General features: G+C 65.0%; 111 protein-coding genes, 1 tRNA gene and 1 pseudogene (2 of these 113 running past the window's edge). 51 read left to right on the top strand and 62 right to left on the bottom strand.

What is annotated here, in order from left to right; translation table 11 throughout:
- From Q0C42_RS04815 to Q0C42_RS04770, 10 genes are all read left to right on the top strand, one after another.
- On the top strand, window positions 1-1,025 hold the 3' portion of the coding sequence (locus Q0C42_RS04815) for a saccharopine dehydrogenase family protein (RefSeq protein ID WP_295072704.1). The gene continues 127 nt to the left of window position 1, outside the view; only the last 1,025 of its 1,152 coding nucleotides appear in the window; its start codon lies beyond the left edge, outside the window; the stop codon is at window positions 1,023-1,025.
- 89 nt (window positions 1,026-1,114) lie between these two features.
- Window positions 1,115-2,845 (top strand): heparinase II/III family protein, encoded by a 1,731-nt coding sequence (locus Q0C42_RS04810; protein ID WP_295072701.1) that lies wholly within the window; start codon window positions 1,115-1,117, stop codon window positions 2,843-2,845.
- 26 nt (window positions 2,846-2,871) lie between these two features.
- Window positions 2,872-4,458 carry a bifunctional phosphoribosylaminoimidazolecarboxamide formyltransferase/IMP cyclohydrolase gene (purH, locus tag Q0C42_RS04805; protein ID WP_295072698.1) on the top strand — a complete coding sequence of 529 codons (1,587 nt, stop codon included), beginning with the start codon at window positions 2,872-2,874 and terminating at the stop codon, window positions 4,456-4,458.
- A gap of 2 nt (window positions 4,459-4,460) precedes the next feature.
- On the top strand, window positions 4,461-4,967 hold the full coding sequence (gene lspA, locus Q0C42_RS04800) for a signal peptidase II (RefSeq protein WP_295072695.1): 507 nt from the start codon (window positions 4,461-4,463) through the stop codon (window positions 4,965-4,967).
- A gap of 61 nt (window positions 4,968-5,028) precedes the next feature.
- A complete protein-coding gene (locus Q0C42_RS04795) occupies window positions 5,029-5,559 on the top strand; it encodes a DUF3035 domain-containing protein (protein ID WP_295072693.1) in 531 nt (176 codons plus the stop codon).
- Window positions 5,560-5,643: 84 nt separating this feature from the next.
- A complete protein-coding gene (locus tag Q0C42_RS04790; protein ID WP_295072690.1) occupies window positions 5,644-7,020 on the top strand; it encodes a pitrilysin family protein in 1,377 nt (458 codons plus the stop codon).
- Window positions 7,017-8,312 (top strand): pitrilysin family protein, encoded by a 1,296-nt coding sequence (locus Q0C42_RS04785; protein WP_295072687.1) that lies wholly within the window; start codon window positions 7,017-7,019, stop codon window positions 8,310-8,312. The genes Q0C42_RS04790 and Q0C42_RS04785 overlap by 4 nt, the downstream gene beginning before the upstream one ends.
- A 72-nt stretch (window positions 8,313-8,384) precedes the next feature.
- A complete protein-coding gene (gene pgsA, locus Q0C42_RS04780) occupies window positions 8,385-9,050 on the top strand; it encodes a CDP-diacylglycerol--glycerol-3-phosphate 3-phosphatidyltransferase (protein WP_295072685.1) in 666 nt (221 codons plus the stop codon).
- On the top strand, window positions 9,047-9,295 hold the full coding sequence (moaD, locus tag Q0C42_RS04775; RefSeq protein WP_295072682.1) for a molybdopterin converting factor subunit 1: 249 nt from the start codon (window positions 9,047-9,049) through the stop codon (window positions 9,293-9,295). The genes pgsA and moaD overlap by 4 nt, the downstream gene beginning before the upstream one ends.
- Before the next feature lies 1 nt (window position 9,296).
- Window positions 9,297-9,737, top strand: coding sequence for a molybdenum cofactor biosynthesis protein MoaE (locus Q0C42_RS04770; protein WP_295072849.1), 441 nt, complete (start codon window positions 9,297-9,299; stop codon window positions 9,735-9,737).
- A 106-nt stretch (window positions 9,738-9,843) separates the two neighbouring features.
- Here the strand turns inward: Q0C42_RS04770 and Q0C42_RS04765 are convergent, their stop codons facing one another.
- Window positions 9,844-10,848 carry a P1 family peptidase gene (locus tag Q0C42_RS04765; protein ID WP_295072679.1) on the bottom strand — a complete coding sequence of 335 codons (1,005 nt, stop codon included), beginning with the start codon at window positions 10,846-10,848 and terminating at the stop codon, window positions 9,844-9,846.
- A 124-nt stretch (window positions 10,849-10,972) separates the two neighbouring features.
- Window positions 10,973-11,356 carry a zf-TFIIB domain-containing protein gene (locus Q0C42_RS04760; RefSeq protein WP_295072676.1) on the bottom strand — a complete coding sequence of 128 codons (384 nt, stop codon included), beginning with the start codon at window positions 11,354-11,356 and terminating at the stop codon, window positions 10,973-10,975.
- Window positions 11,357-11,589: 233 nt separating this feature from the next.
- Between Q0C42_RS04760 and Q0C42_RS04755 the strand changes: the two genes are divergently transcribed.
- Together Q0C42_RS04755 and Q0C42_RS04750 are read left to right on the top strand one after the other, a co-directional pair.
- Window positions 11,590-12,798, top strand: coding sequence for a M24 family metallopeptidase (locus Q0C42_RS04755; protein ID WP_295072846.1), 1,209 nt, complete (start codon window positions 11,590-11,592; stop codon window positions 12,796-12,798).
- Between the two features lie 206 nt (window positions 12,799-13,004).
- A pseudogene (locus Q0C42_RS04750) lies at window positions 13,005-13,646 on the top strand (L,D-transpeptidase); the annotation flags it as partial.
- Window positions 13,647-13,842: 196 nt separating this feature from the next.
- Here the strand turns inward: Q0C42_RS04750 and Q0C42_RS04745 are convergent.
- Window positions 13,843-14,184 carry a cupin domain-containing protein gene (locus Q0C42_RS04745; RefSeq protein ID WP_295072674.1) on the bottom strand — a complete coding sequence of 114 codons (342 nt, stop codon included), beginning with the start codon at window positions 14,182-14,184 and terminating at the stop codon, window positions 13,843-13,845.
- Window positions 14,185-14,354: 170 nt separating this feature from the next.
- On the opposite strand from Q0C42_RS04745, the gene panB reads away from it, so the two are divergent.
- From panB to Q0C42_RS04690, 11 genes are all read left to right on the top strand, one after another.
- Window positions 14,355-15,191: a 3-methyl-2-oxobutanoate hydroxymethyltransferase gene (gene panB, locus Q0C42_RS04740; RefSeq protein WP_295072672.1), complete on the top strand. Its 837-nt coding sequence runs from the start codon at window positions 14,355-14,357 to the stop codon at window positions 15,189-15,191.
- Window positions 15,188-16,027 carry a pantoate--beta-alanine ligase gene (gene panC, locus Q0C42_RS04735; RefSeq protein WP_295072669.1) on the top strand — a complete coding sequence of 280 codons (840 nt, stop codon included), beginning with the start codon at window positions 15,188-15,190 and terminating at the stop codon, window positions 16,025-16,027. Before panB ends, panC begins: the two co-directional genes overlap by 4 nt.
- 194 nt (window positions 16,028-16,221) lie before the next feature.
- Entirely contained in the window at window positions 16,222-17,292 is a 1,071-nt protein-coding gene (locus Q0C42_RS04730; protein WP_295072666.1) for a hypothetical protein, read from the top strand.
- Window positions 17,293-17,357: 65 nt separating this feature from the next.
- A complete protein-coding gene (locus Q0C42_RS04725; RefSeq protein ID WP_295072663.1) occupies window positions 17,358-17,609 on the top strand; it encodes a hypothetical protein in 252 nt (83 codons plus the stop codon).
- Window positions 17,602-18,729, top strand: coding sequence for a hypothetical protein (locus tag Q0C42_RS04720; RefSeq protein WP_295072660.1), 1,128 nt, complete (start codon window positions 17,602-17,604; stop codon window positions 18,727-18,729). Before Q0C42_RS04725 ends, Q0C42_RS04720 begins: the two co-directional genes overlap by 8 nt.
- 71 nt (window positions 18,730-18,800) lie before the next feature.
- Window positions 18,801-20,729, top strand: coding sequence for an ATP-binding protein (locus tag Q0C42_RS04715; protein WP_295072658.1), 1,929 nt, complete (start codon window positions 18,801-18,803; stop codon window positions 20,727-20,729).
- Window positions 20,726-21,109, top strand: coding sequence for a hypothetical protein (locus Q0C42_RS04710; protein ID WP_295072655.1), 384 nt, complete (start codon window positions 20,726-20,728; stop codon window positions 21,107-21,109). Before Q0C42_RS04715 ends, Q0C42_RS04710 begins: the two co-directional genes overlap by 4 nt.
- Window positions 21,106-22,002 (top strand): hypothetical protein, encoded by an 897-nt coding sequence (locus Q0C42_RS04705; RefSeq protein WP_295072653.1) that lies wholly within the window; start codon window positions 21,106-21,108, stop codon window positions 22,000-22,002. The genes Q0C42_RS04710 and Q0C42_RS04705 overlap by 4 nt, the downstream gene beginning before the upstream one ends.
- Complete coding sequence (locus Q0C42_RS04700) at window positions 21,999-23,351, top strand: DUF6638 family protein (RefSeq protein WP_295072650.1); 1,353 nt, start codon at window positions 21,999-22,001, stop codon at window positions 23,349-23,351. Before Q0C42_RS04705 ends, Q0C42_RS04700 begins: the two co-directional genes overlap by 4 nt.
- A complete protein-coding gene (locus Q0C42_RS04695) occupies window positions 23,352-23,630 on the top strand; it encodes a hypothetical protein (protein WP_295072647.1) in 279 nt (92 codons plus the stop codon). It begins immediately after the preceding gene.
- Between the two features lie 12 nt (window positions 23,631-23,642).
- A complete protein-coding gene (locus tag Q0C42_RS04690) occupies window positions 23,643-24,323 on the top strand; it encodes a DUF1523 family protein (protein ID WP_295072645.1) in 681 nt (226 codons plus the stop codon).
- Window positions 24,324-24,399: 76 nt separating this feature from the next.
- Here the strand turns inward: Q0C42_RS04690 and pheT are convergent, their stop codons facing one another.
- The 12 genes from pheT to Q0C42_RS04630 all read right to left on the bottom strand — a co-directional run bounded on the left by pheT (window position 24,400) and on the right by Q0C42_RS04630 (window position 39,775).
- A complete protein-coding gene (gene pheT, locus Q0C42_RS04685) occupies window positions 24,400-26,817 on the bottom strand; it encodes a phenylalanine--tRNA ligase subunit beta (RefSeq protein ID WP_295072642.1) in 2,418 nt (805 codons plus the stop codon).
- 57 nt (window positions 26,818-26,874) lie between these two features.
- Window positions 26,875-27,585, bottom strand: coding sequence for a DUF1624 domain-containing protein (locus Q0C42_RS04680; protein WP_295072639.1), 711 nt, complete (start codon window positions 27,583-27,585; stop codon window positions 26,875-26,877).
- 254 nt (window positions 27,586-27,839) lie between these two features.
- The gene (locus Q0C42_RS04675; RefSeq protein WP_295072636.1) at window positions 27,840-30,437 is read right to left on the bottom strand and encodes a TIGR02302 family protein; all 2,598 of its coding nucleotides are present in this window, start codon (window positions 30,435-30,437) and stop codon (window positions 27,840-27,842) included.
- 51 nt (window positions 30,438-30,488) lie between these two features.
- Complete coding sequence (gene lysA / locus Q0C42_RS04670) at window positions 30,489-31,754, bottom strand: diaminopimelate decarboxylase (RefSeq protein ID WP_295072633.1); 1,266 nt, start codon at window positions 31,752-31,754, stop codon at window positions 30,489-30,491.
- Window positions 31,755-31,854: 100 nt separating this feature from the next.
- On the bottom strand, window positions 31,855-32,619 hold the full coding sequence (locus Q0C42_RS04665; RefSeq protein ID WP_295072631.1) for a pyrroline-5-carboxylate reductase: 765 nt from the start codon (window positions 32,617-32,619) through the stop codon (window positions 31,855-31,857).
- Between the two features lie 105 nt (window positions 32,620-32,724).
- Window positions 32,725-32,955, bottom strand: a complete 231-nt coding sequence (locus Q0C42_RS04660) for a formate dehydrogenase subunit delta (protein ID WP_295072628.1) — start codon at window positions 32,953-32,955, stop codon at window positions 32,725-32,727.
- A complete protein-coding gene (fdhD, locus tag Q0C42_RS04655) occupies window positions 32,945-33,745 on the bottom strand; it encodes a formate dehydrogenase accessory sulfurtransferase FdhD (RefSeq protein WP_295072625.1) in 801 nt (266 codons plus the stop codon). The genes Q0C42_RS04660 and fdhD overlap by 11 nt, the downstream gene beginning before the upstream one ends.
- Window positions 33,742-36,633: a formate dehydrogenase subunit alpha gene (gene fdhF / locus Q0C42_RS04650; protein WP_295072622.1), complete on the bottom strand. Its 2,892-nt coding sequence runs from the start codon at window positions 36,631-36,633 to the stop codon at window positions 33,742-33,744. Before fdhF ends, fdhD begins: the two co-directional genes overlap by 4 nt.
- Before the next feature lie 4 nt (window positions 36,634-36,637).
- On the bottom strand, window positions 36,638-36,847 hold the full coding sequence (locus tag Q0C42_RS04645; RefSeq protein ID WP_295072620.1) for a DUF4287 domain-containing protein: 210 nt from the start codon (window positions 36,845-36,847) through the stop codon (window positions 36,638-36,640).
- Window positions 36,844-38,349, bottom strand: coding sequence for an NADH-quinone oxidoreductase subunit NuoF (locus Q0C42_RS04640; RefSeq protein ID WP_295072617.1), 1,506 nt, complete (start codon window positions 38,347-38,349; stop codon window positions 36,844-36,846). The genes Q0C42_RS04645 and Q0C42_RS04640 overlap by 4 nt, the downstream gene beginning before the upstream one ends.
- A complete protein-coding gene (locus Q0C42_RS04635; RefSeq protein WP_295072614.1) occupies window positions 38,346-38,804 on the bottom strand; it encodes a formate dehydrogenase subunit gamma in 459 nt (152 codons plus the stop codon). Before Q0C42_RS04635 ends, Q0C42_RS04640 begins: the two co-directional genes overlap by 4 nt.
- An 89-nt stretch (window positions 38,805-38,893) precedes the next feature.
- Entirely contained in the window at window positions 38,894-39,775 is an 882-nt protein-coding gene (locus tag Q0C42_RS04630) for a LysR family transcriptional regulator (protein ID WP_295072611.1), read from the bottom strand.
- 61 nt (window positions 39,776-39,836) lie between these two features.
- Here Q0C42_RS04630 and Q0C42_RS04625 point away from each other — a divergent pair, with 61 nt between their 5' ends.
- The 4 genes from Q0C42_RS04625 to uvrC all read left to right on the top strand — a co-directional run bounded on the left by Q0C42_RS04625 (window position 39,837) and on the right by uvrC (window position 43,741).
- Window positions 39,837-40,628, top strand: a complete 792-nt coding sequence (locus Q0C42_RS04625; protein WP_295072609.1) for a S49 family peptidase — start codon at window positions 39,837-39,839, stop codon at window positions 40,626-40,628.
- Complete coding sequence (locus Q0C42_RS04620) at window positions 40,629-40,814, top strand: hypothetical protein (protein WP_295072606.1); 186 nt, start codon at window positions 40,629-40,631, stop codon at window positions 40,812-40,814.
- Window positions 40,811-41,584, top strand: a complete 774-nt coding sequence (locus Q0C42_RS04615) for an SDR family oxidoreductase (protein ID WP_295072603.1) — start codon at window positions 40,811-40,813, stop codon at window positions 41,582-41,584. The genes Q0C42_RS04620 and Q0C42_RS04615 overlap by 4 nt, the downstream gene beginning before the upstream one ends.
- 300 nt (window positions 41,585-41,884) lie before the next feature.
- Window positions 41,885-43,741 (top strand): excinuclease ABC subunit UvrC, encoded by a 1,857-nt coding sequence (uvrC, locus tag Q0C42_RS04610; protein WP_295072600.1) that lies wholly within the window; start codon window positions 41,885-41,887, stop codon window positions 43,739-43,741.
- Between the two features lie 54 nt (window positions 43,742-43,795).
- On the opposite strand, the gene Q0C42_RS04605 is transcribed toward uvrC, so the two are convergent.
- From Q0C42_RS04605 to Q0C42_RS04560, 10 genes are all read right to left on the bottom strand, one after another.
- The gene (locus Q0C42_RS04605; RefSeq protein ID WP_295072597.1) at window positions 43,796-44,497 is read right to left on the bottom strand and encodes a hypothetical protein; all 702 of its coding nucleotides are present in this window, start codon (window positions 44,495-44,497) and stop codon (window positions 43,796-43,798) included.
- Window positions 44,498-44,855: 358 nt separating this feature from the next.
- Window positions 44,856-45,857, bottom strand: coding sequence for a 4-hydroxyproline epimerase (locus Q0C42_RS04600; RefSeq protein ID WP_295072594.1), 1,002 nt, complete (start codon window positions 45,855-45,857; stop codon window positions 44,856-44,858).
- Window position 45,858: 1 nt separating this feature from the next.
- Entirely contained in the window at window positions 45,859-47,088 is a 1,230-nt protein-coding gene (locus Q0C42_RS04595; protein ID WP_295072591.1) for an FAD-binding oxidoreductase, read from the bottom strand.
- A 1-nt stretch (window position 47,089) separates the two neighbouring features.
- A complete protein-coding gene (locus Q0C42_RS04590) occupies window positions 47,090-48,049 on the bottom strand; it encodes a dihydrodipicolinate synthase family protein (RefSeq protein WP_295072588.1) in 960 nt (319 codons plus the stop codon).
- Window positions 48,050-48,131: 82 nt separating this feature from the next.
- Complete coding sequence (locus Q0C42_RS04585) at window positions 48,132-48,830, bottom strand: GntR family transcriptional regulator (RefSeq protein WP_295072585.1); 699 nt, start codon at window positions 48,828-48,830, stop codon at window positions 48,132-48,134.
- A 43-nt stretch (window positions 48,831-48,873) separates the two neighbouring features.
- A complete protein-coding gene (locus Q0C42_RS04580) occupies window positions 48,874-49,860 on the bottom strand; it encodes an ABC transporter ATP-binding protein (RefSeq protein WP_295072583.1) in 987 nt (328 codons plus the stop codon).
- Window positions 49,861-49,863: 3 nt separating this feature from the next.
- Entirely contained in the window at window positions 49,864-50,703 is an 840-nt protein-coding gene (locus Q0C42_RS04575) for a carbohydrate ABC transporter permease (protein WP_295072579.1), read from the bottom strand.
- Complete coding sequence (locus Q0C42_RS04570; RefSeq protein WP_295072576.1) at window positions 50,700-51,566, bottom strand: carbohydrate ABC transporter permease; 867 nt, start codon at window positions 51,564-51,566, stop codon at window positions 50,700-50,702. The genes Q0C42_RS04575 and Q0C42_RS04570 overlap by 4 nt, the downstream gene beginning before the upstream one ends.
- 67 nt (window positions 51,567-51,633) lie before the next feature.
- The gene (locus Q0C42_RS04565; protein ID WP_295072574.1) at window positions 51,634-52,911 is read right to left on the bottom strand and encodes an ABC transporter substrate-binding protein; all 1,278 of its coding nucleotides are present in this window, start codon (window positions 52,909-52,911) and stop codon (window positions 51,634-51,636) included.
- Window positions 52,912-52,938: 27 nt separating this feature from the next.
- On the bottom strand, window positions 52,939-55,263 hold the full coding sequence (locus Q0C42_RS04560) for an alpha-L-rhamnosidase (RefSeq protein ID WP_295072571.1): 2,325 nt from the start codon (window positions 55,261-55,263) through the stop codon (window positions 52,939-52,941).
- A gap of 126 nt (window positions 55,264-55,389) precedes the next feature.
- Here Q0C42_RS04560 and Q0C42_RS04555 point away from each other — a divergent pair, with 126 nt between their 5' ends.
- Window positions 55,390-56,400, top strand: a complete 1,011-nt coding sequence (locus Q0C42_RS04555; protein ID WP_295072567.1) for a LacI family DNA-binding transcriptional regulator — start codon at window positions 55,390-55,392, stop codon at window positions 56,398-56,400.
- Here Q0C42_RS04555 and Q0C42_RS04550 read toward each other — a convergent pair.
- From Q0C42_RS04550 to tsaD, 4 genes are read right to left on the bottom strand one after another with little or no spacing between them, the layout of a single operon-like run.
- Window positions 56,397-56,816, bottom strand: a complete 420-nt coding sequence (locus tag Q0C42_RS04550) for an EVE domain-containing protein (RefSeq protein ID WP_295072843.1) — start codon at window positions 56,814-56,816, stop codon at window positions 56,397-56,399. The genes Q0C42_RS04555 and Q0C42_RS04550 overlap by 4 nt on opposite strands.
- A complete protein-coding gene (locus Q0C42_RS04545) occupies window positions 56,813-57,085 on the bottom strand; it encodes a YciI family protein (protein WP_295072840.1) in 273 nt (90 codons plus the stop codon). Before Q0C42_RS04545 ends, Q0C42_RS04550 begins: the two co-directional genes overlap by 4 nt.
- 2 nt (window positions 57,086-57,087) lie before the next feature.
- Window positions 57,088-58,044: an NAD(P)H-dependent glycerol-3-phosphate dehydrogenase gene (locus Q0C42_RS04540; protein WP_295072564.1), complete on the bottom strand. Its 957-nt coding sequence runs from the start codon at window positions 58,042-58,044 to the stop codon at window positions 57,088-57,090.
- Complete coding sequence (gene tsaD / locus Q0C42_RS04535) at window positions 58,041-59,126, bottom strand: tRNA (adenosine(37)-N6)-threonylcarbamoyltransferase complex transferase subunit TsaD (protein WP_295072561.1); 1,086 nt, start codon at window positions 59,124-59,126, stop codon at window positions 58,041-58,043. The genes Q0C42_RS04540 and tsaD overlap by 4 nt, the downstream gene beginning before the upstream one ends.
- A gap of 80 nt (window positions 59,127-59,206) precedes the next feature.
- On the opposite strand from tsaD, the gene Q0C42_RS04530 reads away from it, so the two are divergent.
- The 4 genes from Q0C42_RS04530 (at window position 59,207) to Q0C42_RS04515 (ending at window position 62,685) form a co-directional block, all read left to right on the top strand.
- Window positions 59,207-59,905 (top strand): uroporphyrinogen-III synthase, encoded by a 699-nt coding sequence (locus Q0C42_RS04530; protein ID WP_295072558.1) that lies wholly within the window; start codon window positions 59,207-59,209, stop codon window positions 59,903-59,905.
- A gap of 54 nt (window positions 59,906-59,959) precedes the next feature.
- Window positions 59,960-61,108, top strand: coding sequence for a hypothetical protein (locus Q0C42_RS04525; RefSeq protein WP_295072556.1), 1,149 nt, complete (start codon window positions 59,960-59,962; stop codon window positions 61,106-61,108).
- A complete protein-coding gene (locus Q0C42_RS04520; RefSeq protein ID WP_295072553.1) occupies window positions 61,108-62,559 on the top strand; it encodes a heme biosynthesis HemY N-terminal domain-containing protein in 1,452 nt (483 codons plus the stop codon). Before Q0C42_RS04525 ends, Q0C42_RS04520 begins: the two co-directional genes overlap by 1 nt.
- A gap of 50 nt (window positions 62,560-62,609) precedes the next feature.
- Window positions 62,610-62,685, top strand: a tRNA-Thr gene (locus Q0C42_RS04515).
- A gap of 124 nt (window positions 62,686-62,809) precedes the next feature.
- Here the strand turns inward: Q0C42_RS04515 and Q0C42_RS04510 are convergent.
- The 4 genes from Q0C42_RS04510 to Q0C42_RS04495 all read right to left on the bottom strand — a co-directional run bounded on the left by Q0C42_RS04510 (window position 62,810) and on the right by Q0C42_RS04495 (window position 69,206).
- Window positions 62,810-65,350: a DEAD/DEAH box helicase gene (locus Q0C42_RS04510; RefSeq protein WP_295072550.1), complete on the bottom strand. Its 2,541-nt coding sequence runs from the start codon at window positions 65,348-65,350 to the stop codon at window positions 62,810-62,812.
- Between the two features lie 144 nt (window positions 65,351-65,494).
- Window positions 65,495-66,274: a 3'(2'),5'-bisphosphate nucleotidase CysQ gene (locus Q0C42_RS04505; RefSeq protein ID WP_295072547.1), complete on the bottom strand. Its 780-nt coding sequence runs from the start codon at window positions 66,272-66,274 to the stop codon at window positions 65,495-65,497.
- Entirely contained in the window at window positions 66,261-67,616 is a 1,356-nt protein-coding gene (locus Q0C42_RS04500; RefSeq protein ID WP_295072544.1) for a TldD/PmbA family protein, read from the bottom strand. Before Q0C42_RS04500 ends, Q0C42_RS04505 begins: the two co-directional genes overlap by 14 nt.
- A gap of 81 nt (window positions 67,617-67,697) precedes the next feature.
- Window positions 67,698-69,206 (bottom strand): DUF2125 domain-containing protein, encoded by a 1,509-nt coding sequence (locus Q0C42_RS04495; protein ID WP_295072541.1) that lies wholly within the window; start codon window positions 69,204-69,206, stop codon window positions 67,698-67,700.
- Between the two features lie 109 nt (window positions 69,207-69,315).
- Here Q0C42_RS04495 and Q0C42_RS04490 point away from each other — a divergent pair, with 109 nt between their 5' ends.
- The 4 genes from Q0C42_RS04490 to Q0C42_RS04475 are packed head-to-tail and all read left to right on the top strand — an operon-like array spanning window position 69,316 to window position 73,380.
- Window positions 69,316-69,927: an enoyl-CoA hydratase/isomerase family protein gene (locus Q0C42_RS04490; protein ID WP_295072538.1), complete on the top strand. Its 612-nt coding sequence runs from the start codon at window positions 69,316-69,318 to the stop codon at window positions 69,925-69,927.
- Between the two features lie 11 nt (window positions 69,928-69,938).
- Window positions 69,939-70,883, top strand: a complete 945-nt coding sequence (speB, locus tag Q0C42_RS04485) for an agmatinase (protein ID WP_295072535.1) — start codon at window positions 69,939-69,941, stop codon at window positions 70,881-70,883.
- Between the two features lie 3 nt (window positions 70,884-70,886).
- Window positions 70,887-72,179 (top strand): mechanosensitive ion channel domain-containing protein, encoded by a 1,293-nt coding sequence (locus Q0C42_RS04480; protein WP_295072532.1) that lies wholly within the window; start codon window positions 70,887-70,889, stop codon window positions 72,177-72,179.
- 4 nt (window positions 72,180-72,183) lie between these two features.
- Entirely contained in the window at window positions 72,184-73,380 is a 1,197-nt protein-coding gene (locus Q0C42_RS04475; protein ID WP_295072837.1) for a TIGR03862 family flavoprotein, read from the top strand.
- Here Q0C42_RS04475 and Q0C42_RS04470 read toward each other — a convergent pair.
- The 4 genes from Q0C42_RS04470 to ubiG form a co-directional block, all read right to left on the bottom strand.
- On the bottom strand, window positions 73,377-73,820 hold the full coding sequence (locus tag Q0C42_RS04470; protein WP_295072529.1) for a hypothetical protein: 444 nt from the start codon (window positions 73,818-73,820) through the stop codon (window positions 73,377-73,379). The genes Q0C42_RS04475 and Q0C42_RS04470 overlap by 4 nt on opposite strands.
- Window positions 73,821-74,903: a phenylalanine--tRNA ligase subunit alpha gene (pheS, locus tag Q0C42_RS04465; protein ID WP_295072527.1), complete on the bottom strand. Its 1,083-nt coding sequence runs from the start codon at window positions 74,901-74,903 to the stop codon at window positions 73,821-73,823.
- A gap of 58 nt (window positions 74,904-74,961) precedes the next feature.
- Window positions 74,962-75,678 carry a class I SAM-dependent methyltransferase gene (locus Q0C42_RS04460; protein WP_295072524.1) on the bottom strand — a complete coding sequence of 239 codons (717 nt, stop codon included), beginning with the start codon at window positions 75,676-75,678 and terminating at the stop codon, window positions 74,962-74,964.
- 70 nt (window positions 75,679-75,748) lie between these two features.
- Window positions 75,749-76,486: a bifunctional 2-polyprenyl-6-hydroxyphenol methylase/3-demethylubiquinol 3-O-methyltransferase UbiG gene (ubiG, locus tag Q0C42_RS04455; protein ID WP_295072522.1), complete on the bottom strand. Its 738-nt coding sequence runs from the start codon at window positions 76,484-76,486 to the stop codon at window positions 75,749-75,751.
- Window positions 76,487-76,543: 57 nt separating this feature from the next.
- Between ubiG and pip the strand changes: the two genes are divergently transcribed.
- Complete coding sequence (gene pip / locus Q0C42_RS04450) at window positions 76,544-77,512, top strand: prolyl aminopeptidase (protein WP_295072519.1); 969 nt, start codon at window positions 76,544-76,546, stop codon at window positions 77,510-77,512.
- Between the two features lie 62 nt (window positions 77,513-77,574).
- Here the strand turns inward: pip and Q0C42_RS04445 are convergent, their stop codons facing one another.
- The 7 genes from Q0C42_RS04445 to Q0C42_RS04415 form a co-directional block, all read right to left on the bottom strand.
- Window positions 77,575-78,198 carry a hypothetical protein gene (locus tag Q0C42_RS04445; RefSeq protein ID WP_295072516.1) on the bottom strand — a complete coding sequence of 208 codons (624 nt, stop codon included), beginning with the start codon at window positions 78,196-78,198 and terminating at the stop codon, window positions 77,575-77,577.
- Window positions 78,199-78,300: 102 nt separating this feature from the next.
- Window positions 78,301-80,214 (bottom strand): 1-deoxy-D-xylulose-5-phosphate synthase, encoded by a 1,914-nt coding sequence (gene dxs, locus Q0C42_RS04440; RefSeq protein ID WP_295072514.1) that lies wholly within the window; start codon window positions 80,212-80,214, stop codon window positions 78,301-78,303.
- A 19-nt stretch (window positions 80,215-80,233) separates the two neighbouring features.
- Complete coding sequence (locus tag Q0C42_RS04435) at window positions 80,234-81,103, bottom strand: polyprenyl synthetase family protein (RefSeq protein ID WP_295072511.1); 870 nt, start codon at window positions 81,101-81,103, stop codon at window positions 80,234-80,236.
- The gene (locus tag Q0C42_RS04430) at window positions 81,100-81,339 is read right to left on the bottom strand and encodes an exodeoxyribonuclease VII small subunit (protein ID WP_295072508.1); all 240 of its coding nucleotides are present in this window, start codon (window positions 81,337-81,339) and stop codon (window positions 81,100-81,102) included. The genes Q0C42_RS04435 and Q0C42_RS04430 overlap by 4 nt, the downstream gene beginning before the upstream one ends.
- On the bottom strand, window positions 81,336-82,244 hold the full coding sequence (locus Q0C42_RS04425; protein ID WP_295072505.1) for a histone deacetylase family protein: 909 nt from the start codon (window positions 82,242-82,244) through the stop codon (window positions 81,336-81,338). The genes Q0C42_RS04430 and Q0C42_RS04425 overlap by 4 nt, the downstream gene beginning before the upstream one ends.
- Window positions 82,245-82,312: 68 nt before the next feature.
- Window positions 82,313-83,011: a response regulator transcription factor gene (locus tag Q0C42_RS04420; protein WP_295072834.1), complete on the bottom strand. Its 699-nt coding sequence runs from the start codon at window positions 83,009-83,011 to the stop codon at window positions 82,313-82,315.
- Window positions 83,008-83,502 carry a MarR family transcriptional regulator gene (locus Q0C42_RS04415; RefSeq protein ID WP_295072502.1) on the bottom strand — a complete coding sequence of 165 codons (495 nt, stop codon included), beginning with the start codon at window positions 83,500-83,502 and terminating at the stop codon, window positions 83,008-83,010. The genes Q0C42_RS04420 and Q0C42_RS04415 overlap by 4 nt, the downstream gene beginning before the upstream one ends.
- 138 nt (window positions 83,503-83,640) lie before the next feature.
- On the opposite strand from Q0C42_RS04415, the gene Q0C42_RS04410 reads away from it, so the two are divergent.
- Complete coding sequence (locus tag Q0C42_RS04410; protein WP_295072499.1) at window positions 83,641-84,507, top strand: branched-chain amino acid aminotransferase; 867 nt, start codon at window positions 83,641-83,643, stop codon at window positions 84,505-84,507.
- Between the two features lie 138 nt (window positions 84,508-84,645).
- Window positions 84,646-85,359 carry a hypothetical protein gene (locus Q0C42_RS04405; protein ID WP_295072496.1) on the top strand — a complete coding sequence of 238 codons (714 nt, stop codon included), beginning with the start codon at window positions 84,646-84,648 and terminating at the stop codon, window positions 85,357-85,359.
- Between the two features lie 49 nt (window positions 85,360-85,408).
- Here Q0C42_RS04405 and Q0C42_RS04400 read toward each other — a convergent pair whose 3' ends face one another.
- Window positions 85,409-85,837: an organic hydroperoxide resistance protein gene (locus Q0C42_RS04400; protein WP_295072493.1), complete on the bottom strand. Its 429-nt coding sequence runs from the start codon at window positions 85,835-85,837 to the stop codon at window positions 85,409-85,411.
- Window positions 85,838-85,942: 105 nt separating this feature from the next.
- On the opposite strand from Q0C42_RS04400, the gene Q0C42_RS04395 reads away from it, so the two are divergent.
- On the top strand, window positions 85,943-86,374 hold the full coding sequence (locus tag Q0C42_RS04395; RefSeq protein ID WP_295072490.1) for a MarR family winged helix-turn-helix transcriptional regulator: 432 nt from the start codon (window positions 85,943-85,945) through the stop codon (window positions 86,372-86,374).
- Between the two features lie 68 nt (window positions 86,375-86,442).
- On the opposite strand, the gene Q0C42_RS04390 is transcribed toward Q0C42_RS04395, so the two are convergent.
- Window positions 86,443-86,610, bottom strand: coding sequence for a hypothetical protein (locus Q0C42_RS04390; protein WP_295072487.1), 168 nt, complete (start codon window positions 86,608-86,610; stop codon window positions 86,443-86,445).
- Between the two features lie 153 nt (window positions 86,611-86,763).
- Between Q0C42_RS04390 and Q0C42_RS04385 the strand changes: the two genes are divergently transcribed.
- From Q0C42_RS04385 to Q0C42_RS04375, 3 genes are read left to right on the top strand one after another with little or no spacing between them, the layout of a single operon-like run.
- Window positions 86,764-87,498: an SDR family oxidoreductase gene (locus Q0C42_RS04385; protein ID WP_295072484.1), complete on the top strand. Its 735-nt coding sequence runs from the start codon at window positions 86,764-86,766 to the stop codon at window positions 87,496-87,498.
- 14 nt (window positions 87,499-87,512) lie between these two features.
- Window positions 87,513-88,367, top strand: a complete 855-nt coding sequence (locus Q0C42_RS04380) for a fumarylacetoacetate hydrolase family protein (protein WP_295072481.1) — start codon at window positions 87,513-87,515, stop codon at window positions 88,365-88,367.
- 1 nt (window position 88,368) lies between these two features.
- Window positions 88,369-89,136 (top strand): SDR family oxidoreductase, encoded by a 768-nt coding sequence (locus Q0C42_RS04375; protein WP_295072478.1) that lies wholly within the window; start codon window positions 88,369-88,371, stop codon window positions 89,134-89,136.
- Here the strand turns inward: Q0C42_RS04375 and Q0C42_RS04370 are convergent.
- From Q0C42_RS04370 to Q0C42_RS04350, 5 genes are all read right to left on the bottom strand, one after another.
- Complete coding sequence (locus Q0C42_RS04370) at window positions 89,133-89,897, bottom strand: SDR family NAD(P)-dependent oxidoreductase (RefSeq protein ID WP_295072475.1); 765 nt, start codon at window positions 89,895-89,897, stop codon at window positions 89,133-89,135. The genes Q0C42_RS04375 and Q0C42_RS04370 overlap by 4 nt on opposite strands.
- Entirely contained in the window at window positions 89,898-90,929 is a 1,032-nt protein-coding gene (queG, locus tag Q0C42_RS04365; protein ID WP_295072472.1) for a tRNA epoxyqueuosine(34) reductase QueG, read from the bottom strand.
- Between the two features lie 51 nt (window positions 90,930-90,980).
- Entirely contained in the window at window positions 90,981-91,646 is a 666-nt protein-coding gene (locus tag Q0C42_RS04360) for a glutathione S-transferase family protein (protein ID WP_295072468.1), read from the bottom strand.
- Window positions 91,647-91,716: 70 nt separating this feature from the next.
- The gene (gene mtgA, locus Q0C42_RS04355) at window positions 91,717-92,448 is read right to left on the bottom strand and encodes a monofunctional biosynthetic peptidoglycan transglycosylase (RefSeq protein WP_295072465.1); all 732 of its coding nucleotides are present in this window, start codon (window positions 92,446-92,448) and stop codon (window positions 91,717-91,719) included.
- A 43-nt stretch (window positions 92,449-92,491) separates the two neighbouring features.
- Entirely contained in the window at window positions 92,492-93,010 is a 519-nt protein-coding gene (locus Q0C42_RS04350; protein ID WP_295072462.1) for a DUF1269 domain-containing protein, read from the bottom strand.
- Between the two features lie 441 nt (window positions 93,011-93,451).
- On the opposite strand from Q0C42_RS04350, the gene Q0C42_RS04345 reads away from it, so the two are divergent.
- Window positions 93,452-93,952: a DUF1643 domain-containing protein gene (locus Q0C42_RS04345; RefSeq protein ID WP_295072459.1), complete on the top strand. Its 501-nt coding sequence runs from the start codon at window positions 93,452-93,454 to the stop codon at window positions 93,950-93,952.
- Between the two features lie 4 nt (window positions 93,953-93,956).
- Here the strand turns inward: Q0C42_RS04345 and Q0C42_RS04340 are convergent, their stop codons facing one another.
- Window positions 93,957-94,910: a calcium-binding protein gene (locus Q0C42_RS04340; protein WP_295072456.1), complete on the bottom strand. Its 954-nt coding sequence runs from the start codon at window positions 94,908-94,910 to the stop codon at window positions 93,957-93,959.
- Between the two features lie 344 nt (window positions 94,911-95,254).
- On the opposite strand from Q0C42_RS04340, the gene rpsO reads away from it, so the two are divergent.
- Window positions 95,255-95,524 carry a 30S ribosomal protein S15 gene (rpsO, locus tag Q0C42_RS04335; RefSeq protein ID WP_295072454.1) on the top strand — a complete coding sequence of 90 codons (270 nt, stop codon included), beginning with the start codon at window positions 95,255-95,257 and terminating at the stop codon, window positions 95,522-95,524.
- A gap of 108 nt (window positions 95,525-95,632) precedes the next feature.
- Window positions 95,633-96,193, top strand: coding sequence for an ATP-dependent protease subunit HslV (gene hslV, locus Q0C42_RS04330; RefSeq protein ID WP_295072452.1), 561 nt, complete (start codon window positions 95,633-95,635; stop codon window positions 96,191-96,193).
- Here hslV and Q0C42_RS04325 read toward each other — a convergent pair.
- On the bottom strand, window positions 96,180-97,403 hold the full coding sequence (locus Q0C42_RS04325) for a glycosyltransferase (protein ID WP_295072449.1): 1,224 nt from the start codon (window positions 97,401-97,403) through the stop codon (window positions 96,180-96,182). The two genes, hslV and Q0C42_RS04325, sit on opposite strands and share 14 nt — an antisense overlap.
- Before the next feature lie 37 nt (window positions 97,404-97,440).
- Window positions 97,441-97,725, bottom strand: a complete 285-nt coding sequence (locus Q0C42_RS04320) for a BrnA antitoxin family protein (protein WP_295072447.1) — start codon at window positions 97,723-97,725, stop codon at window positions 97,441-97,443.
- A 208-nt stretch (window positions 97,726-97,933) separates the two neighbouring features.
- Between Q0C42_RS04320 and Q0C42_RS04315 the strand changes: the two genes are divergently transcribed.
- Window positions 97,934-98,995, top strand: coding sequence for a hypothetical protein (locus Q0C42_RS04315; protein ID WP_295072444.1), 1,062 nt, complete (start codon window positions 97,934-97,936; stop codon window positions 98,993-98,995).
- Window positions 98,992-100,290 carry an ATP-dependent protease ATPase subunit HslU gene (gene hslU, locus Q0C42_RS04310; RefSeq protein ID WP_295072442.1) on the top strand — a complete coding sequence of 433 codons (1,299 nt, stop codon included), beginning with the start codon at window positions 98,992-98,994 and terminating at the stop codon, window positions 100,288-100,290. The genes Q0C42_RS04315 and hslU overlap by 4 nt, the downstream gene beginning before the upstream one ends.
- Window positions 100,291-100,338: 48 nt before the next feature.
- Here the strand turns inward: hslU and Q0C42_RS04305 are convergent, their stop codons facing one another.
- The 7 genes from Q0C42_RS04305 to Q0C42_RS04275 form a co-directional block, all read right to left on the bottom strand.
- Window positions 100,339-101,028, bottom strand: coding sequence for a hypothetical protein (locus Q0C42_RS04305; protein ID WP_295072439.1), 690 nt, complete (start codon window positions 101,026-101,028; stop codon window positions 100,339-100,341).
- Window positions 101,029-101,368: 340 nt separating this feature from the next.
- A complete protein-coding gene (locus Q0C42_RS04300; RefSeq protein ID WP_295072437.1) occupies window positions 101,369-102,805 on the bottom strand; it encodes a hypothetical protein in 1,437 nt (478 codons plus the stop codon).
- Window positions 102,806-103,013: 208 nt separating this feature from the next.
- Window positions 103,014-103,745 (bottom strand): hypothetical protein, encoded by a 732-nt coding sequence (locus Q0C42_RS04295; protein ID WP_295072434.1) that lies wholly within the window; start codon window positions 103,743-103,745, stop codon window positions 103,014-103,016.
- A gap of 127 nt (window positions 103,746-103,872) precedes the next feature.
- On the bottom strand, window positions 103,873-105,129 hold the full coding sequence (locus tag Q0C42_RS04290) for a CsgG/HfaB family protein (RefSeq protein WP_295072431.1): 1,257 nt from the start codon (window positions 105,127-105,129) through the stop codon (window positions 103,873-103,875).
- Between the two features lie 59 nt (window positions 105,130-105,188).
- Window positions 105,189-105,632 carry a hypothetical protein gene (locus Q0C42_RS04285; RefSeq protein ID WP_295072428.1) on the bottom strand — a complete coding sequence of 148 codons (444 nt, stop codon included), beginning with the start codon at window positions 105,630-105,632 and terminating at the stop codon, window positions 105,189-105,191.
- A 13-nt stretch (window positions 105,633-105,645) separates the two neighbouring features.
- A complete protein-coding gene (locus tag Q0C42_RS04280) occupies window positions 105,646-106,026 on the bottom strand; it encodes a hypothetical protein (RefSeq protein ID WP_295072425.1) in 381 nt (126 codons plus the stop codon).
- Between the two features lie 533 nt (window positions 106,027-106,559).
- Window positions 106,560-107,243, bottom strand: a complete 684-nt coding sequence (locus tag Q0C42_RS04275; protein ID WP_295072422.1) for a response regulator transcription factor — start codon at window positions 107,241-107,243, stop codon at window positions 106,560-106,562.
- 786 nt (window positions 107,244-108,029) lie between these two features.
- Here Q0C42_RS04275 and Q0C42_RS04270 point away from each other — a divergent pair.
- The 3 genes from Q0C42_RS04270 (at window position 108,030) to mutS (ending at window position 111,749) form a co-directional block, all read left to right on the top strand.
- Window positions 108,030-108,338 carry a hypothetical protein gene (locus tag Q0C42_RS04270; protein WP_295072420.1) on the top strand — a complete coding sequence of 103 codons (309 nt, stop codon included), beginning with the start codon at window positions 108,030-108,032 and terminating at the stop codon, window positions 108,336-108,338.
- An 18-nt stretch (window positions 108,339-108,356) separates the two neighbouring features.
- On the top strand, window positions 108,357-108,866 hold the full coding sequence (locus Q0C42_RS04265; protein WP_295072418.1) for a hypothetical protein: 510 nt from the start codon (window positions 108,357-108,359) through the stop codon (window positions 108,864-108,866).
- 264 nt (window positions 108,867-109,130) lie between these two features.
- The gene (gene mutS, locus Q0C42_RS04260; RefSeq protein WP_295072414.1) at window positions 109,131-111,749 is read left to right on the top strand and encodes a DNA mismatch repair protein MutS; all 2,619 of its coding nucleotides are present in this window, start codon (window positions 109,131-109,133) and stop codon (window positions 111,747-111,749) included.
- A 25-nt stretch (window positions 111,750-111,774) separates the two neighbouring features.
- On the opposite strand, the gene Q0C42_RS04255 is transcribed toward mutS, so the two are convergent.
- A protein-coding gene (locus Q0C42_RS04255; RefSeq protein WP_295072412.1) for a nucleotide exchange factor GrpE crosses the window boundary here: on the bottom strand, window positions 111,775-111,976 show its end. The gene runs 329 nt beyond the window's last position; only the last 202 of its 531 coding nucleotides appear in the window; the start codon falls outside the window, past its right edge; it ends in the stop codon at window positions 111,775-111,777.

Here is a 111,976-nt window from a genome sequence, read left to right as displayed (position 1 = left end):
TGACGCAGGACATCCGGGCCTTCAGCCTAGAGGCGCTGGCAGCAGCCTTGAAGCCGGGCGACATCGCGGTGTCAATGCTTCCCGCCGACCAGCATGTCGGGATCGCCCAGTTGTGCCTGGAGAAAGGGGCGAACTTCTGCTCCTCCAGCTACATCGCGCCCGAGATGCGGGCGCTGGATGAGGCGTTCCGCGAGAAGGGGCTGGTGTCGGTGAACGAGGTTGGCCTTGACCCAGGCATCGACCATCTGATGGCGCATGACCTGGTGGCGCGCTATCGGGCCTCGAAGGCCTATCACAATGACAACGTGCTGTCCTTCACCTCCTACTGTGGTGGCGTGCCGAAGCAAGCGAACGCCTTCCGCTACAAGTTTTCCTGGGCCCCGGCGGGGGTCCTTAAGGCGCTGCGGTCCCCGTCCCGCAGTCTGCGGCATTTCACCGAGCTGCGCGTCGCCCGGCCCTGGGATGCGATCAGCCGCTATGACGCGCCCCTGCCGCAGCCGGAAAGCTTCGAGGTTTACCCCAACCGCGACAGCTATCCCTTCATGGAGGAATACCGGTTCGAGAAGCATTGGAAGGTCAAGGACTTCGTCCGTGGCACGATCCGGCTGAACGGCTGGGCCGATGCCTGGGCTCCGATCTTCCGCGAGATCGAGGGGCTGGAGGGGAAACCCCTGGCCGAGATCAACGCCGCCCTCGAAGCCCGTGCCGCAGCACTTCTGAAGGACAACTCCTACGCCGAGGGCGAGCCGGATCGGGTGGTGCTGTTCGTGTCGCTGAAGGCCGAACGCGACGGCAGGCCGGTCTACCACGAGACCTGGGCGATGGACGCCTGGGGCGACGTGCGCGGGACGGCGATGGGGCGGCTGGTGTCAGTGCCGGTGTCGCTGGCGATCGAAGCGGTTCTGAACCGCGAGATCCCGGCGGGTGTGCATGGCGCCCCGCATGATCCGAAGCTCTTGGCCCGCTGGCTGGATCAGGTCAGCCACCTGGCGCAGGTGATGCAGCGGATCGACCATCTGGCCTGACGCGGCCCGTTTTTGGTGACAGAAGCTCTGCCCTCGCCTATCATCCGCCAACGATCCGGGAGAACCGGACAAGAGCAGCGAGGCAGGACGTGGGCGAGACCAGCAGCACGTCAAGGCGACTGGACCGGCTGGCCGACAGGCTGGCGGTGCTGGCAGCGCGTCGTGCGCGGCCGGCGGGTGGGTTCGTGTCGCAGCCGGAACCACGCTCCATTGGCCTTTACACCCGCGGCAAGCAGATCGTCGCGGGCAACATCCTCCTGGCCGGACATCTGGCCGAAGCCCCCGGCACCTTGCTTTGGGACATCGCCGGGCCCGACGCCTTCGTCACCGAGGCGCAGGGTTTCGCCTGGCTGGACGACCTGGCGGCCTTGGGAACGAAGGATGCGCTGGCCCGCGCGCAGGACTGGACCTGGGGCTGGATCGCCCGCTACGGCAAGGGCAAGGGGCCGGGTTGGACGCCAGACCTGACCGGCCGCAGGATCATTCGCTGGGTGCATCACGCGACGATCCTCCTGCAGGCGCGTGACAAGGCTCAGTCAGCAGCCTATTACGCCGCACTGTCGCGGCAGGCGACCTACCTCGCGCGCCGCTGGCGCAGTGCGGCAGAGGGCCTGCCCCGGTTCGAGGCGCTGACCGGCCTCGTCTACGCCGGGATCTCGCTGATCGGGATGGAGGCGCTGGTGGTCCCCGCAACCCAGGCCCTCGCCGCAGCCTGCGACACGGACATCGACGCAGAAGGCGGCATCCCGACGCGCAACCCCGAGGAACTGCTGGAGGTGCTGACGCTGCTGACCTGGTCGGCCAGCGCGATGAGCGAAGCGAACCTGGCCGTGCCACCGGCGCTCAGCCACGCGATCACCCGGATCGCCCCGGCCTTGCGCGCCCTGCGCCATGCGGATGGCGAGCTGGCGCGGTTCCACGGCGGCGGGCGGTCGGCGGAGGGGCGGCTGGACCAGGCGCTGGCTTCGGCGGCGGTGCGGGCGGGGGCGACCCCGGCCATCGCGATGGGCTATGCACGGCTGCATGGCGGGCGGACCTCGGTCATCGTCGATGCGGCGGCACCACCGGGCGGGCGGGCGGCGCGGACGGCGCACGCCTCCACCACGGCGTTCGAGTTGACCTCGGGGCGGCGGCCGGTGGTGGTCAACTGCGGTTCGGGCGTCACCTTCGGCGCGGCATGGCGGCAGGCCGCGCGGGCCACACCTTCGCATTCCGTCCTGGGGATGGAGGGCGTCTCCTCCTCCCGCGTCGGGCGGTCCGGCGAGGTGCTGGAGCAACGCGCCCAGGTCACCGCCTCACGGCTGACGGTGGGGACCGAGGGGACGGATCTTTACCTTTCGCATGACGGTTGGCTCGCTTCGCACGGGCTGACCACCAGCCGCAGCCTGACGCTGGCGCATGACGGGCGGCGGCTGTCCGGCGTCGATGCCTTGACCGCGATGACCGCCGAGGCGCGCAGGCGGTTCGAGGATGCGATGACGCAGACCGCGATGGCGGGCGCGCGCTTCGCGATCCGTTTCCATCTGCATCCCGAAGTCGACGCCACTGTGGACATGGGCGGGGCGGCCGTCTCGATGGTCCTGAAAAGCGGCGAGATCTGGATCTTCCGCTTCACCGGCCCGCTTGAACTGGCCCTTGAACCCTCGGCCTACCTGGAAAATGGGCGGTTGAACCCGCGGCCCTGCCTGCAGATTGTGCTTCGCGGCGAAGCGCGGGGGTTCGAGACACGGATAGGCTGGACCTTGGCGAAGGCAAAGGATACTCCGCTGGCCATCCGGGACCTGGAGGGGGTGGACCCTCATGTCCCGTCGACAAAGTGACGTCGGGCAAGTGAAGGGTTCCAGCGATGACCAACCTCGTCCCCATCGGCCGCGCGCTGATTTCGGTGTCCGACAAGACCGGGCTTCTGGAGTTGGCCCGCGCGCTTGCAGGATACGGGGTGGAGCTGATCTCGACCGGCGGGACAAGCGGGATGCTGCGGGCGGCAGGGTTGGCGGTGCGGGACGTGTCCGACGTCACGGGTTTCCCCGAGATGATGGACGGCCGCGTCAAGACGCTGCACCCCAACGTGCATGGGGGCCTGCTGGCGCTGCGCGACGATGACGAGCATCTGGTTGCGATGGCCGCGCACGGGATCGAGCCGATCGACCTTCTGATCGTGAACCTCTACCCGTTCGAGGAAACGGTGGCCAAAGGTGCGGACCACGCGACCTGCATCGAGAATATCGACATCGGCGGCCCGGCTATGATCCGCGCGGCGGCGAAGAACCATCGTTTCGTCACTGTTGTCACCGACCCGATGGATTACGACTGCCTTCTGGCCCAGCTGAAGACCAATGACGGCGCGACAACGATGGCCTACCGGCAGAAGCTGGCGCTGACGGCCTATGCCAAGACAGCGGCCTACGACACAGCCGTCTCCACTTGGCTGGCTGGCGCGATCAAGGAACCCGCCCCGCGCTACCGCAGCTTTGCGGGCAAGCTCGCCCAGACCCTGCGCTACGGCGAGAACCCGCACCAGGCGGCGGCGTTCTATGTCGACGGCTCGCGCCGCCCCGGCGTGGCGACAGCGCGCCAGTGGCAGGGCAAGGAACTTTCGTACAACAACATCAACGACACCGACGCGGCTTTCGAGCTGGTGGCGGAATTCGCTGGCGGAGCCCCCGCCTGCGCGATCATCAAGCACGCCAACCCCTGCGGCGTGGCAACCGCGTCCTCACTGACCGAGGCCTACCAGCGCGCCTACCAGTGCGACCAGACTTCGGCCTTCGGCGGGATTGTCGCGCTGAACCAGGTGCTGGACGCAGCAACCGCGGAAGAGATCGTGAAGATCTTCACCGAGGTCGTCATCGCCCCCGACGCGACGGACGCGGCTCGAGCGGTCTTCGCGACCAAGAAGAACCTGCGCCTGCTGACCACCGGAGCCTTGCCGGACCCGAAGGCCAAGGGTCTGGCGTTCAAGCAGGTGGCGGGCGGCTTTCTGGTTCAGGACCGCGATGCGGGGCATGTCACCGTCTCGGACCTGAAGGTGGTGACGAAGCGCGCGCCGTCAGACAAGGAGCTGGCCGACCTCATGTTCGCCTGGACCGTGGCCAAGCACGTCAAGTCGAACGCGATCATCTATGTGAAGGACGGCGCCACCGTCGGTGTCGGCGCCGGGCAGATGAGCCGCGTCGATTCGACCCGGATTGCCGCCCGCAAGGCCGACGACATGGCGGAAGCGCTGGGCCTTCCCGGTCCGCTGACCCAAGGCTCGGTCGTGGCCTCGGACGCCTTCTTCCCCTTCGCCGACGGATTGATCACCGCAGCCGAAGCGGGCGCGACGGCGATCATCCAGCCCGGAGGCTCCATGCGCGACGACGAAGTCATCGCGGCCGCAGACGAACGCGGCCTGGCGATGGTCTTCACCGGCCAGCGGCATTTCCGGCATTGATGATGCGCCGTTTCTGGATCACCGCCGCCGTCATCTTCATCCTTGACCAGCTGACCAAGCTGGCCGTCGTGCATGGCCTGGACCTGATCAACCGCGGCGAGATCGACGTCTTCCCGCCCTATCTCACGTTCCGCATGGCCTGGAACTACGGGATCAACTTCGGCCTTCTGTCGAACGGCTCGGACTGGGCGCGCTGGGGACTGGTGGTGCTGGCGCTGGTGATTTCGGCCTGGGTCGTCTGGTGGATGCGCAACGAAAAGGGAAACTGGAAGGCCGAACTGGCCGGCGGCTTCCTCGTCGGCGGGGCGCTGGGCAACATCATCGACCGAATCGCTTATGGCGCGGTGGCGGACTTTCTGAACATGTCCTGCTGCGGGATCGAGAACCCCTATGCCTTCAACGTCGCCGACATCGCGATCTTCGTCGGCGCGTTTGGCCTGGTGATCTTTGCCAAGGGCACCGACGGCGACAAACCGACCGGCGGAAAACCCCCCCGCCGATCTCGCTAAACACCCGTGACGCCCGCGTTGCTTTAGGCTAAGACGGCACAAAGACGGTTCGGAGGCATTCATGCAGGCAGGATACGGCAGGGCGGTCATCGCGATTGCGGCGATGGTCACGCTTGCGGCCTGCGCCGGGGACCGCGACCCGCAGCTGATGAATTTGCGTTCGGGCCAGGGGCCGGATGAGTTCGCCATCGTTCCGCCAAAGCCGTTGGAATTGCCGGAAAATCTGGCCGAACTGCCCGAACCCTCGCCGGGCGGCTTCAACCGCACCGACCAGAACCCCGAAGCCGACGCCGTCATCGCGCTTGGTGGAACGCCAGGCGCTGCGGGTGGCATTCCGTCGGGTGACTCGGCGCTTTATGCCCATGCAGCCCGCTTCGGGGTCGAAGGCGGCATCCGCGGAACGCTTGCTTCGGAAGATCTGGACTGGCGGCGCGACAACAACGGTCGCATCCTGGAACGGCTGTTCAACGTGAACGTCTATTACAAGGCCTACCGCAAGCAGCGGCTGGACCAGCAGGCGGAACTGGCTCGCTGGCGTGCGGCGGGCGTGCGGACCTCTTCCGCTCCGCCACGGAAGCCTGACGAAGAGTAACAAGCGCGTGGCCCCGGCCTGGCCGGGGTTGAATGTCGGGCCACCGCACCGCAGTTTCCCTGAAAACCTAGGGTGAGGAAGCCCATGCTCGGACGACTTGGCGCTGCCGTACTGCTGACACTGACGCTTCCCGCCCTTGCCGAAGAGCCGGTCACCACCTTCACCCTCGACAACGGGCTGAATGTCGTGGTGATCGAGGATCACCGCGCCCCCGTGGTGGTGCAGATGATCTGGTATCGCGTCGGTGCCGCCGACGAACCGCGCGGCCATTCCGGCATCGCGCATTTCCTGGAACACCTGATGTTCAAGGGCACCGAGAAGGTCGCCCCCAACGCCTTTTCCGGCATCGTCGAGGCGCAGGGCGGCGACGACAACGCCTTCACCTCCTGGGACTACACCGCCTATTTCCAGCGCATCGCCGCCGACCGGCTGGACCTGGTGATGGAGATGGAAGCCGACCGCATGCGCAACTTGCGCCTGACCGAAGAGGACGTGGACACCGAACGTCAGGTGATCCTGGAAGAACGCGCCCAGCGCACCGACAGCGATCCGGGCGCGCTCCTGATGGAACAGATGCGCGCCGCCCAATTCCTGAACCATCCCTACGGCATTCCGATCATCGGCTGGCGGCACGAGATGGAAGAGCTTAGCCGCCAGGACGCGCTGGACTATTACCAGCGGTTCTACGCCCCGAACAACGCCACGCTGGTCATCGCCGGCGACGTGGAACCCGAGGCGGTCAGGGCGCTTGCCGAACAGCATTACGGTCCGCTCAAGCCGTCGGACGCAATCGTGCCGCGTGACCGGGCGCAGGAACCGCCGCAACTGGCCGAGCGTCGGCTGGTGCTGGCGGACGAGCGGGTCTCGGACCCTTACGTCTTCCGCACCTACATCGCCCCCGAACGCGACCCCGGCAACCAGGCCGAGGCTGCGGCCCTGACCGTGCTGGCCGAGCTTCTGGGCGGCAATGGCCAGACCTCGGTCCTGGCGCGGGCGCTGCAGTTCGACGCCCAGGTGGCGGTCTACACCAGCGCCTTCTACAGCGGCACCTCGATCGACGACGCGACCTTCGGCCTGGCCGTGATCCCCGCCCCCGGCGTCACGCTCGAGGCGGCAGAGGCCGAGCTTGACCGTGTGCTTGCCGAGTTTCTGGAAAACGGCCCCGACTTGGCCGCGCTTGAGCGTATTCGCACTCAGGTCCGCGCTGGAGAGATCTATGCCCGCGACGATGTCGAAGCGCTCGCGCGGCGCTATGGCGAAGGCTTCAGCGTCGGGCTGACACTGGCGGAGATCGAAGGTTGGGACGAGGCGCTTTCGGCCGTGACCGAAGCCGATATCCTGGCCGCAGCCCGCAAGGTGCTGGATCGCCGTAACGCCGTCACCGGCTGGCTGACCCAGGCAGAAGCCGCCCCGGCCGAGGTTACTCCGGCCGCCGCCGCAGCCCCGGAGGTCCAGGAATGATCCGCGCCGTCTTCGCCGCCGTCCTGGCCCTCACCCTCCCCGCTCAGGCCGAGATCCCGATCAAGGAAGTCACCTCGCCCGGTGGCATCACCGCCTGGCTGGTCGAGGATCACAACATCCCCTTCACCGCGCTGGAAATCCAGTTCCGCGGCGGCACCTCGTTGGAGGCTCCGGACAAGCGCGGCGTGGTCAACCTGATGACCGCCACCTTGGAAGAAGGCGCGGGCGAGCTGGACAGCCGCGGCTTTGCCGAGGCCCGCGATGCCCTGGCCGCCAGCTTCAGCTTCGATGCCGGAACAGACTCGGTTGGCGTATCGGCCCAGTTCCTCACCGAAAACCGCGACCAGGCGATCGACCTTCTGCGCAAGGCCCTGATCGAGCCTCGCTTCGACCAGGCCGCAGTCGATCGGGTGCGCGAACAGGTGCTGTCCAATCTCCGTTCCAACGAGAAGGACCCCGGGACCATCGCCTCGGAACGCTTCGATCTTCTCGCCTTCGGCGACCATCCCTATGCCTCCTCGGGAGATGGCACTGTCGATACGGTGACGGCGCTGACCCGCGACGACGTGGTGGCCGCGCACAAGTCCGCGCTGGCCCGCGACCGGGTCTTCGTCGCGGCAGCTGGCGACATTACCGCCGAAGAACTGGGCCATCTGCTCGACAAGTTGCTGGGCGACCTGCCCGCCACCGGCTCCCCACTGCCCGGCGCCGCGCCGTGGCTGCTGGCCCCCGGCGTCACGGTGCAGGATTTCCCCTCGCCGCAGTCGACGGTCTTCTTCGGCCAGAAGGGCATCCCGCGCGATGACCCCGATTTCTTCCCGGCCTTCATCCTGAACGAGATGCTGGGCGGCGGCCGCTTTACCGCACGGCTGATGACCGAGGTCCGCGAAAAGCGCGGTCTGACCTATGGTATCGGCACCTACATCGTGAACCGGGACCACGCCGACATGCTGCTGGGCCAGTTCTCGGCCTCGAACGACAAGGTCGCCGAAGCGATCAAGGTGGTGAAGGCCGAATGGGACCGCATCGTCAGCGAAGGCGTCACTCCGGAAGAACTGGAGGCGACCAAGACCTATCTGACCGGCTCGTACCCGCTGCGCTTCGATGGCAACGGGCCCATCGCCAGCATCCTTGTGGGCATGCAGATGGACGGGATGCCCATGGACTATGTCACCACCCGCAACTCCAAGGTCGAGGCCGTGACGATGGACGACATCAAGCGCGTCGCAGCGCGGCTCTTCAAGGCTGCGGATCTGCACTTCGTCGTGGTAGGCCAGCCTGAAGCCCTTTGACGCGCCAGGGCAGGACGGAGGGGGTAAAACTATCCCCTTCCCCCTGATGGACCCTTGGTCTACCAATTTCGCATGAAGTGGACGATCCCAAACACGCTTACCGTCCTTCGGCTGTTCGCCGCGCCCGGTGTGGCTGTCATGTTCCTGTATTTCCAGCGCCCGTGGGCAGACTGGTTCGCCCTGGCGCTGTTCGTCACCGCTGCGCTGACCGACTGGTTTGATGGCTACCTCGCTCGGCTCTGGAAGCAGGAATCGAAGTTCGGCGCGATGATGGACCCGATCGCCGACAAGGCGATGGTGGTGATCGCGATCATGATCCTCACCGGCTATAACGGGATGAACCCCTGGCTGATCCTGCCCGCCACGCTGATCCTCTTCCGCGAGGTCTTCGTCGGCGGTCTGCGGGAATATCTCGGTCACAAAAGCGGGCTTCTGAAGGTCACCAAACTGGCCAAATGGAAGACCACGGCGCAGATGACTGCGATTGCCGTGCTGTTTCTTGGCACGGGGCTCGACTACCAGAACGTCCTCGCGCTGGAAGGGATGACCCCTGAGCAGCACATGGCTGCCGTCGCCGCAGGCACGGCCGAGGCGATCCGCACCTGCGGCACCCGCGACTGCGCCTCCTATGCGAACCTTGCGGGCATCTGGCTGTTGTGGATTGCAGCCCTGCTGACCGTCGTCACGGGGTGGGAGTATTTCTCGAAGTCGTTACCTTTCTTGCGGGAAGACAAGTGATCGACGTCTTGTACTTCGCCTGGGTCCGGGAACGGATCGGGCTGCCGCGGGAGCGGCTGGAGACCGGGGCCGCCACGGTGGCCGAACTGGTCGAGGAATTGCGTGCCCGGGAAGAACGCTATGCGGCGGCTTTCGCGGACCTTGCCTCGCTGCGGGTCGCGCTGGACCAGGAACTGTCGTCCTTCGATGCCCCCTTGGCCGGGGTCCGGGAGGTCGCCTTCTTCCCGCCCATGACCGGTGGCTGAGATGCGGGTCGCGGTCCAGTCCCAGCCCTTCGATGTCGGAGCCGAGGTTTCCGCTTTCACGTCCGGCGTTCGCGGGGCGGGGGCGGTGGTCAGCTTCACCGGGCTGGTGCGGGACGAGGGTGGCACGCTTTCGGCGATGGAGATCGAGCATTACCCCGGCATGACCGAGAAGGCGATTTCCGCCATCGCAGAGGAAGCCGTCGGGCGCTGGTCGCTGGCCGACGCGCTGGTGATCCATCGGTTCGGCAAGCTGGGGCCGGGCGAGGCGATCATGATGGTGGCGACGGCCGCGCCGCACCGGGGGGATGCGTTCGCGGCGGCCGAGTATCTGATGGACTACCTGAAGTCGCGGGCTCCGTTCTGGAAGAAGGAACTGGGGGCCGGTGGAGAGGCCTGGGTCGCGGCGAAGGATGCCGACGAGGATGCGCTGAAGCGGTGGTAGCGCCCACGCGTGGGCGGCTTTCGAGATCAATGAAATCAGGGGCTTGGCTGCGGGCGTTCAGCCTTTGTTAAGCATTTCTCCCGGGCGGAGAGACGGGACGCCTGGCTCAGCGGGCAGCGCCCCTCTCCCCAAAGCGTGAGTGCCATGTCGGTTGCAGGTCCAGGGGTTCGGACCGCGCCAGATAGACCGCCCGGGCGATGGCGCGGGCCAGGCAGGTGGCGGCGGCATGGCCAAGCTGGAAGCTGTCGGTCAGGGGGTCTTGCAACGGCTTGCCGCCCGTTGCGACGCTGAACACCAGGTCACCGTCCAGCGGCGTGTGCGAGGGGACCAGCGCCCGCGCCATTCCGTCGTGCGCTGCCACGGCCATGCGATGCGCTTGCGCCTTGGTCAGGGTCGCATCCGTGGCGACGATGGCGATAGTCGTGGCCTCGCCCAACCGCTTGCGCGGCAGGGGCGCGTCCTGCGGCAGAAACGGCGCAGGACCAAGACCGCCGAATTCGGTGCCTTCCTCCCAAGGTGCGGCCCAGAAGTGCGGCGTCTCGCCCACGTTCCCCTGACCCAGCGCGTTAACCACGACAAGCGCCCCGACTGTCAGGCCGGAGGGCAGGACACAGGAGGCCGAGCCAAGGCCGCCCTTCAGGGTGCCGGTCATCGCGCCATATCCGGCCCCGGCGGTGCCAAGGGCAAAGTCGTCGGTGGCGGCGTCGAAGGCGTGGCGACCAAGCGCGGGATAGGGGCTGTGAGCCCAGTCCTTGTCGCCGCCGTTCAGGAGGTCGAAGACGATGGCCCCCGGCACGATGGGCACGCGGACCGGCCCGACGGCAAAGCCACGCCCGGCATCGCGCAGGCCCTGCATGATGCCCTGGCCTGCGTCCAGACCGAAGGCAGAGCCACCCGACAGGAAAATCGCGTCCACCTCCTGCACCATGCGGTCCGGGGCCAGAAGGTCAGTCTCACGCGTGCCGGGAGAGCCGCCCATGAGATGCACGGCGGCCACGAAGGGCTGGTCGGCGGTCAGCACGGTGGTGCCGGAGCGGAGGGCGGCGTCGTCCGCGTTGCCGACCCGCAGGCCGGTGACATCGGTGATGAGGTTGCGGGGGCCGGGACGCATCGGATCAGGCTAGCGCAGTCCGGCGCGGGCGCAAGCAATTGCTCCTCGCCCAACTTCGTCTTCTCTTCGCGAGGGGACAGCGACGAGCGACGAAGTCGACGAGGGGCGTTCGAAAAAGTCCGGCCTAGAAGTCGAAGATATCCTTCAGGAAGCTTTCCTTGCGCTTCTTCTTGTAGCCGTACTTGTGGTCGTCATCGTCATAGTCCCGGTGACCGCGGCGGTCGTCGTCGCGGTAACCTTGCGGAGCGCGCGGTTCGGGCTGGTACACTGGCGCAGGCGCGGGCGCGTGCACGGGTGCAGGCGCGTGCTGCTGGATGGCCTGCTGCGGCGTGGGTGCAGGCGCAGCCGCCGGACCACCAAGCGAACGCTCGATGATCTTGTCCAGCTCGCCCCGGTCCAGCCAGACGCCGCGGCATTTCGGGCAATAGTCGATCTCGACGCCGCCGCGATCTGACATCACCAGGGTTTCATTGTCGACCGGACAGCGCATCATCATCTCCATTGCCATGTTCACCGGCTTTAGATGGGGTCGCAAACCGGCCAAGCAAGGGTCGGAAAGACACTTGCGCGATTTGTTGCGAAGGCGCATTTAGGAAGCGAGCCGTGGCGATGGCGTCGCCGCAGGGGTTCTTTGACCCCGACGCTTGTGGGGATGATCCCGCTTCCGTCCTGTACGCCGGGACCTTTCGGGGTCCCTTGGACATATGTCCGGACCCTTGGAAATGAGGTCTGGAAATGTCGTTGAACCGTCCCGAGATGTACCGCTTCCACAATGGCGGGAAGAAAGACACGCTGCCCTTCGCCGATCAGGAATACCATGACCGCTTGGCGGGCCTGCGCGACATCATGGAAATGCACGAGTTGGACGCCGTCGTCCTGACCTCGATGCACAACGTCGCCTACTATTCGGGCTTCCTGTACTGCTCGTTCGGGCGGCCCTACGCCTGTGTCGTCACCAAGACCGAATGCGTGACGATCAGCGCGGGCATCGATGCGGGCCAGCCCTGGCGCCGGTCGATCGGGGACAACATCACCTACACCGACTGGGCGCGTGACAACATGTGGCGGGCGGTGGCCTCGGTCACGGGCGTCGGCAAGGCGGTGGGTTGCGAGGCCGACCATCTGACGATGGAGCGGGCCGAGAAGTTCAACACCTTCCTGAAGCCGAAGCGCGGGATGGATATCGCGCCGGCGACGATGCACCAGCGGATGACGAAATCCGCGGCCGAGATCGCACTGATCAAGCATGGGTCGAACGTGGCCGACGTGGGCGGCTATGCCATCCGCGAGGCGATTGCGGTGGGGGCGACGGAGCTGGAGATTTCGATTGCGGGTCGGGATGCGATGGAGCGGGAGATTGCCAAGCGTTTCCCCGATGCCGAATACCGGGATACCTGGGTCTGGTTCCAGTCCGGGATCAACACCGACGGCGCGCACAACCCGGTCACGAACCGCAAGCTGCAGCATGGCGATATCCTGTCGCTGAACTGCTTCCCGATGATCAGCGGCTACTACACCGCGCTGGAGCGGACGCTGTTCGTGGGCGAGGTGGACGATGCCTCGATGCGGGTCTGGCAGACCAACATCGACAGCCATGAATTCGGGATGAAGCTTCTGAAGCCCGGCGCCTCGTGTGCCGAGATCACCATGAAGATCAACGAGTTCCTGGCCGAGCGGCAGATGCTGCAATACCGGACCTTCGGTTATGGCCACTCGTTCGGCATCCTGTCGCACTACTATGGCCGCGAGGCGGCGCTGGAACTGCGCGAGGACATCGACACGGTGCTGGAGCCGGGGATGGTCATCAGCATGGAGCCGATGCTGACGATTCCGGAAGGGATGCCGGGTGCCGGTGGCTACCGCGAGCACGACATCTTCGTCGTGACCGAGGACGAGCCCGAGGACATCACGCACTACCCCTACGGGCCGGCCTTCAACGTCGTCGGCTAAAAGCGGAAGGTTCGATTAGGACAGGGAACGGAATCGGCGCAACGCCGTTTCCGTTCCAGCCTTGCCAGCGAAGATTCGGAAAAACTTGCGCTTTTTCCTTGACGGATGCGGGTTGACGTGGCGCAAGGTGACCATAGCTGCCCTTAGATGAGTCTGCCAAATTGACCCAGTCTTTCGCACGGATCCTCGCGATCCTCGCCCTGCCCATGCTTGCCGCCTGCGCAGGGACCACCCAGAAGCAACCCGATGTCGTGCCTGGCTACGAGGGCATCCAGGACGGTGAGTTCTTCATCGAACCGGTGCCGGCGCAGTACCTGTACGATGGCAACCGGCGGGTGGAAGTGGCCTATACCGGCCCCGAGGCTCCGGGCACGGTGGTCGTCGATACCTTCGCGCGCAAGCTCTACCTGGTGAACGAAGGCGGGACCGCGACGCGCTATCCCATCGCCGTCGGGCGTGAGGGGATGTCGTTCCGTGGCACGGGTGTCATCGGGAGGAAGGCGGAGTGGCCGTCGTGGACGCCTACGGCGAACATGATCCGCACCCGGCCCGACCTTTACGCGGCCTATGCCGGTGGTCTGCCGGGCGGGCTGACGAACCCCCTGGGTGCCCGGGCGCTGTACCTTTATCGCGGCAACCGGGACACGATGTTCCGCATCCACGGCACGGCGGACGCGGCCTCGATCGGCCATGCGACCAGCGCGGGCTGCATCCGCCTGTTCAACCAGGACGCCATCGACCTGTACAACAAGGTGCCGAATGGCACCCGGGTCAAAGTGCGGGACGAGATGGAAAGTCTGGCGCTGGAAGGCCCGCAGATGATCGACGCCTATGGCCGTCTGGTCCCCGAGACGCCCGAGAACATCGCCCGCAAGGAAAAGGAAGCCGCCGCCCTTGCCAAGAAGGACGCGCGAGACAAGGCCGCCGCGGAAAAGGCTGAAAGGAAGCGCCTTGCTGCCTGCGAACGTCGCGGCATCGCGGCCGAGGAATGCCCGCGCCCGGAGGCACCCGCCGCCGTCGTGACGGTCGGGACCTCGGACAGTTCTACAGCCGGATGACATAATCCTTCAGGGTGGTCTGCACGACCTCCCAGGTGCCCTCGAAACCCGGGCGGATGATCATGCTGTCGCCCGGGTGCAACTGGGTGACAGTGCCGTCTGCGCTCGTCAGCAGCGAATAGCCCGACAGGATGCGGAAGTACTCCCACTCGCTGTACTTCACCCGCCACTTGCCCGGAGTGGACTGCCAGAGTCCGCAGTAAAGCCCGTCGCGCTCCTCAAGGTTCCAGGTGCTGTGGACCGGGTTGCCGGAAATCAGCCGCTCCGGATCAGGGCCGCCGATCTCTGGTGCCGTCCCGTCGCGGCTGACGCGCTGGATGAGGGTCATGGTGCTCTCCCTTTGACGGCCGCATTCAGGACTTAGCCGCCGGTCGGGTCAACCCCGTGACGCTGCGGTCGGCGGTGCTGCGCTGCGGCGCAATTATGTTGCGGAGAGGGTGGGGTTGTGCCCATATGCAAGGCAGATTGCGAAAGCGCCCCACGCTGCGAGGCCCGAAGATGAGCGCCACTTCCCCCGTCCGGCCCGTGCTTCCCCCCGATATCCGCGCCCGCAAGGGCAGTGCGCCGCTGGTGGTGCTGACGGCCTATTCCACCCCCGTGGCCCGGCTGGTCGACGCGCATTGCGACATCGCTCTGGTGGGTGACTCGGTGGGCATGGTGATCCACGGGATGCCCTCCACCCTGGGCGTGACGATGGAGATGATGATCCTCCACGGCCGCGCCGTGGTCCGCGGCTGTCAGAAGTCGATGCCGGTGATCGACATGCCCTTCGGGTCCTACGAGGAAAGCCCGCAGCAGGCTTTCCGCAACGCCAGCCGCCTGATGGCCGAAACCGGCGCCCCGGCGGTCAAATTGGAGGGCGGGCAGCACATGGCCGAAACCATCGCCTTCCTGACCCAGCGCGGCGTCCCGGTGATGGCGCATATCGGCCTGACCCCGCAGTCGGTGAACACGCTGGGCGGCTACAAGGTCGTGGGCCGCGCGGATGAGGCCGACAAGGTGATGGCCGACGCCAAGGCGGTCGAGGCCGCAGGGGCCTTTTCCGTGGTGCTGGAGAAGGTGCCCGAGGGTCTGGCCGGGCGCATCACCAAGGCGCTGGCAATCCCGACCATCGGGATCGGCGCGGGCGTGGATTGCGACGGGCAGGTGCTGGTGGTCGATGACATGCTGGGGCTTTTCACCGACTTCCGCCCCAAATTCGTCAAGCGTTATGCCGAGCTAGGCAAAACCGCCGACGCGGCCATCGCCGCCTATGCCGCCGAGGTCAGGTCGCGCAGCTTCCCGGCAGCCGAACATTCCTTCCCCGACGTCCTGCCCGCGAAAGACAAGACATGACCCCGATCATCCGGACGGTATCCGACCTGCGGGCTTTGGCGCGCGGCTGGAAGGCGCAGGGCGAAACCGTGGGCGTGGTCCCGACGATGGGCGCGCTGCATGACGGGCATCTCTCCTTGGCGCAGCGGGCGCGGGCCGAATGCGACCGGGTCATCACCACGATCTTCGTGAACCCCAAGCAGTTCAACAACCCCGACGACCTGAAGAAATACCCCCGCAGCGAAGAGGCCGACGCCGCCCTCCTGGCCACGGTCCCGGTCGACGCGATCTTCGCCCCCCCGGTCGAAGAGGTCTACCCCGACGGCTTCATCACCAACGTCACGATGCAGGGCGTGGCCCAGCCGCTGGAAGGCTACATGCGCCCCGGCCATTTCGACGGCGTGGCGACGGTGGTGACCAAGCTGTTCGGCATGACGCTCGCCGACAACGGCTACTTCGGACAGAAGGACTGGCAGCAGCTGCAGGTCGTCCTCCGCCTCGTGCGCGACCTGAACCTGCCCGTTCAGGTCGTCGGCTGCGAAACGATCCGTGAGGCTGACGGTCTGGCCATGTCCTCGCGCAACGTCCGCCTGACCCCCGAAGGCCGCGCCAAGGCCCCGGTCCTTTACGCCGCCATCACCCGCGCCGCGCAGGACATCCGCGTCGGTCACGCCGACCGCATGGCGATCCGCGAGGCGGCCGAGACCATGCGGGAGGCAGGGTTCGAGCGGGTGGAATACATCGAGCTGCGCGACGCCGAAACGCTGATGCCCTCGGACGACCCCCGCCGCCCGCGCCGGATGCTCGCCGCCGCCTGGGTCGATGGCGTGCGCCTGATCGACAACATTCCGGTCTAGGCCTTTCATACTGGTACAAATATCCCCGCCGGAGGCATCCTGCCAGTCGGGCCGGGACCGCCATTCCGCACTTGGCGGGGGCCGCAAGTTGCTGCAAGACTTAGGCCGTTGGCAGTCCGAAAAACCGGCGCCGGAATGATGTAATTCTCTGTTACATCACTATGTGATGCAAACGAAGTTCAACGGAGGGTCGGATGGCCGATTTCGAAACGCAGATCAAGGAAAGCCAGGCTCAGGTCGCGCAGGCGCAGGCGAAGATTTCCGCCATCACCAGCCGGATAGAAGCCGCGCGCACCAAGCTTGACCAGGGCGTCCAGCTGGACGTGGAAAACGCCACGCTGGAGGACGTCAGCAAGCACACCGACCTGATGAACGCCAATATCGCCGAGCTGATCATGGGGCTGGACGACGTGACCGCCGGCTTCTCGGCCGAGTTTGCCGAGATGCGGTCAAAGACGGGGATGGAGACCTTCATCGGCATCTTCTCGTCCGCCAAGGCGGAATCGATGCGTCAGGAACGGATGCGTGCGGCCACCATCGACGACAAGCTGCAGGACCTCATCGCGAAATCCGATGTGATCGTGAAGCTGCTGCAGGGCCAGCTTGACCTTCTGAACGTGCAGAAGACGCGGGTGGAGGGGAACCTCGCCTCGACCCTGACCGAACGGGAAGAAACCGTGGGTGCCCTGGAGGCGGTGCGAAAGGAAGTCGCCTCACTGGACCCGAGGATCATCGAGCTGGAGAACCGGATCAGCGTCGAGCAGGACGCCGCCGCGCGGACCAAGCTGGAGACGGAACTTGCCAACCTGAACGCGCAGTACAACGCGCTGGTTCAGGACGAGCAAGTGAAGCTGGCGAAGTCGCAGACGCTGGAGCGCTATATCGAGAAGGGCAAGACCTGGGTCGACTCCCTGCAGAACCAGGCGGCGACGCAGCTGGTGCTGATCAACAAGCTGCAGACGGACACCAAGCAGCGGGTGGTGCTGTACGATGCTTTGACGTCTTCGTTGAAGACGGCCCAGCAGCAGGACGTGGCGCACCGGATCAACGAGATCGGGGTGAAGACCGACCAGGAAGCCCAGACCGCGATGGCGGCGATCGGGGCGGCGACCAACGACAAGATGGCCGACATGCTGGAAGCGCATGAGGGGCACATGGTGTTCGCAAGGGCGATCCTTGAGCAGAAGGCGAAGGCGGATGAGCGGTTCGCGCGCCGGTTTGCCTCGATTGTCGAGAAGCACGACAAGAACGCGTATGGCGAGTGACCTTTAGCGATCAAACTCGGTGGAGCAGGAAGTGGGGAGCAATCTTGTTGCTCCTTGCGGGTCTCATGTTTGGAGCCATCTATCTGTTGACCGAGAACGGCAGGAAAGACTTGGGCATGATTGCAGCAAACATCTGCATCGCGCTTGCCTTCTTTGGGTGTGTTCTGCTGCTGTTTGGTGGGCTCATGCGACCCGTGCAAAAGGCGTTCTATCATCGTCTCCTTGAAGGCAACGACCGATACCGGAGGCAAATGGCCCTAGGTCCGATGTCACTTTTTCTCTGGCTAGACCCCGAAGGTCGCAACCGCGATGGCTGACCCCACCGTCAAAGACGTCCTCACCTCGGACCATCACGAGCTTTACGACACGCTCGTCGCGCGGCGCTACTTTGCCAAGTTCGTCCGGATCACCGGGCATCTGGGCCGGGTAGCGGCGGAGATGGAGGCGGAGGGGCGGCTGAGCCGGACCGAGGCTCGGGTGCTGGGGCGGTATCTGACCGCCGTCGCTGGGACCTTCCGGGCGCTGTCGCACAAGTACCTGATGACCGGGCGGGGAGAGACGGCGCCTCGGCTGACCATCGACCGGCATGAAAGCGGGTTTCCGGTCGCGCAGGAACTGATGACCATGGCGGTCGATGCCCAGCAGGCCGAGAAGCATCTGGCCGGGATGCCCTCGGAAGCCGAGCTGAAGGACCGGATGGTGCGGCAGATCGTCGGCGACCAGACGATCCCAACGGCGCTGCAGTTCGCGCTGTCGCAGCGGTACTACTATGAGGCCTTGGCCGCGGGGGGCATGTTCTGGGCCAGGAACGACCCCGATGCGCAGTGGATCGAGGATCTGGGCGAGCGGCGGCATTTCCTGGTGCATTGGGCGGTCTGGGACACTCAGGTCAACCTGCCGGTGGTGTACCTCATGGACCTGGAGGACAGCGGCAAACGGCCGATCCTGAATGACGCCTACCGCTGGCCGCAAGCGCAGGCCGCGCTGATGGCGCAGTCGGTGGGCGGGTTGAAGCTTTTGACCATCGCGACGGGGTTCGACAAGGACTTCGCCGACCTGCACCCGAAACGGCTGCGGCGGATCATCCTGGGGCCGATGTATTCTGCCAGCTTCACGCTGCAATCGGGGCCGATTTCCAAGGTGCTGGAGGGCGCGAAGGCCCCCGAAGGCGAGGATTGGGCGCTGGTCTGGACGGTCGAGGATCTGATCAGCGACCGCGAGGAAGAGGTGAAGGACGGCTGGTTCTCCACTGTCGGGCGGCAGGTCTACAAGCTGGACGCGGTGGCCGGGGCGGAACTGGGGGCTACGCGGCAGGACCGGATGATCATCCTGCCGGAGAAGCCCTATCAGGTTCTGGTCGAGCAGGACCCCAAGGGGTTGCAGGGGTTGCGGAAGTTTGTCGTCGGGGCCGGGGGGCGGCTTATTCCGACGTTGTGATTTGCGGACCCCCCGGGGGCCAGCCCCCGGACCCCCGGGATATTTGTGGACAGATGAAAGGGTTTTTGCCGATGAGCACGCGCGACACGATGGAGCTGAAGGAAGAGACGATCCGGGCGCAGTACGAGGCGGCGCTGGGGATGGTCCTGGGCTTCGATCATGCGCCGCGGTTGGCGAAGCCTTTGGTCGTGGCGGCGCAAGTGGAGCGGTCTCCCGGCGTGGGAACACGGCCGACGTTCCGGTCGACGGTGCCGGGGATGGCGACGCGGTCGACGGCGCGGCCGGGTGGGGTGCGGCTGTCCGAGCGGGTCGAGGGGCTTGGCGACGGGCTGGTCTCGCCGGTGCAGGCGGCGGTGCTGAATGCTTTGCGGCGGTCGCTGGCGATTGCGCTGGCGATGGGGGAGACGTTCGCCGCCCAGTCGGGGCTCGCGGAGTTGAAGCGGGCGAACCTGGAGGGGCGGGTGCCGGAACCGCGGCGCGGGGAGTTCGGGGAGCTTCTGGCGGGTGAAGCTCTGGTGGTGCTGTTCACCTTCGGCAATGCGCTGGCCTATCTGATCGCGCCGCATGTCGGGACCGCGACCGTCGAGCTGGGCGAGGTGGAGGAGGTTCTGACCGACAATGCCCCGCTGGCGTTGCAGGGCGTCTTGTGGGAGCTGGATCAGGACATCGGGGCGCTGGCGACGGATGATGTGAAGCTGGTGGCGGTGGTGTCGGCCTTTGCCGAGGCGCTGATGAAGAAGGTGCAGATCCGGGCGGAGAATGGCGCGCGGGTGTCCGTGTTCACGGGGGCCTCGTGGAAGGTGGAGGCGGATGGGCTGACCATTGCGGGCTTCAAGCCGGCCAAGGCGGCGAAGGGCGGCATGATCGCCATGGCCTTCAAGAAGCCGCATGAGGTGGTGGGCAACCACATCGCCAAGTACCAGTCGCTGCGACTGTCGAAGATGCTGATGGCCTATGATTTCGAACGGCGGCTGAACCCGTTTGCGGAACTGGGCGGGTTCATCTTCACCTTCATGGGGGATGGCAAGCCTGGGACGGGGAAGACCACGCTGATCCAGATGATGGCGGGATTGCTCAATGATTACTGCAAGGTGGCGGGGTATCCGTTCCGCTACCAGAACTTCAGCATCGACCAGATCGACAGCTATCAGGGCAAGTCCGGCCAGAACGCGAAGGCCTTCATCGACGCGGTGCTGGACCCCTCGGTGATCGGCTTTGGCACCATCGACGACATCGACCAGGTGGCGGGCAAGCGGGGGGACCGGCAGTCCAGCGCGGGCCAGCAAGAGGTAACGGCGGTCTTCATGCAGGCCTTCGCCGGCGCGGGGACGGTGGTGCGGGGGAACTGCACCTTCGGGATGTTCAGTAACTACCCCGAGAACGTAGACGACGCCTTGCGCCAGCGGGCCGGGGCGCGGTTTCTGGTCGACGGGCCGCAGTCGAAGGAGGATTACATCGACATCCTCTCGCTGCTTCTGGGCAAGAACCACGCGATCCCGGTCGGGGACCATGAGCTGTTCGCTGCGCAGGAGATCAAGAAGGCCGTCGCCGCCAGCTTCGAAGGCCACTCCCGGCCCCATGAGGCGGGGCTGCTGACGGTGTGGGAGAAGGTCGCCAAGGACATCGGCCCCTTGGATACCATCGCCAAGATCGGCGCCTACCTGAAGGCGATCCAGACGGCGGATGAGCGGTTCACCGGGCGGGCGATCAAGAACATCACCGATGCGGTCAAGGTCCGCGCGATGGACTTTGAACTGCCGGATGAGTGGATGGAACAGCCGGACCTGTTCCTCTTCAAGCCCTATGACGAAAAGCTGGCGATGATCCGGGGGCTGATGACGCCGATCTCGGTCGAGATGGTGATCCAGGAGATCAACCGCTACGCCGACAGCGAGTTCCGCTATGCCGACAAGTCGGACGAGGTGGCCATTCAGGGGATGGTGCGTGACTTTGGCCGGACGGAAGAGGCGAAGCGGCGGTATCTGGAGGGGAAGGGTTGAGTGAGGCGCTTCGCCTGACCCTGTGGAACTCCATCCTGCCACTGGCGGGGCTGAGCGCGCTGGTGGCGCTGCTGCCGGGGTGGTTCGCGGGGCGCGGGAGCCTGTCGCAGCGGGTGCTGGCCTGGGCGGTGGTGAAGACGGCTGTGGTGGCTCTGGTCGTGGGGGCCGTGCTGGCGGTGGGGCTGTATGCGGCGATCAATGACGGGGTGATGGCGGGGATTCTGGCGGCTCCGGTCGAGCGGGCGGGGTTCTTCCTGGGCCGCTCGGCCTTGTTCGCGCTGTTGTGGGGGCCGGTGCTGGGGTTCGTCTGGCTGGTGAAGGCGCAGGAGATGAACCGGCGGATCGGGATGCGGATGGTGGATGAGGGGGGGAAGGGGTGAGCCGAAAACCAAAACCTGGCCTCCGCCTGCTCGCCCGCTGGCGAGCGACGAACGGATACCTGCGATTTGGAACCTTTGCGACGATTGGAATCTTCGGCCTAGTCATCCTGTTGTCGTTCGGAGAAGTTGCCGAAAGCAAGTTGCCAAGGTGGCGAGCCTTCTGGAATGCGTCGCCAAACGAAATTGGGGACACGATTGCGGGAATTGCGGGAACGTTAGCCTTCCTGTGGATCATTGTGACGGTCTTGATGCAAGGCAATGAGCTGCGCCTGCAGCGTCGTGAGCTTGCTATGACTAGGCGAGAATTGAGTGCACAACGCAAGGCCTCAGAACAGATGGCCCAGGCGCAGGCTGCGCAAGTGAACGCTCTCCAGCTACAAGGAGAGATCTTCTTGGATGAACAGCGGACTCGCAGACATGTTGAGGCTTCAAATACACTTCATAGATACTTTGATCTTCTGATTGCACGCTTTCAAGAGCACAAGAAGACAATTGGAATAGCTGGGCCACGTGGGCGGAACTTTGAGAATCTTTCAGCCCACAAGATACGCTCAGATGACAGCATTGACGGATCGTATCTCATCTACTGTCCCTTTATGAGTCGTTCCGAGGCCGAAATTGGAAAATTGCCCATAATAATCGGCAAGAATGCGTCGATGGCTCTTGGCTTCTTTTCTACTGTGGGCAAAGAGAATCTTTCATCAATTAAGTGTGTGGGATCGAGCGAACTCGAAGAAATTAGGGACGTGCTTGCAGAGATTGTTGCAATATCAGATGACTTATCGAAGGCGGACGAGATCAAGCTTGAAGAACTCCGCGTTCGAGAATGTCTTCAGTCTGTGACGATGTTGCTGACTGTCTTCAAGAAAAGAAGTGGGCGAAGATCAAAATGAAACGCCTCATCCAACGCGGCCTGATGTTCGGGAACCTGATCGAGGTCTCCTCGCCCGCCCTTGTCGAACGCTACAACCGGGCGCTCAAGCATCTGACGGGCAAGACCACGAAGCTCGACGATTTCCACATCGACCTGTCGGGCTATTCGCCGGAGATCGGGGATGAGCTGAAGGATGACCTCTACCTCAACCCCAACGGGGCGAACCGGCAGTTCATCTTGCTGACCACGGCGCAGAAGGATGCGCCTTTGCTGAACATCAAGTTCTCCACCAGCCGGGGGATCCTGACGCAGTTCATCGAGAAGAACGAGGCGCAGCTCTTTGCGCTGACGGCACGGGATGCGGTGGCGGGGGAGCTGCAGAACTCGGTCTACGCGTTCGACACGCCCGCCAAGCTGTTCGACATCCGGCAGGTGACGGTCGAGGCGGATACGATTGGCGGGCATGTGGCGGATGCGGGGAAGCTCGCGAAGCTGATCGAGCGCTTCCGGCAGGAACCCGACGGCTGGCGCGATGATGTGCTGGTGGCAGAGATGATCGGGCTGGCGAAGAAGACCGGCGACGTGACGCGGGTGCCGATCAGCCTGCCGGCGATGACCTTCGCGCAGCAGAACTACTGGACCAGCCATTTCGGCGGGGTCTACATCTTCCGCGACGTGCGGTTTCCGGCGGCGATCTCGACGCTGGACTGGAAGTCGCTGGGCGAGGTGCCGGTAGCGCAGGTGATGGACCTGACGCATCGCAACCAGATCGCGGATTGGCTGGACCGCAACAACCTGACCGAACCGATCGTCCAGGCGCGGGGTACCGATGCGGCGGCGATCCTGCGGCAGAAGATGGACTTCATCCTTGTCGATGCCGCCGACCGGCTGGGGATCGAGATCGGCGATGCGCGGCGGACGGAACTTCGGAAGGTGGCCTACAAGCTGGGCTCCTCATTGCCGGAGGAGTTCCTTGGGCTGGCGGCCCTGCTGCGCTGGGTCGAGGCCGGGGGACCCTGGCCAAAGATCACGTCAGAGCATCCGGCGTATTTCTATACACTGCGCGGCAAGGCAGGCGCGGACCGCGACTTGGTGAACATGCTGCTGTCCGAACTTTCGCCGATGGACGTCCGGCAGATGTTCATCGTCCACAAGGAGCTGTTCTACGCGCAGTATGCGGCGTGGAGCGACCGGAAGAAGACCTACGTGGCGGACTTCCTGGCGCGGGAGTATCAGGTGGACCGTGAGGGCGCGCGGACGGCGCTGTTCGGGCCAGAGCCAAGCATGGACGAGTTGCACCGCCCGCAGATGGCCGAGGGCCCCCGCCCCTCGCGCCCGGTCGTGGGTCCTTGGGGTGGGAGACGGTAGATGGGTTGGCTGCGCCTAGCATTCTTCATGTATATCGGGCTGACGATCATCTACTTCGTCGCCGGCATCTACTCGCGTTCTGTCCGGCGCGAAAAGCTGGAGAAGGAATGGGACACCGACCCCGCACGTGAGGGGCAAACGGCGGAAGAACGCCGGGCCTTCATCGAAGCGGGGATGGTTCATTACGACAAGGGGCTGAAAAAGCGCCTGTTGTGGCTTATCTATATCCTGCCGACCATCGGGTTTGCGCTGACGATCTACTACATCAACTGGTACTGAAGGAGCTGACCCATGTGGACCAAGATCAAATGGGGCCTGGCGGTTCTGGCGGTGGTGATCGTCGGGTTGTTCCTGCACTACACCCTGCCGCAGCGTGATGTGGTGCAGATCATCAACACCTACAACAAGAACACGCCCATCGGCGGGAACTGGATGTTCTATTCGATCGAGGACACCGGGACCGGGGTCGAGACGACGGCCACGATCCGCGACATCCGCTTCATCGACGCGGTCTTCCCCGATGGCCAGCACGTGATGGTCTACCGCAACGAGGATACCGGCTGGTTCTGGCCGCCCTACTTCAAGTGGGACAGCAGCACCCTGCAGGCCGAGGCGCAGAACCTGAAGTCCGAGAAGGCCAACCCGCAATGGGTGGCGATCACGCACTATGGTTGGCGGCTGCCGATCTTCTCGATCTTCCCCAACGCCGTGAACATCACCCCGGTCGAAGGGCCGGACGTGACGCTGATCCCTTGGGTCAACATCATCCTGCTGGTCGTCCTGCTGTTCGTCGCCGTCATGATCCGCAAGATGTGGCTGCAATTCCGCGAGCGGATGGTCGACCCGGCCTTGGCCGATGTGGGCGACACGTTCGACGCCGCAGGCCAACGGGTCGAGAACGCCCGCAAGGAAGCGCGCGGTTTCTTCGGACGGATCGGGGCCTGGTTCGGAACGTGGCGGTCGAAGAGATGACATACCGCTCGTCGTCGCACTTCGTGCGCTCCTCGCTAGGGTAGCGAAGAGCGCCGAAGGCACGCGGTAAGCGGTCTCAAGTCCGCAGGCCGCCGCCTGTCGCCTTCGTGACCTTCTCGATGATCTTTGCCGACACGGCTTCGATTTCGGCTTCGGTCAGCGTCTTGTCCTGCGGTTGCAGGCGAACGGTGAGCGCGATGGACTTCTTGGCCGTGCCCATTTGTGCCTCGGCCTTGTCGCCGGTGAACTGGTCGAAGACGCGGACGCTTTCGATCAGCGCCTTGTCGGCACCAATGGCGGCGTTGACGGCGGTCAGGGCTTCGACCTTGGCGTCCACCACGAAGGCAAAGTCGCGGTCCACCGCTTGCAGGTCGCTGATGGCCAGCGCCGGGCGGGTGGGGGTCTTCACTTTCGGCGCCGGGACGTTGGCGATCAGGATGGTGAAGGCCACGGCGGGGCCCTTGACGTCCATCGCCTGCAGGATGCGCGGGTGAACCTCGCCGAAGGTCGCAAGGGTGTTCGGCCCAAGTCCGATCACGCCCGAGCGGCCGGGGTGCCACCAGTCCGCAACCTTGCGGGTGATCTGGTTTCTGGCCGGTGCGCCCAACGCCGCGAGCACCGCCTCGGCATCCGCCTTGGCGTCGAAGACGTCGACCATCCGGCGGCTGCCATGCGGGTCGCGCTGGGCGGCGGCCCCCACCAGAAGGCCCGCGGCTTGCAGGTGCTGGTCGCCGGGTTCGCCCCCCTGGAAGGCGGGGCCGATTTCGAAGAGCGACAGGTCCATGAAGCCGCGCGCCTGATTTCGTGCCGCAGCCGCCAGCAGGCCGGGCAGGAGGTCGGGACGCAGGTGCGTCATCTCGGACGAGATCGGGTTTTCGACGCGGACCGCATCGGAGCCGCCGCCGAACAGGGCTGCGGATTTGGCGTCGATGAAGCTGTAGGTGACGGCTTCGTTGTAGCCCAAGGCCGCGATGGTGCGGCGGGCGGTGCGTTCGCGAACCTGCAGCGCCGTCAGGATCGGGCGCGGCACTCCGGGAAGCTGCCGGGCCATCGGCGCGCCTTGCAGCTTGGTCAGGCTGGCGATGCGGGCGACTTCCTCGATCAGGTCGGCGTCGCCCAGGATGTCGGGACGCCAGGTGGGCGGGGTCACATCGTTGCCGTTCAGGGTGAAGCCGAGCGCCTCCAGCGTGGCGCGCTGGCTGGCCTCGGGGATATCCATGCCGACCAGGCTGATCACCCGGGCGGGGTTCAACTGGTAGGTCCGGGTCGGGTCGATGGGCGCGCCGTCCTGAACGACGGTCCCCGCCTCGCCGCCGCAAAGATCGAGGATCATCTGCGTTGCGAGTTCCAGGCCGGGCAGGGTGAAGGCAGGGTCCACGCCACGCTCGAACCGGTAGCGGGCGTCGGAGTTGATCTTCAGCGCGCGCCCAGTAGCGGCGATGGTGATCGGGTCCCAGTAGGCGCTTTCCAGGAAGACGTCGGTCGTCTCGGGCGTGCAGCCCGACGCCTCGCCGCCCATGATCCCGGCGAGGGATTCCGGGCCGTGGTCGTCACTGATGACCATCTGGCCGGGGGTCAGGGTATAGGTCTTGCCGTCCAGCGCCAGCAGGGTCTCTCCGTCCTTCGCGGGGCGGATCTGCAGGTCGCCCTTCACCTTTGCGGCGTCGAAGACGTGCAGCGGACGGTTCAACCCAAAGGTGAAGTAGTTGGTGATGTCCACCAAGGCCGAGATCGGCCGCAGCCCGATGGCCTTCAGCCGCGCCTGCATCCAGTCGGGCGAGGCGCCGTTCTTCACGCCGCGGATCAGGCGACCGGCGAAATGGGGGCAGCCTTTGGCTTTCAGTTCGGGGGCGATGTGGATGCCGATGGGGGTGGGGAAGCTGCCGGTGATCGGCGTGGCGGAGATGGGTTTCAAGGTGCCCATGCCACGAGCCGCCAAGTCGCGGGCGATGCCGTGGATGCCCAGCGCGTCGGGACGGTTGGGGGTGACCTTGATCTCGACCACCGGGTCGTTCAGGCCCTTCCAGTCGATGTAGCGGACACCCAAGGGCGCGTCAGCCGGCAATTCGATGATGCCGTCGTGATTGTCCGACAGCATCAGCTCGCGTTCGGAGCAGAGCATCCCGTTGGAATCCACACCGCGGATGTTGCCGGGTTTCAGATCGACGCCGGTGCCGGGCACATGGGTGCCGGGCGGGGCGAAGACGCCGACGAGGCCGGTCTTGGCATTGGGCGCGCCGCAGACGACCTGGATTTCCTCGGACCGGCCTTGCGGCCCCTCGGGCCAGGTCTCCACCCGGCAGACGCGGAGGCGGTCGGCGTTGGGGTGCTGCACGGCTTCGATCACACGGCAAATGCGGAAGGCGCCCAGCTGTGCGGTGGGGTCCTCGATGCCTTCGACTTCAAGGCCAAGGTCGGTCAGCGCCTCGGCCAGCGCGTCAACCGTGGCCTCGGTGTCGAGGTGATCTTTCAGCCAGGACAGGGTGAACTTCATCGGCAGGCCTCCAAACGTCGCGCCCGGATTAGCGGAAAGCGGAGGCGAGGGGAAGCGTCAGGAGTTGGCCCAGAGATAGACGTTGAAAAGGCCGATCAGGATCGGCTGGTGGACAAGGTAGATGATCAGCGAATGGCGGCCGGGAAAGGTCAGGCGGTGCAGAAGGGGCGAGGGCCGGGTGCCACGCCACTGGTCAAGGCGGAGCGCCTTTGCGGCGGCGATCCCGGCCAGGGCGGGCGCAGCCCAGGGGACGAGCGGGACGTAATCGCCCATCATCGGGCGGCTTTCGGCAAGGCCGGTCCAGACCAGCCAGATCGGGTCGAAGACCGCAAACCGGGGCCCCCAGGCGGCGGCGAAGATCACGGCGGCGAGGGCAAGCGTGACCTGCCAGGGCAGCCGCAGGGCGACCAGGCCCAGAAGGCTCGCGGCGGCTATGGCGTGGAGGATGCCGAACCAGATCGGCCCACCCGGCACCAGCCAGATGCTGGCGAGGGTGACCAGAGCAGCGGCTGCGGCAACCTTGGCGAAGCGGGTCCAGAAGGCGGGCCAGCGAATTCCCTGGCCGTGGGCCATCCACAGGCTGACTCCCGACAGGAACAGGAAACTGCCGGCGATCATCCGGGCAAAGTAGTACCAGAACGGCTGGGACATCGTGCCCGGATCGATGAAACCGAAGAGAGCAAGGTCGAAGGTGAAGTGGAAGATCACCATGCAGACCAGCGCCAGAGTGCGGGCGATGTCGAGCGCGGGGAGGCGGTTTTTGGTCATGAAAGCAGAGTGGCGCGGTTTGGTGGGGGCCGCAAGCGGGGCGCAGTCTCAAGCGGCGTACCGGGTTCGGGCGGTTTTCAAAAGGAGCGCTGACGCGCAAGTCTTTTGTCTCGGACCTGCGCGTGGAGAACGCACAGGTCCTCGGGAGATGCCTCCGGCGGGGATATTTGGTGCCAGGTGAAAGGGTTTAGATCTGACTGCTGACCAATGCGCGGGTTCGGCGTGACCGAGCGTGAGTTTCCGGGCCGCTGCGCCTAGAACATCTGCAACAGGCGCTTGAGGTAATCCAGTTCCTCCAGCGGGCGGGCCATCTCGCCCGAGCGGCGGCGGATCTCGTCCAAGAGTTCCTGCGCCCGCACATCGGGGTCGTTCTGCACCATGTTCTCGTCCGAGCCGATGCGGGCGGTTTCGCCCGGGCGCCGGCCCAGCGGATCGGTGCCCTGCGGATCGGCCGAGCCCATGTCACGTTCGCCGCCCTGACCGTCGCTGTTCTGGCGCTGTTCATCGGCCAAGGCTTCGCCAAAGTCGCGCATCCCGTCGCGCAGCGCTTCCATCGCCTCGGCCTGGCGGTCGAGAGCGCCGTCAAGGTCGCCGCCGCGCAGCGCATCTTCGGCTTCTTCCATCGCGCGGCCGGCGCGGTCGAGGTTCTGGCGGCCTTCTTCTCCCGCTTCGGTGCCATCGCCAGGCAACTGGCCCTGTTGCAGCTCGTTCAACCGTTCGCGCAGGTCACGCTGGCGGTCGGTCAGCGAGCCGCCCTGACCCTCTCCCTGATTGTCGGCCTGGTCGCTGCCCTGGCCGTCCTGTTCCCCGGGTTGCTGGCCCTCGCCCTGCTCTTGGCCTTGCTCCTGGCCCGGCTGCTGGCCTTCCTGCTCACCGTCACGCGGGACGCCCTGCAGGTCGCGGAAAGCATCGTCTGACAGTTCCTGCTGATCGCGCAGCGTCTCGCCCATCTCGCCCATCGGGCCATCCTGACCCTGGCCCTGGCCTTGTCCCTGGCCCTGGACGACCTGCATGTTCTCCATCATCTGACGGAGCTGCTCCATCAGCTCGGCGGCCTCGGCGGTCTTGCCTTCCTCCATCAGCTGCTGAAGCTTGTCCAACATCTCTTGCAGCTGGTCGCCGGACATCATCTGGCCCTGCATCATCTCTTGCTGCTGCTGGTCGCCCGGATTGCGCTGCGCCTCTTCGGCCAGCTCGCGCATGTATTCGTCCAGCGCCTGCTGCATTTCCTTCATCAGCTGGTCGATTTCCTCGGGCGAGGCGCCGTTCTCGATCGCCTCCTGCAGCCGGTCCTGCGCCCGCTGCAACCGGTCCAGAGCGGATTGCAGGTTCCCCTCTTCGACCATCAGCGCGATGGTCCACAGCTTTTCGGCGATGGTATCGCGGTCCTCGACCGACAGGCTGGCTTCCTTCGCCTCAAGATCGCGCATCAGCACGCGCAGGTGCAGGAAGGCGCGGTCGTGGCGGACAAAGCCTTCAGGCCGGTTGGTCACCGCCTTCAGGATCTCGCCGGCGCGGGGCGCGTTGATCCGGTTCCACAGGATGTCGCGGCGCATCTCGATCAGCGCGGCGGCCAGCGGGTCGAAGAAGCGCTTGCCGTGAAGGGTGACCTCGTAGGGGACCGAAGTCCCTTCGTTGCCTGCCGCATCGACAACGGCAAAGACCATCGTCACCGGCATGTTGGCGAAGACATGTTTCGACAGGTCGTCGACCAAGGTCGAGGCCATGTCGGTCCGCTTGCCCTTGCGCGGCATCGGCAGGTCCAGGGTGACCGGCTCGACCGTTTCGGGCTCGACCAGCAGGCCGTGGCGGCGGTCAACTTTGGCCAGGTCGAGGCTGATCGTCACCCGGCCCGCAACGACGCCGTAGTCGTCAGTGGCCTTGAAGTCCTGTTTGAAGCGGCCGTCCGCCTCGCGCACCATCTCGCCGGTGATCTCGACGGTCGGGGCGGTGTCGGGCGTGGCGGTGATCTGCCATTCGCGCCCGCCGTTGCCTTCGATGGCCAGATCGCCCGACCGGGTGATCGTCAGGTCATGCACGCCCGAGTTGGGGTTCGGGACCGCAGCGGCGGGGGTGGCTTCGGTGCCGGGTTCCGGCGCGGGGGGTTGTGGAACGTCGGCCACAGTCTGCGTGACGGTCAGCCCGCCTTCTGGGCCATAAAGCCGGATCTGCAGCCGGGTGCCGGTGGGGACTTCCAGCGCGGGGTCGGTGATGTCGTTGAGGTACAGGGACGGCTTGCCGGTATAGGCCGGGGGCTGGGCCCAGGCCTCCCAGCTTGGGCCACCGGGCATGGCGACGGCAGCGCCGGGGGTCAGGCCGGCGACGGTTCCCGCCTTCCAGAACGACCCGAAAAGCGCGGCCATGACGAAGGCGGTCAGCGCCACGTAGCGCAAGGAAAAGCGGTCGCGGGACGACAGGCGCAGGTCGGGCTGGACGGGCCGCGCCCCTGCCGCACGGGCGGCCATCCGCTCCTGGTGGACCCGCCAGACTGCCAGCGAGGCCGGGTCGGCGGTCCCGATGGCCTGGGTATCGCGCAAGGCCGCGATGGGGCGACCGGGCATGGTGCTGTCCAGCCGGTCCAGCGCGTCCATCGGGGTTGGCTTGCGAAACCGCTTCAAGCCCATGGCGAAGAGGACAAGGGCGACCAGTCCGACGACAAGCCCGCCGATCTGCGCCCAAAAGAGCGGCCCCAGGTCCTGCAATCCGAATGCCAATGCGGCAAGGGTGATCAGGGCCAGCGACCACAGCGGCCAGAACGCCCGCGCCAGACGTTCCGCCCACAGCCCCGCCAGCGTCAGCCGCATCGGCCAGACGAGCGATTTCAGCGGGGGTTGGGGCGTCTGTCCGGTCATCTCACCTGCCAAGGACCGGCCAACCGGAGACGCCGGGTGTCACAGCCGCGGTTATAGCCACGGAGGGATGGTATCGCGGTTGAGGATTTCGTCAAAGGTTGGTCGTGCCCGTATGACAGCGAAGTGATCCCCGTTGACCAGCACCTCGGGGATCAGGGGCCGCGTGTTGTATTCCGAGGCCATCACGGCGCCGTAGGCCCCCGCGCTGCGGAAGGCCACAAGGTCGCCCTCGGCCACCAACGGCAGGTCGCGGCCCTTGGCAAAGGTGTCGCCGGTCTCGCAGACCGGGCCGACCACGTCGAACTCCTGCGTCGGGGCAGCGACGGGCGGCTCGGCGACGGGCACGATGTCGTGGTGCGCGCCGTACATCGAGGGGCGGACAAGGTCGTTCATCGCGGCATCGAGGATCAGGAAGTCGCGGCCCTCGCCGTTCTTCACGTAGATGACCTTCGACACCAGGATACCGGCATTGCCACTGATCAGGCGGCCGGGTTCGATCTCGATTTCGCAGCCAAGATCGCCCACCGTGCGCTTGATGAGCGCGCCGTAGTCGGTGGGTAGCGGCGGGGCCTCGTTCGACCGGGTGTAGGGGATGCCAAGCCCTCCGCCCAGATCAAGGCGGGTGATCGTGTGACCCTCGGACCGCAGACGGCGGGTCAGGTCGGCGACCTTGAGGTAGGCCTGTTCGAAGGGTTCCAACTCGGTCAGCTGCGACCCGATGTGGACGTCGATCCCGATGACCTGCAGGCCGGGCAGGCGGGCGGCTTCGGCATAGACCTCGGACGCGCGGGCGATCGGGATGCCGAACTTGTTTTCCTTTTTCCCCGTCGCGATCTTCTCGTGGGTCTTGGCGTCGACGTCGGGGTTGATGCGGATGGTGATCGGGGCGGTGACACCAAGGGAGGTCGCCACCTCGGACAGGGCCCGCATCTCCGGTTCGGATTCCACGTTGAACTGCCGGATGCCGCCGGTCAGCGCCAGCCGCATCTCGTCCCGCGTCTTGCCGACGCCGGAAAAGACGATCCGGTCGCCCGGCACGCCCGCCGCCTTCGCACGCAGGTATTCCCCGCCCGAGACCACGTCCATCCCGGCACCCAGGTTGCCCAGCGTCTTCAGCACCGCGACGTTCGACAGCGACTTGATGGCGAAGCAGACGAGGTGGGGCAGGGGGGACAGAGCCTCGGTGAAAAGCTTGTAGTGCCGGGTCAGGGTGGCGGTGGAATAGACATAGAACGGCGTGCCAACCTCGGCCGCGATATCGGCAATCGCGACGTCCTCGGCATAGAGGGTGCCGTTCTTGTACTGGAAGTGGTCCATCGTCGCCCCCGGTGCTTCCGCGCCGTCATATCTGCGCGCGCGACGGCTGCAAAGGGACGATTTCTGGCAGGAAAGCCTTCGGACAATGACTGAAGGCGGCTTAACCGCGCACCCGCGCCAGCACTTGGGCCAGCGCCGTCTGAAGGGCACGCGCCCCGCCCTCCTCGCCGAAGACGCGGAATATCTGCTCGTTCAACCCGCCCTTCGTCGAATACTCCTGGCGCAGATCGGCAAACGCCGTGCCACCGGACTCGGCCACGCCACCAAGGTTGGCGAACAGTCCCGCAAGATAGGCGCGCGCGGCCGGTTCGGGCAGACCCTGCTCCACCAGCCAGTCCTGCGCCGTCTCGAGAATGCCGAAGTAGCTCCCCATCAGCGCCGAGCCGACGGCCAGCAGGTCGAATTCTTGGATCGTCTGGCACTCCACCGCCGACCCAAGGGTGGCGAAAAGCCCGGCAATTTCACGGTCTGGCGGATAGATTGGCGTGACGCCCTTGCGGTTGGCGACGAAGGGTAAGGGGATCGCCCTTGTTATCGGCAGGTCAAGCCCGATCCAGTCTCGGACCCACTCGATCCGGGTTGCAGCGATCAGGCTCAGGACCTTCTGGTCGGGCCGAAAGGCAAGGTCCCGCACCACCTCTTCGGCCACCTGGGGGCGGATCGCCAGAACGACGAGGTCGCAACCATCCACAACCATCTGGTTGCTGGCAGCCACCGTCACCTCGGGAAACCGCCGTGCAAGGTCTGCCGCCACCACCGCCCCACGCGGAGACAGCAGCACCTCGAAGCCAGACTGCCCCCCCGCACACAGACCCTCGACCATCGCCGCAGTCATGGTCCCAGCCCCGATGAAACCCAGGCGCATTGCGACTCCTCAAGTGCTGGCGGTGTGGTGCAGGCTCTGGGTTAACGTCCGAACAGACGGACCCACTGAAAGAAAGGTCAGTGGTATCCGCCCAGCGTCGACAGGTCAGGCGGCCTGTTCGACCACCGGCCGCCGGATCGCCGACGCCGCATCACGGACCAGAGGGCGGAACTCCGCACCACCCGCATCCAGCAGCTCGAACAACTGCCGGCGCATCCGGGGGTCCCAGAAGTCGTTGATGTGGGACGCCAGCAGGGCCACGCCCTCGGCGTGCGGCTTCGTCTCCATGAACTGCGCGATCTGGTTCGCCATCCGCGTGATCTTCTCAGCCGACATGGGCCTGCTCCATCTTCAAACGATCGGTATGCGAGAAGACCTCGAACCGGTCCCCCCGTGCCAGGGCGATAAGGGTGATCCCCGCCCGTTCAGCCAATTCCACCGCCTCGGCCGTCGGGGCCGAGACCGCGATGATCATCGGCGCGCCCAGCATGGCGACTTTCTGGACCATGTCGGTGGACACGCGGCTGGTCAGCACCACCGCGCCCTGCGGCGCGATACCCTGGCTGGCCATTCCGCCGACCAGCTTGTCCAGCGCGTTGTGCCGCCCCACGTCCTCACGCGCCAGCTGCACCCGCCCGTTCCAGAACGCCGCGCCATGCACCGCCCGCGTGGCGTCGTGGAGCCGCTGTTCGCCCGGCAAGGCCGCCACCGCCGCCAGTACCTGAGACGGCGACATCCGGAAGGCCGACGGCGCGACCACCGGAACCTCGCGCAAGGCCTGCTCGATGCTGTCGATCCCGCACAGCCCGCAGCCCACCGGGCCGGACATCGTCCGGCGGCGGGACGACAGCCGCGCCTCGGCTTCCGGATGCAGCCAGATCTGCACGTCCAACCCGCGCGGAACCGGCTCCACCTCGACCGACAGGATCTCCTGCGGCGAGGCGATGCCTTCCGTGACAGCAAACCCGACCCCGAAATCCTCCAGGTCCGCCGGCGTCGCCATCATCACCGCCTGCGTCGTCCCGTTGAACGACAGCGCGACGGCCACTTCTTCGGGCAAGACCCGTTCCCCGGCCGCAACCGACGAACCGAAGACCAGCCGGGGAGTGGCCCGCGTGCCCTTCATTCCGCTGCCAGAATCCGCCGCGACAGCGCCGCCTGTGCTGCGTATTCCTCTTGCCACTCGGACGGGCCGTTGGACGGAGACACCTGAACCGCCGTCACCTTGTATTCCGGGCAGTTGGTCGCCCAGTCACTGAAGTCGGTGGTGATGACGTTGGCCTGCGTGTCCGGGTGGTGGAAGGTCGTATACACAACCCCCGGCGACACCTTGTCGGTGATCGTCGCCCGCAGCGTGGTTTCCCCCGACCGCGAGGCCAGGCGCACGAAGTCGCCCTCGTGGACGCCCCGGTTCTCGGCGTCGTGCGGGTGGATCTCCAGCACGTCCTCGTCATGCCAGACCACGTTCGCCGTCCGCCGGGTCTGCGCGCCCACGTTGTACTGCGACAGGATACGCCCCGTGGTCAGCAGCAGCGGGAAGCGCGGGCCGGTCTTTTCGTCCGTCGCCACGTATTCAGTCCGGATGAACTTGCCCTTGCCGCGGACAAACCCGTCGATGTGCATCAGCGGCGTGCCCTCGGGCGCCTTCTCGTTGCAGGGCCACTGGACCGAGCCCATCGTCTCCAGCTTCTCGTAGTTGACCCCGGCAAACGACGGCGTCGTCATGGCGATCTCTTCCATGATCTGGCTCGGGTGGGTGTAGTTCCAGCCCGCCCCCATCGCATTGGCGAAGAGTTGGGTCACTTCCCAGTCGGCATAGCCCTGCTTCGGCGCCATCACCTTGCGGACCATGTTGATCCGACGCTCGGCGTTGGTGAAGGTGCCGTCCTTTTCCAGGAAGGACGAGCCGGGGAAGAAAACATGCGCGTAGTTCGCGGTTTCGTTCAGGAACAGGTCGTGGACGATCACGCATTCCATCGCCGCCAGACCCGCCGCGACGTGGTGGGTGTCGGGGTCGGATTGCAGGATGTCCTCACCCTGGCAGTACAAGCCCTTGAACGTGCCTTCCACCGCGGCGTCCAGCATGTTCGGGATGCGCAGGCCGGGTTCCGGGTCGATGGTCACGCCCCAGGCCGCCTCGTAGATCGCGCGAACCTCGGGGTTCTTCACATGGCGGTAGCCCGGCAGTTCGTGCGGGAAGGAGCCCATGTCGCAAGAGCCCTGCACGTTGTTCTGACCGCGCAGCGGGTTCACGCCCACGCCCTTGCGACCGATGTTGCCGGTCAGCATGGCCAGGTTGGCGATACCGATCACGGTGGTTGACCCCTGCGAATGTTCGGTCACGCCCAGCCCGTAGTAGATCGCCCCGTTGCCGCCGCCGGCATACAGCCGCGCCGCCTTGCGAAGCTCCTCTGCCGGGACACCGGTCAGGATTTCCGTCGCCTCGGGCGAGTGGTTCGGGGTCGAGATGAACTCGGCATAGTCCTGGAATTCATCCCAGTCGCAGCGGGTGCGGATGAACTCTTCGTCGTACAGCTTTTCGGTGACGATCACGTGGGCGATGGCCGAGACGACGGCCACGTTGGTCCCCGGCGTCAGCGCAAGGTGATGCGCCGCCTTGTAATGCGGGCCTTCCACGGTTTCCGTCCGGCGCGGGTCGACGACGATCAGCTTCGCACCTGCGCGCAGCCGCTTCTTCATCCGGCTGGCGAACACCGGGTGCGCGGCCGAAGGGTTCGCACCGATCACCATGATCACGTCCGATTCCTCGACGGAGTCGAAGTCCTGCGTCCCGGCGCTGGTGCCAAAGGTCTGGCCCAACCCATAGCCGGTGGGCGAATGGCAGACGCGGGCGCAGGTGTCGGTGTTGTTGTTCATGAACACCGCGCGGGTCAGCTTCTGAACAAGGTAGGTCTCCTCGTTCGTGCAGCGGCTGGAGGTGATCACGCCCACCGAGTTGCGGCCATACTTCGCCTGGATGCCCTTCATCTTGGCGGCGGCAAATTCCATCGCCTCAGCCCAGGACACTTCCTGCCAGGGCTGGTCGATGCTGTCGCGGATCATCGGCTTCAGGATGCGGTCCTGGTGCGTGGCGTAGCCATAGGCGAAGCGGCCCTTGACGCAGGAGTGGCCCCGGTTGGCCTTGCCGTGCTTGTAGGGGGTCATGCGGACAAGCTCGTCGCCCCGCATCTCGGCCTTGAAGCTGCAACCCACGCCGCAATAGGCGCAGGTGGTGATGATGCTGCGGTCGGGCGTGCCGATGTCGATGACCGACTTTTCGGTCAGCGTCGCGGTCGGGCAGGCCTGCACGCAGGCGCCACAGGAGACGCAATCCGAGGCCAGCGCGTCATCGGTCTTGGCGCCGAACGACACGCGGCTGTCAAAGCCCCGGCCCTCGATGGTCAGCGCGAAGGTGCCCTGCACTTCCTCGCATGCCCGGACGCAGCGCGAGCAGACGATGCATTTCGCCGGGTCATAGGCAAAGTAGGGGTTCGAGTTGTCCTTCGGCAGCCACTGCGGGTTGGCCTCGCCGCTGGTGTTCTTCACCGTGAAGTGGTTGGCGAATTCGCCTTTCGGCGCTGCCTCATACCGCACATCACGCAGGCCGACGGCCCCGGCCATGTCCTGCAACTCGCAGTCGCCGTTGGCGGCACAGGTAAGGCAGTCCAGCGGGTGGTCCGAGATGTAAAGCTCCATCACCCCGCGGCGCAGGTCCTTCAGCTTGCCGGTCTGGGTCTTGACCTTCAGGCCGGGTGCTACGGGAGTGGTGCAGGACGCCGGGGTGCCGTTCCGGCCCTCGATCTCGACCAGGCACAACCGGCAGGACCCGAAAGCCTCCATGTTGTCGCTGGCGCACAGCTTCGGGACGGAAATCCCGATCTCGGCCGCCGCGCGCATGATGCTGGTGCCTTCCGGCACGGTCACGTCAAAGCCGTCGATCGTCAGCGTGACCATCGTCTTGGACTTCGAGGCAGGGGTGCCGAAGTCGCGGTCGGGGATGATGAAGTCTTTCATCTTATTAGCCTTTCCGTGCGGCAAGCTGGTGGGCGACAATGGCGTTGGCGTGGCCGTGGCCCATCGCGTGGGTGTCTTTCAGGAAAGCGACGATCGCCATGTGCGGCTGGTCGAGCTTGTCCTGGATCTGGTCGAACCAATGACCCACGGGCTGGCCGTATTTCTTCTCGATCGAGGGGAAATACGACGCCGGGCCTTTGACGGCATCGGTCATTCGGCTGCCTCCTTCGCGCGGGCGAAGTCGTCGGGGAAGTGCGTCAGTGCGCTCATCACCGGATATGGGGTGAAGCCGCCCAAAGCGCAAAGCGAACCGGATTTCATCGTGCTGCAGAGGTCGGTCAGCAGCGGAATCGCGCTGACGTCACCGGCGGCCAGACGGTCCAGCGTCTCGACCCCCCGCACCGCGCCGATGCGGCAGGGGGTGCATTTGCCGCAGGATTCGATGGTGCAGAACTCCATCGCGAAGCGGGCCATGTGCAGCATGTCGGTCGTGTCGTCGGCGATGGTCAGACCGGCGTGGCCGATCAACCCGTCCTTTGCGCCGAACTCCTCGTACCCGAACGGCGTATCGAACAGCGACGGCGGGAACCAGGCGCCCAAGGGGCCACCCACCTGCACCGCCTTGACCGGACGACCCGAGGCCGTACCGCCGCCGATCGCATTGACGATCTGGCCGAGGGTCAGGCCGAACGCCACCTCATAAAGCCCACCGCGTTTCACGTTCCCGGCGATCTGCAGCGGGATCGTCCCACGGCTGCGGCCCAGCCCGAAGTCCTTGTAGAACGCAGCCCCCTTGGCCATGATCACCGGCACCGAGGCCAGCGAGATCACGTTGTTGACCACGGTCGGGCGACCCATGAACCCCTGCAGCGCCGGCAACGGCGGCTTGGCCCGGACCACGCCCCGCTTGCCCTCCAGGCTGTTCAGCAGCGAGGTCTCCTCGCCGCAGACATAGGCCCCGGCGCCGACGCGAACCTCCATGTCGAAGGCCGGGCCCAGCACCTTGGCGTCCTGGGCGATCTTCACCGCGGCTTCCATCACCCGGATCGCCACCGGGTATTCGCTGCGGATGTAGACGTAGCCCTTGGTCGCCCCGCAGGCCAAACCGGCAATCGCCATGCCCTCGATCAGCGTGAAGGGGTCACCCTCCATCAGCATCCGGTCGGCAAAAGTGGCGCTGTCGCCCTCGTCCGCGTTGCAGACGATGTACTTCAGCTCGCCCGGCGCCTCGGACACCGTCTTCCACTTGATCCCCGTCGGGAAGCCCGCGCCCCCGCGCCCGCGCAGGCCGGACTCCGTCACCTCGGCCACGATTTCGGCCTTGGTCATCTTGGCGGCGCGTTCCAGCCCGACAAGGCCGCCATGCGCGACGTAATCCTTCAGCGACAGCGGATCGATCACACCCACCCGGGCAAAGGTCAGACGGGTCTGACCCTTCATCCAAGGCAGTTCATCGACCAGTCCGTGGGCCTTCGGATGTGACGCCAGATCGCCGAACAGCCCCGGCACATCCGCCACGGTCATCGGGCCGAAACCCAGGCGGCCAGCATCGGTCACCACTTCGACCAGCGGCTCCAGCCAGACCATCCCGCGCGAGCCGTTGCGGACGATCTCGACCTCAACCCCACGCGACGCAGCCTCGGCCGCAATCGCCGCAGCCAGCTTGTCGGCCCCCAAAGCGACGGCAGCACTATCCAGCGGAACGTAAAGCTTCATTTCGCCACCTCTGCCAGCACGCTTTCGTCACAGCGACCGACCAGCCGCCCGTCGACCATCGCCGCCGGTCCGCAGGCGCACAGGCCCAGGCAGAACACCGGCTCCAGCGTCACGCGTCCGTCGGGGGTCGTCTCGTGCCAGTCGATGCCCAGCGCCGCTTTGATCCGGTCCGCCACCGCGTCCCCGCCCACGGTCTGACACGCCTCGGCCCGGCACAGCTTCAGCACATGCCGCCCGACAGGTGCCGCGCGGAAATCGTGGTAGAAGCTGATCACTCCGTGCACTTCCGCCTTCGACAGCATCAAGGCCGCCGCGATCTGCGGAATGGCGCTATCCGGCACATAGCCGAACGCCGCCTGAATCGCGTGCAGGATGGGAAGGAGCGGCCCCTCCAGCCCCTGATGCGCGTTCAGGATCTCGGCGATCCGGTCGGAGTGGACGTGGGAATCAAGCATGCGGGCAAACCTCTGGCTAGCATGCAAATGTATACCCCCGGATTGATAGGCTAATCAATGTCGATATACCGTCAGTCGATAGACGTAGCCTATCGAAACAGTCTGACCGCTTCATCGACCAGCGCCTGCAAGACCGGTGTCTGCGGGTCCCGACGGGCCGCGATCAGGCCGACGGTGTGCTCGGCCTCCGGCTCGACGATAGGGATCGAATGCAACCGCCCATCCGCCACGAACATGTCGGCCAGTTTCTTCGGCACCACGCTTGCCCAGCGCCCGGTCAGCACATGCGCTACCAGCGCCATCGTGGAGTTCGACTCGATCATCGGCGCCGCATCCACGCCGGCCTCGCCCAGGTGCTGGTTCACGATCCGCCGGTTCTGCATGTCCGAGGTCAGAAGGCACAAGGGCACCGTCGACAACTCGTTCCAGGTGACATGCCGACGCGAGGCCATTTCTGACCCCGGTGCAATCAGCAACCGGTAGAACTCCGTATACAAAGGCACCTGCGACACCCGGCCCAGGGGCTCGTTGTCCAGGTAGGTGATCCCGGCCTCAAGATCCAAGGCCTCGATCCCGGTCAGGATCTCGACGCTGGTCCGCGACAGGATCGACACCCGGACGTTAGGGTGCTTTTGCGTGAAAGGTCCGGTCAGGTCCGCCACCATCGGCAGCGCCGTCGGGATGACCCCGATCCGCAGATTGCCCGATAGGCCCGACCGCACCACACGCATCTCATCCTTGAGTGCCCGCACATCGCCGACGATGCCCAGCGCGCGATCCAGCACCCGCTGGCCTTCGGGCGTCAGGCCCTGGAACCGGCTGCCCCGGAAGACCAGCTGCACGCCCAGCTGGTCCTCCAGCTGCCGGATCGCACTGGACAGCGAGGGCTGCGTCACCCCGCACACCTCGGCCGCGCGACCGAAGTGCCGCTCCTTGGCCAATGCGATGAACATTTCCAGCTTGTCGATCATTGCCGAACCCTGCCGCGCCCTGCCCTTGCCCGCAAGCCCCAGACGCCTTACCTCTGGCGCCATGCGCCGCTTCATCCCCTTCCTGCCCAAACCCACGCTTGTCCCCGTGATCCGCCTTGGCGGCACCATTGGCACCGGCACCCGCAGCCTGAACGACGAGGCATTGACCCCGCTGATCGAGAAGGCGTTCAAGTTGAAGCCCGCCGCCGTGGCGCTTCTGGTGAACTCGCCGGGCGGATCGGCGGTCCAGTCCTCGCTGATCGCGGCGCGCATCCGGCGTTTGGCCGAGGAAAAGAAGGTCCCGGTCCACGCCTTCGTCGAGGATGTCGCGGCCTCGGGCGGCTACTGGCTGGCCTGCGCGGCCGATGACATCTGGGTGGACGAAAGCAGCCTCGTCGGCTCCATCGGCGTGATCTTCGCCAGCTTCGGCTTCCCCGAGTTGATGGCGCGCCAAGGTGTCGAACGCCGGGTCATCACCGCGGGACGGTCCAAAAGCTTTGCCGACCCCTTCCTGCCGCAGAAGCCCGAGGACATCGATCGCCTCAAGGCCCTGCAGACCCCGATCCATCAGGCCTTCATCGACCACGTCCGCCGCAGTCGGGGAATCCGACTGGACGACAGCGCGGACCTCTTCAACGCCGACATCTGGACCGGCCAGCAGTCGGTGGACCTGGGCCTAACCGACGGAGTCGCCCACATGACCCCGAAGCTGAAAGAGCTTTACGGCGACAAGGTGAAACTCGTTCCCCTTGGCCGCAAGCGCAGCCTCTTCCAGCGTTTTGGCCTGTCGCTGGTGGATGAGACCCTGGGTGCGGTCGAGGACCGGGCGCTTTGGGCAAGGTACGGCCTCTAGATGCTGTTCAAGGTCATCCTCTTCTTCCTTCTGGCAATGGTCCTCGTCGCCCTGATCGGCCGAGCGCTTTTCCCCGGCGCGCTGCCCCGAGTGATGCGGAAACGCAAAGTCGCCCCTGTCTGCGGCAAATGCGGGCGCTACCTGATCGGCACGAAGACGTGCGATTGCGGGGGCAAGGCGAAATGACGGCACTGGTAACGGGCGCAGGCAAGCGGCTTGGCCGCGCGATGGCGCTTTATCTCGCGCAGCGCGGGCACGATGTTGCCGTGCACTACGCGTCCTCCGCCGACGAAGCCGAAACCGTCGTCGCCGAGATCCGCGCGATGGGCCGCAAAGCGCAGTCCTTCCATGCGGACCTTCTGGACGAGGCGCAGGTCCAGGCGCTTGTCCCCGCCGTCACCGCCGCATTGGGACCGCTGACCGTGCTGGTGAACAACGCCTCGATCTTCGAATACGACCGGATCGACACCGCGACGCGCCAAAGCTGGGACCGCCACATCGAATCCAACCTGCGCGCGCCCTACGTCCTGATCCAGGCCTTTGCCAAGCAATGCCCCCCAGCCACCATGGACGACAACGGCGAGCCCTTGGCCCAAGGCCTGGTCGTCAACATGATCGACCAGCGCATCCTGAAACTGACGCCCGAGTTCAGCACCTACACCCTCGCCAAGATGGGCCTCTGGGCGCTGACCCAGACCGCCGCGCAGGGCCTCGCCCCGCATGTCCGTGTCAACGGCATCGGGCCCGGCCCGACGCTGAAGGGTGCCCGGCAAAGCCAGGACCACTTCGACCGCCAGCGCGCCGCCACCGTCCTTGGCCGTGGCGCGAACCCGCAGGACATCACCGCGGCGCTGGGGTTTTTCCTGGATAGTCCAGGCGTCACCGGCCAGTTCATCGCCGTCGACGGTGGCCAGCACCTCGGCTGGAAAACGCCTGACGTTCTAGGCGTGGAATAGCCCTTCCATCGGTCACCCGCGGCAACTTGTCCACTTCTTAAGGCGGGTTCACGTGTCCGTCATAATTCACGTGGAAATTCAGGGATTTGCAAAACTCGCGAAAATCTTTATAACGTTTTCAAAGGGTTCCCTATGTGCCTAAAATATAGGCATCCCGGTGAAGAGGCCTTAAAACAAGGGAAATTCGACGCTCCCGAAATCTTCTCCGCAGAGTTATCCCCAGATTCCGTGGACAGCTTTGCTCTTGCTTAGACCCCGGTTCGGTGGCAGCCCGGACCAAGAATCGACATAGTGTAAATCATGGACGAAAAACCCCGCAGCGGACATGAGGTGATCCAGGATTACCTGAAGACTCTCGACGGTAGCCCTGGGGTCTACCGGATGCTGAATGCCGCGTCCGAGGTGCTGTACGTCGGCAAGGCCCGCAACCTGAAGGCCCGCGTATCGAACTACGCCCGCCCCTCGGGCCACTCCGGCCGCATCGCCCGGATGATCTTCGAGACCGTCTCGATGATGTTCCTGACCACCCGGACGGAACTTGAGGCGCTGCTTCTTGAACAGAACCTGATCAAGCAGCTGAAGCCGCGCTACAACGTGCTTCTGCGCGACGACAAGTCATTCCCGAACATCCTGATCTCGGCCGAACACCCCTATCCGCAGATCAAGAAGCATCGCGGCAAGAAGTCCGAAAAGGGCGCCTACTTCGGCCCCTTCGCCAGCGCGGGCGCCGTCAACCGCACCCTGAACCAGCTGCAGAAGGTCTTCCTTCTCCGCAACTGTTCCGACTCCATCTTCGACAGCCGCACCCGCCCCTGCCTGCAATTCCAGATCAAGCGCTGCAGCGCGCCCTGCGTCGGCAAGATTTCCCCCGAGGGTTACGCTACCCTCGTCGACGACGCCAAACGCTTCCTCGAAGGCAAGACCACCTCGGTCCAGGCCGACCTGGCCCGCGCCATGACCGAGGCCTCGGCCCAGATGGAGTTCGAACGCGCCGCCGCCCTGCGCGACCGGATCAAGGCGCTGACCCAGGTCCAGCAGACCCAGGGCATCAACCCGCAGGGCGTCTCCGAAGCCGACGTCGTCGCCCTCCACCTCGAACACGGGCAGGCCTGCGTCCAGGTCTTCTTCATCCGCGCCAACCAGTCCTGGGGCAACCGCGACTTCTACCCCAAGACTGGCGCGGGGGCCGAAGCGCCCGAGATCATGGAGGCCTTCCTCACCCAGTTCTACGACGATAAGGAACCGCCCCGGTTGATCCTTCTGTCGCACCCCGTCGACAACCCCGACCTCGTGGCCGAGGCGCTGTGCATCCGCGCCGGCCACAAGGTCGAGCTTGCCATTCCCCAACGCGGCGAGAAGGCCGAGCTGGTGGAAAACGCCGCCCGCAACGCCCGCGAAAGCCTTGCCCGCCGGATGGCCGAGTCCACGACGCAGAACAAGCTCCTCACCGGCCTCGCCGAAGCCTTCGACCTCGACGCCCCGCCGCAGCGGATCGAGGTCTACGACAACTCCCACATCCAGGGCACCAATGCCGTGGGTGGCATGATCGTGGCCGGGGCGGATGGCTTCCTGAAATCGCAATACCGCAAGTTCAACATCAAGTCCGAGGCCGGGGCCAATTCCGACGACTTCGGCATGATGAAGGAAGTCCTGACCCGCCGCTTCGAACGCCTGCTGAAGGAAGACCCGGAGCGGAAGTCCGACATGTGGCCCGACCTTCTGCTGATCGACGGCGGCCAAGGTCAGGTCTCGGCCGTGGCCGGGATCATGTCGGAACTCGGCGTCGAAGACATCCCGATGGTCGGCGTCGCCAAAGGCATCGACCGCGACGCCGGGAAAGAAGAATTCCACCGCCCGGGTGAGCGCCCCTTCGCCCTGCAACGCAACGACCCCGTCCTCTACTTCATCCAGCGCCTGCGGGACGAGGCCCACCGCTGGGCCATCGGCGCCCACCGCGCCAAACGTGCCAAGGCCGTCAGCCTGACCCCCCTCGACGACATCCCCGGCATCGGAGCCACCCGCAAACGCGCCCTCCTGCAACACTTCGGCAGCGCCAAGGCGGTGGCGCGGGCGGGGCTGTCGGACTTGCAGGCGGTGGACGGGATTTCCGAGGCAATGGCCAAGACCATCGCGGACTACTTCTCGGCGAAGGGGTGATGGCACCTACAGAGTAGGGTGTGCTTCAGCGCACCAGTGGAACGTGTCGCTATCTCAGTTTCTTCTGACGATAAAGACGCCTGCTGACATAAGATCGGCCAAGTTTTCGCTCGAGATCGGACAAGCAACACAACTCTTTCCGTCCAGGCGCCACTGGTTTTTTTGGTAGTCTCCAATCCACCCCAAAACCCCCTCAACCAGCCCCTCCGTCACCGCCTCCCGCGTGATCTCCAGCGTCACCGCCTGCAACCGCACCCCCTCCCCAAACACGGCCGCAAGGTCCTCCGGGTCGACCAGCATCACGCTTGCGGGATCGGCGATGTCGCCAAACGTCACCAGTATCGGATACTGATAGTCCGGCAGCGTGATCACACCCGCCGCGCGGTCGCGCTTGCCCTGGACCTCGGCGAACAGCGCTCCGTCGATCACCCGCCCCTCGCGCCCGGCGATCGAGGCGGCTGCGACCGAGCCCATGTATTCCGTCGTCCCCGCCCCTTTGAGCAGTGCAAACAGATATCGCCCCGGCGTGACCTCGACCACCACCGCCTCGCCGGTCAGGCCATAACTCCAGCCCATGCCATCCCAATCGAACCACTGCTTGCGCCACCTGACCGCGCTGACCGCGGAGGCCGAGACCTCGCCCGACGGGCTCTCGACGGTGATGGTCAGTTTCTGATGCCAGCTGTACCGTCCCTGCGAGAAGACCACCCAGCCCAACGCAACCAGCACCGCAGCAACAACCAGAACCCTCTTCATCCCAATCACCCAACCTCAACCGCACCGCCTCACCCTACCACACCAACGCCCGGCGGCCCCCTCCGACCCCCTGCCCATTCACCTTGCCCCAAATATCCCCGCCGGAGGCATCCGCCGCCCACCCCAGGCGCTCCCCCAACCCCTCAGCGCACCAGACACCCCAAGCGCCTCCCCTTCCCATCCGCGGGGAGGGGCCGGGGGTGGGGGGCACCCGCCCAACCCCGATTCGCGACGGATGGTTAACGGCCCCCCGTGCATACGCGCGTATGCATGGGGTGTAGACGCGATGTAGACGGAAAGAAGACGCCGTATCTACAGCCAACCCCTTGATCTAACACGGCGAACGCCGGACCAGAGGCTACTTCACCACGAACCCATGCGCAAACGGATCGCGGTCGTCGATGAAGATCGTGTTGATCCCCGTCTGCCGCGCCCACCCGGCGATGGAGGGTACAATCGCCTCCCGCCCTGCCACCGTGGCCGCCGCCTCGACCCGCCCCTTGAAGATCGACCCGATGATGCTCTCATGGTGGAACTCGTCGCCCACGGCCAGCTTCCCCTTCGCCACCAGCTGCGCCATCCGGGCCGAGGTCCCCGTCCCGCAGGGGCTGCGATCAATCGCTTTTTCCCCATAAAACACGGCGTTACGCGCATGCGCCCCCGGCACCGTCGGCTTGCCGGTCCACAGGATATGGCTCAGCCCTTGGATCGCCGGATGCTCCGGATGCACGAACTCATACTTCGCATTCAGCGCTGCCCGCAGCTTCGGCGACCACCCCACCAGCTCCCCCGCCGTATGGTCGGCCATGTCGCGGAACGCCTTCTGCGGCTCGACAATCGCATAGAAGTTGCCGCCATAGGCCACGTCCACAACGACCTCGCCCAAACCCTCCACCTCCGCCGTAAGTCCTTCTGCATAAAGGAAACCCGGCACATTGGTCAGCCGCACTTCCTCAACAAACCGCCCGTCCTGTATATACGAAACCTCGACCTTCCCAGCTGGAGCATCCACCGCCAACCGCCCCGGCGCGCGCGGGGAAATCAGCCCGTTCTCGATCCCCATCGTCACCGTCCCGATCAGCCCATGCCCGCACATCGGCAGGCAGCCCGAGGTCTCGATGAACAGCACCCCCACGTCGCAGTCCGCCCGTGTCGGCGGGTACAGGATCGACCCCGACATCATGTCGTGCCCCCGGGGTTCGAACATCAGCCCAGTCCGTATCCAGTCGTAATCCTTGAGAAAATGCGCCCGACGCTCCAGCATCGTGGACCCCTCAAGCCGGGGTCCCCCACCCGAAACCAACCGCACCGGGTTGCCGCAGGTGTGCCCGTCGAGGCAGGAGAATGTATATACGGCCATGTCAGAACCTTTGCGGGCTGAAAGGAGTCAAGTCGACCGGCAGGCTAGCATTTGTCAGCAGATCGGCCACCAGCCGCGCAGTCCCGGCGCTTTGGGTCAGGCCCAGGTGACCGTGGCCGAATGTATATACAATCTGTGGTGACACCCGCGACCGCCCGATGGCGGGCAGGCTGTCGGGCAGCGACGGGCGGAAGCCCATCCACTGCTTGCCGCCTTCAGTCTTCAAGCCCGGAAAGAAAGCCTTTGCTTTTCGCAACATAGCCTCGGACCGCTTGTAGTTCGGCGGCAGGGACAGGCCCCCAAGTTCGACAGCCCCACCCACCCTGATGCCAGTGGACAAGCGCGAGATGACGAAGCCGTGGCCGCCAAATGTCACCTGGCAACGCAGGTCCACAGCGTCGGCGGGAAGCGTGGTGTTGTAGCCGCGCTCGGTCTCCAGCGGGATGCGCTCGCCCAAAGTCGCGGCGATGCGGTGCGAGTGGGCACCCGCAGACAGGACGACCTTGTCGGCGGTCAGTGGCTCGCCCTTTGTCTGTATATATACACCCTCGCCCTGCAATTGGATGCCCGTCACCTCAGCCCGCAGGATCGCGCCGCCATTCGCCCTGAAACGTTCAGCCAGGGCCAGAACATAGTCTTTCGGATCGGCAATCGACCACCAGCCGGGGGTAAAGGTGCCATGCGTGAAGCGGGGCGAGAGGCCGGGTTGCAGGGCGGCCATCTCCTCTGCGTTGATGTGGCGGAAGTCGATCCCATGGGCGGCGCGGGCTTTCCAGCCAGAAAGCGAGGCGCGGAACTCGGCCTCGCTTTCGTAGACCTGCAGGTTGCCGTCCTTACGGAGCATCCCAAGGGTGCCAGTGGCGGTGAGGAACGGCTCCAACTCCGTCCGGGAGAGGTCCATCAGCGCGGTCTGGGCGGCAGTGGAGGCCGCAACGGCACGGGGGGAACAGGCGCGCCAGAAGCGGTAAAGCCAAGGGGTGATCTGCAAGGCATAGGCGGGTGGGATGGTCAAAGGCCCGAGCGGGTCCAGCAGCCACTTCGGCGCCTTGCGCAGGATGCCGGGGGAGGCGAGAGGCAGGATGTCGGTAAAGGCGAAAGCCCCGGCATTGCCAGCCGACGCCCCGGCAGCGGGGCCTTCGCGGTCCAGCACGGTGACCGAAAGACCCCGCGCTTGCGCCATCAGGGCGGCGGAAAGGCCGACGACTCCGGCCCCGATGACGATGACCTTCATGTCAGGCGGCGTATTTCCGAACCTCGGGTTGCTTGGCCCAGTCGGCATACCAGGCGTCGAACATCTTCAGTTGTGCCTCGATGAAGCCCCTCTGGCTGGCCGAAAGCTCGTCGCCCTCGTTGAAGTGGTGGGTATAGGCAGCCTCGCCGCGCAGGACCAACATGTGTTTGAAGAACAACACCAAGTCCGGCCCGGCGTCGACTTCCGACAGAACCTGCATCGCCTGGTCCAGTTCATAGGCCAAGCGCCGCGCCTCGGCGTCGCCGTTCTGGGCGGCCTTGCACAGCGACACCAGGTGAAGCACCTCACGCGGGAGGACGTTGCCGATCCCAGTGATCGCGCCGTCGGCGTTGCAGTTGACGTAGCCGTGGTAGACGGCTGTATCGACACCGATCATCAGCTTCAGGTCCGGCGACGCGCCCGTGATCGCGTTGGCAGCATAGGACAGGTCGTCATAGCCGCCGAATTCCTTGAAGCCGACCAGGTTCGGATGCTCGGCCCGGATCTGGAAGAAGAGGTCGGCCTTGGTGGAATAGCCGTAATAGGGGCTGTTGTAGATCACGGCAGGGAGGGTCGGTGCGGCGGAAAGGACGGCCTTGAAATGCAGCCGCTGCGCCGCGACGACGGTCCCGCGTGACAGCAGTCGGGGGATGACCATCAACCCATGCGCGCCGACCTTCTGGGCGTGGGCGGCGAGGGCGGCGGAAGTGGCTGTATTTACAGCGCCTGTGCCGACGACGACCTTGATCCCGGCTTTCACCAGACGCTCAACCCCCTCCATCCGCTGTTCGGTGGTGAGCAAGGGCCAGTCGCCCATCGATCCGCAGTAGACCACGGCGGACATCCCCTGTCCCACAAGCTCTTTCGCCTTGGTGACAAGGGTGTCGAAGTCGGGCGAGCGGTCCGCCTTGCAGGGCGTCATCAGGGCCGGGATCGTGCCCGAGAAAATGTCCGATTTCATGCTGCAATCCTTCTGAAGGCGGCCGAATCCGCGGTGGGTCAAGATCAGGATAGACTTTGCATTTTATTTGTCGACAAGATTTTTACAGCGGAATTTCCTGCCGAAGATCACGGGCCATCATCTCCTGGATCTGGCTTACGATCTTGTCAGCGTGCTCTTTCGCCAAGCGGTCGCATGTATCTACATCGCGCGCGGCGATGGCTGCGATGATCGCCTCATGCTCTTGTATATACGGATGCGGCAGGCGCGGCTCGAAGGTTGGGTAGTAGTATAGCCGCAGGATACGCCGCCCTTCGTCAAGAAGACGCGAGAAGAGCTGGAGGTAGTAGGGGTTCCGCCCAGCCTCGGCGATGGCGACATGGAAATCGCGGTTCAGCTGGATCATCCCGTTGGTGTCGCCCGCCAGGACAACCTTGGCGAAGGCGTCCTGCCGGGCGCGGATTTCCGCCAGGTCGGCGGCGTCATGGAACTGCGCGGCAAGGCGGGTGGTGACGCGGTACATCAGTGTCAGCGCGTCGAAGAAGTGATGTAGGTTCGGGAAATCGATCTGGCTGACAACGGTGGAACGGTTCGGGAGCAGCGTCACCAGCCCATCGCCGGCCAGTCGCACCAGCGCCTCGCGTATCGGGGTGCGGGACATCGACAGGCGGTCGGCCAGGCTGATTTCGTCAATCGGCTCGCCGGGTTGAAGCACAAGGTTCAGGATTTCGTCGCGAAGGGTGTCATAGACGAACCGCGCGCCAGTGCCGCGCTTGCGTTCCTGTGGGTCTTCTTCAGACATGAGGCCCCCTGTTGTCGACAGAAGGCATACAATGGTCATCGCCTCAGGCGTAGCGGAAATCGCGGCCTTCCACGGGAACGACGCCTTGTGAGGAACCGATGGCCGGGTTGGCATCACCGTCGGTGCGGACCACCATCTCGCCCAATGCGGGGACGTTCAGGTAGATCACTGTATCAGCCCCCAGCCGTTCCACGTGGCGGACGGTGCCGGTCCAACGCGGCGCGTCATTGGTCAGACGCAGGTGTTCGGGGCGGATGCCGTAGGTCCCGCAGCGTTCGCCCGCTGCCTCGCCGGGGTAAAGGTTCATCTTCGGACTGCCGATGAAGCCCGCGACGAAGGGCGAGACGGGGGCGTTGTAAAGGTCCATCGGAGTGCCGACCTGCTCGATCCGGCCGGCGTTCAGGACGACGATCTTGTCGGCCATCGTCATCGCCTCGACCTGATCGTGGGTGACGTAGATCATCGTCGCACCCAGCTTGCGGTGGAGGTCGCTGAGTTCGATCCGCATCTGGGCGCGCAGGGCAGCGTCGAGGTTCGAGAGCGGCTCGTCGAACAGGAACACCTTCGGGTCGCGGACGATGGCCCGACCGATGGCCACGCGCTGGCGCTGGCCGCCGGACAGGGCCTTGGGCTTGCGGTCGAGGTAATCGGTCAGTTTCAGCGCGGAAGCTGCGGCTTCGACCTTGGATTTGATCTGGTCTTTCGGCAGCTTCGCCAAGGATAGGCCGAAACCGATATTGTCGCGCACGCTTAAATGTGGATAGAGCGCATAGCTTTGAAAAACCATTGCAATTCCGCGGACCGAGGGTTCGGCGTCGGTCACGTCGGTGCCGCCGATCTCGATCACTCCCGAGGTTGCTTCTTCCAGCCCCGAGATCAGGCGAAGGAGCGTGGACTTGCCGCAACCCGACGGGCCGACGAAAACACAGAACTCGCCCGGTTCGACGGTCAGGTTGACGCCCTTGATCACGTCCACCGCACCAAAGCTTTTGCGGATGTCACGAAGGACGACGGAGGAAGTCGACGCCATGCGCTACCCTTTCACCGCGCCGGAGGTCATTCCGGCGACGATCTGGCGGTTGAAGAAGATGAAGACCAGCAGGGGCGGGATCGTCACCAGCAGGATGTTCATGAACAGCAGATTGTACTGGCTTTGGAACTGGCTTTGGAAGTTGAACAGCGTCAGCTGGACGGTGACGTTCTCTTTCCCCGGCAGGTAGTACAGCGGATTGGTGAAGTCGTTGAAGATGGCGATGGACTGCACGACGATCAGGGTCACGGTGACGGGTTTCAGCAAGGGCAGGATGACCTTGAAGAACACCTGCCAAGGCTTGGCGCCGTCGATGATGGCGGCCTCGTCCAGGTCGCGGGGAATGGTCGAGATGAAGCTGCGGTAGAGAAGGACCGAGAAAGCCAGCCCGTAGGCAACCTGGATGAAGATCATCCCGTGGATCGTCTTGAAGAGGCCAAGGCCCTGCAGCACCCAGATCGTCGGCACGATGGCGGGGGGGACCATGAGCCCGATCAGGATGCAGGCGTAGATCAGCTTGTTCCAGCCCGAGGGGCGGCGTTGCAGGACGTAGCCAACCATCGCTCCGAAGATCACCAGCAGGGTGACGGCGCCCACGGTGATGACGGTCGAGTTGAAATAAGCCAACAGAAGCATGTAGTTGCGGGTCTGGACCACGTCGACCAGGTTCTGCCAGGCTTGCCATTCCGACGGCCAGTTGAACAGGAACAGCGAGGCTTCCTGCTTGGTCTTCACCGCCATCAGGAAGATGTAGAGGAACGGCAGGATGAAGATCACCGTGGCGACCAGCAAAGCCAGGATGCCGGTGTTTCGGCGGCGGGCGAAGTCGCGGCGCAGGCTCATAGATCAACCTCGCGCTTGTTGAACCAGTAGGTGAGGGGCAGGATGATGATGGCGATCAAGAGGAACAGGATCACGTTGCCGGCCGTCGCAAGACCGTAGAACCCGGCCTGATACTGTTTGTAGATCACCGATGCCAGAACGTCAGAGGCGAACCCGGGCCCGCCCCGCGTGGTGGCCCAGATGATGTCAAACGACCGCAGGCCGCCGATCAGCGACAGCGTGACCACGGTCACCGTCGCCGGGCGCACCAGCGGCACCGTCACGCGCCAGAACTGCTGCCAGCGCGTGGCGCCGTCGATGCGGCTGGCCTCGTAGTATTCGGGGGCGATTGCGGCAAGACCGGCGATGTAGATCAGGGTCGCCAGGCCCACACCCTTCCAGATGTCGATCAGCGCGACGGAATACAGCGCCAGCGCCGGGTCGGACAGCCAGGCCGGGCCGTCGATGCCGATGGATTCAAGCCCCAGGTTGATCACCCCCCGCGTCGGGTGCATCAGCGCGGCGAAGGTGATGCCGACGCCGATGGTCGAGACGAGGACCGGGAAGAACACCACGGACCGCAGGAAGCCCTGCATCCAGATCCCGCTGGTAAGGAGCACGGCCAGAAGCAGGCCGAGCACCGTCTTCGCGCCCGAGGTCACGACGGCATAGATCAGCGTATTCGTCAGGCCCTGGACCAGGAACGGCTCTTTGAAGAACTGGCGGTAGTTGTCCCAGCCGATGAACTCGGCGTCGAAGAGGTCCCAGCGGGTCAGGCTGAACCAGAAGCTTGCCACGGTCGGCACCAGAAACAGGGCCACGAAGACCACCGCCGCGGGCAGCACGAACCAGTAGGGATAGGGCGAGGGGCGTCTGGAGGCCATCATGCTCTCGGTTGGAAGGAGCCCCCGCCCGGCTGGGACGGGCGGGGGCGGAACTGGTGTCGGGAGGTTACCAGTTCGGCAGGCCCAACTGCTTGGCCTGCTTTTCCACATCCTGGTCGTAAAGCGCCGCCGCTTCGGCCGCCGGACGGATGCCCGAACCAACCTCGACGGTGATCTGCTCCAACGCCGGACCCTTGACCGGCGACAGGAATTCCAGCGCCGGGGCGGTCATGCCTTCGGTCTGGAAGTAGGGCAGCATGTCCGCGACCGCCGGGGGCACGTCCGCCGGAAGCTCACAGCCCTTGATCAGGTAGGGACCCGAGGCCCCAGCTGCGCCGATCATGGTGTTGCAGCCCTCGACCGAGGCGACGAAGTTCAGGAACTTGATCGCTTCCTCGGCATTCGGGCTGGCCGCCGGGACATAAAGCGCGGCGGGCATCCAGACCGTCAGGCCGTTCTTTGCCGCATCCGGTCCGGGTTGGGCGAAGAAGCCAAGGTCGGCCAGGCTGTCCGGATGGTTCTGCTTCACGGTGCCGATCCCGAAGGTCAGCATCGGGTAATGCGCACCTTCACCGGTGGCGACCATGCGCATCCCGTCCTCGAAGGACGCGACGCCGAAGTCCTCATTCATGTAGTTGGCCTTGAACACCGCCTCCAGGTATTCAAAGCCGCGCATCGCCGCCGGAGTGCTGGCGTACTTGGCCTTGTTGGCGGTGTACTCGGCTGCAAAGGTCGGCACCTCGGCCTGGACGTTGAAGTAGTCGCCCAAGACGAAAAGCTGGCTGGTCCAGGTGTCGCCGAAAGTGGTGATCACGGGGACCTTGCCGGCCTCGGCCACCTTGGCGTTGTTCGCCATGAACTCGTCCCAGCTTTTCGGGACCGTCAGACCCAGGTCGGCATAGATCTTGCGGTTGTAGAAGATCCCGCCGCCCATCGCCGGGCCGAAGGGCACGCCGCGCACGGTGCCGTCGGGCGCCGTCACGACCTGCTTGAAGCTGTCCAGCACATTGGCCTGACCTTCGATCGCGGTCAGGTCCGCCATCGTCTCTTGCGGTTTCAGCGCCTGGAACAGCGAGCCGGAGTTGTAGTTGAAGATGTCCGCCATCTCGCCCGTGGCCAGCCGGGTCTTGACGATGTTGTCGCCATCCGCCCCACCGGCGCGTTGTTCGATGTCGAACGTCACCTCCGGATTTGCCGCCGTATAGGCCGCCGTCACCGCCTCCATCGAGGCGATGGTTTCGGGGTTGTTGTCGATCAGGACCGACAGGGTCAGTTCGGCCTGGGCCATGCCCGAGGTCCATGCAATCGCGGCGGCCATGACCGCGCTGTATCTCAAGGTCTTCATGCTTTTGGTCTCCTCCCAGAGTTGTCTTCAGGTTGTCAGGTCAAAGGTGATCTCGTGCGTCCCCGCGGGTACGGGCAGGCCGCCCGCCGGAACTGCAACGACAGTGCCGTCCAGCGTGACGTTCTTGCGCTGGTCCGAGTGGGCCAGCCGCCCGGCACAGCCTTGCGGAAGGGTCACACGGTAGGTGACGCGCTTGCCGTCCAGCGTCCAACCCGCCTCGATCCGGCCGTGGTGGCAGTCGTGCCAGGCCTGGACGGGCGAGAGTGCAGGCAGGATCAGCGGGTTCAACGTGACTTCGTCGAAGCCGGGCTTTTCGGCGACCGGAGCCACCCCCGCGACACCCTCGAACAGCCACTGGCACACGGCGCCATAGGCGTAGTGGTTGTAGCTGTTCATGTCGGGGTCGTAGATCGTGCCGTCCTCGCCCAGGGCATCCCAACGTTCCCAGATCGAGGTCGCGCCGCGGTCCACCTGGTAAAGCCAGCCCGGAACCTTGCGATTCAGGAAGATCTTCTCGGCCAGGTCCGCCATACCGTGCATGGTGAGCGCGGGCAGGATTGCGGGCGTCCCGATGAACCCAGTGCCGATCAGCCCATCGGCATCCTCGACGACCCGCCGGAAATAGGCTTTCCCGGCCTCGTAGTATTCCGGCGGAACCAAGCCGTACAGGAAGGCGAGGCTCCACGACGTCTGGTCATTGTGCGCGATGCGGCCCGAGGGCGAGAAGAACTCGTGCTTGAACGCCGCGCGGATCGCTTCGGCCCGCTCGCGCAACTTGGCTTCCATCGGGTCGCCGATCAGCCCGGCAATCTTGGCGGCCAGGTCAGTGGAGATGAAATGGTAGATCGTCGCCGCGCAGTCGTCCGCAATGGTTGGACGGGGCTTCCTGTTGTCACCCACCGGCTGGATCCAATCGCCGAAGGTAAAGCCGGGCCCGCCCCATTCCGCTGACGGTCGGATGATCGGACCGTTGGAGATTTTCCACAGGTAATCCAGCCACTTGAGCATGGCCGGGAAGTTCTCTGTCAATACACCTGTATCTCCGTAATGTAGATACAACTGCCACGGGATAATGACGATGGCATCACCCCATCCGGTTGAGCCAGCCCAGTCGCCGCGTCCCTCGATCGGGTGCAACCGGGTCGGGTCCGGCGAGAAATGCGGGACCGCACCGTTGGGGCGCATGTCGTGCCGCACATCGCGCATGTACTTCTTCAGGAAGCTCTCGCAATCGGCCAGCCAGCAGGCAGTGCCGGCGAAGACCTGGGCGTCGCCGGTCCAGCCCAGCCGTTCATCTCGCTGCGGGCAGTCGGTGGGAATTTCGATGAAGTTCGACCGCTGCGACCAGACCGTGTTCAGGACCAGCCGGTTGACCGAAGGCTCGCCGCAGGTGAACCCGCCCGCCTGTTCGGGGACCGAGGTCACCGGAATCTGGTGGATCGATACCAGCTTGGCCCCCCCGGTGAGCGTCACGCGGGCATAGCGGAAGCCGAAGAAGGTGAAGAGCGGGGCGTAGCTCTCGACCCGATCGCCTTTCAGCGTGTAGTGCTGTTCGGCGCGGGCCGAGCGGAAGTTCCGGTTGTCGAAGGCCCGGTCCGGCCCCAGCACCTCGGAGAACTCCACACGCACATGCGCGCCGGCCTGTCCTTGCACCGCGATCCGCGCGTAGGCACCGCAGTTCTGGCCGAAGTCGTAGACTGTGGTTTCGCCATCGGCCCAGCTTTCCAGCGGGGCGACGGGTTCCATCTCTTTCACTGCATCAGTCTCGTGCGGGACCAGCAGGTTGTGGTCGAAGGGCAGCACCTCGACGCCGTGTGTATCTACAACCGCGATACGGGCGTCGTAATCCTCACCGTGGTAGATGCCGTTCCCGGTGACCGGCGTCAGCCCGGACGTCCAGGAAGCATCTGTCTTCAGCAGCGTCTTGCCGCCTGCCACCAGTTCTGCAAAGGCGCTGGTCCGGTCGCCCCAGGTGTTCGGGATCGGGTTCAGTGCCCACATCAGGCGCGAGCGGTACCAGCCGTCGCCCAGCCAGATCTCCAGCCGGTTTCGGCCGGTCTTCAGAAGGGAAGAAACGTCGTAGGATTGATAGGCAATCCGGTCGTCATAGCAGGTCCAGCCGGGGGTCAGCAGGTCGGCACCCACACGGTTTCCATTCAGGAAGGCCCGATACAGGCCCTGCGCCGACAGGTGGAGGACGGCCCCCACCGGCACCTCGGTCAGATCGAACTCTTTGGCAACGAAAGATCCCGTCCCTCCGGTGCCCGCATCACAGGCTGGAGCAATCATCTCGGCAGAAAACAATAGCTTACCGGCTGCGGACTGCGCCCGCATCTGCCCCTCAAGGCCCATTCGACATCCTCCCTTCGGTGCCGAATCAGGTCTCCTCCCGTTTCGTGCACCGTTCTACGTAAATCATTCTACAACGCGATTTGCCTTGCAACAGTTTTTTGCTAGGGTGCCGGCAGGAGGAAGAACATGGCCGACGGCGATACCGATGCCCGTGTAACGATCCGCACTGTAGCCGCGGACGCGGGCGTTTCCGTCGCGGCGGTCTCCAAGGTCATGCGCAATGCCTATGGTGTTTCCGATGCGCTGCGCCTGAAGGTCGAGGCGAGCATTGAACGGCTCGGTTACCGGCCCTCTGTCGCGGCACGCGGGATGCGGGGCCGCACTTTCACGCTGGGGGTCCTTCTGGTCGGGATCGACAACCCCTTTCTGCCCGGCATCTATCAGGGCATCGAAAGCGTCACGGAATCAGCTGGTTACAAGATCATGGTCGGCGTCGGCGCTGCTCGCGCCCGGACCGAGGTCTCGCTGATCGAACAGATGATCGACAACCGGATGGACGGCCTGATCCTGGTTGCCAGCCAGATCTCCGGTGAGACGATGGAGCATTACGCCCGCCAGATTCCCATTGTCGTTGTCGGCCACCACGAACCTGCCGCGCAGGGCTATGATACGATCAACAACGACGACCAGATGGGCGCGCGGCTGGCCGTGCAGGCCTTTGTCGACCGCGGCCATACCGACATCGCCTTCGTGACCCAGCCGGAGCAGGACGGCGATCTGGCCGACGTCGCACCCCAGCGCGAGATCGGCTACCGCGCTGCCATGGCCGCTGCTGGCCTGACGACCCGTGTGTTGTCCCTGCCCAGCCACGGGACGCCGCGCGACGCCCAGATCCACCAGATTCTGACAGCACCGGACCGGCCACGCGCGATCTTCTGCTGGTCCGACCTGGACGCAGTCCCGCTCCTCAGCACCGCGTATCGGCTTGGAATTCGTGTGCCGCAGGACTTAGCCCTGATCGGCTATGACAACTCGCCCGTCGCTGGTCTGTCGATGGTGGATCTGACGTCGATCGACCAGGACGGCCCTCGTCTGGGCAAGCTGGGGGCCGAGGCGCTGTTCACCCGGATGAACGGCAGAAGCTCGCCCGAACACATCCTGATCGAGCCGAAGCTGATCCCGCGCGGCAGTATCTAGGGCTCAACCCCGCCGATCCGGCACAGGATCGCCCATTCCTCGGGGCTGACCGGCTGAACCGACAGGCGCGTGTTGTTGACCAGCACCATCTTCTCCAAGCCAGGAATGACCTTGCATTCGTCCAAGGTGATCGTGCGCTTCAAGGGTTTCACCGCCTTGATCCACACGCAATCCCAGCGCGGGTCTTCGGTCGTGCTGTCGGGGGAGCTTTCGCGGCGGACCTCGACGATGCCGACGATCTCTTTCCCGATGTTGGAGTGGTAGAAAAACCCGCGGTCGCCCACTTTCATCGCCCGCATGTTGTTGCGCGCCTGATAGTTGCGGACGCCGTGCCACTCCTCGCCCTCGTCGCCCTTTGCAACCTGATGGTCCCAGCCCCAGACGTCGGGCTCGGACTTGAAGAGCCAGTAATTCATCCGATCACCCGCTTCCATTCCTGCACCATCACGGAGTGGAAAAGCCCCGCCTTGGCGTAGGGGTCGTTCGCTGCCCAGGCTTCTGCCTCGGCCTTGGACGTCACACCAAGGATCAGCAGACTGCCACACATCTGGCCCGCCGCGTCGATGAAGGGCCCGGCCTGCTCGACAACGCCGGTCTCTTGTATATACGCCAGATGCGCGCCCCGATTTTCGACGCGGGTTTGCAAGGCGTTGGGTTTGTCCAGACAGATCAAGGCGTAACGCATGGTCATTCCTGTTTCAGAGGGCGGCTCATCAGCTGCCCGATGGCATCATTCAGCGCGATCTTCCCAAGGGCAAGCGCATTGACCATCGCAGTCACCGGCATGTCGATCCCCATGCCCCGGGCGAGTTCCACCACGGCCCTTGCGGTCGCCACACCCTCGACCGTCACGCGAGGGTCAAAGGCTTCGCCAGTCCCCAGAGCGACGCCGAAGCGGAAGTTTCGCGACTGGGAGGAGGTACAGGTCAGCACCAGATCGCCAAAACCGGACAGGCCGGCCAAGGTTTCCGCCCTAGCACCCAATGCTTCCGCAAGCCGCACCATCTCGGCATAGCCGCGGGTCATCAGCGCCGCGCGGGCACTGTCGCCCAGCCCGGCACCGATCACCGTTCCGGCTGCGATGGCAACCACATTCTTCAACGCCCCACCCAGTTCGGCGCCGATCACGTCGTCGGTTCTGTAAATCCGCAGCGTTGGCGTCGAGAGGAGTTCCTGCAACGCCTCGCCCTTGCCCGAAGTCGCCAGCGTCAGGGCTGTCGGCAATCCGCGCGCAATATCCGCGGCAAAGCTTGGCCCGGTCAGGATCGCCGCCTGCGCTTCTGGCCGCCGCGCCTCGATCACCGCCACGGGGCCGCGCAGGGTCGTCAGGTCCACGCCCTTGCAGCACGCCACCAGCGGCTGACGCGCCCCCACCTGCGGCCAGGCATCCAGCGCGCCGCCAAGCGCCTGCATCGGCATCGCCAGAAGCAGTGCCTCACCACCGCAGATATCTCCGATCTCCGCGCGAATGGAGACGTTTTGCGGAAGTTCCACCCCCGGCAGGGCGTGGTCGTTGCGCCCTGTCTCGTGCATCAGGCGGATCTGCTGGGGGTCCCGTGCCCAAAGCCGCACCTCGCGGCCGCCCTTCGCCAGCGCCACGGCCAGCGCCGTTCCGAAGGCACCCGCTCCGGCAATTCCGATCATGCCTTGGCGCCTTTCTTCCCGGAGCCCAGCAAGGCCGGGGCACGGTCGTCCAGCGGCCAGCGCGGACGGGCAACAAATTCCATCGTTGGCGATATACCGGCGCGCAGGCGCTCGATCCCGGCCCAGGCGATCATTGCCGCATTGTCGGTGCAAAGCTTCAGCGGCGGCGCGATGAAAGGGATGCCGGACTTTGCTGAAACGCTCTCCAGGTTTGCCCGAATCGTCTTGTTTGCAGCCACGCCGCCCGCAACCGCCAGCGCAGTGAGCTCCTCTCCCGCCATTTCAATCGCGCGCGATGTTTTCTTGGCCAGCACTTCGGCCACCGCAGCCTGGAACCCGGCGCAAAGGTCGCGGCGATCCTGCACCGTGATCCCGCCCTTATCGGCCACCAAAGCATCCCGCGCCCGCAGCAGGGCAGTCTTCAGTCCCGAGAACGACATGTCGCAGCCATCGCGGTCCAAGAGAGGGCGCGGAAAGACAAACCGCTTCGGATCCCCCGAAGCCGCTTCCGCCTCGACCGCCGGCCCACCTGGCTGCGGCAGACCCAATAGCTTCGCCGTCTTGTCGAAGGCTTCGCCCGGTGCATCGTCGATCGTGCCGCCAAGCCGGACGAAGCGATCAACGCCCTTTACCAGCAAGAACTGGCAATGCCCGCCCGAAACCAGCAACATCAGGTAGGGAAAGGCAATTCCGTCCGTCAGGCGGGGCGTCAGGGCATGGCCAGCAAGGTGGTTCACCGGAAACAGCGGCAATCCCCGCGCCACCGCCAGCCCCCGCGCCAGCATGACACCGGACAGAACGCCGCCGATCAGCCCCGGTCCGGCAGTCACCGCGATCCCGTCCATCTGGTCCAGCGTCACCCCGGCTGCCGCCAGCGCGTCCTCGACCACACCATCCAGTCGCTCGGCATGGGCCCGGGCGGCGATTTCCGGCACCACGCCTCCGAAGGCTTCGTGCAGCGAAGTTTGCCCCAATACCTGGCTTGAAAGGATCTCCGGTTGGCCACTACCGGCACGCACGACTGCCGCGGCGGTGTCATCGCAGCTTGATTCGATGCCAAGAAGGGTAAGCGTCCGGTCCATGCCCGCCGTTGCGCCAAGGGTTTCCGGCAGGTAACACCTTGCACATGGCGAGACAATCCGCACCAGGCGTCCCAGTACTTGTGACCCGCCCCAAGGCCGAGGCGGATGCTTTCTGCACCGCCTTGACGGCCCGCTTCGGCGCGCGCGTCGATCCGATCCCGTCGCCGCTTCTTGCCCCGCGGGATGTTGCGCCGGTCATTCCGAACCGACGCTATGCGGCGGTGGTCTTCACATCGGCGCAGGCGGTGCAATCGTCACGCAGTTTTATGCAGGATCTGCCCAAGCTGGCCTGGTGCGTTGGTCGCAGGACGGCTCAGGCCGCAACGGCCGCCGGATTCCGCGCAGAATCCGCGGATGGAGATGCCGAGGCTCTGATTTCCAGCCTTGAGGCCAACCCGCCCGAAGGTTCGATTTTGTATCTACGAGGTGTAAATACATACGCGAACCTGTTGAAAAGCTTGTCAGAAATATGTATCCACGCAGATGAAGCCATCGTATATACGCAAGAAGCGCAGCCTTTGACCACCCGGGCGCTTGCGCTGCTTCAAAGCCCGACAGACGTCATCGTTCCCCTGTTCTCGCCCCGAACCGCCCGCATTTTTCGCGATGCGCTGCCCGCCAATCTTGGCGCACGGCTGCACATCGTGGCGATGAGCGGCTCGGTCGCCAGCGCGGTGGACGATCTGCCCCATGCGGCGCTGGCCATCGCCGGACACCCCGACGCCCCCGCAATGCTGGATGCGGTCGAAAGCTTGCTTGTCGGTCTGCCCCCGCCTTGAACCGGGGGGCGGCGAGTGCTTAGGTGAAGACCAAGGGACGGAAAGGGCCGCAGCATGACCAGACGCAAGGACCTCCAGCCTGAGGTGGGACTGCCGCAGGAGGATACGCCTCCTTTGACCGAACCGCTCGCCGCCAAGCCGTTCGTGGTAACTGATCCCGTCGATCCCCCCGCCACCCCGCCCGCCGATGCACCCGTTTTTCCGCAGGAGCCCCCGGTTTCGGAGCCGCGCGAAGTGGTCATCCGCCGCGGAAGCTTTGCTGCACCGCTGCTCGGGGGCGCTCTGGCCGCATTGGGCGGCTTTGCCTTGGCGCATTTCGACGTCTTTAACCTGCGTCCCGTCGATGCCACGGCCGAGGTGGCAGCCCTGACCACCCGCTTGGCGGAAATCGAGGCCCGTACGGGTGAGCTTGACCAGGTTGGCAGCGGTCTTGCCACCCTCGCCGCCCGCGTTTCGGATCTGGAAGCTGCGCCTACCCCCCAGCCAGACCTTTCGCGTCTTGATGCGCTGGACGAACGGCTGGCAGCGATCGAAGCGATGCCCACGGACGGTGCCGCGTCGACCGCAGCCATTTCTGCCAAGCTTGCCGACCTTGAACAGCGCCTGGCCGACGTTCCGGCAGAGACTTCGCCCGAAGTGCAGCAGCAACTGGAAGCCGCCCTCGCGCGGCTGGACGAGGCAGAAGCCACGGCCACCGCCCGCGCGGAAGAAGCTGCGGCGGCCTCCGCCGTCGCCATACGGGCGACCAAGCTGGATGCGCTGGCAGACCGGCTGACGGCAGGTGAAACCTTTGCGACCGAACTCCAGGCCCTTGAAGACCCCGCCCTTGGCGAAGTGCTTGCTCCGCTTGCAGAATCCGGCGTTCCAACCCTGGTTAGCTTGCAGCAATCCTTTCCGGATGTGGCCCGCGAGGCACTTCGTATCGCGCGCGAGACAAACGCGGACGATGGATGGGGAGACCGGTTTCTGGACTTCCTCGCGGGGCAGACTGGCGCCCGCCCACTCACTCCGCTGGAGGGGACCACGCCGGACGCAATCCTGTCCCGCGCCGAGTTCGCCTTGTCCGAAGGGCGCGTCGCCGACGCTGTCGCGGAACTTGACGCACTTGATCCAGCGATCAAGGCGCCACTTGATCCCTGGCTCGCCTCTGCCAGATCGCATCTTGCTGCAACCGCCGCGCTTGCCGCCGCCAGGGGGGAATGATGCTCTGGTCGCTGACTAAGGTCGTCCTGTTCGTCGTCATCATCGCTGCCCTTGCCCTTGGTGCCGGGTTGCTATCGGAAACGGGCCAAGCGCTGCGCGTCATCGTCGCGGGGTGGGAGTTCACCATCGGCCCGGTGCAGGCCGTGGTTCTGGGGGTCCTTCTTTTCATCGCCGTCTGGTTGGCGCTGAAGGTCCTGGGCCTGCTAGGTGCGACGTTCCGTTTCTTGAATGGCGACGAAACTGCGATTTCCCGCTATTTCGACCGCAATCGAGAACGGAAAGGCTACCGCGCCCTATCGGAAGGCATGCTGGCCCTGGCGTCCGGTGAACCTCGGCTGGCCCTGACCCGCGCGCAGAATGCCGAGCGTTTGCTCGGAAAGCCCGAATTGACCACGCTTCTGGTGGCCCAGGCCGCTGAGGCATCCGGCGACCATAGGCGCGCGACTGACGCATACAAGGTGCTGCTGAAGGACGACGCGACCCGCTTCGTCGGCGTGCGCGGGCTTCTGCAGCAGAAGCTGGCCGAGGGCGACCGCGAGGTTGCCCTGAAGCTGGCAGAGAAGGCCTTCGAGTTGCGTCCCAAGCACGCCGAAACGCAGGACATCCTCTTGAAACTGCAGTCCGACGCCGGGGACTGGTCGGGCGCGCGGGCGACCCTTGGGGCAAAGCTGCGCGCCGGGGCGCTGCCCAAGGACGTCTACCGCCGCCGGGATGCGGTGCTTGCCTTGCAACAGGCGCGCACCGTGATGGACGAAGAGGCCAGCATCGAAGCGCGCGAGGCGGCCATCGAGGCGAACCGCCTCTCGCCTGACCTGATTCCCGCAGCCGCAATGGCTGCGCGCGGGTACACCGCCAAGGGAGACCGCAAGAACGCGACCCGAGTCCTGAAGAAGGCGTGGGAAGTCATGCCCCACCCCGACCTCGCTGCCGCCTTTGCAGAAATCGAGCCGGAGGAAACGGTGCAGGAGCGCCTGAAACGCTTCCGCACTCTCACCAACGCCCGGCCGGATGACGACGAATCGAAGTTGCTGCTGGCCGAGCTTCTTGTTGCCGCAGAAGATTTCCCCGCTGCCCGCCGCGCGCTTGACGATGTCGCCACCCGCGCACCAACCCAACGGGCCCTGGCGATCCTAGCCGCCATCGCGCGGGGGGAAGGGTCCGAGGATTCTATCGTCCGCGATCTGGTCGCCCGCGCTATAGCTGCGCCACGGGGCCCGCAATGGGTTTGCGACAAGTGCCAGGCGATCCATGACGGCTGGCAGCCGGTGTGCAGCAACTGCGGCAGCTTCGACACCCTGTCCTGGCGCACGCCGCCGTCGACGGGCGCGCCATCGCCGGCATTGGCCGAACTGCTGCCGCTGATGGAAGCCCGGCCCGAACCCCTGCCCGACCCTGATCCGCCGCTGGAGGAGCAGCTTCCCCTGGACGAGATTGCCCGTCGCGCAAATTAGGGCTACACACTGCGGATCGGCGGTGCTAATAGGCCCGCGCAGAGAAGAATGCCGGTGTAGCTCAGCTGGTAGAGCACGTCATTCGTAATGATGGGGTCGGGGGTTCGAGTCCCTTCTCCGGCACCATTCTTCTCTCAGGCCGTCGCGACAAAAGCAAAAGCCGCCAGACCTTTTCGGTCCGGCGGCTTTGCTGTTTCAGGGGCCCTGATGTTCCCTCCCCCTTCACCGGGAGAGGGTTATTGTATCAATCCTAGCGCTTCGGGCCTTTCGGCGGCACGAACCGCTTGGAGGTATCCTTGGCGTCCGCGCGCGGTTTGGCAGGGCGGTCCGAGGCACCAGCCCGGTCGAAAGGCTTCTTCGTCCCAAAGCTTTTGGGTCCACCCGGCTTGCTGGCACCCTCACGCTTCACGTAGGGCCGCGCATCGTCACCCTTGGGGGCATAGGTCTTCTTCGGACGGTCGCCATCCTCACGCGGGCGGAAGCCCTCTGGCTTCGGAGCATAGGGCTTCCGCGCCGGGCCGCCGTCCTCGCGGGGTTTGAACCCCTCGCTGCGTGGCTTGTAGCCTTCGGTCTTTGCCGCATAGGGCTTGCGGGCCGGACGGTCGCCTTCCACACGCGGGGCATACTCGCCACGCGGTTTGTAGCCTTCGGTCTTCGCGGCATAGGGCTTGCGCGCCGGGCGATCCCCCTCGGCGCGGGGCGCAGCGCCTTCAACGCGCGGCTTGTAGTTCTCGGGCTTGCCCTTGTAGCCACCGCTTTCGGACGCATGGCTCTTGTAGCCGACCGCACGGGCCGGACGATCCGCCGCGCCGCCGTGGCTCTTGAACCCTGTCGCACGCGGAGCCGATTTCTGGTCCGGATTCCAGCGCGGTTTCTTCGGGGCTTCGTCCGTGCCCTCGGTACGCGGGGCGCGGTCGGCATAGGCCGGCCGTTCCGAGTAAGCCGGACGTTCCGCATAGGCCGGACGGGCGGGACGGTCGTCCTGCCGCTTGTCTTTCCACTCGGGCCGCGCGTCGCTGGCCGCAGCGCGGGGCTCATACTTGGGCTTCGGCTTCGGCGTATACTCACGGGCCGGAGCCTCGGCTTCCCCCTCTTCGACCACCCGCGGGGGCTTCGGAGTGTAGGCGGGCTTCTCACGACGTTCCGGACGCTCGGTGCGCTCAGGACGCTCTGCGCGTTCCGGCTTCACGAAACGCGGCTTGTCCAGATCAGGTTCACCCTCGATCCGCTCCATCGTCAGGCCCTTGTCCAACTCGACCGTACCACCGAACCTCGAGGCCAACGCTTCGGCGATCTGCACGAAGGTTTCGTCCTCACGCACCCGGATCGCACCGATGCCGTCCTTGGCAATGCTGCCCGCATCGCAGATCTTCGGCAAAAGCCAGCGCGCCTCGGCACGGCCAGCCCGGCCGACGCTGATGCGGAACCAGACAGACGCCCCGAACTCGCCCCGTTCACGCGGAGCCGAGGGCGGCGGGACCGGCAGGTCGGTGGACAGCACTTCGGGCGCAGACCGCCCCTCGCGCCACAGCCGCACGAAGGCGGCAGCCAAAGCTTCAGGACCGAACTGCTCCAGCAAATCACCAGCAATGCCGACATCGTCGCCGATGGGCATGGTCAACGATGGATGTTCCAGAATGCGCAGGTCGTCCTTGGCCTGCACGTCGTCTGCGCCGGGTGCGGCGCCCCATTCGGCCACGACCTTGGCGCCGGACAGAAGCCGCTGCGCCTTCTTGTACTCAGCCGGGGCAACGATCAGCGCAGAGACGCCTTTCTTGCCCGCGCGTCCGGTCCGACCCGACCGGTGCAACAGGGTTTCCGAGTTCGACGGCAGGTCAGCGTGGATCACCAGCTCCAGCCCCGGCAGGTCGATGCCCCGCGCGGCGACGTCGGTGGCGATACAGACCCGCGCCCGTCCGTCCCGCAGCGCCTGCAGCGCATGGGTCCGTTCCTGCTGCGAAAGCTCGCCCGACAGCGCCACAACCTGGAACCCCCGGTTGCCCATGCGGGCAAGAAGGTGGTTCACGTTCACGCGCGTCTTGCAGAAGACGATGGCCGTGCGCGCATCGTAGTACCGCAGCACGTTGAAAATCGCATGCTCGCGGTCACGGACTGCCACGCTAAGGGCGTGATACTCGATGTCGACGTGCTGCTTCGCCTCGCCCTGCGCCTGGATGCGCAGCGCGTCCTTCTGGAACGTCCCGGCCAGCTTTTCGATTTCCTTCGGCACGGTGGCCGAGAACATCAGCGTGCGGCGTTCCGGCGGGGCGGCGGCGAGAATGAACTCCAGGTCTTCGGCAAAGCCCAGGTCCAGCATCTCGTCCGCTTCGTCCAGCACGGCGGCCTTCAGACCCGAAAGGTCCAGGCTGCGGCGTTCGATGTGGTCGCGCAACCGGCCAGGAGTGCCGACGACAATATGTGCGCCGCGTTCAAGCGCGCGCTTTTCGGTCCGGTAGTCCATGCCGCCAACGCAGGTCGCGATCTTGGCACCGGCCCCGGCGTAGAGCCATTCCAGCTCACGCGCGACTTGCAGCGCCAGTTCCCGGGTCGGTGCAATGACCAGCGCCAGCGGGTGGTCGGCATAAAGCAGCGTGTCCTGCCCGTTCAGCACTTCGGGTGCGATTGCCAGGCCAAAGGCCACCGTCTTGCCCGAACCGGTCTGCGCCGAGACCAGCAAGTCGCGCCCGGCAACACCTTCGGCCAGGACAGCGTCCTGTACCGAGGTCAGCGCTTCATAGCCCTTGAGGGCCAAAGCCTGCGCCAGCGGCGCGGCCACGTTTTCAATCGTCATGATGTCTTTCCAAAGGGGGGCGAAGCCATGCGCCCATCAAAGCCAAACGGCCTTTGTCCCCTTGGTGCGGGCCTCCTCGCCCACAGTCCCGGAATCTCGACCGTCCGGGGCCAGTATCCGAAACCCGTTCCGCTGTATAGACCCTTACGCCACAACCAGCCGCGCCATCGCTTCGGCGTGCAGCTTCGGTGGCAGGGCCAGGACACCCTCGGCCAAAGCCGACGGCGCATTGAAACGCAGCGCCGAACCATTTCGGTCCGTCACCACAGCGCCTGCCTTTTCAGCGATCAGTGACCCGGCCGCGATGTCCCATTCCCAAGCGTCGCGCAGGGTCAGCATCCCGTCAAACCGCCCCTCGGCCGCCAGGCACATCCGGTAGGCAAGCGAGGCACGGAAGCTTCGCGTGATCTCGGGCACCCCGCCCGGCCACTTCTCGGGCACCATATTCGCCTTGGTGGTCAGGATGTTGGCCCCTTCCAGCCGGTCACGCCCACTGGCACGGATCACCTCGCCATCCCGCAGCGGAGCCGAGGTTTCGGATGCCACGTATATACGGTCAATCGCTGGTAGATACACGACCCCCGCCGTCACGCGGCCCTTGTGCGCCACCGCCAGCGAATGTGCCCAGGTCTCTTCCCCGGCCACAAAAGCCCGGGTCCCGTCGATCGGATCGATGATGAAGACTGTATCTACAGCCAGCCGGTCGGCGTTGTCCGGCGTCTCCTCCGACAGCCAACCATAGTCCGGCCGCGCGGCCATCAGGCGAAGCTTCAGCATGTCGTTGACCGCAAGATCGGCCTCGGTCACCGGCCCATGCTCGCCACCCTTGTCCCAGACCTGAGGGTCCTTGCGCCAATAGCGCAACGCGATCCGCCCCGCCTCGCGCGCGGCGTCCGTCAGAAGCGCAAGGTCACGCGCCGGCAAGGGTCATCCCGTCGATCAGGATGGAGGGCACCCGCGTCGACAGATGCGCCCGCGCGTCGTTCGCGGGGACAATCCGCAGCAGCATGTCCTTCAGGTTCCCGGCAATGGTGCATTCATGGACCGGATAGGCCAGCTGGCCGTTCTCCACCCAAAAACCCGAGGCACCACGCGAATAATCCCCGGTCGTCGGATTGATCGTGGACCCGATCATCGACGTGACCAGAAGCCCCGTCCCCATCTGCTTAAGGAGGTCATCCCGACCGACCGACCCCTGTGTCAGATCGATATTCGTCGTCGAGGGCGACGGCGGCGCGGAAGTCCCCCGCATCGCATTGGCTGTCGAAGGCATCCCCAGTTTCCGCCCCGTCGCAAGGTCCAGCACCCAGCCGGTCAGCACCCCATCAGCCACGATCTCGCGCCGTCGGGTCGCAAGGCCTTCGCCGTCAAAGGGTCGCGACGAACCAATGCGGCTGCGGTGCGGGTCCTCGATCAGGGACATCCCCGCAGGCAGCACCTGTTTGCCCAGCAGATCCCGCGCCCAGCTGGAGCCCCGTGCGATCGACGATCCATTGATCGCCGACAGCAAGTGCCCGACCAGAGACGCGGCCACCCGCTCGTCATAGACTACCGCAAAGGTCCCGGTCTTTGGCTTCACGGATCCGACGCGCTGCAAGGTCCGCTCTGCCGCCAGCCGCCCGATCTCCAGCGGGGACGGCATGTCCAAGGCGTATATACGCCCCTCGCCCGCATAATCCCGCTGCATGTCCGTGCCACTGCCGGTGAAGGCCACCGCCGACAGCGAGGTCGATGTGCGCCCGTAGCCACCGGAAAACCCATTGGTCGCCGCCATATGCAGCGACCGCTGGCTATAGGCGGCCGAAGCCTCGACCTGCGTGATCCCCGCAGAACCCAGCGCAGCCGCCTCGACCTCACGGGCCGAGGCTTCCAGCACCGCAGCCCCCGGCTCACCCGCCGGATCGGCCAGGTCCAGCGCCGCCAGATCCCAGGCCGTCGCCAGTTGCGACGCATCCGCCAGCCCTGCGTTCGGGTCCTCCGGCGCCTCGCGCGCCATTGCCACTGCCCGTTCCGCCAGTGCGGTGATCGTCGCGGTGGAGGTGTCCGAGGCTGACACGCAAGCCTGCCGCCGACCAATCAGCACCCGCAGGCCGATCTCGACGCCCTCGGACCGTTCTGCCGTCTCCAGCGCACCCTTCCGGATCTCGATGGAAACCGCTGTCCCCTGCACCGCCAAGGCGTCGGCGGTCTCGGCGCCGGCCCTGCGGGCGGCCTCCAGAAGGGCATGGCTCAGGTCGGAAAGGCTGGGGGTCGAAAGGGGGGTCATCACGTCGTCCCGTATGTTCTGCCGACCTGAGGTAGCCCCGCCCGCGGCCCTTCGCAAGGCCGCGGGGCAAAACGCGCCGCCTTACTGCAGCTGCATGCCGTTGGCGAAAAGCCCGCCGTCCTTGAACTCGACCTCGGACACCAGCTCATCCGGCCCGGCGCCCGGCCGCGCGAACATGCCCAGCCCCATGCGGAAGCCCATCGCGTCGTCCTCGGTCAGGATGCCAAGCGCGATCAGGTTGTCGACCAGCTGGTTCACGCCCTTGATGTTGACCGTGATCTTCCCGTCCGGCCGCGGCACCCCACCGAAGGTTTCCAGGTCGGTATTGTCAAAGGTCAGCCCGCCGGTCGCCGAAACCTCGGCCCCAGCCGCCTTGGCCAGGATCTGCGTCAGATCCAGGCTCTCCAGCTTGCCGGGAGGCTGCGCACCTTCCATCTGCAGGGCCGGGTCCATCAGGTCCTGCTCCCAGTAGCCCATGCCCTTGAGGTCGACGATGACAGTCGCAGGCTCCCGCGACAGCGACCCCGCCGGATCGAACAGGCCCCAGATATCTTCGGACACGGTGAAATCCACCACCTTGGTCAGAAAGCTGAAATCCTGCGCAACGTCCGACTTGGACACCGGCATCAGGATGTTGAACCCGCTTTCGGCAAATGCCACCTCGACCTGCGGGAACGGGATTTCCGGCCCCGAGACCGTGATTTTCGCCCCGTTCAGCGAGCTGCCATAGTTCATCCGGGTCTTGTCCATCGCCAGCACAAAGCCGCCGCCCGTGGCATTTGCGATGACCTTCGTTGGCCCGGACGGAGCGGTGGCGTCGACGGTCATCGCCATCGCCCCAAAGCTCAGGCTGGTATCCATCGTGAAGCCGGAATTCAGCGCCGCCGCCATGTTCGCCATCAATTCGGCCGACAGGAGGTTGCCCTTCGTCGCGCCCGCCAGATCCGCAAAGCTGACATCCACCGTCCCGCCGCCGCTGCCATCCGCTGCCTCGCCCGAAATCTTCAGGGTCATCCCTTTGGACGAAAAGCTGCTGTCCAGCGCCGTCTGCTCGCCGCTTTGCGTCACGGAATAGCTTGCCGCCAGTTCGGTCAGTGCCATCTCGACCGTGGTATCCAGATCGGTCCCGGCGTGATCCTTCATCTCGTCCACCGTGATCGTGGTCGATGGCGCGCTAAGCTCGTAGCTGGTTTCGGTCGCACTTCCCCCGGCGGTCATCTCCATGCCCGGCTGGCTGACCGTCAGCTTCATCGAGCCCGGACCCTCGCCGCTATCCGGGAAGGTCATCTCGATGGGATAGCTTTCGGGCATCGTCACCGCGACCGTGCCGTCGCCGTTGTCGGTGAAGGTCAGGCTGTCCATCGTGACGCTCGCACTGCCGCCCAGATCGTCCCTGAACGCGATCACGATGTCCGTCACCTCAACCGCGTCACCGGTGTCCGAGGTATTGCCGACCGTCAGCTCCTGCCCCGCCGCCGTGGCCATCGCCTGCCAGCTGGCCCAGACTTCCTGCGGGGTGACGTCCGCGGAAGCCGACGTCGCGACGAACACAAGCGCAAGCGCTGAAGAACAGGTAAGGTTGCGGATCATGGCATAAGCCTTTCGGGTTGAATTTGCTGGCGCAACCTTTCTATCTCGTCCGGGGGGCGTCAAGGGATTCCCCTGTCGTCGAGTATGGGGAAAACCTTATGGTGCGGGCATGATCAGGGTCGAGAACCTCGGGGATTGCTGCCGGATCACGCTTGCCCGCCCGGAAAAGGCCAACGCGCTGACCCAGGAAATGCTGGAAAGCCTGGCGCTGGCAGCAACCAAGGCCGCCACCAATGGCGCAAAGGTCCTGATCCTGACGGGTGAGGGCAAGGTCTTCTCTGCAGGGGCCGATCTTGACGGCATGAAGGCCGGCCTCGGCCTTTCCCCCGCGTGGGAGGCCGCTTCGGGCGCCATCGCCGCCTTCCCCGGCCTGACGATCGCCGCCCTGAACGGCACGCTCGCTGGCGGAGCGATGGGCGTGGCACTGGCCAGTGACCTGCGCATCGCCGTTCCTTCGGCGCAGTTCTTCTACCCGGTCATGCGCCTTGGCTACCGCCCGCAGCCTTCGGACCCCGGCCGCCTCGCCGCGCTTGTTGGCCCTTCGCGCGCAAAGATGATCCTGCTGGCCGGACAGCGGATCGACGCCGAGACCGCCCTGGCCTGGGGTCTGATCGACCGCATCTGCCCGCCTGACGCGCTCAACGACACCGCCATGTCGCTGGCCGAACAGGCACTTGCGGCCGATCCGGGGCATGTTGCGGCCCTGAAGCGGATGACCTAGGGGGAACAACCATGACCAATAGCTACGACAAAGGCCGCCTGAACCTGCCCTTCGTCGGCATCGCGACCTTCGGCAAGAACCCCTACCAGCCTGATTGGTCGAAGATCGACACCGACTTCGCTATCCTGGGCGCCCCCTTCGACTTCGGCACCCAGTTCCGCGCCGGAGCCCGTTTCGGGCCAAGGGGCATCCGCGAGGCGTCGACGCTCTTCTCCTTCGGCCACGCCGGGGCCTATGACCACGAAGACGACGTCACCTATCTGGAGGGTGTCCGTATCCTGGACATCGGCGATGCGGACATCGTTCACACCGACACCGAAACCTCCCATGCCAACATCGAAACCGGAGTTCGCGCCATACTGGCCTCCGGAGCCGTGCCGGTGGTCCTCGGCGGCGACCACTCGATCAACATCCCCTGCATCCGTGCCTTTACCGGCCGCCCGCTGCACATCGTCCAGATCGACGCCCACCTCGATTTCGTCGACGTCCGCCACGGCGTCCGCCATGGCCACGGCAACCCGATGCGCCGCGCGGCGGAACAGGACCACGTCAAGGGCATCACCGCCCTTGGCATCCGCAACGTCAGTTCCACCGCCAAGGACGGCTACGAGGCCGCCCACGCGATGGGCGACGACATCCTTTCGGTCCGCCAAATCCGCAAGCTGGGGATCGAGGCGACCCTCGCCCGCATCCCCAAGGGCGTGGACTACTACCTGACCATCGACATCGACGGCTTCGATCCCTCCATCGCCCCCGGCACCGGCACCCCCTCGCATGGCGGCTTCCTGTATTACGAAGTGCTGGAGCTGATCGACGGGCTGACCAAACAGGGCAACATCATCGGCATCGACCTGGTGGAAGTCGCCCCTGACTACGACCACTCCGGCACCACCACGATCCTCGCCGCGCAGATCCTGCTGAACACCATCGGGCGCATCGCCCATAACCGGAGGTAAGGCGTGGACCGGCTGCAGCACTGGCTGGATCAGGCGACTGACACAGCGGTGGGCTGGCTTTCCTCGCCCGCCGCCCTGATGCAGTTCGGCCTTCTCATCGCTGCGTATATACTTGCCCGTCTGCTGGCCCGCCGCTTCTCTCCCATCGTCGAAAAGACCCTGACGCCAAAGCCAGATTCGGTGCACATCCTAGCCCGCCTCAGCCGCTTTGCCCTGCAATTCCTGCCGCTGCTCCTCCCTCTCCTCGCCTACGCCCTCACAGCCTTGGGCGAGGGCCTGACCCGCGCCACCTTCGGCTCCGGCGAGGTTATCGCCTTCGGCAAGCGCGTCTTCCTCTTCCTCGCCGCGGTGGAACTGGTTCGCAAAGTCTTGCCCCCCGGCTTCCTGAAACTGATGGGTCGCTATGTCCTCCTCCCCGTCATGGCGCTGCACGCGCTGGGGTTTCTGGACGACGCCACCACCCGCCTCGACGCCGCGCAAGTCAACCTCGGCAACATCCAGTTCACCGCCCTGTCCCTGATCCGCGGGTTGATCGCGGGCTCACTGCTCTTCTGGCTGGGAAGCTGGTCGAACCGCCAATCCGCGGGTTACCTGAAGGCGCAGCCCGATCTTCGCCCCGCAACCCGCGAACTGGCCATCAAGGCAAGCGAGGTCGCCATCTTCGGCGCCGCCTTCCTGCTTCTGATGTCGATCATGGGCATCGACCTTACTGCCGTCGCCGTCCTTGGCGGTGCCCTGGGCGTCGGCATCGGCCTCGGGTTGCAACAGATCGCCGCCAACTTCGTCTCCGGGATCATCCTCCTTCTGGAAGGCCAGACCACCGTTGGCGACTACGTTGAACTCGACGGGGGCGAAAAGGGCACCATCGTAAAGATGACCGCCCGCGCCTGCGTGCTGGAAACCTTCGACGGCAGGTGGATCGTCGTCCCCAATGAACACTTCATCACCACGCGAGTCGTCAACTACTCTGACCAAGGCAGCGCCAACCGCTACGAGGCCCTGTTTTCAGTGAGTTACGAAACCGACATAAACCTCGTGCCCGATATAATCGAAGGCGCTGTATCCAAACTCCCCTTCGTACTGCAAGCCCCCGATGGCCCCGATTGCGAACTGCGTGGCTTCGGGGAATCCAGCGTCGACTTTGCGGTGGAGTATTGGGTTGCAGGGATCGACGACGGCAAGAACAAGTACGGCTCGCCCGTTCTTTTCGCGATCTGGAACGCCTTGAAGGAAGCCGGGATCGAGATGCCCTACCCCCACCGCGTCGTCGAACTCCGCAATGCTCCAGCAATCTGAGGCGATCCAGGCTCTTGTCATCGGTGCCGGCCCCGCCGGACTGATGGCCGCGGAAGAACTGGCGAAGGCAGGCGTCCAAGCCCTTGTCGTCGATGCCAAACCCACCGTAGCCCGCAAGTTCCTGATGGCCGGGAAATCCGGCCTCAATGTCACCAAGGACGAAGAGCTGGACCTCTTTGCCGCCCGCTACGACAGCCCCCACCTCCGCGCCATGCTGGAAGACTTTGGCCCGCGCGAAGTCCGCATCTGGTGCCGCGCGCTTGGACAAGAGGTGTTCACCGGGTCTTCCGGCCGCGTCTTCCCGGTGTCGATGAAGGCCTCCCCGCTTCTGCGCGCGTGGCTGCAACGCCTGACCGCGCAGGGGGTCGAAATCCGCACCCGCTGGCGCTGGACCGGCTTCGATGGGGCGGATTTCGCCTTCGACACACCCACCGGCCCACAGATCCTGTCGCCCAAAGTCACCATCCTCGCCCTGGGAGGAGCCAGCTGGTCCCGCCTCGGCTCGGACGGCGCCTGGGTTCCGTGGCTGCGGGAAAAGGGCGTCCAGATTACTGACTGGAAACCCGCGAACATGGGCTTCCGGGTCGATTGGTCGCCGCACATGGCCGCCCACTTCGGCCAGCCGGTCAAGGGCGTCACCCTCAAGGTCTGCTCTCCCGGAAAAGATCGCACCACTGGTCAACCAAATGATCCGACCAAGGTCGTCGACGAGCACCGCGGCGAATTCGTCATTTCCGCCAAAGGCTTGGAAGGCGGAGGTATCTACGGTATATACAAGTATCTACGCGATGCATATACACTTGCGGTGGACCTTCTCCCCGACCTTACAACCCAAGATGTCGCTGATCGTCTCGCCAGAATGAAACCGGGCGAAAGCTCCGCCAACCGCTTGCGCAAGCTGGGCCTCAACAAGACGCAGGTTGCTCTGGTGATGGAATTCGCCCGCAGTGAGCCCTTCGCCCACCTCAAGCACCTGCCCATCCCCCTGCAGGGCCCGCGTCCGCTGGACGAGGCGATCTCGGTGGCCGGGGGGATCAGCTGGGATGCCCTGACGACGGACCTGGAACTCAAGGCACTCCCGGGCATCTTTGCCGCAGGCGAAATGCTTGATTGGGAGGCCCCGACGGGCGGCTATCTTCTGACCGCCTGTTGGGCCACCGGTCGTCGGGCCGGACAAGCGGCAGCACGTCGTATCGGCTAACCGTCCTGATGCAATGCCGCGAACCACGGCAGCGCCTGCTCGCGCAGGATCTCCATCGCGAGATCCAGGCAATCAGGCCGCTCCAGCACGTCGACGAAAGCAAGCGTTCCGGGATCGTTATCCGCCCGCTCGAAAAACTCGGCCAGCGTCACATCCTCGCCGCCCGGCCAATCGGGATGGTCCGGCAGCTCGCCGTCTGGGGTCACGAAGCGCAGGATGATCTGCACATCCCAGCCATACCGGTTGCGCTGCAGATGTACCGCCGACCTCCCGGCCCCCGTCACCCGGCTCCAGGTCGTCTTCGCCAGCGTATAGCCGGCAGGCACCAGCAGGCCGTCCAACGCCGCCACGATCCGCCCCCAGGCTTCCTCCCGCCGCGCGGGGAAGGCCGGGTCACTCCCCGCCAGATGCTTGCGCGCGGAAAGGTCCGGGTCGTCCATTCAGGCCGACAGCCCGCCCGCCAGGTCCGGCACGTCCAGCGCCGAGAACCCGTAGTGACGCAGCCAGCGCAGGTCGGCCTCGAAAAAGGCGCGCAGGTCCGGGATGCCGTATTTCAGCATCGCGATCCGGTCGATCCCCATGCCGAAGGCAAAGCCCTGCCACTGCGTCGGGTCCACCCCGGCCGCGGCCAGCACCTTCGGATGCACCATCCCGGAGCCCAGGATTTCCATCCACTTGTCGCCTTCGCCGATCTTCAGCTGACCGCCGACATTCGAATAGCGGATGTCGACCTCTGCCGAAGGTTCGGTGAACGGGAAATGCGACGCGCGGAAGCGCAGTTCCACCTTGTCGACTTCGAAGAACGCCCGGCAGAACTCCTCCAGGCACCACTTCAGGTTCGCCATGCTGATCGACCGGTCAATCGCCAGTCCCTCGACCTGGTGGAACATCGGCGTGTGGGTCTGGTCCATGTCCATCCGGTACACCCGGCCCGGAGCGATCACCCGGATCGGCGCGCCCTGCGCCATCATCGCGCGGATCTGCACCGGAGAGGTATGGGTCCGCAGGACATGCGGCGGGCGGTTGTCGCCCTCGGCGCGGGCCATGAAGAACGTGTCATGCTCCTGCCGCGCGGGGTGTTCAGGCGGGATGTTCAGCGCGTCGAAGTTGTACCAGTCGGATTCCACCTGCGGCCCCTCGGCCACGGAAAACCCCATGTCGGCAAAGATCGCGGTCAATTCTTCCATGACCTGGGACACCGGATGCACCGTCCCGCGGGGGCGAGGCCGCCCCGGCAGCGTCACGTCCAGCCATTCGGTCTTCAGCCGCTCGTCCAGCGCCGCATCGCCCAGGGCCACCTTGCGCGCCCGCAGGGCCGCGTCGATCTCGTCCTTCAAAGCGTTCAGACTGGCACCGGCCACCTTGCGCTGGTCAGGGTCCATTTTCCCAAGTCCAGCCATCAGCGCCGAGATCTCGCCCTTCTTGCCCAGAGCGCCCACGCGGACCTCTTCCAGTCCGGCCTCGTCCGCCGCACCGGCCACCGCCGTCAGATACTTGGCCTTCAGCGTGTCGATCCCGTCCATCACTGGTCTCCTGCAAATCGGCTTCCCTGCTAATGGCGAAGGCCCCGCGATGCAAGGTTCAGAAGATCGACCGCCGCCCCCGCACCTCCAGCATCCGCCGCGACCGCCCCACTTTGCCGTTTTGCGCCGTCAACGCGACCGGAGCCTCTTTCAACCGCTTCTCGATCACCACCAGGCTGTCATGGAACCTGATCCCACCGATTTCCCGTGCCAAGGGGTGCAGCGGAAACCCGGCGTCGTCCTCGGTGTACCAGGAATGCATCCGGTCGATCAGGTCTTTGGCGAACTCAACGAAACTCGCGGGTTCCCGCAACCCGCCACCGAAGCCCGGCCAATAGCTCGTGTGCACGTCCTCGACGATGTACAGCCCCGGGTCCGCCAGCCGGGGCCAGAGATGGCGAAAGCTGGTGATCTGCTGGTGCATCTTGTGGCCGCCATCGTCCACGATCAGGTCGAACGGCCCATGCGCGTCACCCACCCGCCCAAGGAACTCCGGGTCCGCCTGATCGCCGATCTCCACCACCGTCCCCGGCAAGGCAAGCGCCCGACACTCCGGATCGATGTCCAGGAACACCAGCCGCGACGCAGGCCCGAGGAACCCCTGCCACATCGGCAACGACCCACCCTTGTAGATGCCGATCTCCAGAAAGCTGATGTCGCGCCCCTGCCAGCCGCCCAGAAGCGCGTCGTAATGCTCCAGGTAATGCTCCATCTTGAAGAGCATCCGGTCGCCGGTCCGGGCCGGATAGTCGCGGAAATAGCTGCACTCGGTCATGGGACACCTCTACAGCCAGCAATCTTGCCGCTTCCGGCGCCGGGGTCCAGACGCTAGTCCTTGCCAGATCCTAAGCCTTGATCGAGGCGGTCACATAGTTGCAGCTCAGATCCCGGTCCGACACGCTCCAACGCCAGGTGACCGGGTTGAAGACCATGCCTTTGCGGTCGACCGGCCGCAGCCCCGCCTTTTCAATCAGCGCGTACAGCTCGTCCGGAGTGATGAACTTCGCCCAGTCATGCGTGCCCTTCGGCAGCCAGCGCATCACCCATTCCGCCCCGATGATCGCCATCACAAAGCTCTTCGGGTTCCGGTTCAGGGTCGAGCAGATCATCAACCCGCCGGGCTTCAGCAACTGCTGACAGGCGGTCAGGTAGGCCTGCGGGTCGGCGACATGCTCGACCACTTCCATGTTCAGCACCACGTCGAACTGTTCACCCGCGGCCGCCAGCGCCTCGGCCGTCGTATGGCGGTAGTCGATGGCCAGACCCGACTTCTGGGCGTGGGCCTGAGCCACCGGAATGTTACGCTCCGCCGCATCCGCGCCGACCACTTCGGCCCCCAGCCGGGCCATCGGCTCGGACAGAAGGCCCCCGCCACAGCCGATGTCCAGGATCCGCAGGCCCTTGAATGGCAGCGCACCAGCCAAGTCCCGCCCGAACTCGGCGGCGATCTGGCTGGTGATATAGTCCAACCGGCACGGGTTCAGCATGTGCAGCGGCTTGAACTTGCCGTTGGGGTCCCACCATTCCAGCGCCATGCGCTCGAACTTGGCCACTTCCGCGGGGTCAACCGTATCAACCGCCATCGCTGCCTCCTGTTTGCCCTTTCGACTCCGGGCCGTCCCGGCGTATATAGTGTGCATATGGATCAGAGATCAGGTCAAAAGCGCGCAGTCGAATACCTATACCCGCCGATCGACCCGTTCGATCAGCGCGTCATCGACATGGGCGACGGGCATCGGGTCTATGTCGAGCAGTGCGGCCACCCCGACGGCATCCCGGTGATCGTCTTCCACGGCGGTCCGGGCGGCGGTTGTTCCCCCGCGATGCGCCGCTATTTCGACCCGCGCGTGTTCCGCATCATCCTTTTCGACCAGCGCGGCTGCGGCCGATCACGCCCCCATGCCAGTGTCACCGCCAACACCACCTGGCATCTTGTCCAGGATGTCGAGACGATCCGCCTGACACTGGGCATCGACCGTTTCATCTGCTTCGGCGGCAGCTGGGGCGCGACGCTGGCGCTGATCTACGCGATCACCCATCCCCAGCAGGTGTCCCACATCGTCCTGCGCGGCGTGTTTCTTGCCACAAAGGCCGAACTGACCTGGTTCTACGGCGGCGGGGCAGGGGCCTTCTTCCCGGACCTCTGGGCCCGCTTCACCGAGGTCATCCCTCAGGCCGAGCGTGGCGACCTGATCGGCGCTTACCACCGCCGCCTTTTCTCGGGCAACCTGGTCGAGGAAACGCGCTATGGCCGGATCTGGGCCAATTGGGAAAACGCACTCGCCTCGATCCATAACGAGGGTGCCCTGGGGGAAAGCCCGTCAGACTATGCCCGCGCCTTCGCCCGCCTGGAGAACCACTATTTCCAGAACGCGGGCTTCCTGGAAAGCGACGGCTGGATCCTGCGCGAACGCAAGAAGATCGAGCATATCCCGGCGACCATCATTCAGGGCCGCTACGACATGATCTGCCCGCCGCAGTCCGCCTGGTCTCTGGCTCAGGGCTGGAAGGCCTGCGAGTTGAAAATGGTCCCCATGGCTGGCCATGCCCTGTCCGAGCCCGGAATTTCCGAGGCTTTGGTGCGGGTGATGGACGGCTTGCGCGCCTGACCGGGATCTTGGTGCCGGATCTTTTCGCGCCGTGACGTAGGGTGGGGCGAACCGCTCCCGGCCTAGGACCGCATCAGCGCCACGTCGGCCTTCAGCCACAGACCGTAGCACAGCACCAGCAACCCTGCCGCCGCCATGCCTTGCGTATCGCCGAGGTGGACCGCCGACTGCAGCTGAAGTCCGACCGCCGCCAGCGCCGGAAGGCGGCTTGCCACGACCACGGCGCGGAACACGGCTGGTCCGAACGGCATCCGCCTCTGCATCCGCTCCGGCAAGGCGCTTCCGAATTTGCCCGCCGCGTGCATCAGCCCCGCCGTTGCGGCCAGAACCGGCTGGCCCATCAGGAACAATCCCAACCCCAGCGCCAAGGCCCCCCAGCCCGAGGAGACATCCCCCGACCGGTTCAACCGCCCGTCCGGTGGCGCGCCATGCGCCCAGGCCTTGTGATACTGCTCGCCCGACCAGAAGAAGATCAGCATCGCGACCGTGATCGCCGTAGCGCCCAGGCTGCCGACGAAATAGTCCGACAGCGCCGACCAGCCGGTGACGCCGACCGCCATCGCCGCCGCCACGTGAAACGACAGCCCGCCCAGCAGTCCCAGCCCATTGCCCAGATTGTAAAGCCCACCCGGCCCGCTAAGCCGCTGCGCAAACTCGTCCTTGAATGAAATCGCGTGGTTCGTCATGGCGGCCCCTCACCGGAAGTTTCCCGGATCTAGGCGCACCATTCGCCCAAAAGCTGTTCCCTGGGGAACAGACTGCCCAATTCTTCAGCGATCTGAGAAAATCTAGGCCCGCCTGCCCACCATCGCGACGCCCAGCGCCTCCAGCACCTTCGCCTCGATGTGCGACGCATCCAGCCCCGCGACCTTGTACATCGCCTCGGGCGACGCCTGGTCGATGAAGATATCCGGCAGCACCAGCGACCGGAACTTCAGCCCCCGGTCGAACACGCCTTCCTCGGCCAGCAACTGGGCGACGTGCGACCCAAAGCCCCCGACCGCGCCTTCCTCGACCGTCACCAGAGCCTCATGCCCCCGCGCCAGCCGCAGCACCAGGTCCCGGTCAAGCGGCTTGGCGAAGCGCGCATCCGCCACCGTGACCGACACGCCCCGCCCCGCCAAAGCCTCCGCCGCCTTCAGACTTTCCGCCAGCCGCGTGCCGAACGAAAGGATTGCCACGCGGGACCCCTCCCGCATCACCCGGCCTTTGCCAATCTCCAGCGGCAGACCACGCGCGGGCATCTCCACCCCCACGCCCTCACCGCGCGGATAGCGGAAGGCAATCGGCCCCGAGTCGTGTGCAGCAGCCGTCGCAACCATATGCACGAGCTCAGCCTCATCCGCGGCGGCCATCACCACGAACCCCGGCAGGTTGGCCAGGAACCCCACGTCGAACGCCCCCGCATGGGTCGCCCCGTCGGCACCCACCAGCCCCGCCCGGTCGATCGCAAACCGCACCGGCAACCGCTGGATCGCTACATCGTGCACGACCTGATCGTACCCGCGCTGCAAGAACGTCGAGTAGATCGCGCAGAACGGCTTCATCCCGCCCGCCGCCAGCGCCGCGCTGAACGTCACCGCATGTTGTTCTGCAATGCCCACATCAAAGCACCGCTTCGGGAAGCGCCCGGCGAACAGGTCCAGCCCGGTCCCATCCGGCATCGCCGCCGTCACCGCCACGATCTTCTCGTCGCGCTCCGCCTCGGCCACCAGCGACTGCGCAAAGACCTTGGTATAGGACGGCGCATTCGACGCCGCCTTCACCTGCACCCCGGTCAGCACGTCGAACTTGCCCGTCGCGTGCCCCTTGTCCCGCGCCGCCTCGGCGGGGGCGTACCCCTTGCCCTTCTTCGTCAGCACATGGATCAGGACCGGCCCGGTGGCGCGAGCCTTCACGGTCCGCAGCACTGGCAGCAACTGATCCAGGTCATGACCGTCGATCGGGCCGACATATTCAAACCCCAGCGATTCGAACAAAGTCCCGCCCACGGCCATGCCCTTCAGCATGTCCTTGGCCCGCTTCGCCCCCTCCTGGAAGGGCGACGGCAGCAGCCCGACGATCCCCTTTGCCACCTGCTTCAGGTCCTGCATCGGAGCCGCGGCATAAAGCCCGCTCAGATAGGCAGACAATGCGCCAACCGGGGGGGCGATCGACATCTCGTTGTCGTTCAGGATCACGAACAGCCGCTTGCCCAGATGTCCCGCGTTATTCATCGCCTCAAAGGCCATGCCCGCGCTCATCGCCCCGTCGCCGATCACCGCAATCGCGTCGCCGGGATCGCCCCCAAGCTCGCTGGCCATCGCAAAACCCAGCGCCGCGCTGATCGAGGTCGAGGAATGCGCCGCCCCGAAAGGGTCATAAGGCGACTCGGACCGCTTCGTGAACCCCGACAGCCCGCCTTCCGTCCGAAGCGTGCGAATGCGGTCCCGCCGCCCGGTCAGGATCTTGTGCGGATAGCTCTGGTGCCCGACATCCCAGATCAGCTTGTCGCGCGGTGTGTCGAAGACGGCATGCAAAGCCACCGTCAGCTCCACCACGCCCAGACCCGCACCCAGATGCCCGCCCGTCACCGATACGGCGGCAATCGTCTCGGCCCGCAGCTCGCCGGCCAGCTGGTGCAACTCCCGGTCGCTCAGCCCCTTCAGGTCGGATGGAACGGTCACGCGGTCCAGCAGCGGCGTCTTGGGTCGGTCGGTCATGCTGCACTCCTCGGGCCGTTCAACTGTCGCGCGCAATAACGAAGCGCGCTGCGGCGATCAAGTTGGCCGCCCGATTTCCATACCCCGCCAGCGCCGCCTCGGCCTCGGCCACCAACTCCGCCGCTCGCGACCTGGCTCCCTCCAGCCCCAGATGCGAGACGAAGGTGGCCTTCCCCGCCCCCGCGTCCTTGCCGACGCGCTTGCCGGTCTTCGCCTCGTCCCCCGTGACGTCCAAGATGTCGTCCGCAATCTGGAAAGCCAGACCCAGCGCAGCGGCATAACGGCGCAACGGCGCGCGGTCCGCCCCCACGATCACCGCCCCTGCCTCGGCCGCGAACCCGATCAGCGCCCCGGTCTTGCCGGCCTGCAACGCGGTGATCTCCTCCAGCGTCAACGACCGCCCCGCCGTTTCCGCCGCAATGTCCAGCGCCTGCCCCAGGACCATTCCGTCGATCCCCGAGGCGACCGCCAAACCGCGCACCAACTCCATCCGCACGTCCGAGGACCCCAGCGCCGGGTCGCACAGCAGCTCAAACGCCAGCGTTTGCAGCGCATCGCCCGCCAGCACCGCCGTCGCCTCGTCCCATTTCTTGTGAACCGTCGGCTGCCCCCGCCGCAGGTCGTCATCGTCCATGCAGGGCAGATCGTCGTGGACCAGCGAATAGGCGTGCAATGCCTCGATTGCCGCAGCCGCACTCACCGCGCGCTCCTCGGCCACGCCCAGCATCCGCGCGCCTTCCAGCACCAGAAACCCGCGCAACCGCTTGCCGCCCCGCACCGCATAACGCATCGCCTGCGTGACCGGCTGGTCGGAACGCCGCTCCAGCGCAGCCAGCAACCGAGCCTCACACAGCCCGGCATCCGCCGCCAACCGCTGCGAAAAGTTCACATCCCCTCCGCCGGAGTCGTGCCCACCGCCCGGCCTTCCTGCGCCCGGATCAGCTCCACCTTCTCCTCGGCCTCGGCCAACTTCTTGGCGCAATGCGCTTTCAGGGCGGCCCCCCGCTCATACAGCGCAATCGACTGCTCCAGCGGCACCTCGCCCCGTTCCAGGTCTCCCACGACCTGCTCCAGGGCGCCCATCGCCTCCTCAAAGCTCATCGTCTCCACCGGCTTGTCCGTCATCGGCCCCGCTCCTCCAGCACTGCAACATGCGCTGCGACCGAGGCCGCCAGCGCATCAAGATCATAGCCACCCTCAAGCGAGGACACCACCCGCCCCCCGGCGAAATCGCAGAGCCTTCCGGTCAGCCACCGATAATCTTCGGCCTGCCATTCCAGACCGGCCAATGGATCATCCGCATGGGCATCGAACCCTGCCGATATGAGCAGCAACTCAGGTTCCCAGGCCGCCAGCGCCGGAAACACCACGCCCTCATAGACTTCCCGCATCGCCCGACCCCCTGACCCGGCGCGAAGCGGCACGTTCAACATCTGGCCATGCGCACCACGCTCCTCGGGCCGCCCCGACCCGGGATAAAGCGGCATCTGGTGGGATGACACGAACAGACACCGCCCCTCGTCCCAAAGCAGGTCCTGCGTTCCGTTGCCGTGATGCACGTCGAAGTCCACCACGGCGACACGGCCAAGCCCATGATGGTCCAGCGCCCGCTTGGCCGCGATGGCCACGGTCCCGAACAGACAGAACCCCATCGCCGTCTCGCGTTCCGCATGATGCCCAGGCGGCCGGCCCGCCACGAAGGCCGTCTTCTCCTCTCCGGAAACCACAGCATCGACGGCAGCACAGATCCCGCCAACCGCACGCATGGCCGCCTCGAACGATCCCGGCGACAGGAACGTATCCGCATCCAGCTGCGTCCAGCCATCGGACGGAACGGCAGCCTTGACCCGCGCCAGATACCCCGGCGGATGGCACCGAAGCACCTCCGCCTCATCTGCCAGCGGACAGTCCCGCCGTTCCACCGGCAATCCGGCAAGCCCCCGCTCGACCGCGGCCAACCGCTCCACCCGCTCCGGATGCCCTCGCGGAGTCACATGACCGGCAAATGCCTCATGCGTGAAGACAAGCACGCGATCGCCCTTTCATCTTTGTAAAAGTATCCCGGGGTCCGGGGCAGCGCCCCGGGGTCTGCCAAAGCTCAGTCCGGCTGCAGCATATACCCCTCGCCCCGCACCGTCTGCAGGTAACGCGGCGCCTTCGGGTCGTCCTCGATCTTCCGCCGAAGCCGGGTGATCTGCACGTCCACCGCCCGCTCCTGCGCCGCATCCTCGCCGCCCGTTTCGCTCACCAGTTTCTCCCGGCTGATCGCGACGCCCGGCTGCGACGCGAACACCCGCATCAGCTGTGCTTCGGTCGCCGTCAGCCGCACCGCAGCCTCGCCGCGCCACATCTCGCCCCGGTCCAGATCATAGCGCACCGCACCCAGATGCAGGATCTGCCGCACCGGTTCCGCCGGTTTCACCACCGGCACCCGCCGCAGGATGGCGTTGATCCGCAGCAAAAGCTCCTTCGGCTCGAACGGCTTGACCAGATAGTCATCCGCCCCCGCCTCCAGCCCCTCGATCCGGTTCGCCGTCTCTCCGCGCGCGGTCAGCAGCAGGATCGGAGTCGTCATGCGTTTGCGCAAGTCCCGCGTCAGTGCCACGCCATCCTCGCCGGGCATCATCACGTCCATGACGATCAGGTCGAACTCCAACCCGGCCAGGATCTTCCGCGCCTGCGCCGCATCGCGCGCGACAGATACCAGAAATCCGTTCCGCATCAGAAACTTCTGCAGCAGCCCCCGGATACGCTCGTCATCGTCGACGATCAGCAGATGCGCGTCGGGGACCATCAGCCGCCCTCCTTCAGGCGGTTGTACTGACGCCGCATTTCGGGGTCCATCATCGCCTCCAGCACCTGCCGGAAACCCTGCACCGCCTGCGGTCCCACGGCCCGGTACGCCGCCCGCATCCGCGCCCGCTGCGCGTCCGACAATTCCCGTTCCAGCATCTGTCCCTTGTCCGTCAAATGCAGATGCCGTTCCCGCGCATCCACTTTGCCCTTTTCACTGCGCACAAGGCCATCCTCGATCAAGGTCCGCAACACACGATTCAACGACTGCTTTGTAACACCCAGGATCGAAAGCAGGTTGGAAACCGTGGTCCCCGGTGAGCGATGGATGAAATGGATCGCCCGATGATGCGCGCGGCCGTAGTCCATCCCCTCCAGGATCCGGTCGGGGTCGGCCGTAAAGCCGCGATAGGCGAAGAACATCGCCTCGATCCCCTTGCGCAACTGCTCGTCCGTCAGGAACAGCAGGTTCTCGCCGCCCGGTGTTTCGGCCATCGCCACCTCCGTTTCATCGGAATTTACGTCAGCCTTGTTGACTTTCCAAGCACGAACCCATAATTCTCCCCCGATTTCGCGCAAGAATCTGTCCGGAGCGGACCTTTCAAGCGCAACATTCGCAAAGGAGCGGGCGAAATGGCGGGTTATGACGATCGTGACGGGTTCATCTGGATGGACGGTAAACTTGTGGACTGGCGCAGCGCCAACGTCCACATCCTGACCCACGCGATGCACTACGCCTCCTCGGTCTTCGAAGGCGAACGTTGCTACAATGGCAAGATCTTCAAGTCGACCGAGCATTCCGAGCGTCTGCGCATGTCCGGCGAACTTCTGGACATGCCACTTCCCTACAGCGTCGAGGAGATCAACGCCGCGAAAGAGGCCACCCTCAAGGCCAACAACCTGACCGACGCCTACGTCCGCGCCATCGCCTGGCGCGGCGCGGGTGAGATGATGGGCGTCGCCGCCAACAAGAACCCGATCCGCATGGCCGTGGCCTGCTGGACCTGGGGCAACTACTACGGCGACGCAAAGTTCAAGGGCGCGAAACTCGACATTGCCAAGTGGAAGCGCCCTTCGCCCGAAACCATTCCGCACAATGCCAAGGCCGCTGGCCTTTACATGATCTGCACCATGTCGAAACACGCCGCCGAGGCGAAGGGCTGCTCCGACGCCATGATGTTCGACTACCGCGGCTACGTGGCCGAGGCGACCGGCGCCAACATCTTCTTCGTCAAGGATGGCGAAGTGCATACCCCGAAAGCCGATGCCTTCCTGAACGGCATTACCCGGCAGACCGTGATCGGCATGCTCAAGGACATGCAGATCAAGGTCCACGAGCGGCACATCCTGCCAGAAGAACTGGAACGCTTCGAGCAATGCTGGTTGACCGGCACTGCCGCGGAAGTCACGCCTGTGGGCCAGATCGGCGACTACAACTTCGAGGTCGGTGAGCTGACCAAGCGCGTCGCGACCGAATACGAGCGTCTTGTCCGGGCCTGAACCGGGCGCTTCTCGCACGGTCGGAACTGCTCGATCTGGATAAAATGAAACGGCGCCGCCACAGCGGCGCCATTTTCTTGCCAATGGTCTCGGCAAATCTACAATTAATTACACATCGCAAATCTTGAACGAGTTGTCGTGGACCGCCCATTTCCTTTCATTGCCGCACCGTTCCGTTCGGTACTGCTGTTCTTCATCGCTATCGACGTCGCCTTCGTCCTGATCCACATCGGCGGATGGGCAACCTTTCGGCTTGGGCTCACGGGTGACGTCGCTTTTGTCCTCCGAATTTCCGAGGACCGGTCGATCCCGGAAATGTTCAACTACTTCAAGTGGCTGATCATCGTGGTCGCACTGACCAAGGTCGCCATTCGCGACCAATGGCTTGTCGCTGCGGGATGGGCTGCCGTCTTCCTGCTGCTTCTGCTCGACGACTCGCTCCAACTGCATGAAACCGTCGGAATCCTGATCGCCGAGAACCTTCAGCTTCAGGACGACGCCCTGCTGGAAGCGGGAGATGCCGGCGAGCTGATCTATGCGGGCGTCATGGGGGGGCTGGTGGCGCTTCTGGCCGGGTCTTCGCTGCTAAGGTCCGACGCCCGCTCGCGGAAACTCAGCCTGACCTATATCCTGGTCATCATCGCCTTCGGGTTTTTCAGTGTGGTGGTCGACGCAATTCATCGAGGGATCATCAACGCACTTCCCGAAGATGGCCTCCTGCAGGACATTGCCGCAGTTCTGGAAGAAGGTGGCGAGATGTTCGTCGCAAGTGCAGCAGCCGCCATCACCCTTGCGCCACGCAGCTGGGCTTTTCGGAAGATCACCCTCGCATCCACCCAGGTCGAGCGATAGGGGTCCGCCCGCCGTTTACCGGCGGGCGTCTGCTTTTCGTGAGAATGGCCTAGGCGATTTCGGTCACAACCTCGATATTGCCCTTGGTCGCGTTCGAGTACGGGCAAATGAAGTGCCCGCGTTCGGCGATCTTTTCCGCGACGGCGCGGTCGACGCCCGGCATCGTCACGACCAGCCGGACCTTCCGCCCGAAACCGCCATCCGACCGGCCGCCAATGCCGACATGCGCATTGACCGACGCGTTTTCCGGAACCGTCCCCAGTTTCTCGCTGGTGGCGGCAAAGCGCATCGCGCCCAGGTAACAGGCCGCATAGCCGACAGCGAAAAGTTCTTCCGGATTATGCCCCAGGCCCGACCCGCCCAGCTCTTTCGGGCTGGTCATGGTGACGGTCAGCTGACCATTCACCAGACCCGCAGTGCCATTGCGGCCGCCGCCCGAGGCCTTGGCTTCGGTCCAGTACTTTACGTCCACACTCATTTCCGTCTCCTGCTCATATTCAATCGCGCACGATATAAATTGGGTGATAATCGTTGCACTGTCAATGGATTGCTTTTCCATCGTGGACGATATAAACTATTCGGCATGGCTCTTGCACCGACCGACATGCTCTGCTTTGCGCTGCACTCGACCGCCCATGCGGTACACGCGGCCTATGCGCCGCTGCTACAGCCCCTTGGCCTGACCTATCCGCAGTATCTGGTACTGACTTCGCTGGCGACCACCGACGGCCAGACCGTCGGGCAGCTTGGCGGCGGTCTGCGACTGGAATCGAACACGCTGACCCCGCTCCTCAAGCGGATGGAAAGCGCGGGCTGGCTGCGCCGCAGTCGTGACGGCAAGGACGAACGCCAGGTCCGGCTCGCCCTGACCGACGACGGCCGCACGCTGGCGAAAAAAGCGGAATCGGTGCCGCGTACTTTCGCGGAAAAAACCGGCTTACCGATGTCGGACCTTGCAGACCTGCGCGACATCCTCGCTGCGCTGCGAGACCGGCTTAAGCCCGCCAAAGCTTGACAAACCCTTAACGCGCGCAAGCAAGCCTTTGATCTTGTTGGCTACCCCTGTTTCGCCAGCGTGGCGCGTCAGGCGGTCCGCCCGCGTTCGATCCGCAGGAACTGGATCAGCCGGGTTGCCCCGGATTTCCCCCTTGGCCGCTGCCAGGTTTCCCGCGGGGTGCGGGCAAGCCTCAGGAAATGCTTCACCCTGGCCCCGGTGGACCGGCTGCGATGATCGGCAAGATGACGGCTCATGCTTTCCTCCAAGGTGCTGCAGGCCGACGATCTTGCACCCGAATCGACCTTTCGCCAACCCACTTGCCAACCGCTTCCGGCACGATCCCGCCGAGAACGGCTTGCCCTTCCACGCGCCGCCCGACTAGTGTCCGCTCAGCAGAGGGGGAGACGATGCGACTGCAAGGCAAGACCATCCTGATCACGGCCGCCGGCCAGGGCATCGGCCGCGCCAGCGCCCTCGCCTGTGCCCGCGAAGGCGCCACCGTGATCGCCACCGACCGCGACGCCGCACTCCTGTCCGGCCTGGACATGGAGACTCACCCCCTCGACGTCACCGACCCCGCCGCCATCGCCACGCTCCGCGACAAACTTCCCCCACTCGACGGCCTGTTCAACTGCGCGGGCTTTGTGGCGAACGGGACCATTCTCGACGTCACCGACCGCGACTGGGACTTCTCCTTCGACCTCAACGTGAAGTCGATGTTCCACACCTGCCGCGCCTTCCTGCCCGGCATGCTGGACCGCGCGACGGAAACCGGGACCGCCTCAATCCTGAACATGGCCTCGATGGCCTCGTCGATCAAAGGCTTCCCGAACCGCGCCGCCTACGGGGCTACCAAGGCCGCCGTCATCGGCCTGACCAAGGCCATCGCCGCCGACTTCGTCAAGCAGGGCCTCCGCTGCAACGCGCTTTGCCCGGGGACCGTCGACACTCCGTCGCTAAGGGGCCGCATCAACGCCGCTGCCGACCCGGTCCAGGCCGAAAAGGACTTCATCGCCCGCCAGCCGATGGGCCGCCTTGCCACCACCGACGACATCACCCCGATGGTCGTCTTCCTCCTCTCCGACGAAAGCCGCTTTGTGTCCGGCCAGGCCTGCCTGGTCGACGGCGGCGTCACGATCTAAGCAAAGGATCCCCGATGAAACTCCTCCGCTACGGAGCCAAGGGCGCCGAGAAGCCCGGCCTCCTCGATGCAAACGGCCAGGTCCGCGACCTCTCCGCCCACGTCGCCGACATCGGCGGCTCCGCCCTGTCGCCCGAGACCCTGAAGCACCTCGCCGCCCTCGACCCCGCATCCCTCCCCCTCGTGCACGGCGTCCCACAGAAGGACCTCCGCCTTGGCGCTTGCGTCGGCGGCACCCGCAAGTTCATTTGCATCGGCCTGAACTACGCCGACCACGCCGCCGAAACCGGTGCCGCGATCCCGACCGAGCCCGTCGTCTTCAACAAATGGATTACCGCCATGTGCGGCCCCGACGACGACGTCGAAATGCCCCGTGGCTCGGTGAAAACCGACTGGGAGGTTGAACTTGGCGTCGTCATCGGCACCGGCGGCAAGTACATCGACGAAGCCAACGCCCTCGATCACGTCGCAGGCTACTGTGTGATCAACGACGTTTCCGAACGCGAATACCAGAACGAACGCGGCGGCACCTGGGACAAGGGCAAGGGCTGCGACACCTTCGGCCCCACCGGCCCCTGGCTGGTCACCAAGGACGAAGCCGGCGACATCGGCAACCTGAAAATGTGGCTCGACGTCGACGGCCACCGCTACCAGAACGGCTCCACCGCCACGATGATCTTTGGCGTGGCCCACATCGTCTCCTATATCTCGCGCTTCATGTCACTGGAGCCCGGCGACGTCATCTCCACCGGCACCCCGCCCGGCGTCGGCTTGGGCCAGAAGCCCCCGGTCTACCTGAAGGGCGGCGAGGTCATGCGGCTTGGGATCGAGAACCTGGGAAGCCAGACCCAGCGCGTCGTGAAGACCTGACATGGACCTCGGTCTGCGCGACAAGGTCGTCATCGTCACGGGCGGGGGCTCCGGCATCGGGGCCGCCATCACCGAAGTTCTGGCCGAAGAGGGCGCAATCCCCGTCATCCTGACCCGCCGCGCGCCGGATGCGACGTGGCTGGCCGGTTTGTCCCGTGCGGATGTGGTCCTTGCCGACCTCTCCGACGACGACCAATGCCGCCGCGCCGTCGCCGAAATCCGCACGAAACACGGCCGCGTCGACGGGTTGGTGAACAACGCCGGGGCCAATGACTCCGTCGGCATCGAGGCGGGGCCGGAGGCTTTCCGCCAAAGCCTCGACCGCAATCTTGTCCACTACTACGCCCTCGTCCATCTCCTTGCCGACGACCTGCGCGCCTCCAAAGGGGCCATCGTCAACATCGCCTCGAAGACCGCGCTGACCGGGCAGGGCGGAACCTCCGCCTATGTCGCCGCCAAGGCCGCGCAACTGGGCCTGACCCGCGAATGGGCCGCCGAGTTCCTGAAAGACGGCATCCGCGTCAACGCCGTCATCCCGGCCGAGGTGATGACGCCCCTTTATGCCAACTGGTTGAAAACCTTCGACAACCCCGAAGAACGCCTCGCCGAGATCACCCGCCGCATCCCGCTGGGCCAGCGCATGACCACCCCGCGCGAGATCGCGGACACCGTGGTCTTCCTTCTCTCGCCCAGGTCATCGCACACCACCGGCCAGTGGCTTTTCCCCGATGGCGGCTACACGCACCTCGACCGGGCCATCGGCAGTTAAACCGCCGAGAACCCGTTATCCACGAAAAGCTGCGCGCCGTTGACGAACTCTGCATCGTCCGACGCCAGGTACAGCGCCGCCCGCGCCACATCCTCGGGCTTGCCCATCCGGCCCTGCGCCGCCGCAATCGCCGCGTCCGAGACATCGACGCCCAACTGCATCAACCCTTCCACCTCGCGGTCGCCATGCGGCGTCTGGATGAACCCCGGACAGACTGCATTGCAGCGGATGCCCCGGTCCCGGAACTCCACCGCAATCGCCCGCGCGAACATATGCACCGCGCCCTTGGTCGCGTCGTACAGCACCTCGTTCGGTGTCGCGTAGACAGCCGAGATCGACGACGTACACACGATTGACCCGCCACCCGCCTCCAGCATCTGCGGCAGGACCGCGCGGGTCATCAGGTACATCGATTTGACGTTCACATCGAAGAGGAAGTCCCAATCTTCCTCCTCCGTCTCCAGGAACGGCTTGATCACGATGGTGCCTGCGTGGTTGAACAGCACGTTGACCGGCCCCAGTGCCGCATTCACCGTCGCCACCGCCGCCTCGACCTCGACCTTCGACGACACGTCGGCGCGTGCAAACACCGCCCGATGCCCGGCCGCCTGCAACTCAGCCACCAGCGCGGCCCCAGCCTCCACATTCCGGTCGATGACCCCCACCGCCGCGCCTTCCGCCGCAAACAGCCGGGCCGAGGCCGCTCCCATCCCCGTCGCCCCGCCCGAAATGATCGCCGTCTTGCTCTTCAGCCGGTCCATCTACGCCCCCTTCAGCCTTTCCACCGCCCAGCGCGCCGCATCTGCAACCGCTGGGTCCGCATCCCCGGTCAATCTCGCGGCCACCGCACCAAGCGCGGGTAGTCCCGAGTTCCCAACCGCATAAAGCACGTTCCGAACAAACCTGTCGCGCCCGATCCGCTTGATCGGCGACCCCGCGAACCGCTCGCGAAAGCCCGCATCGTCCAACACCGCCAACTCGGCCAGCTCCGGCAAACCGTGCTTCGGCTGATACCCGATTTCCCGCGCCGCCACGGCAAACTTGTTCCAGGGACAGACCGCCAGACAGTCATCGCAGCCGTAGATACGATTGCCTATACAGGCGCGCAGTTCTGTATCTACAGGCCCCTTGTGCTCGATGGTCAGGTAAGAAATGCAGCGCCGCGCATCCAGTTGATAGGGCGCGGGAAAAGCGTTTGTCGGGCAGATGTCCAGGCAGGCGGTACAGCTTCCGCAATGGCTGACCTCCGGCACGTCAGGCTCCAGCTCCAGCGTCGTGAAGATAGCCCCCAGAAACACCCAGTTCCCCAGATCGCGGCCCAGAAGGTTCGTGTGCTTGCCTTGCCACCCCAGACCCGCCGCCTGCGCCAGCGGCTTCTCCATGACCGGAGCCGTATCGACAAAGACCTTTATCTCCGCTCCCGAGGCCTCGACCAGCCACCGCCCCAGCCGCTTCAACCGCCGCTTCACCAGGTCGTGGTAATCTTTCCCTTGCGCATAGACCGAGATGACCCCCCGATCCCGCTCCCGAAGCCCTGCCATCGGGTCGCCCTCCGGAGTATACGCCTCCGCCAGCATGATCACGGACCGCGCCTCGGGCCATAGCCCCGCCGCCGACCCGCGCCACTCCTCGCGCTCGGCCATCCAGCCCATCTGCCCGTGCCGTCCCTCGGCCAAAAACTCCCGCAGCCGGACCGCCGCCTCGGGCACGGCATCGGGACGACAGACCCCCACCTTCACGAACCCCTCCTCCAGAGCCCGTGCCACCAGCTGCTCTTTCGTCAGCCTTTTCATCTGTCCACAAGTATCCTGGGGGTCCGGGGGCAAAGCCCCCGGGGGCCAGGCTCAGAAATCCAGGTCGGCATAATGCGCCGAGGGTGGAAAGCCCGAGATCTGGTCCGCCAGCAAAGGCCGGAACGACGGCCGCGACTTGATCTTCGCGTACCAGTCCTTCAGCACCGCATGCCGGTTCCAGTCCACGTCGCTGATGTAGTCCAGACAGCTCAAATGCGCCGCGGCAGTGAAATCCGCCAAAGTCATCACATCACCCGCCAGCCAGCGCCGCTGGTCCAGAAGCCAGGCCATGTAATCCAGATGATACTTGATCCGGGTCGAGCCCAGTTTCACGTTCTTCGAATCCGGATAGCCCTGGCCGGTGACCTTCTTGTTCACCCTTTCGTACAAAAGCTTCGACGTCACCTCGTTGTGGAACTTGTCGTCGAACCAGGCGCACAGCCGCCGCACCTCGTAGCGGCCATCGGCCCCCTTCGGCATCAGCGGCGGCTCCGGGGCCAGTTCTTCGATATACTCGCAGATCGCCTGGCTTTCGCTCATCACCCGGGTGCCCATCTTCAGGATAGGCACCTTCCCGGCCGGATTGCGGCGCAGGAAATCGGGCGAGGGCTCCCAGTACCGTTCCTCGACCAGCTCCACCTCGATCTTCTTTTCGGCCAGCGTCAGGCGCACCTTGCGGCAGAAGGGGGAGAGGGGGACGTGGTACAGGCGGTTCATCGGGCGGCGGCCTCCGGTCTTCCATCCCTCTTGCCGCGCCGGGGGCCGGAATTCAATCCCCGCGGCCGGATCAGCCCTCGAAACAGGCGGATCTTCCATCCGCTTCGATGGTTTCGGCACCCGAGATGATCGCGCGTGTCCGGCTTCGGACAAAGCTTGTCGGCTCGGACGCGCTGCGAGCCTGCGGGTCGGGCAATACTGCCGCCAGCCGCGCCGCCTGCAACGGCGTCAGGTCCTTGGCATCCACCCCGAAGTGGTGCTGCGCCGCCGCCTGCACCCCGAAGACACCCTCGTCGAACTCGGCGACGTTCAGGTAGACCTCCAGGATGCGCTCCTTGGACCAGACCAGCTCCACCACCGGCGTCAGCACGGCCTCCATCGCCTTCCGCATCCAGCTGCGCCCGTGCCAGAGGAACACGTTCTTCACCACCTGCTGGCTGATCGTGCTGGCCCCCCGGTTGCTTCCCGCCTCGATCGCGGCCCGGATCGCGGCCATGTCGAAGCCCCAATGGTTGCAGAAGTTCGCGTCCTCGGCCGCCACCGCCGACCGCCCCATCACCGGGGCGATCTCCTCGTAGCTGACCCAATCCTTGTCGATCCCGCCCAGCCGCCAGACCTCACCCAACTGGTAGAAGTTGATCGGCGGCGGCACGAAGCTGAACAGCAGCACAAGCACCGCATAAAGCGCCGCCACAGCGCCAAGCCCGCGGCCCAGCCACTTCAGCCCGACGCGCCACAGCGAGGCTCGGGGCGGAGGGACCTGCTTTGCCTTGCGTTTCCGCGGGGCAGGCGCTTCAGACATGTCACTGGCTTTTTCGGTCATCTCCGGTCGTCGGGCCTTGGCATCAGACAATCCCGTCCGGCTGGTTGGAGACCGTCTGCGGAATCTGCGCTTGCAGGTCATGCAGCGCCTCTTCCGTCTGGGCATTCAGGCGGGCATGCAGGATCTTCGGGTTGCCCTTCAGCTCCTTCAGCCGGGCACGCACCCGTTCGACGCCCAAAAGCCGCACATGAAGGCCGACTGCCGCGCCGCCCTTGTCCAGCGACTGCGAGACCGTCTTCAGAAAACCTGCGTCAAGGCCGGCCGCGTGCAGTTGCTCGGCCAACCCGCGTCCGGTTCCTGTCGCCTTGCGCCCATCCAGGAAAAGCATCCCGATCAATGCTCCCCACCGACCGCCACCCAAGGGCTTGCCGGAACCAAGGTCGATCGACTGATTCAGCGAAATCCGCCCCGCACCCGAACGGGTCACGACCACGATGTCCTCGGGCTCGACCCCTGCATCCTGTTGCAGAGCAGCCAGACTTTCACCGGCCACAAACGCGGCGGGCGGGCTGTCATAGGCAGCAATGATCAGGTCGGACACGTAACGCTCCACCGCCGGTGCATTCTGCGCGCCAATCTAGGCGTGACTGCAAATGTCCAACAAGCGGAATCGCCGGTCGGCGTCAAGCTTCGGACCTTGTCAGCGTGGCAATGCCGATCCTCATCTTGGACCGGGACGTTCAGGATTGCCCCACGCTCCGACCACGGGCAGATGCGCTTGGCACGACAATCTCAGAAGACCCCGCCCATAGCTTGTCGTCTGCACGGCTGGTATCCTTCGGTCGGCCCCGATACACTGTGGCCATAACCAACGCGGGATACATATGCAGGAGCAGCGACGCTCGCAGAACGGCCGGACCGAGGCGATGCGCGCCGCCCGCGTCAGCTCCGCGCCTCTTTTCGCCTGCGATGGTTTTGCAGTGACAGCGACTCCGAATGGCGTGGCTGCTGCCCTGCATCTCCTCATCAAGGGTCTTGTTCGATGATCTCGCGCAGCTTCACCAAGGGCGATGCCCTGTCCGAGGCGGTGTATTCCGACTGCGAGCAGTATCGCTACCTTCTGACCCGCGTCTGGGGTCCCGGACGCAAGGCCCTGTTTGTGATGCTCAATCCGTCGACCGCGACCGAGGTTCAGAACGACCCCACCGTCGAAAGGTGCGAACGCCGCGCCCGCGCATTGGGCTATGGTGCGTTCCGGGTGACGAACATCTTCGCCTACCGCGCGACCGATCCCAAGGTGATGCGCGCCGTGGAAGACCCGGTCGGACCGGACAATGACGCCGCGATCCTGGACAGCGCCGGGTGGGCCGACGCTGTGGTCTGCGCCTGGGGCAATCACGGCCTGCATCTGGATCGCGGTGCGCGGGTTGCACGGTTGCTGCGCCAAAGCGGGTCGCCGCTTTATCATCTGGGACTGACTGGTCAGGGCCAGCCCCGCCATCCGCTTTACGTGGGATACGACCAGCAACCGCAGCCGTGGTAGCCGCTCAGCCCGGGACCAGCCGGATGTCCGACAGGCCAAGAGGCGCGCCGTTCACCACCGCAACCTTTGCCCCGTCCAACAGGATGCTCTGCCCGGTTCCGCCCGGATTCGGCTGGATCGTCAACACCGGATCAGTATGGATCGTCGGGTCGTAGACCACCACCAGCTGATCCTGCGACGGGTCATAATCCATGATGTTGGCGACCGAGCTTTCCGACATCCATTCCTGCAGGATGAACTCGTCTTCCCCCTCGCCGCCGGACGCATAATCGCCCGCGCCAACCGCCAGGGTGTCGTTCCCGTCCTGGCCGTTCAGGAAGTCGACCTCCTGCGGGCCATTCTCGACGCCAGAGATGGCATCGTTGCCCGCCCCGCCGTCGACCTCGTCGACACCGCTTCCGCCGAACAGGGTGTCGCTGCCAAGCCCACCGACCAGCCAGTCGGCATCATCCTCCCCGTCCAGCCAGTCATCGCCTTCACCGCCGTTCAGGCTGTCGTTCCCGGCCCCGCCGCTCAGGCTGTCGTCATCTTCGCAGCCGGCAAGCGAATCCCGTCCGGCCCCGCCCATCAGGCTGTCCGCACCCCGATCGCCGTGAAGCGTGTCGTTATCATCGCCGCCCTGCACGGTATCGTCGCCCGCGCCCGCCCAGACCATGTCATTGCCCGCCTCGGCGCTCACCCAGTCGTCACCCCCGCGCGCATTGATCTGGTCATGGCTGTCTTCTCCGCGGATTTGGTCCGAGGAGTCGCCGCCATCAAGAAGACCCCCACCCTCGAACTGACGCGAGGCGTCTGTCGGGTCCGCCAAGTCGTCAGAGGTGGGGATCGTCGGGTCCGCCTCGAAATCGTCCAGGAGGTTGCCCTCGGACGGCGCCTCTTCCTCATCCGGCAGGGGATCGTCCGGTTCTTCCTCTTCGGGTCGATTGGACAACAGGGCATCGGCCGCAAGTCCAGCCATCATCACGCCAAAAACACCTAGCAACGCAAGCACCCCGGACACTCCCCACTGGACCGACCGACCCCCGTCGGCTGGTAACCTTGCGTTAATACATTGATAACGCATGAAAAACCTGTGCAAGGGATACCACGGATTGCGCCCGGTCCAAAGTGCGCAACCCGCCAACGGCCCGGAAATCTCGACTCAGGGTTAAGAATCTCCTGCGCCCCAGACCACGCGAATCCGCTTCCCTTGGCATCGGTTTGCGCCTATACGCCCGCAACCGCCCGAACGGCGGAGCCTCCAAGGGCCCTGCTGGACGACATCCCGGCTTGCGCCATGACCCTTTTGAACAGGAGATCCCGATGTCGATCACCGTCGAAGAAAAAGCGAAGCTCATCAAGGAATACGCGACCAAAGAGAACGACACCGGCTCGCCGGAAGTTCAGGTCTCGATCCTGTCGTCGCGCATCGCCACCCTGACCGAGCACTTCAAGGGCCACAAGAAGGACAACCACTCCCGTCGTGGCCTTCTGATGATGGTCGCCAAGCGCCGCAAGCTCTTGGACTACCTCAAGAAGACGGACGAAGCGCGGTATACCACGCTGATCACCCGTCTCGGCCTGCGCCGCTAAGTCCGGCCCAAGGTTTCAAGGAACGCCCGTGCCTCAAAGCGCGGGCGTTTTGCGTTGGGGTTGAGCCATCGCTCTACCCCCGCCATATAGGGTGAAACGGAGGACATGATGGCTGACGACAGATTTCCCGGCTGGCACGGCACCACGATCATTGCCGTCCGTCGCGGTGGCGAGGTCGTGGTGGCCGGCGATGGCCAGGTCTCGCTGGGCCAGACCGTGATCAAGGGCACCGCGCGAAAGGTCCGCCGACTGTCTCCCGGTGGGCACGACGTGGTCTGCGGCTTTGCCGGTTCGACCGCCGATGCCTTCACCCTGCTGGAACGGCTGGAGAAGAAGCTGGAATCCGCGCCCGGCCAGCTGGCGCGCGCCTGTGTCGATCTCGCCAAGGATTGGCGGATGGACAAGTACCTGCGAAATCTGGAAGCCATGCTGATCGTCACCGACGGGACATCGCTGTTCGTCATCACCGGTGCCGGCGATGTGCTGGAGCCCGAAAATGACGTGGCCGCCATCGGTTCAGGCGGGAACTACGCCCTTGCCGCCGCCCGCGGTCTGATGGCCACCGATCTTTCGGCCGAGGATGTGGCCCGCAAGGCAATGGCCATCGCCGCCGACATCTGCGTCTACACCAACGGCAACCTGACGGTAGAGCGGATCAAGGGGGGCTGAGGTCCGAAAGGACTGCCTCGACTGTCGCCAAGGCCGCACCAAGTTGCGCCATGGGCACACTGACCAGGCTGCCCTTCTCGTGCCTTGCCCACCTGACCTCCTTGCAGATCGCCGTGACCGCCCTGTCCTCCAGCTTGGCCGGAAGCAGGATCTCCAGTCCGATCCGCTTTTCATTCGTGTGACGGTGCAGAAGCAGATGCTCCATGTCCGGGCGGCCATGCAGGAAAATCCGCAACTGGGCCTGGTCATGGCGCAGGTCGACCACCATTCCCTGCGGCAGAACCGGCCGCAACGCGTCGAACACCGCCAGCCAATGCGACCGCGCCTGGGCCGCCCGAAACACCTCATGCTGCTCTGCTGGGTGCACTTCGCCCAGCTGGACCTCTCCCGCATAGGGCCGACCGCCTGCGGCCACCCAGGTCTGCTGATGCCGCGGCCAGTCGGGAAAAAGCTGCAACAGCGGAGTGGCGTTCCAGAACTTGTGCGCGCCGATCGCATGGACGACCGTCGCCCCGTCGCTGGCTTTGGCGCCAACCGGGTGATTGTACGCCATCGGCAAGGCGGTGACCGGCATTTGCAGGCTTGCCGCTGCCAGATACCAAGGCAACTCGTCGATCTGCGACCCAGGCGCGCCTTCGGCCAGACGCCGGGCAAAGCCGTGCAACAGAGCCGATGATCCACCCAGTTCCAGAAACCGGCGCGACACCCCAATGACGCCGCCGTTCAAAAGCGGAACCGCCGGATCAAGCGTCAGCTCGGCGAAAGGGCCCAAGGCGGTGGCCCGCCGCTTGAATGCCCCTTCGGGCAAAGCTCGCCAGGCCAGGCAATCGAACTCCCATATCGCATCCAGCGGACCGCGCACCAGAATGTCGGCATCCAGCCAGACGACCCGCTCGAACTCCTCCAGCAGGTCGGGCAGGTCCAGCTTGGCAAGCACAAGGGGGCTGTACTGACGCAGAAAGCTGGCGGTCCTGTCCGAATTCCTCGCGACCCCCAGCCGTTCTACGGCCGCATCGGAGGCAAAGGGCCGGAACTGGCAGTCCGGCCAAAGCCGGCGAAACGCATCCTGCTGATCAGGCTCCAGCCCGTCATGCAGGATCACGACGGTCGCATCCCATTCCGGATCATGCGCAAGGATCGATGCCAGCAGTGCACCGGCGGCAAAGCCAAGGTCCGCCGTGATCCCAAGCACGATTGCCCGAGGCTTCACCGCGTGACCCCGCCGCCCGCCAAAGGGAACGCCGCGATCAAGACTCCGAGTACTCTTTCTTCACCTGCATGTAGGCCGTCAGCACCGCGTTCATCCGCGTCTGATAGCCCGGCCCCTGAGATTTGAAGAAGTCCAGCACCTCGGGATCAACCCGCAAGGAGATAAGCTTTTTGCGGGTCTGCTCGGGAAGGATCGCATCGGTCCACTCCCCCATCGCCTCGACGGCGAACTCCTCGACCCGTTCGTTGGTGTTCAACACCAGCGGACTGGCCAAAGCACGCTTCTCCGCGATGCTCAGCCGCTTGGGAACTTCATCATCCATACACTCGTCCCTCTTCAACGACAGCGTTCGACGCCGCCTCGTTTTCTTTTTGGTTCAAACGTTTGCGCACGGACGCCATATATACGAACCGTATATATTCAACGCCTGATTGTATATACCGACTGCCAAGTACAATTTACCTCACTTGGTTTGCGCCGACAAACCCCTTATCTCTCATCGGACAGTTTCCCGCTTAGGATTTCCCGGAATGACCCCAGACGACCTTCGCGCTGCCGTTGCCGCGGGCGTTCTGACCGAGGCGCAGGCAGCATCGGTGCAGGCGCTGGCAAACGACCGGGCCGGCAAGCGGGCCGCGCTTCCAGCCGAAGATGAGCCCTTTGAGTTCTTCCGTGGCTTCTCCGAAATCTTCATCTCCATCGGCCTCGTCATCCTGCTGACCGGAGCCTCCGCGCTCCTAACGGTCATTGGCGGCTTTGCCCTTCTGACCCTTGTGCCCCTCGCGACGGCCGGAATGGCCTGGTGGTGGGCCGGCTACTTTACCCTCAAACGCCGGATGACCCTGCCCTCGATGGTGCTGGCCACCGCGTTCGGCACCGGCATCGCCATCTTCGCCTTTACCGTGCTGGCACAGACCGATCTGGGCGAGCGTACGACCGCCATCCTCGGCTTCTCCCTTTCGGCACTTGGCATGGTCGCCTGGTATCGCCGCTTCCGGCTTCCCTTCTCCGCCTTCCTGACCGGGGCCTTCGCCTTGGGGGCCGTCTACGCGGTCACCGCTTCGGCCGAGAACCTCGTGGGCTTTTTCGTCGGCGGCACCGACATCCGCGCCTTCTTCGACCTCGGCGAAAGCCCGGCCTTTGCCACCGCGACGCTGCTCTTCGGCCTCGCCGCCTTCCTGACCGGCATGTGGTTCGACACCCGCGATCCGCATCGCCTTGGTCGCCATGCGGCCACCGCCTTCTGGTGCCACCTTCTCGCCGCGCCCGCCCTCGTCAACACCGTGGCCGTGACGCTTCTGAACGGCGGCGGCATCGGCTTTCTTGCCGTGGCGCTGGTCTTCATTACCCTGCTCGCCTTGGTGATCGACCGCCGCAGCTTCCTGACCGCCGCCATCGTCTACATCGCCATCGTGATCGGCTGGTTCACTGGCGACAGCGGCGGCACCAGCTGGATCTTCGTCCTCCTGACCCTTGGCGCCTTCATCACCGCCATCGGGACCTGGTGGGTGCAACTGCGCGCCAAGGTGATGGACATGCTTCCAGATTTCCCCGGCAAGTCCCGACTGCCGCCCTATGGATCGACAGAATGACCGACCTGACCCCCCGCGAAATCGTCTCAGAGCTCGACCGCTTCATCATCGGCCAGAAGGAAGCCAAGCGCGCCGTCGCCGTCGCCCTGCGCAACCGCTGGCGCCGCAAGCGCCTGGGCGACGATCTGCGCGACGAGGTTTATCCGAAGAACATCCTGATGATCGGCCCCACCGGCGTCGGCAAGACCGAGATCAGCCGCCGCCTTGCCAAACTGGCTCGCGCGCCTTTCCTCAAGGTCGAAGCTACCAAATTCACCGAAGTCGGCTACGTCGGCCGCGACGTGGATTCCATCGTGCGCGATCTTGTCGACGTCGCCATCAACGACACCCGCGCCGCGATGCGCGAAGAGGTCAAGGCCCGCGCCCACAAGGCCGCCGAGGATCGCGTCGTCGAAGCCCTTGCCGGCAAGGAGGCCCGCGAACAGACACGCGACATGTTCCGCGGGAAGTTGAAACGCGGCGAACTTGACGACACGATGATCGAAATCGACGTCGCAGACGCCGCCCCCGCCATGCCGATGGGCTTCGGGATGCCCGGCATGGAAACCCAGATGCAGGGGCTGCAGGACCTGTTCAAGGCCTTTGGCGGCCGCTCCACCCGCAAGCGGATGAGCGTGGCGCAAAGCTACGAAATCCTGATCGGCCAGGAAGCCGACAAGCTTCTGGACGATGAAGCCGTCCGCGCTGCCGCTCTGGAGGCGGTGCAGGAAAACGGCATCGTCTTTCTGGACGAGATCGACAAGATCTGCGCCCGCTCCGATGCGCGCGGTGCCGACGTCTCGCGCGAGGGCGTCCAGCGCGACCTTCTGCCCCTGATCGAAGGCACCACCGTCAGCACCAAGCACGGCCCGGTGAAGACCGACCATATCCTCTTCATCGCTTCCGGCGCTTTCCACATCGCCAAGCCCTCGGACCTCCTTCCGGAACTTCAGGGTCGCCTCCCGATCCGCGTGGAACTCAGCCCCCTGACCGAAGGCGACTTTGTTCGCATCCTCACGGAAACCGACAATGCCCTCACCCGGCAGTACACCGCTTTGATGGCGACCGAGGAAGTCACCGTCACCTTCACCGAAGACGGCATCGCAGCCCTGGCCCGCATTGCCGCCGAGGTGAACCAGTCGGTGGAGAACATCGGCGCGCGCCGACTTTACACGGTGATGGAGCGTGTCTTCGAGGAACTCAGCTTCCACGCCCCCGACCGCTCGGGACACAAGGTCACCGTGGACGCGGCTTTCGTGGAAACCAACATCGGCGCGCTCGCCCGCTCGGCCGACATCTCGCGCTACGTGCTGTAAACGACCGGGCGGGCGGCACAACCCCGACAAGCCGCCGGCCGGAACGCGTCAGGACCCAACCATCGCCGTGACAAGGGCGGCGGTCGCCGCGGTGATCTCGCCCATCTGGCCGTTGACCGTGGCCGACAGGTCGACCGTGGTCCGCAACGCGCCGTTCTGCAGCGCGCCGATGGCAGTGGTGGTGACGCCCTCGATCCGCGCGTCCACGTCGGCAAGGCGAAGCTCGACCGCGCCGATGACCTCGCCCGCATTGACCGACACGTTCTGCATAGCCACCGGGCCGGCGATCCCGCCCCGCGTCTCGATGGTCAGAAGGGCTCCACCGGCCGTCAGTTCGATCCGCTCGATCATCCCCCCGGCGTCGAAGGACCCGGTCAGATCGGCCGACTGCAAGCTGCCGACTGCCGTGGTTGAAACGCGTTGCAGCTCCAAGCCCAGCGCGTCAAATCGGGCCAGTGCACCCGCCTGCACCTCTGTGACGCGGACACCGACCCCGGCCGCCAGCTGGCTACCCGCCGACAAACCCTCCAGGCTCAAGGCAAGATCCAGAAAGTTGCGCTCGACCGACAATGCAAAGGACCCATCCACCATACCAAGATTCTGCGCCACGTTGGTGAGCGCAGCGCTCAGTTCCGGCGCGTCTTCAAGCAGTGCATCAAGCAACGACATCGGCTGCGCCGCCAGAGGGGCGGACAAAAGAAGAAGCATCGGCGCTAAGGTCGAAGCGTGACGGGCCATGCGTACTCGAAACCCTTGTGAAAGGGGCCCCACCAGCGGGTGGGGCCTAGTGTACGGCGACCAGAGGCGTCGCGGGGCATGGCAGCCCCGCAGTTGATCCCGATCGCTGGTCAGACGACGGGGCAGCAGACCTGGCATGGACGTGCCAGGATAACGGGGGTCAGAACGGCCGAAACCGGGACCCGATGGGATGCTACGAAGGGCCGCGTCGTCATAGGGACATCGCGTGCGGCCCTTCGTTTGACCTTCCGCCAACAGGCAGAAGGTCTCTCTGGCCGATGGCTGCATGCACCGGCCAGCGAGGTGAACCCCGCGCCCCAAGGGGACGCGAGGGTGTCGATCACTGGCTCCAGACCCCGCCCACCAGAGCGTTGACCAAGGCAGCCGAGTTGTGGTCGACCGCGCCGATGGCACCGTCGACCGAAGCGGTCATGGCGCCCGACTGCAGCGCGCCGATGGCGGTGGTGGCAACGGACCCGACCTTGGCATCGACATCGGCCAGGATCAGTTCCACCGATCCGTCGATGTCGCCCGCGTTGACCGATATGTTCTGCATGGCCAGGGTCTGGGCGATGCCGCCGTAGGTTTCAGCCAGCATGTTGGCGCTGGTGGTCGAGCCTTCAACCGACGAGGTGACCTTGTTCACGATCCCCGAAGCGTCGAACGAAGCGGTCATGTTACCCGACTGCAGGGTACCGATCGCAGTGGTCGACAGGTTGCCCAGCTCCAGAGTCAGCGGGTCCAGGACCGCCAGCAGCGAAGCCGGCAGATCGACGCCATAGACGTTCGCATTCACCTGGCTGAACGACCCGAAGCCGTCATGTTCGCCAATCAGCGCGTCGATGCTGGTGGCTATGGCCGCCAGCTTGCGCGAGGTGGTGATGTCGATCGAGCCATCGATGTCGTTCAGGTTCTGCGAGATGTTCGACAGGCTGGCCGACAGGTCGTTTGCGTCGGCAAGGATGCTGCCCAGCAGCGAGGTATCGGGCTCCGGCTCCGGTTCCGGTTCCGGATCGGGCGTATTCGGGTCGACATAGGGTGTCGGCTCGGTGACGTCGCCGGATGCGAACAGATCATAGGTCTCGATCGGCTCACCCAATGTCCAGCCCTGAAGCTCTTCGCCCTGATACGTGCCGTCCTTGCCCGCGTTTTCGTCGACGGTCAGTCCGATGGAAAAACCATGCCAGACTTCGGTCCCAGTCACGACCCAGCTCAGTTCGTCGTAGGTCCCGAGGAACTGGATCACCCCGCCCCCTTCGGCCCCACTCAGCTTGTAGCCGGTTTCCGCATCTCCGCTGGACGTCAAAAGATCGTTGTCACTCAGCACGATGAACGGCTGGCTGAACGTCAGCTCTCCCGGCGATGACGGCCTGCCCAAGGAGTAAAGCCCCATCACGGCATTGGTCACGTCTTGACCGAAGGTCAAAGTGTGGGCCTGATATTCGGCGGGCGTCGCGCCCGTCGAGGTAAGCATCGACTCCCCATCCGGCGAGATGGGCGAGATATCTGACCCGTAAGTCAGATCATTGGGATGATAGAAGTCTGCCCAAGTCGCGTTAGTCTGGGATGAATCGTAAATCTCGCCCGAGACGGTCAGGTTCAGCGTTTGACCGGTAATGGGGTCCACAACGGTGCCGGTCGTGCCGGGCGCGTAGGACCCATAGATATCGACGTTGGGCAGTGTATAGGTCGTCGGGACGTTCCAGTCCGTCCAGTTCACGCTGGAAGGCTCGGCGAAGGCGGCCGATGGCAGGGCCAGTGCGGTCGCCGTTGCCAAAGTTGACAGGGCCGCATGACGGTTGACGCCTGGCGCGGCGCTTGCCGACCGTGCTCCAGCTTGCTGCGTTGCGTCCAGACGGAACCGGCGGTGGGATAAAGAGGCTTGCGGCATTCGTCTCTACCTTGGTTTGTGCCCCCCAGCAGTTCTTCGCCGGGGGGCTTGACTTGTTTATCCGGCGGCAAGCCGCCGGAACTGGAAAGCAAGATCAGTTAGAGCCAACCAGCGCGTTGATCAGAGCTGACGAGTTGTGGTCGACCTCGCCGATGGTACCGGTGACCGAGGCGGTCATAGCGCCCGACTGCAGGGCACCGATCGCGGTGGTTGCAATGGTTCCAACCTTGGTGTTGACATCCGCCAGGATCAGTCCGACCGAGCCATCGATGTCGCCCGAGTTGACCGACACGTTCTGCATGGCAATGGTCTGGGCGATGCCGCCGTAGGTTTCGGCCAGCATGTTCGCGCCGGTGGTCGCGCCTTCGGCCGACGAGGTGACCTTGTTCACGATGCCCGCGGCGTTGAAGGTACCAGCCAAGTTGCCCGACTGCAGGGTACCGATGGCGGTGGTCGACAGGTTGCCCAGTTCCAGGGTCAACGGGTTCAGAACCGCAAGCAGCGATGCCGGCAGATCAACGCCATAGACGTTTGCGTTGACTTGGCTGAACGAACCAAAGCCGTCATAGCCACCAATCAGCGCGGTGATGCCGTCTGCAACGTCCGCAAGGCTGCGATCGGTGGTTACCGAGATCGAACCGTCGATGTCGTTCAGGTTCTGCGAGATGTTGGACAGGCTGGCCGACAGGTCCTCCGCGTCTGCAAGGATGTTGTCCAGCAGCGAGGTCGAGGTGTAGGGCGCGGAATCAGTTACTTCTTGGGCGAAAGCTGCGCCGCCGAAGGTGAGGCCGGCCAAAAGGGCGGTGGTGGAGAGAAGGTGCTTCATTTTCGCTTCCAGAATTTGGGCCAGTCCCCCTCGGACTGGCACAGGTTTGCGGGCGTGAAAGAGAGGGCCCGAATGTCCCGCAGGCCGTGGCCAGGGGGATTGCGTTTGCCGGTCAAGAATTCCGGCTTCATGGTTTGGCGAGCCCCGGCTTCGCCACGGTCTCGGCGGCCTTTGCGGCGGGGTCGGGTTCGGGCAAAGCTGCAGGCTCCTTCGAGCGGGTGGCAGCAGCGGTTCCGGCGGATTGCGCGGCCTTCAGGGCCTGCTGCACGACCACGGCAGCGACTTCACCGGCATCGCCTGCAAAGCCCGCCGCGGCTGCTTCCTTCAGGGCAAGCAGCGCAAGGTTCGCCAGCTGCAGCGACTCCGCCGCTTTCTTCATGGCCGTCGGCTGATCTGGGGCAGCCTCTGAGTCCCGCGCCGCCTTGATGGCCATCGTCGCGGCCTGGTTGGCCTTTTCGCCCAGCAGTTCTGCGCGCGAACGTTGCATTTCGACCGGCGCTGTCGCGGCAGGAGCCGCAGGCGCGGTGGCCGCCGCGGCGGTCGCCTCTGGCTGCACTTCAGGTGCTGGCGGGTCCGGCATCGAAATCGGAATGGCCAAGTCGGGCGCGTACTGCTCTCCGTTCATGGCTTGGGCCAGCGCGTCGGGGTCGGCGGTACCCGAATGCGCGACGGCACCCACACCTTCGCTGATGCGCCCGCGACAGGCCGCGTAGACCTCGGGTTCCATGATCTGACCCAGCAATTCGAAGCTGGCCAGATTCAGCATCTGGCGCAGTGCGAAATGCAGCGCCTCGCGGCGCATTCCGCCCGCATCAAGCTGGACCAGCGTGGTGCCGAAGAAGTTGTTCAGCCCGACGCCCATCTCGCTGGTGTAGATCTGCTTTTGCAGCGGGACGCTGGCCACGACCCGCCCGGTGTAGGCGTCGGTCAGCGACAGGTCCAACGCGACCAGAATGCGGCTTTGCTTGTACCGCGGGCCGATGCCCGCCACCGTCGCGATTCCGCCACCGCCGGGGATGAAGTCCAGGCTGTTTATGCTGCCCGAGATGTAGAAGTTGACCGGAACCTGCCGCTTGATGTCCCGGATGCCCCAGTTGGCCTCGTTGATCGTGATCGAGCTGTCGCGGCGGTTCACCACCGAAACGCCCGCCCGGAACAGCGCAGACTGGACGACTTCACCAGCGCCCTGCGTCACATACTTGCCCGCACCGCCTTCCGAGAAGTTCTCCTTGCCGGTGGAATCGGTGACACTGCCCACCGCAAAGACCACACCATTCGGGATCTTGCCGCGCAGGCAGCCAAGAGCCTCGTCGAAGCCGGTCTGTACGTCCGAAATCGGTGGCCCCTCGACCATCCGCACGTTCGCGCCGCTGAACGCAAACATCTCGGCCCGTTGCGAGCAGGCTGCAGTTGCAAGGACCAGCAGAAGGGGGACTATGCGTTTCAATTGCTTAGTATGCAGTTGTTCGCGGTGCCGGCATCGTTCAGCGCGAAATTGTATTCCAGCGTGGCTCCGGTGGCCCCGGTATCGACCGTGGTGAAGCCGACGCTCCCGTCCAGGCAACCAGCGCTGTCAGCCGTACTCGTGGTGTTCAGGCTGTTCCCGTCGCCCGTCACCGTGACCGTCGTGTCGCCGGTATTCATCGCGCCGACGGTGTTGGTGTTGGTGGTGTTGTTGTAGACCGTCTCATAGGTGACCGGCCCCGCAGCAGGCGCCATCCGCGCCGCCCGCTGCGTCTGCGCCTGGCTCAGTCCAAGCGAGCGTTCTGCAGTCGTGGCGAAGCCCCAGGAACTGTTCCAGTTGGCCCCCGCACTGTCGGAGTTCTGAGCTGCCACCGGCAAGGCCAGGGAAGACGCGAACAGGGAAAGGAGGATGATGCGGATCATGATTGGAATTCCTTCAATCCGGCGTGTCGATCGAGATAACGCCGCCGACAACCGTTACGGTGTAGCCATCCGCCGAAGCCGACGTATTGCCACCACCTGCGGTGCTGTTCGCCGTGTAGCCCGGGCCTGATATGCCGGCTCCCGTCCCGCTTTGTCCCGCAAACGCGTACACGTTGTTCCCCGGTCCGGTCGTAGGCGGTGTTGCAGGATCCGACGGGTCGGTCGGCGGCTGTGCGCCGTCGCCCCCTGTCGCAGCCGCAGCTTTTCCGGAGATTGGCGTGCATATCACGTCCGACTCCGGTTCCCACTTGGAGTCCCACTTGTCGTCGGGAAGGATAAGGCCCTCTTCCTCTGCCCAGCAGAAGACGTCGACTTGCTTGGGAACATCGGACACACAGCCGCCCAGCAGAAACACTGCTGAAGCCAGGACGGCGGAAGACCCCATTTGGATGTGACGTCGTTGGGACATTTCTCTGACGTGCCTCTGGCTTCTTTATGAAAAGACTGGATAAATCCTTAGCCCCCTCTGTCGTCAGCTTCTCAATGCCGATTGGACATATTGGCTATCCGCCGATAGTTGGGCTGGCTTTCGACCGAATTGCTTTGTGCCCCGGGCAGCGGCAACTGCACGAAAGACCTGAGATTTTATCGGAGTTGCGTGGGGATGGCCGGATGGGCGTTGTCGCGGAAGCCCCTCACCCAGGGCGCCACCACATGCCGATTCGGGAATTTGTTCCTGATCTCTGCACGATAGCAGACGATCCTAAGGTGGGCCGTGAATGGGCCGCCGATGCGGTTGCCTGATGGCAGGTCGCGCCAGGCAGGCGCCGGGATCAGGCTGTGCAGGTGATGAGGGATTCAGACACAGCTTGACACCCTATAACGGGGCACCCCGGACCACTCGGCCCGGCCGGTCGAACGGATGCCTTAAAGCAACCCGTCCGCGCGACCGATGATCACCGCATGCGTGCGGTTCTTCGCCCCAAGCTTCCGGCAGATCGTGCGGATATGCATCTTCACGGTGGACTCGCTCATTTCCAGACGGAAGGCGATTTCCTTGTTGCCCAGTCCCTCGCCGATATGGTGAAGCACCGTGGTCTCGACTTGCGACAGCCGAGGTTCGCCCACTTGCGAGCCATCGGGCTTCCGGTAGGCAAAGTCACTGGGAACGAATGTCTGCCCTGCGGCCACCAGTCGGATCACGCTGGTCAGCGCCTTCAGCGGCAAGGTCTTTGGGATGTAGCCACGCGCGCCGACCTGCACGGCCTTCTCGACGAAACTTGCCGACACCGATCCCGAGAACAGCACGACTGCGCCATCAGAGTTGTTCTCGACGACCTTCGCCACATCGCTGATCCCGGTCAGACCTGGCAGCACCACGTCCAGCAAGACGACGTTGAAGCCCCCCACTTCGCGGATCTTCGCAATCCCGCTGTTGAGATCCCCGGCGACAGTGATGGCAAACCCACCGTCTTCGCCAAGGAAACTCTTGACCAGTTCCACGATCAGGCTGTGGTCGTCGATCAGCAGCACCGATATCAAGTCAGTATTGCCCTGCACTTTGTCGTCCTTGTTCGTGGCCTGAAACGCGGGGGCGCTCACATTAAGCACGTTGATCTATCCTATGGGTCAGCAGTGCAGCGAATTTGCTGCCGCAGTTTACGGTTCTTCGTCTAGCAACGGCTGGGGGGGGCGTGAACAGTCGCAAACAGCACTCAACGCTATCAAAGGATAGCATGGTGCCTTGCCCCCGTCGATATAGTTTGCCAATCGAAACGATCACTCCAGGTTGCGCTTCGTGGCGCGTTCTTTTCCAGAATCTTCGCTAAACCATTCCCGCGCCACAGCTTCTTAGGCGACAGCCGGGCGGGAATGGATCAGGTGCCCTGCGCTGGCGACGGTGATGCGTGGGGCTTCTGATGCGCCACCGCGGTTCCGCCGGCACCCGGCCCCATAGAGAATCTATCGTACGGTCCGCTCGCGACCATCCAGTACCCGCGTTGCGTCTGGTTGGTCCTGCGATACCCCAAGTATAGTCCCCACTATCCTATTCGAAGATCTGCCCCGACTCCGGCCACTCAGCGCCCGGTTGATATGGGGAACGCTCCTTTAATGTCCAAGCGATAGATCGCCCGGTTTTGGGTCGCTCAGTAGAAAGCATGGACATCCTAGCTTTTGAACTTGGTGACCTTAGATGAACGTGCCCCCAGCCAACTCCACAGACATTCGTCCCACCCGACTTGCATCGCAGTCCGGGGGCCTGCCAGGCGGTTGGTGGATCCTGCCATCGGCGGTCCTGGGTCTGATCGGCTGGATCGCGATCTTCTATAGCATCGGGCTGATCGGATGAGGATCTCGTCCATTTCCAACTTCGAGACCAGCAATCCGGTCGTGCTAATGGCACTGTCCGATGCTCTGGCCTTGATCGACGGGAATGAACATCCCGCTATCCTTCTGGGTGGCGACACGGTTTCGGGACTGGAAGTGCGCTCGATCCTGCAGTCGCAGGGCTTCGAGGTGCTGTGCGGCGCCGACGTGATGAACGCCGACGACGAGCCGATCCTCGTCGTCATGAACGAATTTCTTGCGCAGCCGCAGAACCGTGCGCGGTTCAACCGGATGCGTGACCTCCTTCCCTTGGCACCCGTTCTCACGGTCTTCGATCCCGACGGATCGGGGTCGCGGCGGCTCGTTGCCCATTCCTGATTTGACCGGAGCACAACCATGTGGCCCTTTCGACCTGCAACAGACCGTTTTTCCGGGCCAAGCCCGTTCCGCCGTGCGGAACTCGGCGCAAGACTTCCCGCCACGATCCTCCGGCTTGTGGGCGAGCCGTCCCTGGCCGGCCTGCGCATCCTGAATCTGGGGTTCTCCCGGCAGGATCGCATCGTGCTGAGCGAGACACAGAATGGACTTGGTGCCCGGGAAGTGGCCGCTTCGGAAGAGGTCTATCCAATCGGCCTCGGCAAGCCCGGTAGCCTGCGCTACGACGGAATCGTGGTGAACCTCGACCGTTTTGCCGATACGGACATGGGCGTCGACCGCCTGATGCGCTTTCGGCGGGCAAGTCCCGGCACTTTCATCGTCATGGCAACGGCAGGCGTTGCATCAGATGATTTTGGCCACCATCGCCGCGCAATCTGTGACAGCACTCTGCGCCTGCCCCTGACCCCCTCGCGTCTCAGCGAGGCGCTGATGGCAGCATTGGAAAACCACCGAAACCACCAAAGCTGATCTGGTCCTTATGCCGGCCCACCGCAGGCTGCGCCGCAAGTGTCCAGCGTGCCCTGGGAACGCTCGGTATTCGGTGGCCCATCTCTCCTGCAAAGAGGAGGTGGGCCACCCGCCTGGCGCCCGCGACATAAATCCTGACATTCGGTAAACGCCCGGGCCCAAGCCATTGAAATTGCAGTGGCCTGAAATCTCGCCACAGTGGGCACCCCCCTTCCCCGACCGCTCCCGCCCCTGTAGTCTCCCCCCACCACCGGGGGACCAGCAGTGACCGAAGACACCGTCACGCCGATGATGGCGCAGTATCTGGACATCAAGGCCCAGAACCCCGGCGCCCTTCTTTTCTACCGGATGGGTGACTTCTACGAGATGTTCTTCGACGACGCCGTCGCCGCCAGCGCCGCCCTCGACATCGCCCTCACCAAACGCGGCTTCCACCAAGGTGAGCCCATCGCCATGTGCGGCGTCCCGGTCCATTCGGCCGAAGGCTACCTCCTCACCCTGATCCGGAAAGGCTTCCGCGTCGCCATCGCCGAACAATTGGAAGACCCCGCCGAGGCCAAGAAGCGCGGCTATAAATCCGTCGTCAAACGCGACGTCGTCCGCCTCGTCACCCCCGGCACCTTGACCGAGGACTCGCTCCTCGAAGCCCGCCGCCACAACTTCCTCGCCGCCTACTCGGAAGTTCGCGACCAGGCCGCCCTCGCCTGGGCCGACATCTCCACCGGCGAATTCCGGGTGATGCCGTCCTCCCTCACCCGACTTTCCCCCGACCTCGCCCGCATCGCCCCGCGCGAGCTTCTCCTCTCCGAGGCGCGGGAGACCGAGATCACCGCCGCCCTCGACCCCGGCCTCGCCATCACCCCCCTATCCCGAGGCAGCTTCGACTCCACCAACGCCGAGCGGCGTCTCTGCGACCTCTTCCGCGTCGCCTCCCTCGACGCCTTCGGGGCCTTCGACCGCGCCGAGGTCTCCGCGATGGGCGCGCTCGTCGACTACCTCCACCTCACCCAGCGCGGCCGGATGCCGCTCCTCCGCCCGCCGGTCCGCGAACCCCTTGGCGGCACGATGCAGATCGACGCCGCGACCCGCCGCAACCTGGAACTCACCCAGGCCCTCTCCGGTGGCCGCGACGGCTCCCTCCTCTCCGCCATCGACCGCACCGTCACTGCCGGTGGCGCGCGCCTCCTTGAACGCCGCCTTTCCTCCCCCTCGCTCGACCTCCACATCATCCACGCCCGCCACGCTGCACTGGACTTCCTCCTCGAAGCCCCCTCCCTCCGCGACCAGCTCCGCGAGGCCCTCCGCCGTGTCCCCGACATCGACCGCGCCCTCTCCCGCCTCGCGCTCGACCGCGACGGCCCCCGCGACATGACCGCCATCCGCGCCGGTCTTGAACAAGCCGGCCGCATCGCCCAACTTCTGATCAACGCCCCGCCCCTCCTGACCGAAGCCGCCCAAGCCCTCGTCGGCCACGACCAACTCGTGCATCTCCTCACCCAGGCCCTCGTCGCCGAACCCCCGCTCCTTACCCGCGACGGCGGCTACATCGCGCCCCAATACGACCCCGACCTCGACGATACCCGCGCCCTCCGCGACGAGGGCCGCGGCGTCATCGGTCGGATGCAGGCGGAATACGTCGAGGCGACAGGCGTCACCTCCCTGAAGATCAAGCACAACAACGTGTTGGGCTACTTCATCGAAACCACCACCACCCACGAAGACCGCATGCGCGCCATGCCGGAGCTCTTCATCCACCGCCAAACCACAGCCGGTCAGGTCCGCTTCACGACCCTCGCCCTCAGCGATCTTGAAACCCGCATCCTCAACTCCGCCAACCACGCGCTCGAGATCGAAAAGCGGCATTACGCCACCCTGAAAGCCCAGATCCTCGACCATTCCGCCCCCATCGCGCTGGCCGCCCGCGCGCTGGCCGAGATCGACCTCGCGGCCGCCTTCGCCGACCTCTCAGCGGAAGAAAACTGGTGCGCCCCCATCGTGGACGACAGCCGCGCCTTCCAGATCACCGCAGGCCGCCACCCCGTCGTCGAACGCTCGCTCCGCCAGCAAGGCCAGCCCTTCGTGGCGAACGACTGCGCCCTGACCCAAAAGGACACCCCCGCGGTCTGGCTGCTGACCGGCCCGAACATGGCCGGTAAATCCACCTTCCTAAGACAAAACGCCCTGATCGCCCTTCTTGCCCAGGCTGGCAGTCACGTCCCGGCCACCGAAGCCCGCATCGGCCTCGTCTCGCAGCTGTTCAGCCGGGTTGGAGCCTCGGACGACCTGGCCCGCGGCCGGTCGACCTTCATGGTAGAAATGGTCGAAACCGCCGCGATCCTGAACCAGGCCGACGACCGCGCCCTGGTGATCCTGGACGAAATCGGCCGCGGGACCGCCACCTATGACGGTCTCTCAATTGCCTGGGCCACGCTGGAACACCTGCACGAGGTCAACCGCTCCCGTGCTCTGTTCGCCACGCATTACCATGAGATGACCGCGCTGGCGGGCAAGCTTCCGGGCGTGAAGAACGCGACCGTGACGGTGAAGGAATGGGAAGGCGAGGTCATCTTCCTGCACGAGGTCCGCGAAGGCGCCGCCGACCGCAGCTACGGCGTGCAGGTTGCGCGACTGGCGGGCCTGCCGCATTCGGTGATCGAACGGGCCAAGGTCGTCCTGGACGCGCTGGAAAAGGGCGACCGCGAGGGCGGCAAGCAGGCCACCCTGATCGACGACCTGCCCTTGTTCCGCGCCGCGCCGCCCCCACCCCCGCCACCGAAGCAAAAGGCCTCAGCGGTGGAACAGCGGCTGAAGGACATCCATCCGGACGAACTCACGCCGATGGAAGCCCTGAAACTAATCTATGAAATCAAGGGCCTGGCGTAGGGTGGGCGATCCGCCCACCTTCCCTTCACCCAGCCGTGTTGGATGACACCCCAACCTGCGCCGGACGCAGCAGGCGGTCGAACAGCATGAAGCCCTCGGTCGCGACCTGAATGATCTGACCTGCCTTCGTCCCGGGCAGCGGGGCTTCGAACATCGCCTGATGCAGTTGCGGGTCGAACATATCGCCCACCGCCGGGGAAATCATGGTGATCCCGTGCTTGGACATC

The sequence above is a fragment of the Tabrizicola sp. genome, assembly GCF_022842145.1.
Classification (GTDB): Bacteria; Pseudomonadota; Alphaproteobacteria; order Rhodobacterales; family Rhodobacteraceae; genus Tabrizicola.
The sequence above is the reverse complement of the archived record's forward strand: the minus strand, read 5'-3'. Positions and strand labels throughout refer to the sequence as shown.

What these genes read in the sequence shown, in the direction of transcription:
- purH (WP_295072698.1), top strand. Translation starts at nt 2,872, where the DNA reads ATGACCAACCTCGTCCCCATCGGCCGCGCGCTGATTTCGGTGTCCGAC.
- lspA (WP_295072695.1), top strand. Translation starts at nt 4,461, where the DNA reads ATGCGCCGTTTCTGGATCACCGCCGCCGTCATCTTCATCCTTGACCAG.
- Q0C42_RS04795 (WP_295072693.1), top strand. Translation starts at nt 5,029, where the DNA reads ATGCAGGCAGGATACGGCAGGGCGGTCATCGCGATTGCGGCGATGGTC.
- Q0C42_RS04790 (WP_295072690.1), top strand. Translation starts at nt 5,644, where the DNA reads ATGCTCGGACGACTTGGCGCTGCCGTACTGCTGACACTGACGCTTCCC.
- Q0C42_RS04785 (WP_295072687.1), top strand. Translation starts at nt 7,017, where the DNA reads ATGATCCGCGCCGTCTTCGCCGCCGTCCTGGCCCTCACCCTCCCCGCT.
- pgsA (WP_295072685.1), top strand. Translation starts at nt 8,385, where the DNA reads ATGAAGTGGACGATCCCAAACACGCTTACCGTCCTTCGGCTGTTCGCC.
- Q0C42_RS04770 (WP_295072849.1), top strand. Translation starts at nt 9,297, where the DNA reads ATGCGGGTCGCGGTCCAGTCCCAGCCCTTCGATGTCGGAGCCGAGGTT.
- Q0C42_RS04765 (WP_295072679.1), bottom strand. Translation starts at nt 10,848, where the DNA reads ATGCGTCCCGGCCCCCGCAACCTCATCACCGATGTCACCGGCCTGCGG.
- Q0C42_RS04760 (WP_295072676.1), bottom strand. Translation starts at nt 11,356, where the DNA reads ATGGCAATGGAGATGATGATGCGCTGTCCGGTCGACAATGAAACCCTG.
- Q0C42_RS04745 (WP_295072674.1), bottom strand. Translation starts at nt 14,184, where the DNA reads ATGACCCTCATCCAGCGCGTCAGCCGCGACGGGACGGCACCAGAGATC.
- panB (WP_295072672.1), top strand. Translation starts at nt 14,355, where the DNA reads ATGAGCGCCACTTCCCCCGTCCGGCCCGTGCTTCCCCCCGATATCCGC.
- panC (WP_295072669.1), top strand. Translation starts at nt 15,188, where the DNA reads ATGACCCCGATCATCCGGACGGTATCCGACCTGCGGGCTTTGGCGCGC.
- Q0C42_RS04730 (WP_295072666.1), top strand. Translation starts at nt 16,222, where the DNA reads ATGGCCGATTTCGAAACGCAGATCAAGGAAAGCCAGGCTCAGGTCGCG.
- Q0C42_RS04725 (WP_295072663.1), top strand. Translation starts at nt 17,358, where the DNA reads ATGTTTGGAGCCATCTATCTGTTGACCGAGAACGGCAGGAAAGACTTG.
- Q0C42_RS04720 (WP_295072660.1), top strand. Translation starts at nt 17,602, where the DNA reads ATGGCTGACCCCACCGTCAAAGACGTCCTCACCTCGGACCATCACGAG.
- Q0C42_RS04715 (WP_295072658.1), top strand. Translation starts at nt 18,801, where the DNA reads ATGAGCACGCGCGACACGATGGAGCTGAAGGAAGAGACGATCCGGGCG.
- Q0C42_RS04700 (WP_295072650.1), top strand. Translation starts at nt 21,999, where the DNA reads ATGAAACGCCTCATCCAACGCGGCCTGATGTTCGGGAACCTGATCGAG.
- Q0C42_RS04695 (WP_295072647.1), top strand. Translation starts at nt 23,352, where the DNA reads ATGGGTTGGCTGCGCCTAGCATTCTTCATGTATATCGGGCTGACGATC.
- Q0C42_RS04690 (WP_295072645.1), top strand. Translation starts at nt 23,643, where the DNA reads ATGTGGACCAAGATCAAATGGGGCCTGGCGGTTCTGGCGGTGGTGATC.
- pheT (WP_295072642.1), bottom strand. Translation starts at nt 26,817, where the DNA reads ATGAAGTTCACCCTGTCCTGGCTGAAAGATCACCTCGACACCGAGGCC.
- Q0C42_RS04680 (WP_295072639.1), bottom strand. Translation starts at nt 27,585, where the DNA reads ATGACCAAAAACCGCCTCCCCGCGCTCGACATCGCCCGCACTCTGGCG.
- Q0C42_RS04675 (WP_295072636.1), bottom strand. Translation starts at nt 30,437, where the DNA reads ATGACCGGACAGACGCCCCAACCCCCGCTGAAATCGCTCGTCTGGCCG.
- lysA (WP_295072633.1), bottom strand. Translation starts at nt 31,754, where the DNA reads ATGGACCACTTCCAGTACAAGAACGGCACCCTCTATGCCGAGGACGTC.
- Q0C42_RS04665 (WP_295072631.1), bottom strand. Translation starts at nt 32,619, where the DNA reads ATGCGCCTGGGTTTCATCGGGGCTGGGACCATGACTGCGGCGATGGTC.
- Q0C42_RS04660 (WP_295072628.1), bottom strand. Translation starts at nt 32,955, where the DNA reads ATGTCGGCTGAGAAGATCACGCGGATGGCGAACCAGATCGCGCAGTTC.
- fdhD (WP_295072625.1), bottom strand. Translation starts at nt 33,745, where the DNA reads ATGAAGGGCACGCGGGCCACTCCCCGGCTGGTCTTCGGTTCGTCGGTT.
- fdhF (WP_295072622.1), bottom strand. Translation starts at nt 36,633, where the DNA reads ATGAAAGACTTCATCATCCCCGACCGCGACTTCGGCACCCCTGCCTCG.
- Q0C42_RS04645 (WP_295072620.1), bottom strand. Translation starts at nt 36,847, where the DNA reads ATGACCGATGCCGTCAAAGGCCCGGCGTCGTATTTCCCCTCGATCGAG.
- Q0C42_RS04640 (WP_295072617.1), bottom strand. Translation starts at nt 38,349, where the DNA reads ATGAAGCTTTACGTTCCGCTGGATAGTGCTGCCGTCGCTTTGGGGGCC.
- Q0C42_RS04635 (WP_295072614.1), bottom strand. Translation starts at nt 38,804, where the DNA reads ATGCTTGATTCCCACGTCCACTCCGACCGGATCGCCGAGATCCTGAAC.
- Q0C42_RS04630 (WP_295072611.1), bottom strand. Translation starts at nt 39,775, where the DNA reads ATGATCGACAAGCTGGAAATGTTCATCGCATTGGCCAAGGAGCGGCAC.
- Q0C42_RS04625 (WP_295072609.1), top strand. Translation starts at nt 39,837, where the DNA reads ATGCGCCGCTTCATCCCCTTCCTGCCCAAACCCACGCTTGTCCCCGTG.
- Q0C42_RS04620 (WP_295072606.1), top strand. Translation starts at nt 40,629, where the DNA reads ATGCTGTTCAAGGTCATCCTCTTCTTCCTTCTGGCAATGGTCCTCGTC.
- Q0C42_RS04615 (WP_295072603.1), top strand. Translation starts at nt 40,811, where the DNA reads ATGACGGCACTGGTAACGGGCGCAGGCAAGCGGCTTGGCCGCGCGATG.
- uvrC (WP_295072600.1), top strand. Translation starts at nt 41,885, where the DNA reads ATGGACGAAAAACCCCGCAGCGGACATGAGGTGATCCAGGATTACCTG.
- Q0C42_RS04605 (WP_295072597.1), bottom strand. Translation starts at nt 44,497, where the DNA reads ATGAAGAGGGTTCTGGTTGTTGCTGCGGTGCTGGTTGCGTTGGGCTGG.
- Q0C42_RS04600 (WP_295072594.1), bottom strand. Translation starts at nt 45,857, where the DNA reads ATGGCCGTATATACATTCTCCTGCCTCGACGGGCACACCTGCGGCAAC.
- Q0C42_RS04595 (WP_295072591.1), bottom strand. Translation starts at nt 47,088, where the DNA reads ATGAAGGTCATCGTCATCGGGGCCGGAGTCGTCGGCCTTTCCGCCGCC.
- Q0C42_RS04590 (WP_295072588.1), bottom strand. Translation starts at nt 48,049, where the DNA reads ATGAAATCGGACATTTTCTCGGGCACGATCCCGGCCCTGATGACGCCC.
- Q0C42_RS04585 (WP_295072585.1), bottom strand. Translation starts at nt 48,830, where the DNA reads ATGTCTGAAGAAGACCCACAGGAACGCAAGCGCGGCACTGGCGCGCGG.
- Q0C42_RS04580 (WP_295072583.1), bottom strand. Translation starts at nt 49,860, where the DNA reads ATGGCGTCGACTTCCTCCGTCGTCCTTCGTGACATCCGCAAAAGCTTT.
- Q0C42_RS04575 (WP_295072579.1), bottom strand. Translation starts at nt 50,703, where the DNA reads ATGAGCCTGCGCCGCGACTTCGCCCGCCGCCGAAACACCGGCATCCTG.
- Q0C42_RS04570 (WP_295072576.1), bottom strand. Translation starts at nt 51,566, where the DNA reads ATGGCCTCCAGACGCCCCTCGCCCTATCCCTACTGGTTCGTGCTGCCC.
- Q0C42_RS04565 (WP_295072574.1), bottom strand. Translation starts at nt 52,911, where the DNA reads ATGAAGACCTTGAGATACAGCGCGGTCATGGCCGCCGCGATTGCATGG.
- Q0C42_RS04560 (WP_295072571.1), bottom strand. Translation starts at nt 55,263, where the DNA reads ATGGGCCTTGAGGGGCAGATGCGGGCGCAGTCCGCAGCCGGTAAGCTA.
- Q0C42_RS04555 (WP_295072567.1), top strand. Translation starts at nt 55,390, where the DNA reads ATGGCCGACGGCGATACCGATGCCCGTGTAACGATCCGCACTGTAGCC.
- Q0C42_RS04550 (WP_295072843.1), bottom strand. Translation starts at nt 56,816, where the DNA reads ATGAATTACTGGCTCTTCAAGTCCGAGCCCGACGTCTGGGGCTGGGAC.
- Q0C42_RS04545 (WP_295072840.1), bottom strand. Translation starts at nt 57,085, where the DNA reads ATGCGTTACGCCTTGATCTGTCTGGACAAACCCAACGCCTTGCAAACC.
- Q0C42_RS04540 (WP_295072564.1), bottom strand. Translation starts at nt 58,044, where the DNA reads ATGATCGGAATTGCCGGAGCGGGTGCCTTCGGAACGGCGCTGGCCGTG.
- tsaD (WP_295072561.1), bottom strand. Translation starts at nt 59,126, where the DNA reads ATGGACCGGACGCTTACCCTTCTTGGCATCGAATCAAGCTGCGATGAC.
- Q0C42_RS04525 (WP_295072556.1), top strand. Translation starts at nt 59,960, where the DNA reads ATGACCAGACGCAAGGACCTCCAGCCTGAGGTGGGACTGCCGCAGGAG.
- Q0C42_RS04520 (WP_295072553.1), top strand. Translation starts at nt 61,108, where the DNA reads ATGCTCTGGTCGCTGACTAAGGTCGTCCTGTTCGTCGTCATCATCGCT.
- Q0C42_RS04510 (WP_295072550.1), bottom strand. Translation starts at nt 65,350, where the DNA reads ATGACGATTGAAAACGTGGCCGCGCCGCTGGCGCAGGCTTTGGCCCTC.
- Q0C42_RS04500 (WP_295072544.1), bottom strand. Translation starts at nt 67,616, where the DNA reads ATGACCCCCCTTTCGACCCCCAGCCTTTCCGACCTGAGCCATGCCCTT.
- Q0C42_RS04495 (WP_295072541.1), bottom strand. Translation starts at nt 69,206, where the DNA reads ATGATCCGCAACCTTACCTGTTCTTCAGCGCTTGCGCTTGTGTTCGTC.
- Q0C42_RS04490 (WP_295072538.1), top strand. Translation starts at nt 69,316, where the DNA reads ATGATCAGGGTCGAGAACCTCGGGGATTGCTGCCGGATCACGCTTGCC.
- speB (WP_295072535.1), top strand. Translation starts at nt 69,939, where the DNA reads ATGACCAATAGCTACGACAAAGGCCGCCTGAACCTGCCCTTCGTCGGC.
- Q0C42_RS04470 (WP_295072529.1), bottom strand. Translation starts at nt 73,820, where the DNA reads ATGGACGACCCGGACCTTTCCGCGCGCAAGCATCTGGCGGGGAGTGAC.
- pheS (WP_295072527.1), bottom strand. Translation starts at nt 74,903, where the DNA reads ATGGACGGGATCGACACGCTGAAGGCCAAGTATCTGACGGCGGTGGCC.
- Q0C42_RS04460 (WP_295072524.1), bottom strand. Translation starts at nt 75,678, where the DNA reads ATGACCGAGTGCAGCTATTTCCGCGACTATCCGGCCCGGACCGGCGAC.
- ubiG (WP_295072522.1), bottom strand. Translation starts at nt 76,486, where the DNA reads ATGGCGGTTGATACGGTTGACCCCGCGGAAGTGGCCAAGTTCGAGCGC.
- pip (WP_295072519.1), top strand. Translation starts at nt 76,544, where the DNA reads ATGGATCAGAGATCAGGTCAAAAGCGCGCAGTCGAATACCTATACCCG.
- Q0C42_RS04445 (WP_295072516.1), bottom strand. Translation starts at nt 78,198, where the DNA reads ATGACGAACCACGCGATTTCATTCAAGGACGAGTTTGCGCAGCGGCTT.
- dxs (WP_295072514.1), bottom strand. Translation starts at nt 80,214, where the DNA reads ATGACCGACCGACCCAAGACGCCGCTGCTGGACCGCGTGACCGTTCCA.
- Q0C42_RS04430 (WP_295072508.1), bottom strand. Translation starts at nt 81,339, where the DNA reads ATGACGGACAAGCCGGTGGAGACGATGAGCTTTGAGGAGGCGATGGGC.
- Q0C42_RS04415 (WP_295072502.1), bottom strand. Translation starts at nt 83,502, where the DNA reads ATGGCCGAAACACCGGGCGGCGAGAACCTGCTGTTCCTGACGGACGAG.
- Q0C42_RS04410 (WP_295072499.1), top strand. Translation starts at nt 83,641, where the DNA reads ATGGCGGGTTATGACGATCGTGACGGGTTCATCTGGATGGACGGTAAA.
- Q0C42_RS04400 (WP_295072493.1), bottom strand. Translation starts at nt 85,837, where the DNA reads ATGAGTGTGGACGTAAAGTACTGGACCGAAGCCAAGGCCTCGGGCGGC.
- Q0C42_RS04395 (WP_295072490.1), top strand. Translation starts at nt 85,943, where the DNA reads ATGGCTCTTGCACCGACCGACATGCTCTGCTTTGCGCTGCACTCGACC.
- Q0C42_RS04390 (WP_295072487.1), bottom strand. Translation starts at nt 86,610, where the DNA reads ATGAGCCGTCATCTTGCCGATCATCGCAGCCGGTCCACCGGGGCCAGG.
- Q0C42_RS04385 (WP_295072484.1), top strand. Translation starts at nt 86,764, where the DNA reads ATGCGACTGCAAGGCAAGACCATCCTGATCACGGCCGCCGGCCAGGGC.
- Q0C42_RS04380 (WP_295072481.1), top strand. Translation starts at nt 87,513, where the DNA reads ATGAAACTCCTCCGCTACGGAGCCAAGGGCGCCGAGAAGCCCGGCCTC.
- Q0C42_RS04375 (WP_295072478.1), top strand. Translation starts at nt 88,369, where the DNA reads ATGGACCTCGGTCTGCGCGACAAGGTCGTCATCGTCACGGGCGGGGGC.
- Q0C42_RS04370 (WP_295072475.1), bottom strand. Translation starts at nt 89,897, where the DNA reads ATGGACCGGCTGAAGAGCAAGACGGCGATCATTTCGGGCGGGGCGACG.
- queG (WP_295072472.1), bottom strand. Translation starts at nt 90,929, where the DNA reads ATGAAAAGGCTGACGAAAGAGCAGCTGGTGGCACGGGCTCTGGAGGAG.
- Q0C42_RS04360 (WP_295072468.1), bottom strand. Translation starts at nt 91,646, where the DNA reads ATGAACCGCCTGTACCACGTCCCCCTCTCCCCCTTCTGCCGCAAGGTG.
- mtgA (WP_295072465.1), bottom strand. Translation starts at nt 92,448, where the DNA reads ATGTCTGAAGCGCCTGCCCCGCGGAAACGCAAGGCAAAGCAGGTCCCT.
- Q0C42_RS04345 (WP_295072459.1), top strand. Translation starts at nt 93,452, where the DNA reads ATGATCTCGCGCAGCTTCACCAAGGGCGATGCCCTGTCCGAGGCGGTG.
- Q0C42_RS04340 (WP_295072456.1), bottom strand. Translation starts at nt 94,910, where the DNA reads ATGGCTGGACTTGCGGCCGATGCCCTGTTGTCCAATCGACCCGAAGAG.
- rpsO (WP_295072454.1), top strand. Translation starts at nt 95,255, where the DNA reads ATGTCGATCACCGTCGAAGAAAAAGCGAAGCTCATCAAGGAATACGCG.
- hslV (WP_295072452.1), top strand. Translation starts at nt 95,633, where the DNA reads ATGGCTGACGACAGATTTCCCGGCTGGCACGGCACCACGATCATTGCC.
- Q0C42_RS04320 (WP_295072447.1), bottom strand. Translation starts at nt 97,725, where the DNA reads ATGGATGATGAAGTTCCCAAGCGGCTGAGCATCGCGGAGAAGCGTGCT.
- Q0C42_RS04315 (WP_295072444.1), top strand. Translation starts at nt 97,934, where the DNA reads ATGACCCCAGACGACCTTCGCGCTGCCGTTGCCGCGGGCGTTCTGACC.
- hslU (WP_295072442.1), top strand. Translation starts at nt 98,992, where the DNA reads ATGACCGACCTGACCCCCCGCGAAATCGTCTCAGAGCTCGACCGCTTC.
- Q0C42_RS04305 (WP_295072439.1), bottom strand. Translation starts at nt 101,028, where the DNA reads ATGGCCCGTCACGCTTCGACCTTAGCGCCGATGCTTCTTCTTTTGTCC.
- Q0C42_RS04295 (WP_295072434.1), bottom strand. Translation starts at nt 103,745, where the DNA reads ATGAAGCACCTTCTCTCCACCACCGCCCTTTTGGCCGGCCTCACCTTC.
- Q0C42_RS04290 (WP_295072431.1), bottom strand. Translation starts at nt 105,129, where the DNA reads ATGTTTGCGTTCAGCGGCGCGAACGTGCGGATGGTCGAGGGGCCACCG.
- Q0C42_RS04285 (WP_295072428.1), bottom strand. Translation starts at nt 105,632, where the DNA reads ATGATCCGCATCATCCTCCTTTCCCTGTTCGCGTCTTCCCTGGCCTTG.
- Q0C42_RS04270 (WP_295072420.1), top strand. Translation starts at nt 108,030, where the DNA reads ATGGCACTGTCCGATGCTCTGGCCTTGATCGACGGGAATGAACATCCC.
- Q0C42_RS04265 (WP_295072418.1), top strand. Translation starts at nt 108,357, where the DNA reads ATGTGGCCCTTTCGACCTGCAACAGACCGTTTTTCCGGGCCAAGCCCG.